Raw genomic sequence first — 115343 nt, forward strand, 5'->3', positions numbered from 1 at the left:
CATGCGCCGGATCGCCTCCAGCCGCCGCGGCAGCGTAAGCGTCCGGCCTGACTGACCTTGTGCCCTCGGTGCCGATCCCGCCTGCTGGGACTGATGGCGGGCGATAGTGTCCACCATCGATAGTGGACACTATCGGGGTGAAGGATGGCGCGGCGCCGACGTCGGTTGTGGGCGGATGACGAGAAGCAGCGGATCGTGGCACAGGCGCGTGTGCCGGGGGTCTCGGTGTCGCAGGTGGCGCGGCGCTACGACGTGAACGCCAACCTTGTGTTCAAGTGGCTGCGCGATCCCCGCTTCAAGGTCGAGGACGAGGCGGCCTGCCGGTTCCTGCCGGTGGAGGTCGTCGCCGAGGCGACGCCATCCTGCACCGAGCAGCGGCCCCCGGAGAGTAGGATCGAGATCGCGCTGGCCAACGGCCATCGTCTCACGGTGTCGGGTCCGTTCGATGCCGACGCGGTGTGCCGCCTGGTGCGGGGCCTGAGCGCGTGATCCCGGTTCCGGCGACGACGCGGATCTGGCTCGCCGGCGGGGTGACGGACATGCGCAAGGGATTCGTGGGCCTGGCGGCGCAGGCGGAGAAGGTGCTGCGCGCGGACCCGTATTCGGGCCACCTTTTCGTGTTCCGCGGCCGGCGCGGCGACCTGGTCAAGGTGATCTGGTGGGACGGCCAGGGGGCGTGCCTGTTCGCCAAGCGTCTGGAGCGCGGGCGGTTCGTGTGGCCGTCGGTGGCGGCTGGCCGGGTGGTGATCAGCGCGGCGCAGCTGTCGATGCTGTTGGAGGGGATCGACTGGCGGGCCCCTCTCCGCACTTGGCGGCCGCTGACGACCGGGTGAGACGAAGTGACTCGGCCGCGCTGATTCCGCGAATCGGCCAGGCGCTTTTACCCTTGGGGCATGACCGAGGGCAGCGCCGCCATCTCCGAGCTGGACAGCCTGCGGGCGCTGCTGGCGGCGCGGGAGGCGGAGATCGCGGCGAAGGACGCCGAGCTGCGCTCTCGCGACCTGCTGATCGAGAAGCTCAGGCACCAGCTGGCCGGGCTCCGGCGCTACCGGTTCGGGGCGCGGTCGGAGAGCCTCGACCAGCTGGAGCTAACCCTGGAAGAGGCGGAGATCGCGCAGGCCGTGGACGCCCCGGCCGAGCGGCAGCCCGTCGCCGCCGGCGAGAAGCGCAAGCCGAAGCGGCTGCCGCTGCCCGATCACTTGCCGCGCCATGAGACGGTGCTGCCCCCTGTCTCTGGCGGGGGCGAAGCCTGCCCGGCGTGCGGCGGGCGGCTGAAGCGGGTCGGCCAGGACGTCACCGAGGAGCTGGAGTACGTCCCCGCCCGCTTCGTGGTGAACCGGATCGTGCGCCCGCGCATGGCCTGCGCCGGTTGCGAGGCGTTCCACCAGGCCGAGCTGCCGTCGCGACCGATCGAGCGCGGCCGCCCGGGCCCGGGGCTGCTGGCCCAAGTGCTGGTCTCCAAGTACGCCGATCACCTGCCGCTCTACCGCCAGAGCCGGATCTTCGCCCGCGACGGCATCGATCTCGACCGCTCGACGCTGGCCGACTGGGTCGGGCGCTCCACCGCGCTGTTGGCGGCGCTGGCCGACGCGGTCGGCCGCCACGTGCTGGCGGGCCAAGCGATCTTCGCCGACGACACGCCGGTGAGACTGCAGGTGCCCGGCACCGGCAGGACGCACACCGCGCGGCTGTGGACCTACGTCCGCGACGAGCGCCCTTGGGCCGGCGCGGCACCGCCGGCGGCTTGGTACCGGTTCACCCTCGACCGCAAGGGCGAGCATCCGGCGGCGCATCTGGCCGACTATGACGGCTGGATGCACGCCGACGGCTATGCCGGCTTCGAGGAGATCTACCGCTCGGGCAGGGTCACCGAGGTCGCCTGCATGGCCCATGTCCGGCGCAAGTTCGTCGACGTCCACCAGTCCCAGGCCTCGGCCATCGCCGCCGAGGCGCTCGAGCGGATCGCTGCGCTCTACGCCGTCGAGGCGGAGGCTCGCGGCCGGCCGCCGGACGAACGGGCAAGGATCAGGCAGGCGAAAGCCCGCCCCGTCTTCGACGACCTCGAGGCCTGGCTCACGGCGCAGCGCGGCGCCATCTCCGCCAAGACCCCGCTCGCCGGCGCCATCCGCTATGCGCTTTCCAGGCTGCAGCGGCTCCGCCCCTATCTCGACGACGGCATCCTCGAGATCGACAACAACGCGGCCGAGCGCGCCATGCGCGGTGTCGCTCTCGGTCGTAAGAACTGGCTGTTCGCCGGCTCGCCCGCCGGTGGCCGCTCCGCCGCCGTCGCCTACACCCTGATCGAGACCACCAAGCTCAACGGCGCCGACCCCCAGGCTTGGCTCGCCGATGTCCTCGCCCGCATCGCCGACCACAAGGTCACCGAACTCGATGACCTGATGCCCTGGCGTAACGGTCGGCCCAGCTGAGCGTTGGCGCCCGGCGGCTCAAGCCGCGGGCCGGTCAGACCGGACGCTTACGCGGCGACCTCGTCGACCGCCTCCGCGCTCGCCGACACGATCCGGTCCGCATCGTCCCGGCCGAGGCATAGCGGCGGCGCAAAGCCAAGGATGTCGCCATGCGGCATCGCCCGGCCGAGCACGCCGCGGGCGGCGAGGGCCGCGGCCACCCGCGGGCCGACCTTCTTCGCCGGATCGAACAGCGCCCCCGTCCGTTTGTCGGCGCAGAACTCGACCGCCGCCAGCAGGCCGTCGCCGCGCACCTCGCCGACCATGGCGTGGTCCGCCAGTGCGCTGCGCAAGCCGTCGAGCAGATACGGACCGATCGCCCTTACGTTGGCGAGCAGATCCAGTTCGTCGATCAGCCGAAGATTGGCGACGCCGGCGGCCGCGCACAGCGGATGGGCCGAGTAGGTCCAGCCGTGACCGATCGGGCCGAGCTTGTCCGAGCCCTGCTCGAGCACGTCCCAGATCCGGTCGTGGACGATCACCCCGCTGAGCGGCGCATAGGCACTGGTCAGGCCCTTGGCGACGGTGACGAGGTCGGGGTCGAGCCCGTAGCGCTCGCTGCCGAACATCGTGCCCAGCCGGCCGAAGCCGGTGACTACCTCGTCGGCGATCAACAGGATGTCGTGGCGCTTCAGCGTCGCCTGGATCTTCGGCCAATAGCCGGCGGGCGGCGGCACGATGCCGCCGGTTCCGAGCATCGGTTCGGCGATGAAGGCGGCGACGGTGTCGGGCCCCTCGCGCTGAATCAGCGCCTCGAGGCTGTCGGCGCAGGCCTGGGCGAATTCCTCCTCGGACTGGCTGCGGTCGGCCCGGCGGAAATAGTGCGGGGCATCGGTGTGCAGCACCCGGTCCAGCGGCAGGTCGAAGGCGTCGTGGAACAGCGGCAGGCCGGTCAGGCTGCCGGTGATCAGGCCGGAGCCGTGGTAGCCGCGCAGGCGGCTGATGATCTTCTTCTTCTGCGGCCGGCCGAGCACGTTGTTCAGGTACCAGACCAGCTTGATGTTGGTCTCGTTGGCATCGGAGCCGGACAGGCCGAAATAGACGTGGTTGAGGCCGGCGGGGGCGCGCTCGCAGATCATGCGCGCCAGCGTGATCGCGGGCTCGGTGCCGTGGCCGACATAGGCGTGGTAGTAGGCGAGCTTGCGCGCCTGCTCGGCGATGGCGTCGGCGATCTCGGTGCGGCCGTAACCGACGTTGACGCAGTAGAGGCCGGCGAAGGCGTCGAGGCTGCGCCTGCCGTCGCGGTCGGTGATCCACACCCCGTCGCCGCCGGTGACGACGCGGGCCGGCGTGTCGCCGCGGCTGTGCGCGGACATTGAGGTCGACGGATGAAAGAAGTGGTCGCGGTCCCACACCTCCAGCATATCGCGGTTGGCGCGCTGGGCGTGCCCGGTCTCAGTCATCTCGTCTCCTCCTCATTCTGGCGCGGCGCCGCTGCGGGCCGGATGCGGGCCGAAGGTCATGCAAGTCGGGCGCGGACCGGGCGCGCGCTGCGGCGCAGCGTGGCGCGCGATCATGCGCCCTGCCGGCAGATGTACTTGAGCACGGTGAACGCCTCCAGGCCGTGCCGGCCGCCTTCGCGACCGAGACCGGATTGCTTGACGCCGCCGAAGGGCACCGGGGCGCCGGTCAGCTTGGTGCGGTTGACGGCGACCATGCCGTAGTCGAGCTCGCGCTGGAAGCGCTCGATCCGCTCCGGCGCGCGGGCGTGGACATAGGCGACGAGGCCGTGAACGGTGTCGTTGGCGATGCGGATCGCCGTGTCATCGTCATCGAACGCCGCGACGGCCGCGACCGGAGCGAACGTCTCCTCGCGCCAGATCAGCGCCTCCGGCGGCACGTTCGCGAGCAAGGTCGGCTGGAAGAACTGCGCGCCGGCCCGGTGGCGCGCGCCGCCGGTCACCAGCCGGGCCCCGCGCTCGACCGCATCGGCGACGTGGGCCTCGGCCTTGGCGACGGCACGGGCGTTGATCAGCGGCCCGATGTCGACACCCGGCGCGAAGCCGTGGCCGACGGTCAGCCCCTGCATGCGCTCGGCAAAGCGGGCGACGAACGGGTCGTAGAGCGTGCGGTGGACCAGGAAGCGGTTGGCGGCAAGGCAGTCCTGGCCCGAGGTGGCGAACTTCGCCGGCATCGCGGCGTCGACCGCAGCGTCGAGGTCGGCGTCGGCGCAGACGACGAACGGTGCATGGCCGCCGAGCTCCAGGATCGTCGTCTTCACGGTCGCCGCGCACTGCGCTGCGACCAGGCGGCCGACCTCGGTCGATCCGGTGAAGCTGACCGCCCGAATGTCGGGATGGCCGCACAGCGCAGGGCCGATCTCGCCCGGAGCGCCGGGGACGACGTTGAAGGTGCCGGCCGGCAGCCCGGCCCGGTCGGCAAGCTCGGCCAGCGCCAGGGCGCTGAACGGCGCCTCGCACGAGGGATGGACGACGGCGGTGCAGCCGGCGGCCAGGGCCGCGGCGGCCTTGCGCGTGATCATCGCCAGCGGGAAGTTCCACGGGGTGAGCAGGGCCGCCACGCCGACCGGCTCGCGCCGCAGCTCGGTGACCGCATCGGCGAACGGGCTGGCGATCGATTCCACGCCGATGCGCTCGGCCTCCGCCGCATACCACGCCACGAAGTCGGCGGCATAGTCGACCTCGCCCTGCGCCTCGGCCAGCGGCTTGCCCTGTTCAAGCACGATCAGGCGGGCGAGATCGTCGCGCGCCGCCAGCATGTGGCTGTGCCAGGCCGCGAGCGTGCGGCCGCGTGCGGCCGGCAGGCTCCGTCGCCAGTCCGCGAAAGCCCGCCGGGCGGCTGCGATGGCCACCGCCGTGTCGCCGGCGCTCAGCGCGGCGACCGTGCCGACGACGGCCCCGTCCGACGGATCGGTGACGGCGAAGGGCGCGGCGCCGCTGCCGTCGGTCCAGGCTCCGTCGACATAGCCCTGGTGACGCAGGAGCGTGGGGTCGCAGAGGATCGCGCGTTTCGCGCAGGCGGTCTGCGCAGCCGGTTGGGCCATCGAGGCGTCGTCTCCGGATGGTGCGGGCACGTGGTGCGAGCATGCGGGCTTCACGATGCGGTGCCGGCCCGATTTGCCCCGCTCGACGGACCGATCGGACCGCGTTTGCCGCGGACGCGGACCGATCGTCCCGCGTGCGACGCGGCGTGCGACGCGGCGGGCGCGCCGCATGATTCAGCTGCGGGCGACCAGGCCGACGGGGGGCTGGTGGCCACGCTTGACCGTGCGGGTCACCACATAGGTGAAATAGCGGTCGATCCCGATCCGCCGCTGCAGCAGACCGTCGATCAGCGCCTGATAGGCGTCGATGTCCGGCACGATCACCTTCAGCAGGTAGTCGATTCCGCCGCCGATGGCGTAGCACTCGACCACCGCCTCCTCGCCGGCGATCGCCGTCTCGAAGCGCTGGAAATCCTCATAGCGGTGCTGCTTGAGCGTGACCTCGACCAGGATCGAGGCGAAGCGCGCGATGCGCTCCAGCGCGATCTCGGCGCGGTAGGCGCGGATCAGGCCGCTCTGCTCCAGCCGGCGCAGGCGGGTCCAGCAGGGGGACGGCGACAGGTTCACGCGGGCGGCGAGCGCCGTCTTCGACAGCCGGCCTTCCTTCTGCACGGCGGCCAGAATTCGAACGTCCGTCGGGTCGAGCCGGTCGTGGCGCATGGCCGGAACGGTGCGTGGCCTCATGGTCGTTGTCAATTGTCATGAATTTCACCAAGGTTGGATCATGACAATGTGGTGCCCGGAATCGGATCGCCTGACGCGGCCGTTCTTCCTGTCGCTGGCAGGCGAAATCCGCCGTGCGATCGAGGAGGGGCGGCTGGTTCCCGGCGCGCGGCTGCCGCCCCACCGTGCGCTGGCGCACGCGCTGGGCCTGAGCGTGCAGACCGTCAGCCGCGCCTACAACCTGCTGGAGCGCGACGGCATCCTGACCGGGCGGGTCGGCAGCGGTACCTATGTCGGAGCCGGCCGGCCCGATCCGGGCTATCCGTTCATCGAAAGCAGTTTCGGTTCCGGCCTGATCGACCTGTCGATCCTGAAGCAGGTCCTGACCCCCTGGCACGACGCGCGGATGCGCGAGACGCTGGCGGACGTGGCTGGGTCCGCACCGGAATCCGCGTTCTTCTCGTTCCGGCCGGGGACGGCGCTGGCGCCCTATCTGGCGTGTGCGCAGCGCTGGCTCGCAGTCTGCGGCGTGACGGCGCACGCCGACCAAATCCAATTGACCGCAGGTGCCACGCCGGCGATGAGCGTCGCGATCCAGACCGCGGTGCCGCCGGGCGGGACGATGGCGACCGAGGCCATCGGCCATCACATGCTGGTGCACCTGTGCAAATACCTCGGTCGGCGGCTGGTCGGCATCGCCGGCGACGACGACGGCATGCTTCCGGACGCATTCGAGGCGGCGTGCCGAGCCGAACCGGTTGCGGCGCTGTTCGTCACGCCCTCCTGCGCCAACCCGCAGGGGATCGCCGTGACGACCCAGCGCCGGCGAGCGCTGCTCGACGTGGCCGCGCGCTACCGGGTGCGCGTCATCGAGAACGATGCATGGGGGCCGCTGGTCGCCGACCGGCCGCCGCCCTTTGCCGCGATGGCGCCGGATCGGGTGTTCTACATCACCAGCTTCACCAAGATCATGCTGCCCGGGCTGCGGGCCGGGCTGCTGGTGGCGCCGCCCGGGCTGCACACCGACGCGGCCAAGCGCAACCTTGCCAGCAACTGGTCGGCCGTCCCGCTGGTCTTTGAGGTGGTCAAGCGCTGGATCGAGGACGGCACCGCGGACGAGATGGTGGTGCGCCAGCGCAAGGCCCTGGAAGCGCGCCACGCGATCGCGATGACCGAACTGGCGGGCCTGCCGTTCCGCGCGAACCGGCACGGGCTGCACCTGTGGCTTGACCTCGTGCCGCCGTGGACCAGCGAGCCGTTCATCCTGCAGCTCAGGCAGCAGGGCGTCGCCGTCGCGCCGGCCTCGGCCTTCGTCACCGAACCGGGGCAGGCGCCGAACAGCGTCCGGGTCAGCCTGGGGCCGGCGCCCGAGCCGGACCTTCGCCGTGCGCTGGCGATCCTGCGCGCGCTGTACGACGAGGAGCCGGCGCCGGCAATGTTCGGGCTATGATCGAAATGTACTGATCCAATAATGCGATTGACATGATTGTTTTGGCCTCGCAGGCTGGATTGTATCGATAGCGAAATCCGACGCCTGCTCGGGGGAAAGCAGCGGATGGCCGATGCCGTTCTGGCTATGCGAGGGGAGACCGACGGGCGCGAGGCCGGCCCTGCGCCGGACGGCGACGCGATGATCCGCCTCGATCGCGTCACCAAGCGGTTCGGCAACCTCACCGTGCTCGACGAGCTCTGCTTCGCGGCGAAGCCGGCGGAGAAGCTGGCGCTGATCGGGCCCAGCGGTTCCGGCAAGACCACGGTGCTGCGCATCCTGATGACGCTGGAGACGCTGAACGGCGGCGCCGTCTATGTCGACGGGGAACCGCTGTGGCACATGCCCGGCGCCGGCGGGCTGGTGCCGGCGAACGAGGCGTACCTGCACAGGATGCGCAAGAAGATCGGCATGGTCTTCCAGCTGTTCAACCTGTTCCCGCACAAGTCGGTGCTGCGCAACGTGACGCTGGCGCCGATGCTGACCCAGGGCACGCCAAGGGCCGAGGCCGAAGCCAGGGCGATGGCGCTGCTGAAGATGGTGGGCATGGAGGAGAAGGCGGACGCCATGCCCGCCCAGCTCTCCGGCGGCCAGAAGCAGCGGGTCGCGATCGCGCGCGCGCTCGCGCTGCAGCCGAAGGTGATGCTGTTCGACGAGGTCACCTCGGCGCTCGACCCGGAACTGGTCGAGGAGGTGCTCAACGTCATGCGCAGGCTCGGCGAGGAGACCGACATGACGATGCTGCTGGTCACCCACGAGATGAGCTTCGCCCACGACTTCGCCGACCGGGTGCTGTTCTTCGATCAGGGCCGCATCGTCGAAAGCGGTCCGCCGGCGCAGATCTTTTCCGATCCGCAGGAGGAGCGCACCCGCACCTTCCTGCGCAAGGTCATCGCCTCCGGCCAGCGGATCTGACCGGGGCGTATGGGCTCAGAACGACAGGCCGGGAGCAACCCGGCCACGAACACGACACATCACAGACGGAGGGTTCCGGAAATGGCACAGGCATCGACACTCTGCGGGGCGCTGTCCCGCGCGGCATGGGCGACGGCGCTCGCCGCGGGCATCGGCCTCGGCACCGGCGCGGCGCAGGCGCAGGACACGCTGGCGCGGCTGCAGGAGCAGGGCTTCGCCCGCATCGCCATCGCCAACGAGCCGCCATGGACGCAGGTGAATGCCGACGGCACGGTCACTGGCGCGGCGCCCGAGGTGGCCAAGGCGGTGCTGGCGCGCCTGGGGATCGAAGAGGTGGTCGCGTCGATCTCCGAATATGGCGCGATGATCCCGGGGCTGCAGGCGCGGCGCTTCGACCTGGTCACCGCCGGGCTGTTCATCAAGCCCGAGCGCTGCGAGGCGGTGATCTTCTCGGAGCCGGACCTGTGCGACGCGGAATCGTTCGCGGTCAAGGCCGGCAATCCGCTCGGCCTGATGACCTATGAGGACATCGCGGCAAGCGACAGCGCGCGGGTCGGCGCGCCGGGCGGCGGCACCGAGGAGCGCCTGGCGCTCGAGGCCGGCGTGCCGCGCGACCGGGTCATCGTGGTGCCGGATGCCCAGAGCGGCATCGCCATGCTGCAGGACGGCCGCATCGACGTCTACGCGCTGCCGATCCTGTCGATATCCGCGCTGCTGGCGACGGCCGACGACCCGGATCTCGAGATGGTGGCGCCGATCGCCGGCACGCCGGTCTATTGTGCCGGCGCCGCCTTCAATGCCGACGACGCGGCGTTCCGCGACGCCTATGACGCCGAGCTGGCGGCGCTGAAGGAAAGCGGTGAGTTCGCCGCCATCGTCGAGCCCTACGGCTTCTCGGGCGAGGCGCCGGGCATGACCAGCCGCGAAACCCTGTGCGGCGAGCCGAACTGACCCTCCACCGCTGAGGGGCGGCCGCGTGCGGCACCGCACGCGGCCGCGCCGCCGCAGGGAACAGGCGCATGGAGCAATGGTCCGGCTATCTCGGCCTGATCGTGGACGGCTTCTGGGTCACGCTGCAGCTGACGGTGTTCGGCTGCGCGCTCGCCCTGGCCATGGCGTTCATCGCCGGGCTCGGGCGCCTGTCGCGGTTCTTCGTGCTGCGGGCGGCTGCGACGGCATATATCGAGTTCTTCCGCGGCACGTCGGTGTTCGTCCAGCTGTTCTGGGCCTATTTCGTGCTGCCGTTGTTCGGCATCCCGCTGGAGCCGATCGAGGCCGGCGTGCTCGCCCTCGGCCTCAATGTCGGTGCCTACGGTGCCGAGGTGGTGCGCGGGGCGATCCTGTCGGTGCCGCGCGAGCAGTACGAGGCGTGCACGGCGCTGAACCTCGGGCGCTGGCAGCGCCTGCGCCACGTGGTGCTGCCCCAGGCCTTCCTGCTGATGCTGCCGACCTTCGGCAACAACGCGATCGAGCTGCTGAAGGGCACGGCGGTCGTGTCGCTCATATCGCTCGCCGACATGACGTTCCAGGCCCAGGTGGTACGCCAGCAGACCGGCAATACCGCCGTCCCGTTCCTGTCCATCCTGGTGCTGTACTTCGCCATTGCGATGGTCATCACCTACAGCGTCCGCGGCCTCGAGCGACACCTGTCGCGCGGCCTCGACGTGACGCGGAGATAGGCCGTGGACTGGAAGTGGTCGTTCGTCTGGGAGATCATGCCGACGCTGATCGACGGCGTGATCGTCACCATCGAGGCGACGCTGCTGGGATCGGCGCTGGCCATGGCGCTCGGGCTCGGCTTCGCCATCGTCCGGCGGTCGCCGAACCGTCTCGTGGCGCTGCCGGCCGGGTTCGTGCTCGACTTCATCCGCGGCACGCCGCTGCTGGTGCAGCTCTACTTCCTGTTCTTCATCCTGCCGGACGTCGGGCTGACCCTCAGCCCGCTGCTGGCCGGCGTGATCGGGCTCGGCGTCCACTACGGAACCTACACGGCCGAGGTCTACCGCACCGGCATCGACAATCTGCCGCGCGGCCAATGGGAAGCGGCCAAGGCGGTGAACCTGTCGGTCGGCCAGACCTGGCGACATATCGTGATTCCGCAGGCGATTCCGCCGATGATCCCGGCACTCGCAAACTATTTCATCGCGATGTTCAAGGAAACGCCGCTGCTGTCGGCAATCACGGTGCTGGAACTGATGAACCAGGCCAAGAGCGTCGCCAACTTCAACTACCGCTACCTGGAACCCATGACCCTGGTCGGCGCCTTCTTCCTCGCGATCAGCGTGCCCTCGGTGATCGCCCTCAGGCGTCTGGAGCGACGATATGCGCGACGTGAGCGATGAGGCCGCCGTGGTGACGCGCCCGATCGCTTCGCTGGCCGACATCGCGGCTTTCGACGAGCGTCCGAGCCGCACGCGGATCGGCCTGCTGCTGCTCGCCACCGACCACACCACCGAGCGCGACTTCGAGCGCGTCTGCGTGCCGTTGGGCGTCGCGGTCCATTGCGCCCGCATCGCCTACGCCAACCCGACGACGCCGGAGAACCTGCGCGAGATGGCGCCGCGCCTGGCCACCGGTACCGATCTGATCCTGCCCGGCGAGACGCTGGATGCGGTCTATTTCGCGTGCACGGCCGCATCGGTCGAGATCGGCGACGACGCGGTGGTGAACGCCATCCGCAGCGCGAAGAGCGGCGTGCCCGCCGTCACCCCGACCGGCGCGGCGCTGCTGGCTTTCGCGGCCCTCCGTCTGCACCGCGTGGCACTGCTCACACCCTACTCGCACACGGTGACGGCCGACGTGGCGGCCTATTTCGAGGCGCGCGGGATCGAAGTCGGCGGAGCGGCCTGCTTCGGACTGGAGGACGATCGCGCCATGGCGCGGCTGACCGGCGACGCCATCGTGGCGGCGGCGGAACGCACGATCCGCGACGACGACGATGGGCTGTTCCTGTCCTGCACGGCCCTGCGTGCCTTTGACGTCGCCGACCGGATCGAGCAGCGCATCGGCCGGCCGGTGGTCACCAGCAACCAGGCTGGCATCTGGCAGACGCTCAATCTCGCCGGTGTTTCCCCGCCAGCGGATGCCGGCGGCCGCCTGATGCGCCTGCCGCTCCCGGGGCGCGCCGCGGCATGAGTGTCGCGCGGATCGCCGACGCGTTGTCGCCCGCCGACGTGCTGCGGGCCCGCGGACGGATCGCCGGCGTGGTCGCCCGCACGCCGCTGCGGGCGTCGCCCAGCCTCTCCGAACGGGCCGGCGTTCCCGTCGCGGTCAAATGGGAGCAGCAGCAGATCACCGGCAGCTTCAAGCTCCGCGGCGCGACCAATGCGGTCGCCAGCCTGTCCGAGGCGGAGCGAGCGCGCGGCATCGTCGGCGTATCCACCGGCAACCACGGCCGGGCGCTGGCCCATGCCGCCAAGGCTGTCGGCGCGCGCTGCACCATCTTCATGTCCGAGCTGGTGCCGGCCAACAAGGTCGATGCGATCCGCGCCCTCGGCGCAGAAGTCGCAATCGGCGGGCGGTCCCAGGACGAGGCGCAGGAGCGGGCCGAGACCCTGGTCCGCGCCGAACAAAGGGTGATGCTGCCGCCCTTCGACCATCGCGACATCATCGCCGGCCAGGGCACGCTGGCCCTGGAGGTGCTGGAGGACGCGCCGGACACCGCGACCCTGGTGGTGCCGGTGTCCGGCGGCGGCCTCGTTTCCGGCGTGGCGTTGATGGCCAAGGCGCTGAACCCGGCGATCCGCATCCTCGGGGTCAGCATGCGCCGCGGCGCGGCGATGCACGCCAGCATCGCGGCCGGCCGACCGGTCCAGGTCGAGGAGCTGCCGACACTGGCCGATTCCCTGGGCGGCGGCATCGGTCTCGACAACCGCTACACCTTCGGCCTGGTCCAGGCGCTGGTCGACGACATCGTGCTGGTGGACGAGACGGAGATCGCCGCGGGCATCCGTCATGCCTATGCGTGCGAGCAGGAAGTGATCGAAGGCTCGGGCGCCGTCGGCATCGCGGCGTTGCTCGCCGGCAGGCTGCGCCTCGCCGGGCCGGCCGTGGTGCTGTGTTGCGGCCGCAACATCGACATGGCGCTCCACCGCAGGATCATCGACGGCGAAACGCCGGACGTGGGCGGCGCGGGCTGAGATGGCGGCGATCACCATCCTGACCGAGAGCCAGTTGCGCGGGCTGGTCCCGCTCGACCTGGCCGCGGTCGACTGCGTCGCCGCCGCGTTCGCGGCGCTGGCCGGCGGCAGGGTGGTGATGCCGCCGATCCTCCGGCTCGACGTCGTCGACCGCAGGGGCGAGGTCGACGTGACGACGGCCTACGTGCCGGGGCTCGAAAGCTTCGCGATCAAGATCAGCCCAGGATTCTTCGACAACCCGAAGCTGGGTCTGCCGAGCGTCAACGGCCTGATGGCGGTGTTCAGCGCGCGGACCGGCCTGGTCGAGGCGCTGCTGCTGGACAACGGCTACCTGACCGACGTGCGCACTGCCGCAGCCGGTGCGGTCGCGGCGGACGCGCTCGCGCGCCGTGACGCGTCCACCGTGGCGATCCTCGGCGCCGGGGTGCAGGCGGGACTGCAGCTGGAGGCGCTGACCCTGGTCCGGCCGATCCGCGCGGCGACGCTCTGGGCCCGCGACGCAGGCAAGGCCGCGGCAAAGGCGGCCGCGCTGGCACAGCGGCTGGGACTGCCTGTCGATGCGGCCACCGATCCGGCAACAGCGGTGGCACGGGCGGATATCGTGGTGACCACGACGCCGGCCACGGCGCCGATCCTCAAGGCGGAGTGGCTGCAACCGGGCCAGCACGTGACCGCGATGGGCTCCGACGCGGAGCACAAGAACGAGCTGGAGCCGGCGGTCGTCGTCGGCGCCGATCTCTACGTCGCCGACAGCGTGGACCAGGTGCGGCGGCTGGGCGAGCTGCACCATGCCATCGCGGCAGGCGCGGTCGCGGCCGACGCGGGATATCCGACCTTGGGTGAGGTCGTCTCGGGCGCCGCGCCGGGTCGCGTGTCCGACGCCGCCCTGACGGTGTGCGATCTCACCGGCACTGGGGTTCAGGACACGGCGATCGCGACGCTGGCGCGCGAACGCGCGCAGGCAGCCCGCGCCGGAACGATTTTCGAGACCGACTGAGGATGTCATGAGCCGATTGCCGGAGAGCGCACTCAATTTCACCCGGGCCGAATATGCGGCCCGACTGGCCAAGGCGCGCGCCGCGATGGAACGCGCGGGCGTCGAGCTGCTCTATGTGGCCGACCCATCCAACATGCACTGGCTGACCGGCTATGACGGCTGGTCCTTCTACGTGCACCAGGGCGTGCTGCTGCCGCTGGCGGAAGACCCGATCTGGTTCGGCCGCGGCCAGGACGCCGCCGGCGCCGTCCGCACGGTGTTCATGGACCACGACCGGGTCGTCGGCTATCCGGACCACTATGTGCAGTCGACCGAACGCCATCCGATGGACGTGCTGGCCGGCCTGATCGCCGATCGCGGCTGGGGCGCCAAGGCGATCGGCGTCGAGATGGACAACTACTACTACAGCGCCGCCGCCCACGCCGCGCTCGTGCGCCACCTGCCGAACGCGCGGCTGGTCGACGCGACCGGGCTGGTCAACTGGTGCCGGGCGGTGAAGTCGGCGCAGGAGTTGGCCTACATGCGCACGGCGGCGCGCATCGTCGAACGGATGCACGGCTATATCGAGGAGACCGCCGAGCCCGGCATGCGCAAGTGCGACCTGGTCGCCGGCATCCTCGCTGCCGCCGTGCGCGGCACCCCGGACGCCGGGGGCGACTATGCGGCGATCGTGCCGTTGTTGCCCTCGGGCGCCGATGCGGCGGCGCCGCACCTGACCTGGGACGACAAGCCGCTGCGCGGCGGGGAGGGAACCTTCTTCGAGGTCGCCGGCTGCTACCGCCGCTATCACTGCCCGCTGTCGCGCACGATGTTCTTCGGCAAGCCGCCGCAGAAGATCCTGGACGCAGAGAAGGCCGTGCTCGAGGGGCTCGATGCCGGACTGCAGGCGGCCCGTCCGGGCAACAGCTGCGGCGACATCGCCGCCGCCTTCTTCGACGTGCTGGCACGCAACGGGATCGAGAAGGACAACCGCGCTGGCTATGCCATCGGCTTGAGCTACCCGCCCGACTGGGGCGAGCGCACCATGAGCCTCAGGCGTGCCGACAGGTCGACGCTCGAGCCTGGCATGACGTTCCATTTCATGACCGGCTTGTGGCAGCAGGACTGGGGCATGGAAATCACCGAGAGCATCCATATCACCGAAACCGGGGTTGAGACCCTGGCCGACGTGCCGCGGCGGCTGACGGTGAAGGATTGAAGCCGGTGCGCCCGGTCGAGGCGATACGCGAGACGATCCGGACGCCGATCACGGCGACCGTCGACTTCGACGCCGACGGCAAGCAGCACGGATTCCTCAAGCTGCCCTACAGCCACGACCTGTCGGCTTGGGGGATGATCATGATCCCGGTCGCCGTGGTGCGCAATGGACCGGGCCCGACCGCGCTGCTGAGCGGCGGCAACCACGGCGACGAGTATGAGGGACCGGCGGCGCTGTTCGACCTCGCACACACGCTCGACCCGGGTGCCGTGTCCGGCCGCGTCATCATCGTGCCCGCGATGAACTACCCCGCGTTCAAGGCCGCGCGCCGCACTTCGCCGATCGACGGCGGCAACATGAACCGCAGTTTCCCCGGTCGGCCCGACGGCACGGTGACCCAGAAGATCGCCGACTATTTTCAGCGCGCATTGCTGCCGATGGCGGATCTCGTGCTCGACATTCATTCGGGCGGGCGCACCCTGGAGTTCGTCTCCTTCGCGGCCACGCACGCGCTGGACGACAAGACGCAGGAGGGGCGGGCCCTGGCGGCGGTGGATGCGTTCAATGCGCCGTTTTCGGCCCGCATGCTGGAGCTCGACAGCGTCGGCATGTACGACACGGCGGCGGAGGCGATGGGCAAGGTCTTCGTGACCACCGAGCTCGGCGGCGGCGGCACGCTGCGGGCGGAGACGGTGGGCATCGCCAAACGCGGCATCCGCAACGTGCTGATTCACATCGGGTTGCTGGAGGGCCAGCCGACGCGCGCGCCGAGCCGGTGGCTCGACATGCCGTCCGACGACTGTTTCGTTGCCAGCGTCAACGACGGCCTGGTCGAGCCCCTGGTCGATCTCGGCACGGCGGTGCATGCCGGCACCCCGATCGCCCAGGTCCATCGCATCGACCGCACCGGTTCGCCGCCGGAGGTCTATCGCGCCAGGATCGACGGCATCGTCGTCGCCCGTCACTTCCCCGGCATGATCGCCATGGGCGACTGTCTGGCGGTGGTGGCCGTGGAGACCGAGGCGGCGCGGGCGGCCGAGGAGGGATAGCGCCGCCGCCTGCCCGGCGCGGCGCTATTCTCCGGCCGGCCTCGCCAGACCATAGCGCAGCCTGGCCTTGCGGGCGCCGGCGGACACGAGGCGGTCGGCGATCATGGCGATGAAGGCGACACACAGCCCGGCGACGATGCCGCGGCCGGTGTCGGCCTTGGTCAGGGCGATGTAGACCTCCTGGCCGAGGTCGCGGGTGCCGACCAGGGCCGTGATCACCACCATCGAGATCGCCAGCATGATGGTCTGGTTGATGCCGAGCAGGATTTCCGGCAACGCCAGCGGCAGCCTGATCCGGGTCAGGATCTGGCGCGGCGTGCAGCCGGCGGCGATCCCGGCCTCGACGATCTCCGGGCTGACGTTGCGCATGCCGTGTGCGGCATAGCGGATCGCCGGCGCCAGGGCATAGAGCACGATCGCGATCATCGCGGTGAAGTCGCCGACACGGAACAGCATCACCACCGGGATCAGATAGACGAAGCTGGGCAGCGTCTGCAGCGTGTCGAGCACGACGCCCATGACCTGACCCACCGGCCGGCTGACCGCCGCCCACATGCCGAGCGGCACGCCGATCGCGACCGCCACCAGCACCGACGCCCCGCACAGATAGACGGTGATCATCGCCTTCTCCCAAAGGCCGACGACCAACACGAAGGTGGCCATCGCCGCGCAGGTCGCGGCAAGCCGCCAGCCGCCGCAGCGCCAGCCGATCGCCGCGATCAGCGCCAGCGCCAGCGGCCAGGGAATGCCGAGGAAGAACTGCTTGATCGGCAGCAGCAGGTAGGTCAGGAACGCGACCTTCACCGCCTCGAGGTCGTCGAAGTAGTTCACGTTCACATGGCTGACGGCGTCGTTCCAGAACGCCCCGGTGGTCAGGTAGGCGGCTTCAGGATAGGTCTGCAGGAACGGCAGCACCCGTCCTGCGGCCAGCGTGAGGAGCAGCATCAGCGCGACGATCGCGGTGCGCGGGTAGCGCAGCAGGACATTGGCATTCCGGCCGGCGCCGGCCGCGCCGCCGGCCCGCCGGGCGAAGGCCTGGCTGAGGCGGTCGATCGCCGTGGCGAGCACGACGATCGCGATGCCGGCCTCGAAGCCGGCGCCGATGTCGAGCCGGCGCATCGCCGCCAGCACGTCGAAGCCGAGCCCGCCGGCGCCGATCATCGAGGCGATGATGACCATGTTCAGCGCCAGCATGATGACCTGGTTGACGCCGAGCATCAGCCGCTCCTTGGCCGACGGCACCAGGATGCGCCAGGTCATTTGCCGCCGGGTGCAGCCGGCCATCGCGCCGAAGTCCTTCAGCTCCGGGTCGACCCCGCGCAGCGCCAGCGTGGTGACGCGCACCATCGGCGGCATGGCGTAGATGATCGTCGCCACCAGCGCCGACACCGGCCCGAAGCCGAACATGAACAGGATCGGCACCAGATAGGCGAAGATCGGGATGGTCTGCATCAGGTCGAGCAGCGGCACCAGCATGCGGTCGAACAGCGGGTGCCGGTAGGCCAGGATGCCGAGCGCGAGCCCGCCGGCGACTCCGATCGGCACCGCGATGATCACCGAGGCCAGCGTCACCATCGCGCTGTGCCATTGTCCGAACAGCGCCAGGTACAGGAAGCACAGGCCGACCAGCAGGGCGAGGCGCCAGTCGCGGGCATAGTGGCCGAGGCAGGCGACGCCCGCGGTGACCACGATCCAGCTCAGCGGCGGCGCGATCTCGACGGCGTCGGCGCCGGTGCCGTCGACGAAACCGGACGAGAGCAGCGCCAGCGCCAGCTCATAGGGCCGCTCGATCAGCCAAGCGATGCCACGGGTGACGTCGGTGAACCCGACCGACCCGACCGAGGCACCGAGCAGCCAGTCCATCGCCGACGAGAAATAGCCGGCCAGCGGCAGCGACCAGGCGGCCGGATACTCGACCAGCCATTCGATCCCCAGCGCCTTCGCCCAGGGCCCGGCTTGGATCGAGAGCAGGATCGTCAGCGCCAGCGCCGCCAGCCAGACGAGCGGGCGCCGGGCCGCCACGTCAGGCCGTGCCGCCGCGCTGGACCAGCACCCGGATCACCGCGTCGCGGTCGATCGATCCGACGATGGCCCCGGTCTCGTCGGCGACCGCCGTTGCGGTTCCCGCCGCGACGACGGCCTCGGCGACTTCCGCGATCGTCGCATCGGTCCGCACAGTGGGGCCGGACCCGGTTTTCGCCGGCGCCATGACGCTGCCGACGGTCAACACCTTGTCGCGCGGGATATGGCGGGTGAACTTCTCGACATAGTCGGTCGCCGGCGCGAGCACCAGTTGCTCCGGCGTCGCGACCTGGATCACCGCGCCGTCCTGCATGATGGCGATCCGGTCGGCCAGCCGGATCGCCTCGTCGAAATCGTGGGTGATGAATACGATGGTCTTCTTCAGCAGGCCTTGCAGCCGCAGGAACTCGTCCTGCATCTCGCGCCGGATCAGCGGGTCTAGCGCGGAGAACGGCTCGTCCAGGAACCACAGCTCCGGCTCGACAGCCAGCGAGCGGGCGATGCCGACCCGCTGTTGCTGGCCGCCGGACAGTTCGCGCGGATAGTTGCCCTCGCGCCCGGTCAGGCCGACCAGGTCGAGCACCGCGTGCGCGCGGGCCTCGGCCTTCGCCCGGCTGACGCCCTGGATGGTCAGCGGGAATGCCACATTCTGCAGCGCGGTGAGATGCGGCAACAGGGCGAAGTGCTGAAACACCATGCCCATCTTGTGCCGGCGGATCGCGATCAGCTCCTTGTCGCCGACCTTCAGCAGGTCGGTGTCGTCCAGGAACAGTTGCCCGGCGGTGGGCTCCACCAGCCGCGACAGGCAGCGCACAAGGGTCGACTTGCCCGACCCCGACAGGCCCATGATCACGAAGATCTCGCCGTCGTCGATGTCGATCGAGACGTCACGGACCGCGGCGACCAGCCCGGCAGCCGCGATCCGGTCCGCGCTCGGGTCCGCGCGCGTCCTCAAAAAGGAGTCAGCGCTCGGGCCGTACAGCTTCCACAGGCTGCGGCAGCTGAGCTTGTGTCGGGCGGGCATCGGCCCGGGCTCCGGATCCGCGGTCCGCGGGCTGGTGCGGCAGCCGGCGCGGACGGCGCCGCGGCCGGCGGCGCCGCGCCGTCGCGGCCGGGTCCGGGCCTATTGCCCGATCCAGGCCTTCCAGCGGTCCTCGTTCGCGGCCAGCCAGGCCTCGACCACCTCGTCGACCGGCTTGCCGTCGAGATCGACCTCCGCGACCATCGCGCTCATCTCCTCGTTGGTCAGCGTGTAGGCCTGGATGATGGCATAGGCGCCCGGCCACTTGTCCTGCAGCCCGGCCCAGGCCGCCTTCCAGATCGGGCCGCGCGGCTTGCCGCAGTCGTAGGCCATGTCGGGGTTCAGCCCGACCGACGGATCGGTGTAGCACTCCGGGGTGTACGGCGGGAACTCGACGAACTCGCCCTGGAATTTCGCCGGCGCCCAGTGCGGGACGTAGACCCACAGGATGATCGGCGCCTGCCGCTGATAGGCGGACTCCAGCTCGGCGAACAGCGCGGCATCGGTGCCGGCGTGGACCACCTCGAAATCGAGCCCCAGCGCCTCGACCCGCTCCTCGTCGAAGCCGCCCCAGGTCACCGGGCCGGACAGATAGCGCCCGCTCGGCGCGGTCTCCAGCGTCGAGAACGCCTCGGCGCAGTCGAGCAGCGCGGTCCAGTCCGGCAGTCCGGGACATTGATCCTTCATGTAGAGCGGGTACCACCACTCCTCGATCGCCTGCAGGCCGGTCTCGCCGACATTGACCACCTGGCCGGTCGCCGTCGCCTCGTCCAGCGCTTCCTGGCCGGTCGTCGCCCAGATTTCCATGGCGAGGTGCAGGTCGCCCGTCTTCAGGCCGGCGAACTGCGCCAGGTAATCCGCCTGGACATATTCGATATTGTAGCCGGCATTCTCAAGAATTCGGCCCATGATCTGCGTATTGATCAGCTGGCCGGACCAATCGTGCAGGGTCAGCTTTATGGGGTCGGTGGACTCCACTTCGGCAATGGCGGAAGTGGACAGCATAATTCCAGCGGTCGCGCCGACCGCCAGCCGCAGATACCAGCAACCCATCTCGAACACCTCGCCTGATCCGTCAGAATGCTTTGCGTGCACGGTCGCGCATCTGGAAGATTAACGTGCCGCGCCCGGAACTTGTCAACACGTTCCATCCGCGCCCGCGCCGGCCGGATCGCCCCCGGTCGCCGTGCGGCCGCTCTATGCGGTAAGCGCAAGCGGCGCGGTGCCCGCGGCGTCGAGAACCGCGGCGGCCAGGCCGGCGGTCCGCGCCGGGCCGAGCACCGGTTCGGCCAGGCGCGCGAACTTCGCCCGCAGTTCGTCGTCGGTCAGGAAGTTGGCCGGCTCGCCCTTGGGCACGGTCACCAGCTCGGTCGCCGCCGTCGTGCCGCGCCGCACCGTCACCCGGGCGGCGAAGTTCTGCGGCAGGCTGTCGACCTCGGGATCGACCGCGCAGGTGAAGCGCCGAGCCAGCCGGTCGATGTCCGGGTTGCCGAGCCAGCGCGCGTAGTCGTCCCAGCCCATCGCGCTGCGGCTCAGCATCACCGCGCCGCAGAACGGCATCGAGAACTGGCCGTCGACCACCGAGCGCGGGCTGCGCTTGGCCTCGGCCGGCTCGGCGATAAGACGCATCGCCGGCTCCGGCAGCCCGACCTCGACGGCATCGACGTCGCCGCCGTCGGCGATGCCGAGACGCCCGCGCAGCACGGCGAGCGCGTCGAGCGCGGGATGGATGTAGCGGCAGCAGGGATAGGGCTTGACCGCGATCTCCAGTGTCTCCCAGTCCCGGCCCAGGCCGGCGAGCAGGGCCGCCGGCTGCGCCGACGGCGAATAGGCGGCGAGGAAGCCGAAGCGGCCCTCGAAGGCCGCGCTCGGACCCATGAAGCCCTCGCGCGCCAGCAGGGCGGCGACCAGGCCGGCGCCGGCGGCCCAGCCGACCTGGAAGCGCTTGGTCCAGGCGCCGTTCTCCAAAAACTGCAGCGAGCCGGCGGCCTGGCTGAGGGCGGCGCCGAACGCCGAGTCCTGTGCCGCGGGGTCGAGGCCGAGGACGATGCCGGCGGCCGCTGCCGCACCGAACACCCCGCAGGTTGCGGTCGGGTGGAAGCCCCGGGCGTAGTGGGCGCGCGGGTCGACGGCGAGGCCCAGCCGGATCTGCACCTCGAAGCCGACCGCGATCGCGGTCAACAGCCGGTCCATCGGCACCGGGGTCAGCTCCGCCGCGGCCAACGCAGCCGGGATCACCGCGGCACCGCAGTGCAGCGAGGAGCGCGCGTGGGTGTCGTCGAAGTCCAGGCTGTGGATCAGCGCACCGTTGACCATCGCGGCGGCGGCCGGCGCATAGCCGCCGGGATCGGCGACCACGCGGGCGGTGCCGCTGCCGAAGGCGGCACGCGCCGCGGCGACGATCGACGGCGTGCTCTCCGCCTCGGCGCGCGCGCGGACGGCGCTGCCGAGCGCGTCGAGCAGCAGCAGCCGCACCCGTCGGCGCACCGGCTCGGGTGCGTCGTTGCCGCGCCAGTGCGCGGCGAACCGGGCAACCTCGGCGGTTTCGTCAGCCATCGCCATCCTCCGCGAACTCGACCCGGATCCGGTCGGTGTCGGCGCCCAGCGCCGGCACCGGCCCCGGCTGCGCGGCGTTGTCGTCGACAATCGCCGGCGGTGCCGGCATCGCCACCGGTCCCGACGGGGTGTCGACGGCGGCGCGGCGCAGATGCGGGTGCCGCGACAGGCCCGCCATGTCGTTGACGGTGGCGAAGGCGATCCCGGCGGCATCGAGGCGCGCCGTCAGTGCAGGCGCATCGAGGGCGCCGAATGCCTGCTGGACGTCGGCGTCGAGGGCGGCACGGTTGGCGACCCGCGCGGTGCCGTCGGCATAGCGCGGTTCGTCGGCCATCGCCGGCCGGCCGAGCACGTCTGCGCACAGCGTGCGCCACTCGCGCTGGTTCTGGATCGAGATCAGCACCGGCGTGCCGTCGCGGGCGTGGAACACGCCGTACGGCGCGATGCTGGGATGGCTCAGGCCGATCCGCCTGGGCGGCGCGCCGTGCTCGGCGTGCAGCAGCGGCACGGTCAGCCAGTCGGCCATGGCGTCGAACATCGACACGGCGATGGCCGCGCCGGTGCCGGTGACGCCGCGCCGGATCAAGGCCTCCAGGATCGCCTCGTAGGCGAACATGCCGGTGGCGATGTCGCTGACCGACACGCCGACCCGCGCCGGCGCCTCCGGCCCGCCGGTCAGCGAGGCCAGCCCGCTCTCGGCCTGGATCAGCAAGTCGTAGGCCTTGCGCTCGGCCATCGGCCCGCTCTCGCCATAGCCGGTGATCGTGCAGGTGATCAGGCGGGGGTGGGCACGGCGCAGGGCATCGAGGCCGAGGCCGAGCCGGTCCAGCGCCCCGGGCTTCAGGTTCTGCAGCAGCACGTCGGCGCGGGCGATCATGCGGCGCAGCAAGGCAAGGTCCGCGGGCTCGCGCAGGTCGAGTACGGCAGACTGCTTGCCGCGGTTCAGCCAGACGAAATAGGCGCTCTCGCCATGCACGATCCGGTCGTAGCCGCGGGCGAAGTCGCCCTCCGGCCGCTCGACCTTGATCACCCGCGCGCCGGCGGCGGCCAGCCGGTTGCTGCACAGGGGCGCGGCCACGGCCTGCTCGACCGCGACGACCAGCAGGCCATCCAGCGGGCCGGGTTGCGCGGGCGCGGCCATCAGAACGAGCGCGGCAGGCCGAGCACATGCTCGGCCAGGTAGGACAGGATCAGGTTGGTCGAGATCGGCGCCACCTGGTAGAGGCGGGTCTCGCGGAACTTGCGCTCGATGTCGTATTCCTCGGCGAAGCCGAAGCCGCCATGGGTCTGCAGGCACATGTCCGCCGCCGCCCAGGACGCGTCGGCGGCGAGCAGCTTGGCCATGTTGGCGTCGGCGCCGCCGTCCTTGCCGGCGTCGAACAGCGCGGCGGCCTGGTAGACGATCGCCGCGGCGGCACAGGTCTGGGCATAGGCGCGCGCGATCGGGAACTGCACGCCCTGGTTCTGGCCGATCGGCCGCCCGAACACCGTCCGTTCGTTGGCATAGGCCACCGCCTTCTCGATGAAGAAGCGCGCGTCGCCGATGCATTCCGCCGCGATCAGGATGCGCTCGGCATTCATGCCGGACAGGATGTAGCGGAAGCCGCGCCCCTCCTCGCCGACCAGGCTGTCGGCGGGAATGCGCAGGCCGTCCATGAAGATCTCGGTGGTGGCGTGGTTGATCATCGCGCGCAGCGGCCGGATCTCCAGGCCGTTGCCGCGCGCCTCGCGCAGGTCGACCAGGAACACCGACAGACCGTCGGTCCGCTTGGCGACCCGGTCGCGCGGGGTGGTCCGCGCCAGCAGCAGCATCAGGTCGGAATGCTCCGCGCGCGACGTCCACACCTTCTGGCCGTCGACGACATAGTGGTCGCCGTCGCGCCGGGCGGTGGTGCGGATCGCGGTGGTGTCGGTGCCGCTGGTCGGCTCGGTCACGCCGAACGCCTGCAGCCGGATCGAGCCGTCGGCGATCGCCGGCAGCCAGTGCCGCTTGTGCGCCTCCGAGCCGTGCCGCAGCAGCAGGCCCATGATGTACATCTGCGCGTGGCAGGCGCCGGCATTGCCGCCGGACCGCTGCACCTCCTCCAGGATCGCCGCCGCGGTGACCAGGCCCAGCCCGGCGCCGCCATAGGATTCCGGAATCAGCGCGGCCAGATATCCGGCGCCGGTCAGCGCCTCGACGAAGGCGGTCGGATAGGCGCGCTCGCGGTCCAGCGCCCGCCAGTACTCGCCCGGGAAGTCTGCACACAGGCGTGTGACCGCCGCGCGGATGTCCTGGTCCTGTTCGGCATGGCGGAACTGCATCGTCGATCCTGGTCGTTGCGGGCTGCGCCGTCACGCTAGCCGGTCGTCGGCGTCGCCGCCAGCCCTGCGGTGGCGCCGGTTCGTCGCAAGCGACGATCCGCGCCTCAAGGACGTTGCGGCCGGATTTGCTGCGCTGCTAGGTTCCTGCCAAGGTCAGGGTCGGGGGATCGTTTGGCCGACAATGCGGGGTGGACCCGGGACAGAGCTTGGCGCGCGCTGCGCGCGCCGGCGATGTCGGCAATGACGCACCCGGCCCGCAATCGCAGAGGCAACGGAGACGACAGGTATGGCGCGTATCGGCGTTGATGTCGGTGGAACGAACACCGATCTTGTCCTGGAGGCGAATGGCGCCGTCTTTTTCCACAAGGTGCCCAGCACGCCGCAGGACCAGTCCGACGGCACCCTGCGCGGCATCCGGGAAATCTGCGAGCGCAACGGCGTTCCGCTGTCCGATCTCGACCTCGTCGTCCACGGCACCACGGTCGCGACCAACATCACGATCGAGCACAACGGCGCCGAGGTCGGGATGGTCACCACCCGCGGCTTCCGCGACATCCTGCACATCGGCCGGCACAAGCGGCCGCACAACTTCTCCCTGCACTTCGAGGTGCCGTGGCAGGACCGGCCGCTGGTCAAGCGGCGCAACCGGATCCCGGTCACCGAGCGGATCCTGCCGCCCGACGGCCGGGTCGAGACGCCGCTGGACGAGAACGACGTGCTGGCGGCGATCGAGGTGTTCAAGCGCCGCGGCCTGCAGTCGATCATCGTCTGCTTCATGTTCTCGTTCATGAACAACGCCCACGAACTGCGTGCCAAGGAGATCATCCAGGCGCACATGCCCGATGCCTTCGTCTGGTGTTCCAGCGAGGTGGCCAACGTCCTGCGCGAGTACGAGCGGTTCAGCACCACGGCGATGAACGCCTTCGTGGGCCCGAAGACCACGCGCTATCTGCGCCAGCTGGAAAGTCGGCTGAAGCAGAACGCGGTCGACGCGCGGCTGCGGGTGATCCAGTCCAACGGCGGCCTGGCCACGGTGGAGGCGTGCTCGCAGCGCGCGGTCAGCATCCTGATGTCGGGGCCGGCGGGCGGCGTGATCGGCGCCCGGGCCGAGGGCGCGCTGACCGGCCGCCGCAACCTGATCACTGTCGACATCGGCGGCACGTCGGCCGACATCAGCACGATCCCCAACGGCGAGATCAAGATCAAGAATCCGCGCGACACCTATGTCAACGGCCACCCGGTGCTGGTGCCGATGATCGACCTGGTCACCATCGGCGCGGGCGGCGGCTCGATCGCCTATCTCGACGAGGCCGGCGGCTTCCATGTCGGCCCGCGGTCCGCCGGCGCGGAGCCCGGCCCGGCATGCTACGGCCGTGGCGGCGACGAGCCTACGGTGACCGACGCCCAGGTCGTGCTCGGGCGGCTGGACCCCGATGCCGTGCTCGGCGGCGACCTGCCGATCGACCCGGACCTGGCGGCGCGGGCCATCGAACCCCGTGTGGCGCGCAAGCTAAGCATGTCGCTGACCGAGGCGGCGCTCGGCATCATCAAGGTGATCAACTCCAACATGGCGCTGGCGATCCGCTCGAACTCGGTGGCCAAGGGCGTCGATCCGCGCGACTACACGCTGATGCCGTTCGGCGGCGCCGGCCCACTGCACGGCGTGGCGCTGGCCGAGGCGATCGCCGCCAAGGACATCGTCGTCCCAGTCGCGCCGGGCATCACCGCGGCGATGGGCCTGCTGGTCACCGACATCCAGTACGAGCACACCGGCTCGGTCATCGCCACGCTGAACGACATCGGCGCCGACGCGCTACAGGCGATCAACGCGACCGTCGAGCAGCTGGAGCAGACCTGCCGGGCCGAGCTGACCGCCGACGGCATCGCGCCGGCCAAGCAGCTGATCCGCCGGATCGCCGAATGCCGCTATCACGGCCAGGGCTTCGAGCTGCGCGCCGCGATGCCGGACGGGCAGATCGACGCCGCCGCCGTCGCCGCCATCGTCGCCGATTTCCACCGCCAGCATCGCCAGGACTACGGCTATGCCTTCGACGACAGCCCGGTCGAGCTGATCACCATCCGGATCATCGGCGGGTCGCCGGTCGACCCGATGCGGCTGCCGACACTGCCGCAGGGCGACGGCAGCGAGGTGGAGGCGGCGCGGCTGGACGCGCGCAACACCGTGTTCGACGACGGCAGCGCGGTGATGACGCCGCGCTACAACCGCGGCCTGCTGCGGGCCGGCAATGTGGTTGCAGGGCCCGCGATCATCGTCCAGCATGATTCGACCACCGTCCTGCCTGCGGGTTATCGGGCCGCGGTGTCGGATCACGGACACCTTCTGATCACCCGTGCGCGTTGAGGAGTCAGCCGCGATGAGCGAAGCCGCCAGCGTCAACAAGCTCGATCCGATCACCCTGCAGGTCATATCCGGCGCGCTCGACACCATCGCGCAGGAGATGGGCCACGTGCTCTACCGGATGTCGTTCTCCTCGATCATCCGCGAATCGCAGGACCTGGGCGCCGGCCTGTTCGACACCGAGTACAACACGCTGTGCGAATCGGAATCGACGCCGCTGCATATCGGCTCGCTCCCCGGCTACATGGCCGGCATCGAGCAGTGCTTGCAGGACGGCGAGTGGTACGAGGGCGACGTCGTCATCCACAACCACCCGTACTACGGCGCCAGCCATTCGCCCGACATCGCCATCGTCATCCCGATCTTCCACAACGGCGAGCTGGTCGGTTTTTCCGCCAACACCGCCCACCACCTGGACATCGGCGCGGCGACGCCCGGCCTGATCATCGACATCCCGGACGTCTATGCCGAGGGCATGCTGTTCGCCGGCACCAAGCTGTACCGCAAGGGCGAGCGCAACGAGGCGATGTGGAACTACCTGCGCCACAACAGCCGGGCGGCCCGCCAGCTGCAGGACGATCTCGACGCCCAGATCGCGTCTGCCAGGCTGGGCGTGAAGCGCTTCCAGGAGCTGATCGAGAAATACGGGCGCGAGACGGTGCTGACCGCGACCCGGCAGCTGATGGACTACACCGAGAGCGTGATGCGCCAGCAGATCGCCCAGATTCCCGACGGCGAGTATTTCGCCGAGGGCTTCCTCGACGACGACGGCAAGAACCGCGGCGTCAACCTGCCGATCAAGGTGCGGGTCGAGATCAAGGGCGACAGCGCACTGGTCGACCTGACCGGGTCGGCCGACCAGGTCGAGACCGGGTTCAACGTGCCGTTCGAGGGCTCGACCAAGGTCGCCTGCTTCTGCGCCTTCCGCTCGCTGCTGCTGGATGCCGAGACCATGGGCCGCGGCGTGCCGACCAACGAGGGCTCGTTCCGGCCGATCAAGGTGCACGCGCCCAAGGGCTCGATCTTCAACCCAGCGTTTCCGGCCGCGGCCGAGGCGCGCTTCACCCAGTGCAACCGGATGATCGACCTGATCTACAAGGCGCTGGCGCCGGCGCTGCCGGACAAGATCATCGCCGGTAGCTCGGCCAGCCTGTCCTTCGCCGCCTATTCCGGCGTCCGCCCCGACGGCGCCTATTGGGTGTTCCTGGAGGTCAACGAGGGTTCCTACGGCGGCCGGCCGCATTCCGACGGGCCGGACGCGGTCGACTCGCTGATGGCCAACACCCGCAACAACCCGCTGGAGGACCTGGCGGTCCACATCCCGATGATCTGCGACCGCTACGAGCTGCGCGACGATGTGGTGCCGGGCGCCGGCAAGTTCCACGGCGGCATGGGCGTGGTCAAGGCGCAGCGCGTGCTGACCGACGGCTTCATCACCCACGAGTGCGAGCGGCACGAGGACGCGCCCTGGGGCGTGTTCGGCGGGCGCGACGGCGTGGTCGGCAAGGTCGAGATCTACAACGCCGGCCAGAACGCGCAGCGCGAGCAGGTGCCGGCCAAGTTCTCCGGCCTGCGGGTGCACGCCAACGACGTGATGGCGTTCTACGCGCCCTGCGGCGGCGGCTACGGCAATCCGCTGGAGCGCGAGCCGGCGCTGGTGCTGGACGACGTGCTCGACGACTACTACTCGGCCGACGTGGCCCGCGACGTCTACGGCGTGGTCGTCGACCTGGCTGCCGAGACCGTCGACCTGCCGGCCACCCAGGCCCTGCGTGCCCGAATGGGGGCCGTCGCCGCCGAATAGGCGGCGGGCGGCCTCAGGCCGGTTCGTCCTCGCTGCGCCCGCGGCCGCCGAAGGTTGCGGCGCCGGTGGCGACCCCGGCCATGTTCATGCTGCCGTCGAACAGCGGCACGTCGTAGGGCGCATAGGGAAAGCGGGCGCAGGCGTCCTCGTTCAGCTCGACGCCCAGTCCCGGCGTGGTCGGCGCCAGCAGGGCGCCGTCCTCGAAGGCCAGGTTCTCCCTGACCAGTTCCTTGCGCCACGGCACGTCGATCGACACCGTCTCGAACACCTTGAAGTTCGGGATCGCCACGGCGGTGTGCAGCGTCATCGCGTTCATCACCGGGCCGACCGGATTGTGCGGCGCGACCGGTATCAGATGCGCGTGGGCCAGGTGTGCGATCCGCTTGGTCTCGCCGAGCCCGCCGGCGTGGCTCACGTCCGGCTGCAGCACGTCGACCGCGTTGCGGGCCAGCGCCTCCAGGAACCGACCGGGCTCGTACCAGCGCTCGCCGGCGGCGATCGGCACCGGGCTCGCCCGACGCACCTCGGCCAGCGCGTCGATCGCCTCCGGCGGCGTCGGCTCCTCGATCCAGCTCAGATCGAAGCGGGCGAGCTCGCGGCACATGGCGATGGCGGTCGGCACGTTCAGCCGGCCGTGCACGTCGAGCATCAGGTCGATATCGGGGCCGACCGCGTCGCGCACCGCGGCGACGATCTCGATCGTCTGCCGGCGCTGCGCACGATCCATCTCGAGATCGGCGACGTCGAACGGGTCCCACTTCAAGGCCTTGTAGCCCATCGCCACCGCGTTGCGGGCGTTGGCGGCATACTGGTCGGGCGTGCGCGCGCCGTGGAACCAGTGGTTGGCATAGCAGGCGACGCGGTCGCGGTGGCGCCCGCCCAGCAGCTCGTAGACCGGCACGCCCAGCGCCTTGCCCTTGATGTCGAGCATGGCCGCCTCGACCGCGCCCAGCGCGGTACGGAACACCGCGCCGGTGCGCCAGTAGCTGTCGCGGTGCAGCGCTTCCACGGTCGCATCGACCGCAAACGGGTCGCGGCCGACGACGGCGCGCTCCAGCTCCTCCAGCCCGGCGACGACCGCTTTGGTCTTCCACTCCAGCGTCGCCTCGCCGACGCCGTCGATGCCCTCGTCGGTGTACAGCTTGACGAAGACGAAGTTGGTGCGGCTGGCGTTGGCGACGAAGACCTTCTGGCCGACGATGCGCATGGCCGGCGTGCCCGTCCCGCCCGTGGGCCGGTCAGGCGGCGCGCAGGCGGGCGATGGCGTTCGCCTGCATGCTGTCGGCCGCCATCTGCATCAGCTCGATGCGGTGGCCGTCGGGGTCCTGGATCCAGGCCTGCCAGTTGCCGTCGGCGCCCAGCTTGTGCGGCTGCAGCAGCGCCACGCCGGCGGCGTCCAGCTCGCGCACCGCCTGCTCGATGTCCGGCACCGCCAGGCACATGTGGTTGTAGCCGACCGCCACCCGCTCCGGCGCGCGCTCGCCCTCGCCCTCCGGAAACAGCTCCAGGAACTGCGTGTCGGTGACGCGCAGGTAGACCAGCCACAGGCTGCCGTCGTCACGGGTCAGGCGCATCAACTCCTGCAGGCCGAGCCGGCCGACATAGAAGGCGATGGCGCGGTCCATGTCCTTCACGCGCAGCGCGACATGGGCGATCGAGGAGACGGTCAGCATGGGGCGTTTTCCTCTATGCTGGGCATGCAGGCCCGCGGATTCGCCGTCTGCGCGGCGTCGGTCGCGCCGGCTGGCGCCGATGCATGTTCAGATATGAACTTGGACAGTTCAAATCCGTATGCTAATCCGAAGCCGCCTGCTGTCAACAACCGTGCGAGCGCCGTGCCCGACGATAGCCGTGATCCCGCCGCGAAGCATACCATCCCGGTGATCGACCGGATGATGGACGTGCTGAACGAGATCGGCCGCCGCGAGGCCGGCGCCGGCATCCGCGAATTGACCGACGTGCTCGGGGTGCCGCGCACCACCACATACCGCATCCTCAACACGCTGCAGCGCCACGACATGGTGCGGCGCGACGAGACCGGCGCCTATCACCTGGGCCGCCACCTGCTGTCGCTGGCGTCGCACGTCTCGGCCAAAGTGGCGGAGATCGACCTGGCGGCGATCGGCCAGCCCTTTCTCGACCGGCTCGCCGCCGAGCTGGGCGAGGGCGTCAAGCTCAGCGTGATCGACCGCGACGGCGTGCTGGTGCTCGCCGTCGCCCAGGGCCGGCGCGAATATGCGCTGACCGTTTCGGCCGGCCAGCGCCTGCCCGCCCATGCGGGCGCGGCCGGCAAGCTGCTGCTCGCCCACCAGCCGCCCGACGAGATCGAGCGCTGGCTGGCCCGGCCGCTGCCGGAATACACCGCGAAGACCCTGACCGACCCGGCCCGTCTGCGCCGGGAGCTGGCACGGATCGTGCGTGTCGGCTGGGCGCAGGACAAGGGCGAGACGGCGCCCAGCATCCAGGCCTTCGCCGCGCCGGTGTTCGGCGCGTCGGGGCGGCTGCTGGCGGCGCTCAGCGTACCGTTCCTGGCCGGCACGCCGGCGGAGCGGATGGAGGCGATCCGCCGGGCCGCGATCGACGCAGGCCGCGGGCTGAGCGCGGCGATGCCGGGCTGAGCGCCGGTCCGTCGGCGCTTCGATTCAGGGCGACAAGCCGGCCGCCAGCGGCGAAACTCGCCCGTCCCAGACCGCAGTCGCCGGAAGGCCCATGTCGATTCGTGCCGCGCTCTATCACCTGACCCACTATCGCTACGACCGGCCGGTGCGGCTGGGACCGCAGATCGTCCGCCTGCATCCGGCGCCGCATGCGCGCACCAAGGTGCTGGCCCATGCGCTCAAGGTCGCGCCGGTGCAGCACTTCGTGAACGTCCAGCAGGACCCCTACGGCAATTTCCTGGCCCGGTTCGTTTTCCCGGAGCCGGTGCGCGAGCTGAAGATCGAGGTCGACCTGGTCGCCGACATGTCGGTTTACAACCCGTTCGACTTCTTCGTGGAGCCGGAGGCGGAGCGCTGGCCGTTCCCCTATCCGGCGACGTTCGAGGACGACCTCGCCATCTACCTGAAGCCGGACCCGGCCGGCCCGCTGCTGCAGGAATTCCTCGCTTCCATCGACCGCACGCCGACCAATACGGTGCAGTTCGTCGTCGACCTCAACGCGCGGATCGAGCAGGACATCGACTATGTGATCCGGATGGAGCCGGGGGTGCAGACGCCGGAGGAAACCCTGGCGGCGCGCCGCGGCTCCTGCCGCGATTCCGGCTGGCTGATGGTCCAGGCGTGCCGCCATCTCGGTCTCGCCGCGCGCTTCGTCTCCGGCTACCTGATCCAGCTCAAGCCCGACGTCGAGGCGCTGGACGGGCCCAAGGGCACCGACCGCGACTTCACCGACCTGCACGCCTGGGCCGAGGTCTACATCCCCGGCGCGGGCTGGATCGGGCTCGACCCGACCTCCGGCCTGCTGACCGGCGAGAGCCATATCCCGCTGGCGGCGACGCCGCACTATCGCAATGCCGCGCCGGTATCGGGCGCGCTGCTCGACCCCGCCGAGACCGACTTCGACTTCGACATGCAGGTCATGCGGGTCGCCGAGCATCCGCGAATCACGTTGCCGTTCTCCGATGCGGCCTGGGATGCGCTGAACGCGCTGGGCGAGCAGGTGGATGCGACGCTCGCAGCGGACGACGTGCGGCTGACGATGGGCGGCGAGCCCACCTTCGTGTCGATCGACGATTTCGAGTCGGCGGAGTGGAACACCGCCGCCGTCGGCCCGACCAAGCGCGACCTGGCCGACCGGCTGATCCGGCGGCTGCGCCACGAGTTCGCGCCGGGCGGCTTCCTGCACTACGGCCAGGGCAAGTGGTATCCGGGCGAAAGCCTGCCGCGCTGGACCTTCTCGCTGTACTGGCGCGGCGACGGCAAGCCGATCTGGACCGACCCGGACCTGATCGCGCCGGAGGCCGGCGCAGGCGGCGCCGAGACCGAGGACGCGGAACGCCTGCTCGGGCACATGGCGGAGGCGCTGGGCCTGACCGGCGAGACGATCCAGCCGGCCTTCGAGGACCCGGCCGAGTGGCTGCTGAAGGAAGCCAACCTGCCCGACAACGTCGACCCGTCCGACAGCAGGCTGAAGGACCCGGAGGAGCGGGCGCGGATGGCGGCCGTGTTCGGGCGCGGGCTGACCGTGCCCAGCGGCTATGTGCTGCCGGTGCAGGCGTGGCAGGCCCGGTCGGGCGAGCGGCGCTGGAAGACCGAGAAATGGCGCACCCGGCGCGGCAGGCTGTTCCTGGTGCCGGGCGACTCGCCGGTCGGCTATCGCCTGCCGCTGGGTTCGCTGCCCCATGTCGGCGCGCGCGACTTCCCCTACATCGTGCCTGCGGACCCGTCGGAAGTGCGGCCGACGCTGCCGGACCCCGGCGACATGCTCGCCCGCCGGCGCGCCCACGACGCCGACGGTCCGGCGCCGGAGGCGCCGCAGCAGCGCGAGGCGTCGTTCACCGAGGCGTCGCCGGGCCAGGACCGGGTCGAGCAGGTGCTCAGCGCGATCGAGGGCCTGGTCCGCACCGCGGTCGCGGTCGAGACGCGGCACGGCCGGCTGTGCGTGTTCCTGCCGCCGGTGGAGCGGCTGGAGGACTATCTCGAGCTGGTCGCCGCGGCGGAGGCGGCGGCGCAGGCGCTCGGGCTGCCGGTCCATATCGAGGGCTATGCGCCGCCGCAGGACCCGCGCCTCAACGTCATCCGCGTGGCGCCGGACCCGGGCGTGATCGAGGTCAACATCCACCCGTCGGCGCGCTGGCGCGACTGCGTCGACACCACCGTCAGGCTCTACGAGGCGGCGCGGCAGACACGGCTCGGCGCCGACAAGTTCATGATCGATGGCCGGCACACCGGCACCGGCGGCGGCAACCATGTCGTGGTCGGCGGCGCGACGCCGAACGACAGCCCGTTCCTGCGCCGGCCCGACCTGATGAAGAGCCTGGTGCTGCACTGGCAGCGGCACCCGTCGCTGTCCTACCTGTTCTCCGGCCTGTTCATCGGGCCGACCAGCCAGGCGCCGCGCCTCGACGAGGCGCGGCACGACTCGCTCTACGAGCTGGAGATCGCGCTGGCACAGGTGCCGCTGCCGGGCCAGGGCACGCCGCCGCCGCCCTGGCTGGTCGACCGCCTGTTCCGCAACCTGCTGGTCGACGTCACCGGCAACACCCACCGCTCCGAGATCTGCATCGACAAGCTGTTCTCGCCCGACGGCCCGACCGGGCGGCTGGGGCTGGTCGAGTTCCGCGGCTTCGAGATGCCGCCGCATCCGCGCATGAGCCTGGCGCAGCAGCTGCTGGTGCGCGCCCTGATCGCGCGGCTGTGGCGGGCGCCGCTGGAGGGGCGGTTCGTGCGCTGGGGCACCGCGCTGGCCGATCGCTTCATGCTGCCGCACTATGTCTGGGCCGACTTCCTCGACGTGCTCGACGACCTGCGCGCCTACGGCTTCGCCTTCGACCCGGCCTGGTTCGCGGCGCAGCTCGAGTTCCGCTTCCCCTTCTGCGGCGAGGTGGACTACGACGGCGTCAGGATGGAACTTCGCCAGGCCCTGGAGCCTTGGCACGTAATGGGCGAGCAGGGCGCGATCGGAGGCACGGTGCGGTACGTCGACTCCTCGGTGGAGCGGCTGCAGGTAAAGGCGGTAGGCTTCAATGCCGAGCGCCATGCAATCGCCTGCAATGGCCGGCTGGTGCCGATGCGGCCGACCGAAACCGGCGGCACCGCGGTAGCCGGCATTCGCTTCAAGGCCTGGCAGCCGGCGTCGGGCCTGCATCCGGCCCTGCCGGTCAACGCGCCGCTGACCCTCGACATCTACGACCGCGGGACCGGCCGCGCGGTCGGCGGTTGCGTCGATCACGTCGCCCATCCCGGCGGCCGCAACTACGACACCTTTCCGGTGAACGCCAACGAGGCCGAGGCGCGGCGGCTGGCGCGGTTCGAGCCGCGGGGCCACCGGCCCGGCGCCTATGCGCCGCTGGCGCAGCCGGCATCGCCCGAATTCCCGCTGACGCTCGACCTGCGCTGGCCGGCCGGCTCGTGATGGCCGAGGACGTCGGCATGCTGGCTTCGGCGGACGAGCCCGACAAGGGGCTGATCGCGGCCTATCGCACCATCCCCGGCACCGCCGACGAGATGCTCGACGCCGAGGGCAACACACGGCCGGGCTGGACCACGCTGATCTCCGCGCTGGAGCGGGCGGGGCCGGAGGCGCTGGCCGAGCAGTTCGCCCGCGCCGACCAGTATCTGCGCGACGCCGGCGTGTTCTATCGGGTCTACGGCGCGCCGGAGGCGGCGGAGCGGGCCTGGCCGCTGGCCCACCTGCCGCTGCTGATCGACGAGGACGAATGGCGCGGCATCGCCGAGGGCGTGGCCCAGCGCGCCGAGCTGCTGGAGCGCGTCGCCGCCGACATTTACGGCGAGAACCGGCTGGTCGCCCAAGGGCTGCTGCCGGCGGAGCTGGTGGCGGCGAGCCCCGAGTTTCTGCGCCCGATGGTCGGCATCGCGCCGGCCGGCGGCCGCTTCCTGCATTTCTGCGCCTTCGACCTGGGCCGCGGGCCGGATGGCCGCTGGTGGGTGCTGGGCGATCGCACCCAGGCCCCGTCCGGCGCCGGCTTCGCGCTGGAGAACCGGGTCGCGACCACCCGCGCCCTCGGCAAGACCTACGGCGTGCTCAACGTCACCCGGCTGGCCGGCTTCTTCCGCGATTTCCGCGACGCGCTGCTGAATTTCGCGCGCCAGGACGGCGGCCGGGTCGCGGTGCTGTCGCCGGGCCCGCACAACGAGACCTATTACGAGCACGCCTACATCGCCCGCTACCTCGGCTTCATGCTGCTGGAGGGCGAGGATCTGAGCGTGCGCGACGGCCGGGTGATGGTGCGCACCATCGACGGCGGCCGCCCGGTTAGCGTGCTGTGGCGGCGCCTCGACGCCGCGTTCACGGACCCGCTGGAGCTGAACCCGCTGTCGCAGATCGGCACTCCGGGGCTGGTCGAGGCGGTGCGCCAGGGCTCGGTCTCGCTGGTCAATGCGCTGGGCGCCGGCGTGCTGGAAAGCCGCGCGCTGCTGGCCTTCCTGCCGCGCATCGCCGAGGCGCTCGGCCAGGGCCTGACGCTGCCCAACATCGCGACCTGGTGGTGCGGCGACGCGGCGGCGCGCGACCATGTGGCGGCGCATTTCGACGAGATGGTGATCGGGCCGGCGCTGTCGACCCGGCTGACCTTCGAGGACGACGGCGAGACGGCGCTCGGCGCCAGCCTGGACGAGGCCGCGCGCGCCGCGGTGCGGGCCCGGCTTGAGCGCGACGGAGGCAGCCTGGTCGGGCAGGAGGCGGTGACGCTGTCGACCACACCGGTCTATGTTGACGGCAGGCTGGAGCCGCGGCCGGTCAGCCTGCGCGTGTTCGCCGCCCGCACTGCCGACGGCTGGACCGTGATGCCCGGCGGGCTCGCCCGCGTCGGCTTCACCCTCGACACCAAGGCGATCGCGATGCAGCAGGGCGGCCAGGCGGCCGACGTGTGGGTGATGGCCAAGGGCCCGATCGCCCAGATCTCGCTGATCCCGCAGGACGAAAGCGCCTACAGCCGCGTCATGGGCGGCGTGCTGCCGGCGCGCGCCGCCGACAGCCTGTTCTGGCTTGGCCGATACATCGAGCGGGCGGAATCGCTGCTGCGCATCCTGCGCGCCTATCATGCGCGGCTGGCGGAGAGCGGCACGCCGGAGCTGCCGCTGCTCGCCGACGTGCGGGCCTATCTCGGCGGGCTGCAGATCGAGGTCGAGCCGGCGATCCCGGCCGGGCTGGCCCGCGACATCGACAGTGCGGTCTACAGCGCCTCGCAGATCCGCGACCGCTTTTCCGCCGACGGATGGCTGGCGCTCAACGACCTGAAGAAGACGGTCGCGCGCTTCTCGGACAGGGTCGAGCCGGGCGACGACGCCACCGGTGCAATGACCGTGCTGCTGCGCAAGCTGGCCGGCTTCGCCGGGCTGGTCTACGAGAACATGTACCGGTTCACCGGATGGCGGTTCCTGGAGATCGGCCGCCGGCTGGAGCGTGCGATGCAACTGGCCTGGACGCTGGCGTGGCTGACCCGGGCCGATGCGCCCGAGGGCGCGGCCGACCTGGCCATCGAGATCGGCGACAGCCAGATCACGCACCGCCGCCGCTACAGCGTGCGTACCGGGTCGCGCTCGGTGCTCGACCTGCTGGTGCTCGACGCGTTGAACCCGCGCTCGATCGCATTCCAGGTCGCGCGCATGCGCGAGCAGATCGAGCAGCTGCCGCACGCCGAGACCGGGGCGCGGCTGCCGGCGACCGTGCGCGACGTGCTGCGGCTCGACACCGACCTGCGCACCGCCGACGCCGACGCGCTGACCACCGAGCGGCTGCACGGACTGGCCGGCGACCTGGCCGCGTTGGCGTCCTCGCTCGGCCGGACCTACCTGACGTGAACTACGACGTCCGGCTGCGCATCGCCTATCGCTACGAGGCCGCCGTCTCTGGCGGCCGCCATCTGGTGCGGGTGATGCCGCCGACCCGGTCCGGCGTGCAGACCGTGGTCGCCGCCTCGCTGTCGTTCGACCCGGCGCCGACCGAACGGGTCGACCACGCCGATTTCTTCGGCAACATGGCGGCCGCCATCGCCTATGCCCGTCCGCACGACCTGCTGCGGATCGACCTGATCGCGCGCATCCGGGTGGAGCGGGACGCGGTGATGCTCGACGTCTCGCCCGGCCTCGACGGTCTGCAGCGCGAACTCGCCGGCATCGCGTCGCTGGCGCCCGAATCGCCGCAGCACTTCCGCCACGCCACGCCGCGCGTGCCGATCGACGCCGACATCACCGCCTACGCCCGGCAGGCGATCGACGGCGCGTCGTCCGCGATGGGCATTGCCGACGCGCTGTGCCGGCGCATTCACCAGGACTTCGCCTACGATGCCGAGGCGACCCTGGTCGACACGCCGGTGCGCGAGGCGTTCGACCTGCGCCGCGGCGTCTGCCAGGACTTCTCCCACGTCATGATCGCCGCCCTGCGCGGGCTCGGCATTCCGGCCGCCTATGTCAGCGGTTTCCTGCGCACCGACCCGCCGGCGGGGCAGGAGCGGCTGATCGGCGCGGACGCCATGCACGCCTGGGTCCGGGTCTGGTGCGGCAACGAGGCCGGCTGGCTGGAGTTCGACCCGACCAACGCGGTGCCGGCGGGCGACGGCCACATCGTCATCGGCCATGGCCGCGACTACAGCGACGTCAGCCCGATCGTCGGCGTGGTCAAGACATCCGGGGCGCACGAGACCGAACAGGCGGTCGACGTGGTGCCGCTCGACTGACCCGGCGGGCCGCATCCGCGCGGCTTTTGCCGTTCCCGCTCGCGCCGTTCGACCGCCGCCGCCGCATCGCCGCGGCGGCCGCGTCGGCGCGCGCGGTCGTTGACAGCCCTTCCGCAACGCAGGCATAGTTAACACCAGAACAACAACTGTTCATATATGAACTGATCGGGAGGAGCCCGGCGCGTCCGGGTGCATGGCGGGTGAGAGTCGGGCTCACGCTTTCCGGCAGGAACTTGAACGAGGCCGGCGCAAGGTTCGCGCGCCAGCTCGGCGTCGAGGACGTCGTCATCCATCTCACCGACTACGGCCGCGATGCCGACAATGCCGACTATCTGGCCGGACGGGCGGTGGGCCCGGTCAACGGCAGCTGCATCGGCGCCGAGGCCTGGACCGGCGACCGGCTGGCCGGCGTGGTATCGATGCTGGCGGCGCACGGGCTGAAGGTGGCGGCGATGGAAAACATCGCACCGCACCTGTGGTCCGACATCCTGCTCGACGGCCCGCGCAAGCACGAACAGATGGAGGGGCTCAAGCAGCTGGTCCGCGATGCCGGGCAGGTCGGCATTCCGGTCATCGGCTACTACTTCTCGCTGGCCGGCGTCTGGGGCTGGCAGCGGCGGCCGGTCGCGCGCGGCGGCGCGACAACTGTGGCCTTCGTCCAGGACGAGGTCGACGTCGACAGCCCGATCCCCGACGGCATGGTGTTCAACATGCGCTATCGCCCGGCGCAACCCGGTGCCGCGCCGATCGCGGTCGACGCCGAGACCCTGTGGGCGCGGCTCGGCTGGTTCCTGCGGGAACTGGTGCCCGTGGCCGAGGCGGCCGGGGTGCGGCTGGCAGCCCATCCAGACGATCCGCCGGTGGCGATGCTGCGCGGCACCGCCCGGCTGGTCGACGCACACGAGAAATACGACCGGCTGCTGGCGCTGGCGCCGAGCCGCGCCAACGCGCTGGAGTTCTGCGTCGGCACGCTGTCGGAGATGCGCGCGGGCGACATCTACGCCACCACCCGCCGCTTCGCCCGTGCCGGCGCCATCGCCTACATCCACTTCCGCAACGTGCGCGGACGGGTGCCGCACGATGTCGAGGCGTTCGTCGACGACGGCGACACCGACATGGCCGAGATCGTGCGCATCCTGGCGGAGGAGAACTACGACGGGGTGCTGGTGCCCGATCATGTGCCGGAGATGGACTGCCCGGCCCCCTGGCACGCCGGCCACGCCTACACCGTCGGCTACATGAAGGCGCTGGTCGCTGCCGCGCAGCGCGGGCGGCGCACCGCGCCGACGCAACCGGATATCGCCGCGGCGGCGCGGTGATGGCACGCCCGGCCGGCCGGCCGGGCCACGAAGCGGCGGCGACGTCGCAAAACGGAGGAAACGATGATGGGCTCGAAGAGACTCGGTTGGCTGGCCGTCACCGCCTCGGCGTTGGCGCTGTCGGCCGGCATGGCGCAGGCCGGCGAGGTGACGTGGTGGGTGCCGAACTGGAACGAGGCGCGGGCGACCGACCTCGTCGCCCAGTTCCAGGCGGCGCACCCGGACATCACGGTCAACATGGAGATCACCACCAGCGACGGGCTGCCGCAGCGGGTGCTCACGGCGCTGCAGTCCGGCTCGCCGCCGGACATCATCGACGTGCAGCACGGCTGGGTGAACGGCTATGCCCAGAACGGGCTGGTCATCGGCATGGATGACGTGGTGCAGGACCGCGACGACTATGTCCCGGCCGCGCTCAACTACGTCACCTGGGACGGCAAGCTGTGGGCGATCCCCTACCGGATCGAGACCCATGCGGTGATCTACAACCGCGGCGACTTCGCGGCGGCCGGGCTCGACCCCGACAATCCGCCGCAGACCTGGGACGAGCTGGTGGCGGCGGCGAGCGCGCTGACCCACGACGGCAAGTCGGGTTTCGCCATCACCGGCGGCGGCGAGGTCGGCAACACCCTGTTCCGCTCGATGCCGTTCATCTGGATGAACGGCGGCTCGATCATCTCCGACGACGGCACCCGGGCGACCGTGAACGAGCCGGCGGCGGTGGAGGCGGTGACCTTCTACACCGACTTCTTCGCCAAGGGCCTGTCGCCGGCCTCGACGCTGGAGAACGACGGCACCGCCAACCGGCGCCTGTTCATCGCCGACGCGGTGTCGATGTACCAGTCGGGCCAGTTCGACATCAATTCGATCCGCAACGAGAACCCGAACATCGACATCGGCGTGATGATGATCCCGCACCCGGAGGGCAAGGACACCGCGGCCATCCTGGGCGGCTGGAGCTTCATCATCCCGACCGACGCGCCGAACCCGGACGACGCCAAGGTGCTGGTGCAGTGGCTGGCCGAGTCCGAGAACATGGGCACGCTGACCGACACCTTCCCGGCACGCGTCTCGGCGATGAGCATGCCGCGCTTCGACGACCCGATCCTGGGCGTGTTCAAGCAGATGCTGCCCTACGGGCGGCCGGTGCCGGCGCACAAGAACTGGGTGCAGATCGTGCAGGCCTATTTCGACGGCATCCAGCGCATCCTGCTCGGCGACGAGGACCCGCAGACCGCGATGGACGGCGCGGCGGAAGAGATCCAGGCGCTGCTGGACCAGTAGGGCCACCGGCCCCGGCGGCGCGCGCCGCCGGGGCCGCGCGCCGGACCCTCCGCAATGCGGCAATCGACCGGGCTGCTGTTCGTGCTGCCGGCGCTGCTGGTGCTGGCAATGCTGATCGCCTATCCGATCGCCTACACCGGCCTGCTCAGCGTCACCGACAACCAGGGCGAATTCGTCGGCGTGAAGAACTTCGCCACCGTGCTGGACGCGCGCGCCACGCCGCAGGCGTTCTGGAACACGCTGTACTGGGTCGGCGGCTCGATCGTGCTGCAGGTGGTGCTGGGCACGGCGACCGCGATCCTGCTGAACGAGAAGTTCGCCGGCCGCGCGGTGGTGCGGACGATCGCGGTGATCCCGTGGGTGATCCCCGGCATCGTCGCCGCCACCACCTTCGCCTGGATGTTCCACACCGAGTTCGGAATCATCAACTACATGCTGACCGGACCCGGCGTGATCGACCAGCCGGTCGGCTGGCTGACCACCGGCGACACGGTGATGCCGGTGCTGATCGCGATCAACGTCTGGAAGCTGTTCCCGTTCGTCGCGATCATGGTGCTGGCCGGGCTGCAGTCGATCCCCAGCGTGCTCTACGAGGCGGCCCGGATCGACGGCGCCAACTTCTGGGACGAAGTGCGCCACGTCATGCTGCCGTCGGTGCGGCCGGTGATCGTCGCGGTGTCGCTGCTGCTGGTGATCTGGGCGCTGAACTCGATCACCATCATATACGCGATCACCAAGGGCGGGCCGGCGAACAAGACGCTGATCACCCCGATCCAGATCTTCCGGCTGGCGTTCGAGAGCGTGCAGTTCAACCAGGCCGCGGCGCTGTCGCTGATCTTCTTCGCCGTGGTGATCGTGATCGTGTTCTTCTACATCAAGACGCTGGCGTCCGGCACCGGGGAGCTGCGGTGAACACCCGTGCGCAGCGGCTGAAGCGGCCCGGCCTGCCGACGCCGGTGATCGTGGTCGGCGCGATCCTGCTGCTGCTGGTCTGCCTGTTCCCGTTCTGGTGGATGAGCCTGTCGTCGATCAAGACGCTGCGCGAGCTCTACACCGTGCCGCCGATCTGGTGGCCGGACATGCCGACCTGGGAGAACTACGAGAAGGTCCTCTTCGAATCCAACGTGCCGCGCTATTTCCTCAACAGCGTGGTGATCTCGGTCGGCTCCACCGGGCTCGCGCTGATCCTCGCCGTGTTCGCGTCCTATGGCTTCGCCCGCTTCAATTTCAAGGGCAAGCCGCTGCTGCAGGCCTGCGTGCTGATCGGCCAGCTGCTGCCCACCGCGGCGATCATCGTGCCGCTGTTCATCACGCTGCGCGTGCTGGGCCTGGTCAACACCTACTGGGGACTGATCCTGGTCTACATGATCATCACCCTGCCGCTGTCGGTGTGGATGCTGACCAGCTATTTCAAGGCGATCCCGGCCGAGCTGGAGGAAGCCGCGATCATCGACGGCGCCAGCCGCATGGGCGTGCTGTTCCGCATCACCCTGCCGCTGTCGATCCCGGGCGTGGTCGCGGTCGTGGTCTATGCCTTCGTCACCACCTGGAACGAGTTCATCTTCGCGCTGTGCTTCGCCACCGACAGCTCGGTGAAGACACTGCCGATCGGGCTGGCCGAATTCTCCACCGAGTTCAACACCGACTGGGGCGCGGTGATGGCGGCCTCGCTGGTGATGACCCTGCCGATCGCACTCCTGTTCCTGGCGATGCAGCGCCTGTTCATCGGCGGGCTGACCGCTGGCGCGACCAAGGGCTGAGGAACACGCCATGGCCTATGCATCCCCCATTCCCCAGCTCGGCCTCGGCACCTTCGGCCGCACCGGCGACACTGGGGTCGCGGCGCTGGAGACGGCGATCGCGATCGGCTACCGCCATATCGACACCGCCCAGAGCTATGGCAGCGAGGGGCCGGTGGGCGAGGCGATCCGCCGGTCGGGCCTGCCGCGCGACGCCTTCTTCGTCACCACCAAGGTGGCCGACACCAACCTGGCCCGCGCCGATTTCATGCCCAGCGTCGAGCGCAGCCTGGAGACGCTGGGCATCGGCCCGGTCGACCTGCTGCTGATCCACTGGCCATCGAAGAACGACGCGGTGCCGTTCGCCCACTACATCGAGGCGCTGGCCGACGCCCGCCAGCGCGGCCACGCCCGGCTGATCGGCGTCTCCAACTTCCCGATCGCCGACCTGGAGCGGACCCGCGCGCTGCTCGGCCCCGACGCGATCGCCACCGACCAGGTCGAGATCCACATCTACCACCAGGCCCCGCGCCTGCGCGATCACGCGCGGGCGCACGGGCTCACGCTCACCGCCTACCAGCCGCTGGTGAAGGGCCAGGCGGAGCGCGAGCCGGCGCTGGCGCCGATCGCCGCCCGCCACGGGGTCGCGCCGGCGGCGGTGGCGCTGGCCTTCCTGATGGCGGAGGGCCACGCCGTGATCCCGGCCTCGGCCAATGCCGCACATCTGCGCGCCAATTTCGCCGCGACCGCGGTCCGGCTTTCGCCTGACGAGATCGACACCATCCGCGGGCTCGACCGCGGCGACCGCCGCATCAATCCGGAGAAATCGCCGGCCTGGGACGATTGAGCCCGCCGGCCGCACAGAACGAGGGTCATCGTGCAGACTGAGATTGCAGACATCGCCCGCCCCGACCGGGCCCTGTGCGAGGCCCTGGCCCGGATCGGCAGCGCCACCGCCAGCAGCGAGCTGAACCGGCTCGGCATCCGCAACCCGCACATGCAGGGCCCGGCCTCGCTCCGCCCCGGCAAGGCGGTGGCCGGCCCGGCGCTGACGCTGCAGTTCATGCCCAAGCGCGAAGACCTTTTCGCCGGCGCCGAATACGACAACCCGGAGCTGCAGCTGCACCGCCACGTGATGTTCCCGGCCCAGGCCGGCGACATGATCGTGGTCGACGCGCGCGGCGACATGACCAGCGGCATCTTCGGCGAGATGATGCTGACTTTCTTCGCCGGGCGCGGCGGCGCCGGCGTGGTGGTCGACGGCTGCATCCGCGATTCGGCGGAGGCGAAGAAGCTGGACCTCGGCATCTGGGTGCGCGGCGCCACGCCGAACTACCACGCCCAGACCGGCATCATCCCATTCGCGGTCAACGTGCCGGTCGCGTGCGGCAACGTGCTGGTGATGCCCGGCGACATCGTGGTCGCCGACGACGACGGTGCGGTGGTGGTGCCGGTGGCGTTGGCGCCGCAGCTGATCGAGCGCGGCAGCGCGCATGCCGAGTGGGAGGAATTCTCCCGGCTCAGGCTGTCGCAGGGCGGCGACCTGCGCCGCTATTACCCGCTGGCCGACGAGGCGCAGGACGAATACCGCGCCTGGCGCGACGCACAGCCGAAGGGCTAGACCGCCCGCGGGCCCAAGGCATGCCGCGGGCCTATCGGCGCGATAGCCAGCCGGCATTGGGCAGCGGCGCCGGCCGGCATCAGATTGCCTCCATGCCATGCCGCCGCGCAGACCCGTGCAGCGGCCGATGCCGGAGGATCCGCCGATGCCGCAAGCCGCCATGTCCCGGTCCGCGCGGCCGCGCATCGTCGTGGTCGGCGCCGGCTTCGGCGGGCTGGCCGCGGTGCAGGGGCTGCGTCGCGCCGCAGCCGAGATCACGTTGATCGACCGCCGAAACTACCACCTGTTCCAGCCGCTGCTCTACCAGGTCGCGACCGCCGCGCTGTCGCCGGCCGATATTGCCTGGCCGATCCGCGCCATCCTGCGCGACCAGCGCAACGTCTCGGTCGAGCTCGGCCGCGTCACCGCGGTCGACCGCACGGCACGGGCGGTGGTGGTCGATGGCCGCCGCCGCGTGCCTTACGACATCCTCGTGCTCGCCACCGGCGCCCGCCACGCCTATTTCGGCCACCCGGAATGGGAGGCGGCGGCGCCTGGCCTGAAGAAGATCGACGACGCCACCCTGATCCGCCAGCGCGTGTTGACCGCCTTCGAGCGGGCCGAAACCGCGACCGATCCGGCCGAGCGCGCCAGGTTGCTGACCTTCGTCGTGGTCGGCGGCGGGCCGACCGGGGTGGAGATGGCCGGCGCGATCGCCGAACTGGCGCGCAAGGCGCTGGCGGCGGATTTCCGCAGCATCGACCCCGGCGCAAGCCGCGTGCTGCTGGTCGAGGCCGGCCAGCGGCTGCTGGCGACCTTTCCCGAGGCGCTGTCGCAGCGGGCAGAGGACGCGCTGCGCGCGCTGGGCGTCGATCTGTGTTTCGGCGCCCCGGTCGAGGCCTGCGACGCCGACGGCGTGGTGGTGGCCGGCACCCGCATCGTCGCCCGTACCGTCGTCTGGGCGGCCGGTGTCATGGCCTCGCCGGCGGCTCGCTGGCTGGGTGCCGACTGCGACCGCGCCGGCCGCGTCCGCGTGGCGCCGGACCTGACGGTGCCGGGCGCGCCGGAGATCTTCGTCATCGGCGATACCGCGGCGGTGGCCGGCGCCGACGGGCGGCCTGTTCCCGGCATCGCGCCGGCGGCCAAGCAGATGGGCCGATACGTCGCCCGTACCGTCGCCGCCCGGCTCGGCGGCGCGGCGGCGGCGGGCCCGTTCCGCTACCGCCACGCCGGCAGCATGGCCACCATCGGCCGCAAGGCGGCGGTGGCGGATTTCGGACGGGTCCGCCTGTCCGGCTTCCCGGCCTGGATGCTGTGGGCGCTGGCCCACGTCTATTTCCTGATCGGCTGGCGCAACCGCTTCGTGGTCAGCTTGAACTGGGCCTGGAACTACGTCACCTTCCAGCGCGGCGCACGGCTGATCACCGGCGAGACGGAAACGGAGGCGGCAGAGGCGGCGCTCGAAGGAACGCGGCCGGCGGCTTGAATCCACCACCTTGCCGCGCCGTCGCCGAACCGGCGCCACGATCGCTGCCCACCTGCCGCTGCAGTATGCGGACACGGTCGCGAACGGCGCGGCGGTTGGAGGGGACGGAGATGCGGAATGCGGGCATTGCGGCGGGCCTGATCGTCGGCCTCGGGGCCGGCGCCGCCCAGGCGATGATGCCGCCCGAGGTCTATGAGCAGGCGCGAGCCAGCGCGCCCCTGCACCTGGTCGTCGAGATCGTGGCGGTCGAGCCGGCCGACGCGGCGATCGGCACCTGCAGCATCGATGCCGTCGTGGTGGAGACGCTGCGCGACGCCACCGGATCGGTCGATGCGGGCGACCCGGTCTCGTTCGCGGTCGACTGCCTGCGTGCGGATGCGGACCCGAACATGATTCCGGACTGCGTCATCTTCCAGAACGTCGAGGCGCTGCTGGCGGGCGTGCAGATGGACGTCTATCTCGACACCGACCTCTTCGGCTACAGCCTGGTGCTGGGCCAGGCCCGCATCGTCGCGCCGGGCGGGACCGGCGCCTGACCCTCAACCGGCCGCGGCCAGCGGGATCGCGCCGGTCGGGCAGCCGTTGGCGCGCCAGGCCATGGCGCTGCGCACCAGTGCGCCCACTGCGGGCGAATGCGGCCGGCCGCGGACCGTGACCACCTGGATCGTGCGCACGAACTCGGGCTCGATCAGCGGCCGGGCCAGGATGCCGTTGGTCGGGATCGCGCCCTCCGGCGTCGAGCCGATGCCGAGCCCGGCCAGGATCATCGCCGCAACCCAGTCGTCGCGCTCGCTGCGATAGCGGATGTCGACCGCGACGCCCTGCTGCTCGAGACAGCGGCTGATGTGCTCGCCGAACTCGCAGTTGGAACGGCTGATATAGGGCTCGCCGTTGAGGTCGGCCGCCTTGACCGCATTCTGCTTCTCGAAGCGGTGGCCCGGCGCGAAGGTGATCATGAACTGCTCCTCGAACAGCGGCAGGCCGTGCAGCCGTTCGTCGAGCGCGTCGGGCAGAGCGAGGATCGCCACCTCCAGCTCGCCGTCGAGCAGCGCCTGGGCCAGCGCCTGGCCCTTGCCGTCGCGCAGCGTCAGGTCGACGTCGGGGTTGCGGGCGCGGAAGCCGCCGATCAGCGGCAGCAGCCGCATCGGCCCGATGGTGCACATCAGCCCCAGCTTCAGCGAGCGGCGCTGCACCTGGCGCAGCGACCGCGCCTCGTTCTTCGCGGTCTCGATGCCGGCCATCACCTGCTGCAGATAGGGCTGCATCATCCGGCCCAGTTCGGTCAGCCGCGTGTTGCGCCGCTCGCGCAGGAACAGCGCCCCGCCCAGTTCGTCCTCCAGCAGCTTGATCGCCCGGGTCAGCGAAGGCTGCGACACGTTGCAGTTCTCAGCGGCGCGCGTGAAGTTCAACGTGTCGCACAGGGCGACGAAATAGCGGACCTGCTGGATCTCCATCCCTGCCCTCGCAATAGCCCCAGGCTATCGACGTCCGACCCTCTCGGCATTTCCGCCGCGGGCGGCCCCGCACCATCCTTTGTCCATCCCCCGATGGCACGACCTCGCCGCGTAGGGGCAGCCGAACGCTAGCACGCGCCGCAGTGCGTCGCCATCGACGCCGCGGTACAGCACAAAGGAAACCGCGCCATGCCCGACAGCCTCGCCGTCTCTCCCGCCGCCGGCCACACCGCTGCGCGGCCGCTGGCCGGCCGGGTCGCCGTCGTCACCGGCTCGACCAGCGGCATCGGGCTGGGCATCGCCCGGGCGTTGGCCGCGGCCGGTGCCGACGTGGTGCTCAACGGCCTCGGCGAGCGCGGCGAGATCGACGCGATCGCAGCCGGCCTCGCCGCCGACCATGGCGTCGCCGTCGCCTATGACGACGCCAACATGGCCGACCCGGCGGCGGTGGCCGCCATGGTCGGCCGCACGGTCGCGCGGCTCGGGCGCATCGACATCCTGGTCAACAACGCCGGCATCCAGTTCGTCGCCCCGATCGCCGACTTCCCGCCGGAGAAGTGGGACGCGATCGTCGCCATCAACATGTCGGCTGCGTTCCACGCCATCCGCGCCGCGCTGCCGCACATGGCCGCGCAGGGCTGGGGCCGCATCGTCAACGTCGCCTCCGCCCACGGCCTGGTCGGCTCGCCGTTCAAGTCGGCCTATGTCACCGCCAAGCACGGCATCGTCGGCCTGACCAAGGTGACCGCGCTGGAGGCGGCGGAGAGCGGGATCACCTGCAACGCGATCTGCCCGGGCTATGTCTGGACGCCGCTGGTCGAGAAGCAGATCGCCGACCAGGCCAAGGCCCATGCCATCTCGCGCGACGAGGTCATCCGCACCGTCCTGCTGGCCCAGCAGGCCCGCAAGGCCTTCGTCACGGTCGAGGAGCTGGGCGGTTTGACCGTGTTCCTGTGCAGCGAGGATGCCCGGTCGATCACCGGCGTCGCCCTGCCGGTCGACGGCGGCTGGACCGCCCACTGAACCCCAAAGCCAGGGAGGAGCCAGGCCATGCACGACCACAGCAGCCCCATGCCGACGATGGCGCGGGCCGGCATTGCCGGCCGGGTCGCCGCCGATGCCGCCGCCGCCGGCTTCGCTCCGCGCCGCGCGAGCGGCCGCGACGCCAAGGCCGGCCCGGCGCCGGCCGATGCCGCCGACGCCGGCACGCGCACCGTCAACCTCGCCCTGCAGGGCGGCGGCGCCCACGGCGCCTTCGCCTGGGGCGTGCTCGATCGCCTGCTGGACGAGGAGCGGGTGGCGTTCGAGGGCGTCAGCGCGACCAGCGCCGGCGCGATGAACGCCGCCGTCCTCGCCTACGGCCTGGCCGAGGGCGGACGCGAGGGCGCCCAGCGCGCGTTGGCCGCGTTCTGGCGGCGGGTCGCCCACGCCGGGATCATGAGCCCGCTGCAGCCGACCTGGATCGACCGGCTGACCCACAACCACGCCATGGACACCTCGCCGGCCTTCATTCTGTTCGACATGATGACCCGGCTGCTCTCGCCCTATCAGTTCAACCCGATGAACCTGAACCCGCTGCGCGACGTGCTCGACCAGTCGGTCGACTTCGCCGTGGTCCGCGCCAAGTCGCCGATCAAGCTGTTCCTCAGCGCCACCAACGTGCGCAGCGGCAAGATCCGGGTGTTCAAGGACCAGGAGGTCACCGCCGACGCGGTGATGGCCTCGGCCTGCCTGCCGTTCCTGTTCCGCGCGGTCGAGATCGACGGCGAGGCCTATTGGGACGGCGGCTACATGGGCAACCCGGCGATCTATCCGCTGATCTACAACTGCCAGTCGCCCGACGTGGTGCTGGTCCACATCAACCCGATCGAGCGCGACGACGTGCCGACCACCGCGGCAGCGATCCTCAACCGCATCAACGAGATCTCGTTCAACTCCTCGCTGATCCGCGAGATGCGGGCGATCGCCTTCGTCACCCGGCTGATCGACGAGGGCAAGGTGTCCGACGGCGACATGCGCCGGGTGCTGGTGCACAGCATCGAGGCTCGCGATTTCATGAGCGGACTCAGTGTCGCCTCGAAGCTCAACGCCGATTGGGAGTTCCTGACCCACCTGCGCGACATCGGGCGCGAGCAGGCGGAGGCCTGGCTGGCCTCGCACTGGGGCGACCTCGGCCGCAAGTCGACCATCTCGATCCAGGACCGCTATCTCTGACTCCGACCCGCCATCCCCTGTCGTCTCCTGTCACCTGCCTCCGGGCCGTCCCTGCGACGGCCCGTTTTTTTTGGCCGCGGGGCGGGCGGCATAACCGGCGGCTATGGAAATCCAGCCGAGCCGGCATTTCAGTCCGGGCCGCGGATTGCCGATCTTTGCTGCAGGCGAGGGCCGCGGTGGCCGTCGCACCCAGCAAGGGAAGACCGATCCATGACCCCGAACTCCGACGCACGCACCGGATATCGCCGCGGCCTGGCCGTCGCTGTTGCGGCCGTCGCGCTTGCCGTCTCCGCCGGCACCGCCATTGCCGGCAGCTGCCCGGCCGGCCAGGCGGGCGAGAACCTGATCAGCAGCGGGCCGAACGCGCCGGTCGGCGTGACCGACGAGGTGATCGGCCAGATCGACGTGTCCGCGCAGATCCCGGAAATCCCCGGCCACCTGCTGCGCACCCGTATGCTGGTGGTGCAGCCCGGCGGCGTGGTGCCGTTCCACAGCCACGCGATGCGGCCGGCCCTGATCTACATGCTGGAGGGCGAGATGAGCGAGTTCTCCAGCACCTGCATCGTGCCGATCGTGCACCGGGCCGGCGAGATCGCCGAGGAGACGGTCGGCGTCGCCCACTGGTGGCAGAACACCGGCTCGGTGCCGGCGAGGCTGCTGTCGTCCGACATCGTGCCGAGCCCCGACGACGCCTCGATGATGTGAGCCCGACCGGGCGCCGCGGCCCGCAGTGCCGCCCTGGCCCCGGCAACGGCGGCGGGGCGGAGCGGGCCCGACGCCCGGCCCCTTTGCCCGAAGGAGCGGACGCGACCATGTCCCACACCGGCGACGCCATGGCGATGCATGCCGAGGCCGGTCGCGGCGGCGCCACTGCGCGCCTGCTGCGTACCGTCGTTATCGGCCTGACCGCCTTCCTGACTTTCGTCGACCTGTTCGCCACCCAGGCGATCCTGCCGTCGCTGGTCGACCACTACCGCGTCAGCCCGGCGGCGATGGGCTTCGCGGTCAACGCCTGCACCATCGGCATGGCGCTGGCCGGATTGCTGATCGCGTTCGTCGGGCGGCGGATCAACCGGCGGCGCGGCATCTGGATCAGCCTCGCCCTGCTGTCGATCCCGACCACGCTGCTGTCGGTGGCGCCGGACCTGACCGTATTCGCCGGCCTGCGCATCGTGCAGGGCGTGTTCATGGCCTCGGCCTTCGCGCTGACCATGGCCTATCTGGCCGAGCGCTCGACCCCGCGCGAGGCAGCCGGCGCGCTGGCCGCGGCGATCACCGGCAACGTCGCCAGCAACCTATTCGGGCGGCTGCTCTCCGCCGCCGCGGCCGACCATTTCGGTCTGGCCGCCAACTTCTTCGTCTTCGCCGGGCTCAACCTGGCCGGGGCCGCGCTGGTGTTCTTCGGGCTCAGCCGCTGCACCCCGATGGCGGCCGGCCGGATGTCCGGCGCCTCGCCGATCCGGGTCTGGCTCGACCATCTGCGCAACCCGGTGCTGGCCCGGGTGCTGGCGCTGGGCTTCATCGTGCTGTTCGCGTTCATCGGCACCTTCACCTATGTCAACTTCGTGCTGGCGCGCGCGCCGATCGGGCTGAGCCCGATGCTGCTCGGGCTGGTCTACCTGGTGTTCATCCCGTCGATCCTCACAACGCCGGTGGCCGCCCGCGTCGCCGGCCGCCTCGGCGCCCGGCCGACGCTGTGGGCGTCGTTCGCCGTGGCTGCGGTCGGCCTGCCGCTGCTGCTGCTGCCCAGCCTGGTGCCGGTGCTGGCCGGGCTGGTGCTGGTCGGCGTCGGCACCTTCTTCGCCCAGGCGACCGCGACCGGGCTGGTCGGCCGCGCCGCGATGCGCGACGCCGGCGCCGCCAGCGGCATGTACATCGCCAGCTACTACCTCGGCGGCATGGTCGGCAGCCTGGTGCTGGGCCAGGTGTTCGACGGTCTCGGCTGGGCCGCCTGCATCGCCGGCATCGCGCTCAGCTTCGCCGTCGCCGCAGTGCTGATCCGCGGCATCCGGCTGGCCTGAGCCGGCGGCTCAGACGCCGCCCGCTCAGGCGCCGAACGCGACGACGCGGCCGCCGTCCGCGCCGACCGGTCGGCCGTCCTCGAGGCGGAGGTCGGTTCCGGCCGCGCAGGGCTGGAACCGCGGTTGGCCGTAGAGGCGCACCTCGTCGACACGTGGCCGGCCGGCGAGGGCGCCGGTGTGCTGCACCTCCGGCCCCAGCGCCAGCACCGCGCCGTCGCGGACGAACACGGGCAGGGTATCGAGCGGCACGGTCGCCTCATGCAGCCGGCCGCCGTCGACCGCCGCGCCGGTCCGGAAATCGCGCCAGCGGCCCTGCGGCAGGTAGCCCCGCATCCGGCCGTCCGGCGACGTGACCGGCATCACCAGCAGGTCGGGGCCGCACAGGAACTGCAGGTCGAACGGCCAGGCCAGCGGCTGGTCGGGGAAGGCCAGCGCCATCGCCCGCATCACCGGCAGCCCGGTGCGGCGGGCGTCCTCGACCGCGCCGCGCAGATAGGGGATCAGCCGGTAGCGCAGGCGGCAGAAGGCGCGCACGATGTCGCCGGCCTCGCCGGGAATCAGGTGCGGCTCGCGCGGGCCGATGCCGTGGAAGCGCATGTGGCTGGCGAACACCGCCGCCTGGGTCCAGCGCACCTGCAGGGCCGGCTCCGGGTCGCCGCCGTAGAAGCCGCCGATGTCGGTGGCATAGCAGGCGCCGCCGCTCATGCCCCAGCTCAGCCCGCCGCGGATCGACGCGGCCAGCCCCTCCCAGTCGGCCTGCGGGTCGCCGCCCCACTGGATCGGATAGCGCTGGCTGCCGGCCCAGCCGGCCCGGCCGAACACCATCGCGTCGTCGGTCCCGCGCGCCGCCACCGTCGCCTCGTGGACGCAGCGGTTGTAGAGCAGGGCATAGACGTTGTGCAGGCGGCGGCCGTCGTCGCCGTTCGCCGCCCGCATCCGGTCCTCGACCTGCTCGCCGAAGTCGGACTTGATCACGTCGGCGCCGGCGGCGAACAGGGCCGCGTGGCGGTCGCGCCAGTCGGCAAAGGCGTCCGGGTGGGTGAAGTCGACCAGGCCGGAGACCGGCAGCTGGGTCAGCACCTTGCCGAACGGCTCGGACGAGAAGGCGTATTCGGCGGTGCGGCCGTCGGCGTCGACCAGCAGCCAGCCGTTGCCGGCCAGCTCGTCGAACAGCGCATTGGCGGTCGAGACCAGCGGGTATTCCCACAGGCACAGCCGGAAGCCGAGGTCGTGCACCGCGGCGCACACCGCCGCCGGGTCGTCGAAGCGCGCCGGGTCCCATTCGAAGGCGAAGCGGGTCGGCGTGTCCTGCCAGGCGCGGCCGTCGAGGTTGATCACGTCGGCCGGCACCTGAGCCGCGCGAAGGCCGCGGGCGACCTCCAGCATCTCCGCCGGCGTGCGGTAATAGGCCCGGCTGACCCAGATGCCGAAGCTCCACTCCGGCAGCGGCTGCATGCGGCCGGTCAGCGCGGTATAGCGTGCCAGGATTGCGGCGCCGTCGCGGCCGGCGATCAGGAACAGGTCGAGCCGCGGCTCGCGCACCTGCAGCACGTAGGACCGGTGCGACCAGGGCGCATAGCCGACGCCGTGCACCACGTCGGCCGGGGTATGGACGAACAGGCCCCAGCCGTCCGGGCTCCAGGCGAAGGGCGTGTTCTTGTAGGATTTCTCGGCATTGACGCCGAGCGCGTCCTCGTTGCGGCTGACCACGAGCTGGCCGCGCCGGTTCAGCGGCCCCCATTTCTCGCCAAGGCCGTAGACCGCGGTGTCGCTGGCCAGCGCGAAGGCCAGCACCCAGCCGTCGTCGGTGCGGCTCAGCGCCGGCAGGCGATAGCGCCGCGCGAAGTGGCCGTCGTCGGCGCTGGCCAGCACCGGCGCGCCGTCGCGGGCCAGAGCCAGCCGGCCGCTGTCGCGCGCGACCGTCAGCGCGGCGTCGCCCGCCGCCACCGTCCAGCCGTCGGCGCCGGCGGCAATGCGGCTTGCTCCCGGCTCGGCCTCGGCGACCAGGATGGCGTAGTCGGGCAGCGGTGCTGCCGCCTCGATGGTCAGGCGGACGATCCCCGGCGCGAAGCCGCGAACGGTCATCGGGCCGAACGCGGTCGCGACCGTCAGAGCGCCGTCGTCGTCGATCCGGCCGTCGCCGAGCGCCGGCGCCGGCATCGCGCCCCAGTCCGGAATCGCCGGCAGGAACGGGTCGCTACTCATCGCCGTTGCCTGGCCCGGATGGAGCGCTGCGCAATCCGGGTCGAGATGGCCAAGGCCGCACCGATCGTTCCCGGAGTCCGCAGCGCTCCATCCGGGTTACGGCGCCTCTCAGCGAAATTGCGCATAGTCGACCGGCCGGTGGCGGTCGAGCGGCTTGCCGGCGGCCGGCATCGGGTACTTCAGCCCGCTGGCGCAGTTGAACAGCACCACCCGCTCGTCCGCCCTGGCCCGGCCGTCGGCCAGCGCGGCCTTGTAGGCGGCGTAGGTCGCAGCGCCTTCCGGGCACAGCAGGAAGCCCTCGCGCTCGGCCATCTCGGCCCGCGCCGCCAGGATCGCGTCGTCATCGACGGCGATGGCGAAACCGCCGGACTGGCGGACCGCGCGCAGGATCAGGAAGTCGCCCACCGCCTGCGGCACCCGGATGCCCATGGCGACCGTGTGCGCGTCTTCCCAGCGCGGCGCGTGCTCGTCCCCGGCCTGCCACGCCCTGACCATCGGCGCGCAGCCGGTGGCCTGCACCGCCACCATCTTCGGCCGCTGCGGCCCGATGAAGCCGATCCGCTCCAGCTCGTCGAACGCCTTCCACATGCCGATCAGCCCGGTGCCGCCGCCGGTCGGATAGTAGATCGCGTCCGGCACCTGCCAGCCGAGCTGCTCGGCCAGCTCCAGCCCCATCGTCTTCTTGCCCTCGATCCGGTAGGGCTCCTTGAGCGTCGAGGCGTCGAACCAGCCCACCGCCTCCTTGCCGGCGCCGACGATCTTGCCGCAGTCGTCGATCAGGCCGTTGACCCGATAGACGTCGGCGCCCTGCAGGGCCATCTCGGAGATGTTGGTCTCCGGCGTATCGGCCGGGCAGAAGATCGTCGCCCTGATGCCGGCCCGGCTGCAATAGGCCGACAGCGCCGCGCCGGCGTTGCCGTTGGTCGGCATCGCCATGTGGCCGACGCCCAGCTCGCGCGCCATCGACACCGCCATCACCAGGCCGCGTGCCTTGAACGACCCGGTCGGCAGCCGGCCCTCGTCCTTGACCAGGATCTCGCCGCGCACGCCGAGGTCGCGGGCCAGCGCCGGCATCGGCACCAGCGGCGTCACCGCCTCGCCGAGCGAGACGATGCTGGCGGTGCGGCGCACCGGCAGCAGTTCGCGCCAGCGCCACAGGTCGGCCGGCCGCGCCGCCAGCGCCTGCTTGCTCAGCGCCGCCCTGACGCCGTCGAGGTCGTAGCGGACCAGCAGCGGCTTGCCGGCGCGGGACAGGCCGTGCAGCCGGTCGGCCTCGTAGCGTTCGCCGGTCATCGCGCATTCCAGGTGGGTGGCGAAGGTCGGCCGGTCTTCGGTGAGATTGAGATCGTCGCGCATGGCCGGTTTTTAGCGTGCCGGGCCGGGCACCGCCAGCGGCGCTTCAGCGGCGCCTTGCGGCGGCGCCGCGGCCGGGTGCAAACAGACGCGTTGCATCCGCATCGATCGAGCCGGAGCCATGCCGCCCGCATCCGCCGCCGCCGAACTGGTCAGTCCGCTCGCCGCCGGCGGCATCGTCGACCTGTGGCGCTCTCGCCGGTCGCCGCGGCCCGGTTCGACGTGGCCGACGAGGCCATGGCCGGCATCATGGACGCGGGCTTCTTCCTGACCGGCCACCGCAACTATGTGCCGCACGAATATCCATGCCGCCGCGCCTATGCCGCGCGCTTCCGCGACCGCCGGCCCGACCGGGTGCCCGGCTTCGTGCAGGCGGCGGGCGCGGCCGGCTGGTGGCTGCACCCCGGCGCCGACCGGGTCGACCTGTCCGGCTTCTGGCACCGGCCCACAGCGGTGGAGGCGCGGGCGTGCAGCGGGCTGCGCCTTGCCGAACCGGCAAGCCTGCGGCTAAGGCTGGCCACCTGCGGCGCGGCGATGCTGTGGGTCGACGGCGCGGAGGCCGCCTGGCTGGCACCCTGCACCCGCAACCTCGACGCGGGGGTCGACGCCACGGTGGACCTCGCGGCCGGCGACCACGCGATCGAGGTCTGGTTCGCCGACCTGTGCGAGCGCGACACCCGCTGGTGGTTCCAGCTCGCGGTTTGCGACGGCGGCGACTTCCGGGTGGTGGTGCCGCTGCCGGTGGACCAGGCGCGCGCGGCCGGCCTGCTCGAGGCCATGGCCGGGCTGCGGTTCGAGCGCGCCGCGTTCGACGCGGAACCGGTGGCGCTCAGCATCGCGCGGCCGCTGCGGCATGCGGTCGACATGACGGTGACGGTCGAGCCCCGCTTCCTGCATAGCGAAGGTGCGGCGGGGGCCGCCACCGTCCCGGCCGGGACCGCGCGGCTGCCTGTCGGCGCGGCCGCGTCGTTGCCGGCGGATTTCCGCGACTACACGGTGACGCTGGCCGACGGCCCGTTCGCGCTGTCGCGGCGGCTCGGCGTCGAGGTCGCCCACGCCGGCCGGCCGGCGGCGGCCGGCCTCGCCGCACGGATCGACGAGGTGCTGGCGCATGCCGGCGCCGCGGCGGAACCGGGGCCGGAGACCGCGCTGGCGCAGCTCGCCTGCGGCCGCGCCGGGCCGCATGCCGACGCCATCCTCGCCGCGACCCTGCCGCCGATCGACGACTGCTGGGACTGCGCCGATTTCCTGCTGGTGCCGCTGCTGTGGGCGCGCATCCGCCACGGCGACGCCATCGGTGCGCGGGTCAGGGAACAAATCGACCGCGCGGTCCTCGGCTTCCGCTACTGGCTCGACGAGCCCGGCAACGACGTGATGTGGTTTTTCAGCGAGAACCACGCGCTGCTGTTCCACGCTTGCGCCTATCTCGCCGGCGGCCTGCTCGCCGATGCGACCTTCGCCCGCTCCGGCCGCTGTGGACGGGACCAACAAGCGGTCGGCCGCGCGCGCCTCGTCGGCTGGTTCGACAATTTCGAGGCGTGCGGCATGGCTGAGTGGAACGCAGCGCCATACATCCCGATCGACCTGTTGGGCCTGGCGGCGCTGTTCGCGCTGGCGCCTGACCCCGAGATCCGTGCTCGCGCCGGCCGCGCGATCCTGCGGCTGGTCGAGTGGACGGCGCTGGCGAGCTACCAAGGCCTGACCGTCGCCTCGCAGGGCCGCAGCTACGAGCACAGCCTGCGCGGACCGCGCAGCGACGAGCTTTCCGGCCTCGCCCGGCTGCTGTGGGGCCGCGGCCGTCTCGGCGCCCAGCACCGCGCGCTGCCGCTGCTGGCGCTGGCGCTGCGCGACCACGGCCTCGTCCTGCCCGCGGCGCTGGCGCGGATCGCGCTTTGGGACGACCCGCGCGAACTCGAATGGACCCACGCCCAGGGCGAGCACCGGCTGGCCGCGCTGTACCACTGCAAGGCACGCCACTGGGCGATGGGCAGCGTCGCCGCCTACCGGCCCGGCGGCTGGGGCTATCAGGAAACGGTGCTGCAGGCTCGCATCGGCGACCATCCGGACGCCCAGATCTGGATCAACCATCCCGGCGAGCGCCTGGTCGGCGGGTTCGGGCGGCCGTCCTACTGGGCGGGCAACGCCACGCTGCCGCGCGTCCACCAGTATCGCGCGCTCGGCGTGCTGCGCTTCGACGGCCATCCCGAGACGCCGGACTTCACCCACGCCCATGTCGCAGAAGCCGCCTATGACGCGGTGGTCGACCGCGGCCGCCGCCTGCTGCTGCGCGCCGGCGACGGGCTGGCCCTGCTGCAGGCGGGCCGGCCGCTGCGCCGGATCGACCGCGGGCCGACCGCCGGCATCGAGGCGCGGCAGGAGGGACGGCGCGGCGACTGGCTGGTGCGCCTGTCCGACCTGGCGACGGAGGGGTCGCTGGAGGCGTTCGACCGCCGCATGGCCGGGCTGGACCTTCGCGACGGCGGCGACGGCGCCATCCGGGTCGACGATCCCGTCTACGGCCCGGTGGTCATGGCCGCGGACGGCACGGTCGGCGCGGAGGGCCGCACGCTCGACCCGGCGACCTGGACGCTTGCCGGCCGTGCGCGGCTGTCCGACGGCACTGACCTTGTCCTGCCGTCGCAGCAGGGGGATCGGCCATGACGATTTCGGATCTGCCGCCGGCCAACGACGACGAGGCAAAGGTGCCGGCCTACACGCCGCACGACCTCGGGCTCGACGGCACCGCGGCGACGCTGGCCCTGCGGCAGCGGGACTGGCGTGCGATCTTTGCCGAACATGTCTACGGCGCGATCCCCCCGCCGCCCGATGCCGTGGAGATTGCCCGCACCCGGGTCGCGGACGAGGGCTACGACCGCTTGCGGCTCACGCTGCGCTGCGGTCCGCGCGTGCACGTGGTGGACGCGGCACTGTGGCTGCCGCCGGACGCGCTCGGGCCGGTGCCGCTGGTCGTCGGCCTCGGCTTCATCGGCCCGGCCGGCGTGCTGTTCGGCGACAGCTTCCCGCTCGATCCCGACGCCGCGGTCGAATCGCCGCCGGAGCGCGGGCTGGTCGACCGCCGCCTGGCGCCGCAGGTGCGCGGCATTCACGCGGCGCGCTGGCCGCTGCCGCCGATCCTGGGTGCCGGCTGCGGCCTGCTGCTCAGCTGCTACGGTTCCTGGACGCCGGACTGCCCCCGCCGCTGGCAGCAGCGCGGCGCCTGGCCGCTGATGGCGCCGGCGGCTGGCGAGGGGCAGCCGGGCGCGCTGTCGCTGTGGGCGTGGGCGTTCCGCCGCCTGGTCGACGTCGCCGGGCGGCTCGCGGAGGTCGATCCCGGCCGAATCGCGGTGGCGGGCCATTCCCGCCTCGGCAAGGCGGCGCTGTGGGCCGCCGCCACCGACGAACGCATCGCCGCTGCGTTCGCCAACAATGCCGGCTGCCTTGGCCCGGCGCTGTCCTGCCGCGGTTTCGGCGAGACGCCGCGGCACCTCGCCGCCCAGTTCCCGCACTGGGTGGCGCCGCGGCTGGCCGCGACCGTCCGCGACGGCGGCGTCCCGCCCGTCGACCAGCACGCGCTGCTGGCCGCGATCGCCCCGCGCCGCGTCAATCTCGCCTCCGCTTCGCTCGACTGGTGGGCCGACCCGCGCGGCGAGTACGAAGGGCTGCGGGCGGCGCTGCCGGCCTGGGGCGACGCGGCCGCGCTGCCGACCTGGGATGCGGTCGCCGCACCCGGCAGCGCGGTCGCGGCCGGCGCGGTCGCCTGGCACCTGCGTCCGGGCGGCCACGACCTGACCCCGTGGGACTGGCGCCATTTCCTCGGCTGCCTCGCCGCGGCGGAAGCCCCGGTCGCAGGCTGACCGCGCCGGACCCGTCCGCACGTTGCCCCGGTCGCGGGCCGGTGCGGTGCGGCGCTCGAAAGAAATTGGCCGGTGCGATTGACGGCGCGAAGCGGCGACTGTCACACTGCCGCGGCATGCCGACACACCGTGTGCGAAGGCCAGCGCCTGCGGATCGGCCTGTCATTGCGCAAGAAAACCTAGGGAGGAGGCCATGGCTAGGAGACAGTTGGCGCTGTTGGGCGCCGCCGCGCTGGTCGTCGGGTTCGCAGCACCGGCGCTGGCACAGACCGAGCTCAGGATCACCTGGTACAACGACGGCAACGAGGGCGAGGTCATGCGCGACCTGCTCGACCGCTTCGAAGCCGCCAATCCGGACATCAAGGTGACGCTGGACACCGTCGCCTACCAGGCGATCCTGGAAAGCCTGCCGGTCCAGCTCGCCGCCGGCGAAGGGCCCGACATGGCCCGGGTGACCGACCTTGGCGGGCTCTCCGCCCACTACATGGACCTGACGCCGCATATCGCCGACGCGGCCTATTGGGAGGCCAATTTCGGGCCGTTCCTGAAGTGGCTGCGCCAGCCCGGCGACACCAGCTCGATCAACGGCTTCATGACCCAGCTCACGGTCACCGGCCCTTATGTCAACAAGACCCTGTTCGAGCAGGCCGGCGTCGCCTTGCCGGGCGACGGCGCCACCTGGGACGACTGGGCCGCGGCGGTCAACCAGGTCGCCAGCGCGCTGGAGATCCCGATCCCGCTGGCAATGGACCGTTCCGGCCACCGCTTCGCCGGCCCGGCGATCTCGATGGGCTGGGGCGTCGGCATCATGGGCAGCGACTTCTCGGCCGGGCCGGAGGCCTGGGCGCCGGTGGTCGACGACGGCTTCAAGGCGATGGCGCAGCGCGTCTACGACTGGCACCAGGACGGCACCATGTCGAACGAGCTGTGGGGCTCGGTCTCCGGCTCGACCTATCGCGGCGCCAACGAGGAGTTCGCCAACGCCCAGGTGGTGATGTACATGTCCGGCTCGTGGCAGATCGGGCAGTTCACCGACACCATCGGCGACGCGTTCGACTGGTGGGCGGTGCCGAACCCGTGCGGCCCGGCCGCCTGCACCGGCATGCCCGGCGGCGCCGCGCTGGTCGCGCTGAAGACCAGCCAGTACCCGGCAGAGGTCGGCCGGCTGATGGACTTCCTCACCCAGCAGGATGTGCTGAACGAGTTCTACGGCCGCACCCTGTTCGTCCCCGGCCACATCGGCCTGTCGCAGGCCGGCGTCGACTTCCAGACCGACAACGCGCTGGCCAAGCACGCGCTTGAGGTGTTCGCCTCCCAGGTCGGCGTGATTGCGCCGACCGCCTTCGACCTGCAGGGCTTCGTCTACAACCGCATCGTCTTCAACGCGGTGATCAGCCGGCTCGGCCAGGCCATCGTCGGCGAGATGTCGATGGACGAGGCCTATCAGCGGATCGAAGAGGATGTGAAGCAGCAGATCGGCGAGCGCCTGCGCGAGCAGTAGGCGCCCGGTCCCTGACGCGCAGCCCGGCACCGTCCGGGCTGCGCGGCGGGCCGCCAGTCGATGGCCGAGACCGGCACCAAGCAGCAGTCCCGCACGCTGGGCGCAATGGCCGGCGCCGCGTTTGCCGTGCCCTATGTGCTGCTGATGCGGCTGCTGGAGCCGCCGATGGCGGCGGTGCAGCGGCTGCTCGGCCTCAAGGGCATGCCCTATCTGTTCCTGCTGCCCAACCTGCTGTTCTTCGGCACCTTCGTGGTGGTGCCGCTGGTCATCAACTTCGGCTACTCGGTCACCGGCGGGCCGGAACTGTTCCTGTCGCAGCGGCCCTATGTCGGCAGCGAGCAGTACGACTATCTCTTCGCCTGCGGCGACTTCCTCGACGTCTCCACCTGCCGGGCCGACACCTTCTGGCGCGGCGTGTTCAACACCGCGCTGTTCGTGGTGCTGCAGGTCGGCTTCCTGGTCGGCTTCTCGCTGCTTACCGCCCTGGTGCTGAACAAGGCGATCCCGGCGCGCGGCTTCTTCCGCTCGGTGTTCTTCTATCCGGTGCTGCTGTCGCCGGTGGTGGTGGCGCTGATCTGGAAATGGATCCTGCAGCGCGAAGGCCTGCTCAACGCGGTGATCACCTGGCTGGGCGGCGAGAAGGTGCTGTTCTTCGTCGACCCCGACTGGGCGATGTTCTGGGCGATCTTCGTGTCGATCTGGGCCCACATGGGCTTTTACACCCTGATCCTGCTGGCCGGGCTGCAGGCGATCCCGAAGGACCTGTACGAGGCGGCGGAGATGGACGGCACGCCGCGGCCGCGCGCCTTCTGGCGGATCACCATGCCGCTGCTGTGGCCGAACATGATCGTCGTGATCGTGCTGGCGCTGATCCGCGCAGTGCAGATCTTCGACGAGGTCTATGTGCTGACCGGCGGCGGGCCCGGCACCTCGACCCAGTTCCTGGTCCAGTACATCTACAACCAGGGCTTCGCCAGCAGCGTGCAGAATTTCGGCCTGGCCTCGGCCGCCTCGGTGGTGCTGGGCGGCGTGCTGCTGGTGTTGACGCTGCTGCAGCTCTATTTCGCGCAGCGGCGCGAGGCGCGGCGCTAGGCCATGGGCACGGTGGCGCGGTTCCTGACCCGGCGGCGCGACCCCGGCCGTGTGCACTGGACCGACGTGCTGGCCTGGATCTATCTCGGCTTCGGCGTCGTGCTGATGTTCGGGCCGGTGCTGTGGCTGGTGCTGAGCTCGTTCAAGACCCAGGCCGGGCTGCAGGAGTTCCCGCCGACGCTGCTGCCGCTGTCGCAGATCGAGACGCCGGTGCCGGGCTACGACGACCCGCTGCCGCTGTTCGACGTGGCGATGGAGGACGGCTCGGTGCGCCAGCTGGCGCAGGTTCGCCGCGTCGGCATCATGGCGCAGATGGTCGATCCGGCCTTTCCCGACGAGCGGATCCAGGTCAACATCAACACGCTCACCCCGGTGCGCGAGATGGGGCTGGCGGTGGAGAACTACACCAAGCCCTTGGACCAGTTCAATTTCTGGCGCTACCTGAAGAATTCGGTGATCGTCACGGTCGCCGCCACCATCCTGACGCTGATCATCAACTCGATGGCCGCCTTCGGGCTGTCGATCTACGAGTTCAGGGGCCGCGGCTTCGCGCTCGCCTTCGTCATCGGCACGCTGATGATCCCGATCACGGTGATCCTGGTGCCGGTCTACCTGACCGTGACCGAGCTCGGCCTGGTCAACAGCCTGTGGGGGGTGATCATCCCCGGCGCGGCCACGCCGACCGGGGTTTTCCTGCTGCGCCAGTACATGCTGACCATCCCGCGCGAGCTGATCGAATCCGCGCGCATGGACAAGGCCTCGGAGTGGCGGATCTACTGGCGCATCGTCATGCCGCTGTCGCTGCCGGCGCTGGCCGTGCTCGCCATCTTCTCGGTGATGTGGCGCTGGAACGACTTCCTGTGGCCGCTGATCGTGCTGACCAAGTCGGAGAACTACACCCTGCAGGTCGGGCTCAACGCGTTCCAGGGCGAGCTGCAGGTGCAGTGGCACTACATCCTGGCGATGACCGTGGTGACGCTGCTGCCGGTGACGCTGGTGTTCGCCTTCCTGCAGCGTTTCATCACCACCGGCATCGCCAACACGGGGATGAAATGACGATGGCCGCGGTGGCGCGCCTGGCAACGCCGAGGTAGATCCGGATGGACCGCCCGCTGATCTTCATGGACCCGTGGCCGCGCACCGAGGCGATGGTGCTGACGCCGGACACCCGCGCGGCGCTGGAGGCGCTGGGCGAGCTGGTGGTGCATTTCGGCGACCGCGCGCCCGACGCGCTGATCGAGCGGCACATCGGGCGCATGGCGATCCTGATCGGCCAGACCGCGATGCCGCGCGAACGGCTCGACCGTGCGCCGCATCTGCGCGCCATCGTCAACGTCAAGGGCAACTGGGAGCCGAACGTGGACTATGCCGCCGCCCAGGCGCGCGGCATCCACGTGCTGTCGGCGGCGCCGGCGATGGCGCCGGCGGTGGCGGAGATGTGCGTCGGCCTCGCCATCGCGCTCGGCCGCGGCATCGTCGGCGCCGACAAGGCGTTCCGGGCGGGAACGGAGGCCTATGGCATCGCCGGCAACGGCCGCGCGCTCAGCCTGTACGGCGCGCCGGTCGGCCTGATCGGCTACGGCAACCTGGGCCGCGCGCTGGTGCCGCTGCTGCGCCCGTTCGGCCCGGCGATCCGCGTGCACGACCCGTGGCTGTCCGACGGCTACCTGGCCGCCCAGGGGGTGGCGCCGGCATCGCTGGACGACGTGCTGCGGCTTTCGCGCGTGCTGTTCGTCCTGGCCGGCGTCACGGTCGACAACGAGGGCTTCCTCGACCGCGCCAAGCTGGCGACGATCCCGGCGGACACCTGCGTGGTGCTGGCCAGCCGGGCGGAAGTGGTCGATTTCGACGCGCTGGTCGCGATGGCCGGCGACGGCCGTTTCCGCGCGGCGATCGACGTGTTCCCGCAGGAGCCGGCGCCGGCCGACGCGCCGGTGCGGGCGGTCGGCGGCGACACCATCCTGTCCGCCCACCGCGCCGGCGGCATCGCCGACAGCTATGCCCGCATCCGCGCGATGATGGTCGACGACGTCGCGCAGATCCTGGCCGGCCATCCGCCGCAGCGGCTGCAGCGGGCGGAGCCGGCCCAGGCCGCCGCCATGCGCAGCCGCTGACGGGTACCGGGAGGGCGCGATGGCCGAGCTCAGCCTGAGCGACATCGAGAAGGCGTTCGGCGCGGTCCGCGTCATCCACGGTGTGTCGCTGGACGTGCACGACGGCGAGTTCGTGGTGCTGGTCGGCCCGTCGGGCTGCGGCAAGTCGACCCTGCTGCGCATCATCGCCGGCCTGGAAGGCGCCAGCGCCGGCGACATCGTCATCGACGGCCAGCGGGTCAACGCGGTGCCGGCGTCCGACCGCGGGCTGGCGATGGTGTTCCAGTCCTACGCGCTCTATCCGCACATGACGGTCTACAAGAACATCTCGTTCGGTCTGGAAAACACCCGCATGCCGCGCGCCGAGATCGATCAGCGGGTGCGCGCGGCGGCCGAGATGCTGCGCATCACCGACTATCTCGACCGGCGTCCGAAGGCGCTGTCCGGCGGCCAGCGCCAGCGCGTCGCCATCGGCCGCGCGATCGTGCGCGACCCGAAGATCTTCCTGTTCGACGAGCCGCTGTCGAACCTGGATGCCGAGCTGCGGGTGATCATGCGCAAGGAACTGGCGGCGCTGCATGCCAAGCTGGGCGGCACCATGATCTACGTCACCCACGACCAGGTCGAGGCGATGACGCTGGCCGACCGGATCGTCGTGCTGAAGGACGGCCGGATCGAGCAGGTCGGCACCCCGCTGGAGCTGTACAACCGGCCGCGCAACCAGTTCGTCGCCGGCTTCATCGGCTCGCCGAAGATGAACTTCCTGGCGGCGCGGGTCGCCGAGGACGGCGCCGCCTCCGCCGGGCTGGCGCTGGACGGCGGGGCGGTGCTGAAGCTGCCCTACGCCGTGCCGGCGCGGGTCGGCGACCCGGTGGCGGTCGGCGTGCGCCCGGAACATTTCGAGGTGCTGCCCGCCTTCGCCGGCGAGGGCCGGGCCGACATCAGCGTGCATGTCGACCTGGACGAGCAGCTGGGCGGCGAGACCTATTTCTACTGCACCGCGGCCACCGGTGCGCAGCTGACCGTGCACCAGCCCGGCCAGCGCCCGCTGACCGGCGGCGAGCGGCTGCATCTGGCCATCCCGCCCGCCGCGGTGCATGTGTTCGACGCCACCGGCGCGATGATCGCCAACGGCCGCGACGCGATTGGCAAGCGGGCATGATGTCCACCGCCGCCGGCGGCCGCCGTTTCGTCTCTCGCAGCAGGAATCCCTCATGACGCTCACCGTCGCCGCCGTCGGCCTCGACCACCGCCACATCTATGGCCAGCTGCAGGGCATGCTCGACGTGGGCGCCGTGGCGAAGGGCTGGTGGACCGAAGGCGAGCCCGGGCCGCTGCCCGGCTTCGTCGAGCGCTTTCCCGACCTGCCCCGCGTCGCCGAGCGCCGCGCGCTGATCGAGGACCCGGATGTCGACCTGGTGCTGATCGCCGCCGTTCCGTCCGACCGGGCCGCGCTGGCGATCGAGGCGATGCGCGCCGGCAAGGACGTGATGGTCGACAAGCCGGGCTGCACCACGCTGGAGCAGCTCGACGCGCTGCGCACAACGGCCGCCGAGACCGGCCGCATCTGGTCGGTCGACTTCTCCGAGCGGTTCGAGGTGCCTGCTGTCACCCGCGCCATCGAGCTGGTCCGCGCCGGCGCCATCGGCCGGGTGGTACAGACGGTCGGCCTGGGCCCGCATCGCCTGAACCGCGCGCTGAGGGCGCCGTGGTTCTTCGAGCGCGCGCGCTACGGCGGCATCCTGTGCGACATCGCCTCCCACCAGATCGACCAGTTTCTGGTGTTCGCCGGCGCCGACGACGCAGAGATCGTCACCAGCACGGTCGGCAACTTCGCCAATCCCGGCGATCCGGGGCTGGAGGACTTCGGCGAGATCCTGCTCCGCAGCGGCAGCGGCGCCGCCACCGCCCAGGGCTATATCCGCGTCGACTGGTACACGCCCGACGCCCTGCCGACCTGGGGCGACGGCCGGCTGACCGTGCTCGGCACCGAGGGCTATATCGAACTGCGCAAATATGTCGACGTCGCCGGCCGGCCGGGCACCGACCACCTGTTCCTGGTCAACGGCACACGCTGCGAGCACATCGACTGCCGCGACGCGCCGCTGCCCTATTTCGCTGCGCTGGCCGCCGACGTGCGCGACCGCACCGCCACGGCGATGACCCAGGACCATGCGTTCAAGGTGACCGAGCTGGCGCTGCGGGCACAGGCCGGGGCGACGCGGGTGGGCCATCTTGGCTGAGCCGCGCTGGCGCGTCGCCGTCGTCGGCGCCGGCATCGGCCGCGAGCACATCGCCGGCTTCCGGGAACTGCCGGGGCTGTTCCGTGTCGCCACGGTCTGCGACCTGAACACGGCACGGGCGGCCGAGGTGGCGGCGGCGGTTCCGGGCTGCGCGGTGACCGCGGACCTCGAGGCCGTGCTGGCCGACCCGGCCATCGACATCGTCGACATCTGCCTGCCGCCGCACCTGCATTTCGCCGCGGTCGGCCGCGTGCTGGACGCGGGCAAGCATGCGATCTGCGAGAAGCCGCTGGTCACCTCGCTGGCCGAGGCCGACGCGCTGATCGCCCGGGCCGGGGCCGCCGGCCGCCTGCTCGCCCCGGTGTTCCAGTACCGCTTCGGACCCGGCTTCCAGCGGCTGCGCCGCCTGATCGACGCCGGGCTGGCCGGACGGCCGCTGGTCGCGGCGCTGGAGACGCACTGGAACCGCGGGCCGGACTACTACGCGGTGCCGTGGCGCGGCACCTGGGCGGGCGAGCAGGGCGGCGCGGTGCTGGGCCACGCCATCCACATCCACGATCTGGTCTGCGCGGCCCTGGGCCCGGTGCGGCGGGTCGGCGCCTTCGTCGCCACCCGGGTCAATCCGATCGAGGTCGAGGACTGCGCCGCCCTGACCTTCGAGATGGAAAGCGGCGCGCTGGTGACATCGTCGGTCACGCTGGGGGCGGCCACCGACATGTCGCGGCTGCGCTTCTGCTTCGAACGGCTGACGGCGGAAAGCGACACCTCGCCCTATCACCCCGGCGGCGGCCGCTGGCGCTTCACCGCCCGCGCGCCGGCTGCGCAGGCCGCGGTCGACGCGGCGCTGGCGGCGGTCGCGGACGGGCCCGAGCGCTACGCCGGCCTGTTCGCCGAACTGGCGCGCGCCCTCGACGGTGCGCCGTCCGCGGCGGTGACCGCCGCCGACGCGCGCCGCTCGATCGAGCTGGTCACCGCGATCTATCACGCCGCGCGCACCGGCGCCGCCGCGACCCTGCCGATCGGGTCCGAGCATCCGCTGTATCGCGGCTGGAGTCCCTGACCGGCCCGTCGTCGCCATTGCGCGGCCCGCAGGGAAGCGGCAACGTGGCGGCTGCATCCGCTGCGACCCTGCTGCGCGACCGGGCGGCATCCCTTTGCCGTCGCGGAGACCGCGCCGCGCGGCCGCGCGCGGATCCGCTGCCGGCCCGACGGGCGCATGCGCGCCGGTGCGCCGGCGTGTTGGGAGGGTCTGCCGATGCCGCCGAGCCTGCCACGCCTTGCCCCATTGTTCGCATTGCCGATCCTGGCCGCCTTCATCGGGCCCGCGCTGGCCGAGCCGACGACGCCGCGGCCGCCGGGCGGCAATCTCGGCACCTGCTATGTCGCGCCGAACTCGGATTTCGGCTGCGAAGGCGCGATCTGCTGGTGCTGCCACACCGATGGCTGCTTCATCTGCAACCAGGACTTCGGCGAATGCGAGTGGGACCCCGGCCATGCGGTGCAGGCCGAAAATCCGGTCCGGGTCGCACCGACCCTGCAGCAGCTGCAGCAGTACCAGCTGACCACCACGCCGCAGCGTCGTACCGGGCAGCCGACCGCGAACGGTCCGGCGACGCGCTGACCCCGCGGCGCCGCACTTTCGCGACGCCCCGGCGGGTGCCCGCTGCTGGCGGCCGATTTCGGCTGCGCGTAAAGCTTTCCTTCGACAGCGACGCCCCAGAGTCGCGGCAACGGGCAGCACGGACCGAAGGAGCTCCGCGGCGATGGCCAACATCCTGGTGACCGGCGGCGCCGGCTATATCGGCAGCGCGACCGCCAAGCGGCTGGCCGCGGCCGGCCACGCGGTCACGGTCTACGACAACCTGTCGACCGGCCACGCCGACCTGGTGCGCTTCGGCCCGCTGGTCGAGGCCGACATCCGCGACACCGCCCGGATGACCGCGGCCCTGGCCGGCGTCGACGGCGTCGTGCACTTCGCGGCCTCCGCCTATGTCGGCGAGTCGGTGACCGACCCCGGGCGCTATTACGACAACAACGTCGGCGGCACGCTGTCGCTGCTGAACGCCATGCGCGCGGCCGGCGTCGGCGCCCTGGTGGTGTCGTCGACCTGCGCCGTCTACGGCCAGCCGGAGCGGATGCCGATCCGCGAGGACGCGGCGAAAGCGCCGATCAACCCCTATGGCATGACCAAGCTGGTGATGGAGCGGATGTGCGCCGATTTCGAGGCCGCGCACGGCATCCGCACGGTGGCGCTGCGCTATTTCAATGCGTGCGGCTGCGAGCCGGAGCTGGAAGTGGGCGAGCGCCACGACCCCGAGACCCACCTGATCCCGCGCATCCTGATGGCGGCCTGCGGCGAGATCCCCGCATTCCAGCTGTTCGGCGACGACTACCCCACCGCGGACGGCACTTGCGTGCGCGACTATGTCCACGTCTGGGACCTGGCGGAGGCCCACGCCCGCGCGCTCGAGCGGCTGCTCGCCGGCGGCCCGTCCGATGCGGTCAACCTCGGCACCGGCCGCGGCACCTCGGTGCGCGCGGTGCTCGACGCGGCCGCGCGCGCCACCGGGCGGGCCATACCGGTCGCGGTGCAGCCGCGCCGCCCCGGCGACCCGGCCGAACTGGTCGCCGACCCGGCGCACGCCCGCGCCGCGCTGGGCTTCGCGCCGGCGCTGTCGGACATGGACACCATCGTCGACACCGCCTGGCGCTGGCACCGCAAGCAGCGGGGGGGCTAAGCCGCCAGCGCCGCCCGCAGCGCCGCCGGGTCGACCGGCCGGCCGGAGACCAGTGCCCCGGCGTCGACGCCCTGGCGGAAGAACAGCGCATAGCCCTCGATGACGCGCAGGCCCGCCGCCGCCGCATCCTGCAGGAACAGCGTGTCGCGCGGCGTGTAGACCGCGTCGAACGCCCAGGCCGCGCCGGCCATGGCAGCCGGCGGCACCGGCGTGCCCGGATGGCCGTCCATGCCTACCGGGGTGCAGTTGACCAGGCCGGCCGCGCCGCGGGCAGCTTCGCCGACGGCCGCGCAGACGCGGACGGAGCCGCCGAAGCCGGCCCGGCCGAGCGCGTCGGCCAGGCCGCCGGCGCGGGCGGGGTCGCTGTCGACCAGGCGCACGTCGGCGACGCCGCAGCGCACCAGCGCGAAGGCGATCGCCCGCCCGACGCCGCCGCAGCCGACCATGCAGACCGGGCCCGGCACCGCCGGACCGAAGGCATCGCGCAGCACGCCGACGAAGCCGGAATGGTCGGTGTTGTGGCCGACCGGGCCGTCCGGCTCGAACAGCACGGTGTTGACCGCGCCGATCGCCGCCACCAGCGGGTCCGGAATCGCCACCCGCGCGGCCGCCGCCTCCTTGTAGGGATAGGTGACGTTGACGCCGCGATAGCGCTCGGCCCGGCAGCGGTCGAGCATGGCGTCGAGGTCGAGCCCGAGGGCCGACGGGACCAGCAGGTCGTAGCTGACCGAGAGCCCGCTGAGCGCGCCCGCCAGCCGATGCAGCCGCGGCGCGTTCGACAGCGCGATGTTGCCGCCGATCAGGCCCAGCTTCAGTGCCGCCGCCGCCATCGCCTCAGAACAGCAGCCGCGGCAGCGCCAGCGAGATCGAGGGAATCAGCACCAGCAGCGTGATGCGCACGATCTCGGACATGAAGAACGGCGTGACGCCCAGGAATGTCTTGCGCATCGGCACGTCGGGCGCCAGCGAGTTGATGATGAACACGTTGAGCCCGACCGGCGGCGTGATCAGGCCCAGCTCGACCACCACCAGGATGATCACCGCGAACCACAGCTTCTGCTCGTCGGGCGTAAGCCCGAAGTCGAGCCCCGCCATCACCGGCCAGAAGAACGGGATCGCCAGGATGATCATCGACAGGCTGTCGAGCAGGCAGCCGAGCACCAGGAAGATGGCGATGATGATGACCAGCGTGCCGTAGGCGCCGAGCCCGCTGTTCTGCAGCGCCTCGGCGGCGGCCTGCGGCACGCCGGCGCGGGCCATGAAGATCTTCAGCAGCTCGGCGCCGAGCAGGATCAGCATGATCATGCCGGTTGTCTTCGCCGTCTCCAGCAGCGCGGCCAGCGTCTCCTTCCAGGCCAGCCGGCGCCGGGCGAAGCCGTAGGCGCCGACCAGGAACACGCCGATGGCCGCCGCCGGGGTCGGGTTGTAGATGCCGGCATAGATGCCGCCGATCACCACGGCGAAGATCACCAGCACCGGGATCACGGCCAGGGTGGCGGCGATGCGCTCCTGGGCGGAGACCGGCTGGCCCTTCGGCCCGGCCGCCGGGAACAGCCGCACCACGATGGCGATGGTGATCACGAACAGGCCGACGGCCAGCAGGCCGGGGATCAGCGCGGCGGCGAACAGCGAGACGATGTTGGCCTCGACGATGATCGCATAGACGATCAGCACCACCGACGGCGGGATCAGGATGCCGAGCGTGCCGCCGGCGGCGATGGTGCCGGTCGCCAGCGAGGGGGCGTAATTGTATCGCTTCAGCTCGGGCAGGGCGACCTGGCCCATGGTCGAGGCGGTGGCGGTCGACGAGCCGCAGACGGCACCGAAGCAGCCGCAGGCCATGATCGCGGCCATGGCGATGCCGCCGCGCATCCAGCCCATCCAGGCATTGGCGCCGCGGAACAGGTCGCGGCTCAGCCCGCAGCGTGCCGCCAGGCTGCCCATCAGGATGAACATCGGCAGCACCGACAGGTCGTAGATCGAGAACTGTGCGTAGGCCAGGTCCTTGAGCTGGTTCAGGATGATCGCCGGGCCCGACATGATCGCCGCGCCGACCGCGCCGACCAGGATCATGGCGTGGGCGATCGGCACGCGGATGCCGATCAGCAGCAGCAGGACGATCAGCCCGCCGACGCCGAGCGTCAGGTCACCCTGCATCGGCTATTCCATACCGATCGAGTGGGCCGGAACGCCGTGGTCCGGCGAGCGGATCGCGTCGACCGCCTCGCAGATGGAGATGACCGCGGCGCAGACCAGCAGCGCCAGCGACAGCAGCGCCGGCGGATAGGCGGTCCACAGCGGCAGCTTAAGCACCGCCGTCACCTCCTGGTACTTCACGTAGCCGAGCATGCCGTCGACCATCTGCACGGCCAGCACGGCGGCGAAGGCGAGCGCGAAGATAGCGCCGAGCAGGGCGAGCACGGCCTTGCCGCGGGTGCCCATCCGCTCGGTGAAGATGTCGACCGAGATGTTGGCGCCGGTCAGCTGGCAGTAGGGCAGGAAGGCGAACACCGCGACCGCGGTGAAGTGCTTGACCAGCTCATAGTCCGGCGCGAACGGCAGGTCGAAAGCCAGGTTCGACAGCGCGCTGGCCGCGGTCATCACCACCAGCGCGACCAGTACGAAGCCGCCGGCCAGCGCCCACCAGGCGATCAGGCGGCGCAGCACGCGGCCGAGCCGCGCGCGGCCGGATGCGGAACCGGCGCCGGCGGTCATCGTCCGGGCCGCGCCGCAAGCGGGCCGGGGCGGCGCGCGACGGCACCGCCCCGGTCATCTGCCGGACCTGCGGTCAACCGGCGCGTGCGGCAATGGCCGCCCTTGCCGCGTCGACCAGCGCGGCGCCGTCCATATCGCCATGCTCCTCGACCCAGCGGTCGACCACCGGCGCCAGGGCGGCGTTGAAGCCGTCCATCGCCTCCTGGGTCAGCACGATGTACTCGTTGCCGGCGTCGATCGCGACCTGCAGGCCGTGGTCGTCGGTGCCGCGCCAGATCGCCGCCACCTCGCGCAGCCAGTCCTCGCCCGAGTTGGCGTCGAACGCCGCCTGGATGTCGGCCGGCAGCGAGTCCCAGGTGTCCTTGTTCATCGAGACCTGGAAGGTGGTGGTGCCGAGCCGGGTCTTGTCCGGCCCCTCGATCTGGTACTGGGTCGCGTTCTGCAGCTGCAGCGCCGGGATGATCTCCCACGGGATCAGCGCGCCATCGACCGCGTTGGTGGTCAGCGCCTGCGGCAGGTCCGGCACCGGCATGGTCACCGGGGTCGCGCCCATCGCCTCCACCACCGCATTGCCGGTCGGGCCGGGCACGCGGATCTTCAGGCCGGCGAGGTCGCCGACCTCGTGCACCGGCTTGCTGGCCATGTGGATGGCCTGGCCGGCGTGGACGTGCAGGAAGCAGACATGGACGTCGGCGAAGTCCGGCGCCAGCCATGCATCGAACATGTCGGCCATCGCCAGGTTGGTCGCCGCGATGTCGTTGGTGTAGATGGTCGGCAGCTCGAACACCTCGGAGCGCGGGAACAGGCCCGGCGTGTAGCCGTTCACCGTCCAGACGATGTCGACGACGCCGTCGACCGCCTGGCGGAACAGCTGCGGCGGGGCGCCCCCCAGCGACATCGCCGGGTAGATGTCGATCTTGACCCGGCCGCCGGTGGCGTCCTGGATGCGCTCGGCCCAGGGCGTCAGCATCTGGGTATGGGCCGGCGAGTTCGGCCCGAGCAGGTGGTGCAGTTTCAGCGTGAATTCCGGTTCCTGCGCCCATGCGCCGCGGATCACGGCCGGTGCCGCGACGGCCGCCGCCGTGGTGCCCAGGAACGTCCGTCGATTGATCATCGTCGTCCTCCCACATGAAGGATGCGTCCGCGGCGTGGCCGTGCCGCGCCGTCCCGCACCCGGTTTCGGTCGCGGCCGCCCGGGCGGGCCGCCGCGCCTTTTTGGGCGGCATCATAGGACGCCCCCAATTCGCGAACAAACGCCATCAGCCGGCGATCGCCACGTCGAGCAGCGCCGGCCGGCGCTGCGCCGTCACCGCCTCGATCGCCGCGTCCAGCGCCGGCGCCAGCGCCTCCGGCTGCTCCACCCGCCGCGCCCACGCCCGGCTCGCCTCCGCGGTCTTGGTGAAGTCCGGGCTCGGCGTCAGCGCGGTCAGCGGCATGCGGTTGGCGCGCACCGCATGGCCGTCGGGATAGAGTCCGGCGACCGAATGGCGGACGGCGCCCCACTCGCCGTTGTTCAGCACCACCGCCAGCACCGGCAGGCCGTAGGCCTCCATTGCCTGGTGGCAGGCGGTCGGATTGGCGAACATGTACGAGCCGTCGCCCATGGTCGCGACCACCAGCCGGTCGGGGTCGCCGAGCTTGAGGCCCATGGCGCAGGGCAGGCTCCAGCCCAGCCCGCCGGAATGCGGCTCCTGCCGCCAGGAATCGTGGTCTCGCAGGGTCAGGCTGTCCAGCGGGCAGCCCAGCTCCGACAGCACGGTCGCTCGGCGGCCGGCGATCGCCTGCGACAGGGTCGCGCCGCCGAAGGCCTTGGTCATCCGGCCGGACGGCGCCGGCCGGGCGGCGGCCGCTGTGCGCGCCCGGATCTCCTGGGTGCGCATGGCGATTGCGGCGTGGCGCATGTCGCGGGCGCCGTCGCCGTCCGCGGCGACGGCCGCCATCGCCTCGGCCAGCGCCGCCAGGCCTTCGGCCGTCTCGCAGGCGATGGCCAGGTCGGCGCGGAAGTTGCGCACGGGGAAGCGGGCGTAGAGCGGATCGGGGCCGAGCTGGATCACCGGCACGCCCGGCCGCGGCCCGTGCAGCTGCGGCGACCACGGCGCCAGGCTGTCGATCACCAGCACCGCGTCGGCCTCGGACAGCCACGGTTCGGGGTCGGCGCCGACGCACATCGGATGGTCGGTGGGCAGGCCAAGCGACACCGCCCAGTAGTGGCAGACGGGGATGACGAAGGCGTCGGCGATCCGCTGCAGCGCGGCAAAGCCGGCGGCGGACCCGGCGCCGCGCTGCGCGAAGATCAGCGGCCGGCTGGCGCGGGTCAGGATGTCCGCCGCCGCGGCGATGTCGGCGGTGCGCGGCCCGGTTTGCGCCGGGCGCATCGACGGCAGCGCGTCCAGCCCCTCTGTCGGGCACGCCTCGCACAGCGTCTCGCGCGGCAGGCTGAGATAGACCGGCCCGCGCGGGGTCGAGTTGGCGATGGCGTGGGCGCGATCCAGCAGTTCGCCGACCTGTTCCGGGAAGCGCAGCTCGTAGTCCCACTTGCACGCCTCGCGCACCAGCGCGGTCTGGTCGCGCATCTCCTGGCCCCAGCCGATCGGCACCGTCCGGCTGCCGAACCGGCCGCGCTCGGTGGTCGGCGTGCGGCCGGACATCAGGATCATCGGCACCTGGTCGGTGGCGGCGTTGATCGTGCCGATGGCGCCGTTGGCCAGCCCCACATTGGTATGCAGCATCACCGCCGGGGTCTCGCCGGTGGCCAGGTACCAGCCCTGGGCCATGCCCAGCGCCACATGCTCGTGCGGCATCACCAGCGCGTCCGGCAGCGCCACGTCGCCGGCCGCCGCCTCGGCCAGCCCTTCGATGATCGGCGGAAAATCGGTGCCGGAATTGGCGAACACGACCCGAACGCCCAGCGCTTTCAGCCGGGCGAACACGGCGCCGCCGGCTGTCATGCGCCCATCTGCCATCCTGCCTGCCACCCCGCGTTCCGGTTGCCGTCAGTGGCCGCGCGGTCGGGCGCGCTGGACGTTCGGGTCGTTGCGCAAGGCCGCCGCCGATTCCGCACCGGTCACCTGCCCGTTCTCGAGCAGGTAGCCGCGGTCGGCGATGGCCAGCGACAGGCGCGCATCCTGCTCGACCGGGAGGACTCCCACTCCGGTCGCGCGAACATGCGCCAGCGCCTTGAACGGCTCGGCCGCCGGCAACGGCGACAGGCCGAGCGAGGGTTCGTCGAGCATCGGGATCTGCGGCGCCGCCGTCATGCCCCGGCCGATCGCCATCATCCGCCGCGCGCCGCCGGGCATGGTGCGCGCCTCAAGCATGGCCGCCGTGCCAGGGCCGCCGGGTGTCGCCCGTCGGCCGGCGCGACGCCGGTCCATGGTCCTGCCGGCTGTGGCTGTGGTTATTCAATTCTTCGCACGCCGTCGGTATTCTCCCGAGCCGAAGTGTCCGGGAATGCCGCCGCAGCGGCCAGCGCGAATCGCGCGTTCCGCTATAACCGCATGCTATTGCGTGCCCGCGGCCCCGGCTGCCGACGGCGCGCGTTCCGCCGCGCCCACGGCGGCCGGTCGCCGCGCTGTTACCGGCTGGCGGCGGCCCGCTTGCGGTCGTCGGCCCGCCCGGTGGCGCTGTCGACATTCGCCGACTGGCCCTGAGCGGCGGCGATGGCGGCGCGATAGCGCGTCGGCGCCATGCCGAGGCGGGCGGCGAGGAAGCGGCTGAAATAGGCCGGGTCGGCGAAGCCGAGATCGAAGCCGATCTGGTGCACCGGCTGCGCGGTGTAGGCCAGCATGCGCTTGGCCTCGTCGACCAGCCGCTGGTGAATCAGCGCCTGCGCGGTGGCGCCGAGCTCCTGCCGGCAGATTCGGGTGAGGTGGGTCGGCGTCACCGCCAGCGCGCGGGCATAGGCCGCCACCGGCTCGTGCTGCGTGAAGCGGGTCTCGACCAGGGCCAGGAAGATTCGCGCCAGCCGCAGGGCCGGCCGCTCCGCCGCCGGCGGCCGCCGCGCGTCGTGCACGGCGCCGCGCGCGAACCACAGGCCGATCAGGCCGGCGAGGCCGCGCAGGGTCTCGGTGCGGAACGGCGCACCGCCGTCATATTCGCCGGCCACCTGCGCGAACAGGCCGCGCAGCGCCGCGTCGCCGCGGGTGTGGACCGGGCCGCGCAACGCCGTCCGCGCCGCCGAATCCACGCCGAGCGCCGCGTGCAGCACCTCAAGCGGCACGGTCACCACCCAGCCGCGGGTGCCGGGTTCGAAGGCGAAGCCGTGGATCGCCATGTTGGGAATGTACAGGGCGTGGCGCGGGCCGAGCGGTGTGCGCGCGCCCTCGACGTCGGCCCAGCCGCCGCCGTCCTGGAACCAGAAGAACTGCGCCAGCCGCGGATGCCGGTGCGGGCGGAAGCGCCAGTTATTGGCGACGCTGCGGGCGGCGATCGATTCGCAGTGCAGGACGTCGGGCGGCGTCGCCGGCGCCGGGTCCGGGTCGCCGTAGAGCGCGAAAGCGGGTATCCGGATCATGCGGGCATTGAGCCCGCAATGTCGGATCCGTGCAAGCATTGGGCACGCCGCTCCATTTGCAGCGCCGACTGCCGGGCTCATCTTCGCGCGGTTGACGCAAGACGGGGGCGGGCCGATGCGGACCCAGGTTGCAATCATCGGCGGCGGGCCGTCCGGCCTGCTGCTGGGCCAGATCCTGCACAATGCCGGCATCGAGAACGTGGTGCTGGAACGGCGCACGCGCGACTATGTGCTCGGCCGCATCCGCGCCGGCGTGCTGGAGCAGGGCACGGTCGACCTGCTGCGGTCGGCCGGCGTCGGCGGCCGGCTCGACCGCGAGGGGCTGGTCCATCGCGGCACCAACATCGCCTTCGGCGGCGCGCGCCATCGGGTCGATCTCGCCGGGCTGACCGGCGGCAGGACGGTGACCGTCTACGGCCAGACAGAGATCACCCACGACCTCTACGACGCCCGCGACGCCGCCGGGCTCACCACCGTCGACGAGGCTGAGGACGTCGCCATCCACGGCATCGAAGGCGACGCGCCGCGGGTCAGCTGGCACAAGGACGGCGCGCCGCATCATCTCGATTGCGACTTCGTCGCCGGCTGCGACGGCTTCCACGGCGTCAGCCGCACGACGATTCCGTCCGACGTGCTGAAGACCTACGAGATGGTCTATCCGTTCGCCTGGCTCGGTGTGCTGTCGCGCACGCCGCCTGCGTTCCACGAGGTGGTCTATTGCAGCCACGAGCGCGGCTTCGCACTGTGCTCGATGCGCAACCCGCAGCTCAGCCGCTATTACGTGCAGTGCGCCCTGGACGACGACGCGGCAATCTGGCCGGACGACCGCTTCTGGGCCGAGCTGAAGGCGCGGCTGCCGGAGGAGATGGTCGACGGCCTGGTCACCGGCCCGTCGATCGAGAAGTCGGTGGCGCCGCTGCGCTCGTTCGTCGCCGAGCCGCTGCGCTGGGGAAGGCTGTTCCTGGCCGGCGACGCCGGCCATATCGTACCGCCGACCGGGGCGAAGGGCCTCAACCTGGCGGCTTCCGACGTGCATTACCTGTCGGAGGGCCTGATCGCGCATTATCGCACCGGCGACGACGGCCTGCTCGATCGCTATTCCGACCGCGCGCTCGACCGCATCTGGAAGGCGGAGCGGTTCTCCTGGTCGATGACCACGATGATGCACAACATGCCCGGCGAGGGCGCGTTCGCCGGCCGCATCCGGCTGGCGGACCTCGGCTATCTGATGTCGTCGCAGGCGGCGATGACCGCGCTGGCGGAGAACTACGTCGGCCTGCCGTTCTGACCGGGCCGGCGGCCCGGCCCGCTCAGGCCAGGTCGGCGAACAGGCTGGCCCGCACCGATTCCAGGTGGGCGCGCATCGCCCGCTCCGCGTCCTCGGCGTTGCGGCGCAGCAGCGCGTCGACGATGGCGCCGTGCTCGGTGCAGTAGTACGTGCGGCGCGGTTCGGAGAAGGCCCGCCGCTTCAGGTCGAGCCAGCGGTTGCGCGTCCGCGCTTCGCCCATCAGCGCGCACAGGTGGACCAGCAGCTCGTTGTGCGAGGCGGCGAAGATGCGGCGGTGGAATTCGGCGTCCCAGGCCTCGAACGCCTCCATCGCCCGCGAGGCGCGGGCCGACGCCTCGGCCTCGGCGATCTGCTGCAGCTCGTCGCTGTTGGCATGGATCGTCGCCAGCGAGGCGGCGTGCGGCTCCAGCAGCAGGCGCACCTCCATCAGGTCGCGCGGGCTGACGCCGACGATGCGCGCCATCAGGTCGCCGGCGGTCGCCGGTGGCGGCGCCTGCACATAGGTGCCGCTGCCGACCTGGCGGGTCAGCACGCCGTCCTCGGCCAGTGCGTTGATCGCCCGGCGCACGGTGTTGCGCGCGACGCCGAAGCGGCTGGCGAGGTCACGCTCCGGCGGTAGCCTGCGCCCGGCGCCTGCGCCGTCGATCTCGTCGCGCAGCGTCGCTGCGATCTGTTTCCATTGCGTCATCGGCGGGCCCGGCTCCGTTGCGACCGCGGTGATCGCGTCAGACTTGATCCATTTCTGAACCAATTGTCAACCCGGCGGTGCCGTGGCGTTGGCCTGGACCACGGCGGATAGGCGCGGCGGCACCTGCATTCCGGCGGGAAACAGCTTATTGCGACGCGATCGGCAGCCGGGCCGGTGCGAAAGGCCGACACGACGCGCAACGACCGGGTTGCGCCAGCGCTGCGTTTGGCTCAAGATGGACCGCAAATGGGCACAAGAAACTATACCAATGGAGGAAACCGGTGCGGCTCGCCACCGTCTCGATAGCCGGCGAGCGCCGGGTCGGCCTGGTCGACACCGCGGCCGGCAGCTTCGCGGCTTTCGACCTGCCGATGGCCGAGGCCGCGGCGGGCGTGCTGGCACTGGTCGAGCGCGGTGGCGACCTGCCGCGCCTGGGCACGCCGATGCCGCTCGCCCGTCTGACCCTGGAGGCACCGATCCCGCGGCCGCGCCGCAATATCTTCTGCGTCGGCAAGAACTACCACGAGCATGCGCTGGAATTTGCCCGCAGCGGATTCGATTCCAGCGCCGCCGCCGGCGAGGTGCCGGCCCATCCGATCATCTTCAGCAAGGTGCCGGAGACGGTGATCGCGCCCGGCGCGCCGATCCGCTTCGACCCGGCGGTGTCGACCGCGATCGACTACGAGGCCGAGCTGGCGGTGATCGTCGGCAAGGGCGGCCGCGGCATCAAGGCGGCCGACGCGCTCGACCACGTCTGGGGCTATACCGTCGTCAACGACGTCACCGCCCGCGACACCCAGCACCGGCACAGCCAGTGGCTGCTCGGCAAGTCGATGGACAGCTTCTGCCCGATGGGCCCGTTCGCCGTCACCCGCGACGAGATCGACCTGAGCGCGGCGGCGGTGCGCTGTTGGGTCAACGACGAGCTGCGCCAGGATTCGCACACCGGCCTGCTGATCTTCGACGTGCCGACGCTGATCGAGACGATTTCCGCCGGCACCAGCCTGGTCCCGGGCGACATCATCGCCACCGGCACACCGCCCGGCGTCGGCATCGGCTTCAAGCCCCCGAAATACCTGGTCGACGGCGACACCGTGCGCATCGAGATCGCCGGCATCGGCGGCGAACTGGTCAACCCGGTCCGGCGGGAAGCGGCATGACCGACGTCGCGGTGGGGCGCATCCGGGTCGAGGTCGCCGGCGACGGGCCGGCGGTGATGATGGTGCACGGGCTGGGCGGCTCGTCGAACAGCTTCCAGACGCTGATGGAGGCCCTCGGCGGCCGGCGCGTGGTGCGGCCCGACGTGCCGGGCTCCGCCCGCTCGCCGCGGCCGGCCGGCCAGCCGGATCTGGCCGGGCTGGCATCGGCGCTGGTCGACCTGGCCGGCACGCTCGGCATCGAGGCGATGCACCTGGTCGGCCACAGCATGGGCACCCTGGTCTGCCAGCACATGGCCGCGCTGCGCCCGGCGCTGGTCCGTTCGCTGGTGCTGTTCGGGCCGATCCTGGCACCGCCGGATGCCGCCCGCGAGCGGCTGGCCGACCGCGCCGCCGCCGCCCGCCGCGACGGCATGGCGGCGATCGCCGAGGCGGTCTCCGCCGCCGGCGTGGCCGGGGCGACCCGCAGCGACAACCCGCTGGCGGTGGCCTACATCCGCGAATCCCATATGCGCCAGTGCCCCGAGGACTTCGCCTGGTCGTGCGAGGCGCTGGCCCGGGCCGAGGCGGCCGACCACCGCCGCATCGCCTGTCCGACGCTGCTGGTCACCGGCGACGAGGACGCGATCGCGCCGCCGACGATGGCGCAGGCGCTGGCCGAGCGCGTCGCGGGCGCGCGCACGCGGGTGCTGGACCGCTGCGGCCACTGGCCGACGATCGAGAAACCATCGGCTTGCCGCGAGGCCTTGCGGGAGGCACTCTCGCAGGCGTCCTAGGCCCCGCGGAAGAGGGCCGGGCTGCAAGCCGGGGCATGTGAGGAGGAGTACGCGCGATGGCCGAATCCGCGGTGTTGTTCACCAATGTGCGCATCCTCGACGGGTCGGGCGATTTCCCGTTCACCGGCGAGGTGCTGGTCCAGGGCAACCGCATCAAGCAGGTCACCCGCGGCGGCGGCGGCCGCTTCTCGTCGCCGTCGGGCCAATACGCCACCATCGACGGCATGGGCGCGACGCTGATGCCGGGCATGGTCGAGGCGCACCTGCACCTGTCGTGGAACAACGCCTCCACCCTGGAGGCGATCCAGCGCATGCCGCCCGAGGAGCACGTGCTGCACGCCGCCGACATGGCCAAGGTGGTGCTGGATGCCGGCTTCACCTCCGGCGTCGGCGCAGCCGCCGCCAAGCCGCGGCTCGACGTCGTCATCCGCAACGCCATCGACAAGGGCCAGATCCCGGGCCCGCGCTATCGCGCCGCCGGGCCGGAGATCGCCACGCTGGGCGGGCTGGGCGATACCTCGCCGCCGCACATGGAGTTCCCCGAGCTCAGCTTCGGCATGGTCGTCTCCGGGCCGGAGGAGATGCGCCGGACCGTTCGCCAGCTGATCAAGTACGATGTCGACGTGCTCAAGCTGAACATCTCCGGCGAGGACATCACCGGCGTTCTGGCCGAGGAAACGCCGATGGCCGACGAGGAGGTCGCGATGGCCTGCGTCGAGGCCCGGCGCCGCGGCAAGATGGTGGCCGCGCACGCCCGCTCAGCGGAATCGGTGAAGCTGTGCGTCCGCCACGGCATCCGCAACATCTACCACGCCTCGTTCGCCGACGAGGAGGCGCTGGACATGCTGGAGGCGGCGAAGGAGCACCATTTCGTCGCCCCCGGCCTCGCCTGGCTGATCGGCACCGCGCGCCACGCCGGCAAGTTCGGCATCGAGCCCGGCACGCCGCTGACCATCGCCTATGAGCGCGAGCTCGAGGCCGCCATCGACACCATGAAGAAGATGCACCGGCGCGGCATCCGGGTGTGCATCGGCGGCGACTACGGCTTCGCCTGGACGCCGCAGGGCACCAACGCCAAGGACCTGGAGTATTTCGTCGACCTGCTCGGCTTCTCGCCGATGGAAGCGCTCATCGCCGCCACCCGCCACGGCGGCGAGATGATGGGCCTGGGCAACCTCGGCATGATCCGCGAGGGCTATCTGGCCGACATGATCCTGGTCGACGGCGATCCGGTCGCCAACATCCGGCTGCTGCAGGACAGGAACCGGATCCTGGCGATCATGAAGGACGGCCGCTTCCACAAGGAGCCGCGGATGTCCGAGCAGCGCCGCCGCCTGATCGCCTGAGCGGGCGATGGCGCGCCACCTGTTCACCATCGGGCTGCTGATCCTGGCGCTGGCCGCGATCTGGCTGTTCATGGCGGTCTGGCCGGAATGGCTGTCCGACCTGATCGGCGGCAAGCGGCTGTTCGTCAACACGATCCTGAACGGGGTGACGCTGGCCGGCCTCTATTTCCTGGTCGCCAGCGGCTTCACGCTGGTGTTCGGCCTGATGCGCAACGTCAACCTGGCGCACGGCTCGCTCTACCTGCTCGGCGGCTATATTGGCTTCGAGGTCGCCGATGACACCGGCTCCTGGTACCTGGGCGTCGCTGCCGGCTTCCTGGCTATGGCGGCGGCCGGCGTGGTGATGCAGGCCGGCGTGTTCCGGCGGATGGAGAACGATCCGCTGCGCCAGACCCTGGTCACCATCGGCATCTCGATCGTGCTGGCCGACCTGATGCTGTGGGTCTGGGGCGGACGCACCTACCAGTTCGACCCGCCCGAGTGGCTGATGACCTCGACGTCGACCCCCATCGTCACTTCGGTCAAGGACGACGGCACCGAGATCCTGCTGGCTTATCCGACCGTGCGGCTGATGCTGCTGGTGCTCGCGGTCGCCATCGGCGTCGGGCTGTGGCTGTTCCTCAACCGCACCCGCATCGGCATGATGATCCGCGCCGGTGTCGACGACCGGCGCATGCTGGCCGCGACCGGGATCAACGAGCAGCTGGTGTTCGTCGTGGTGTTCGCGCTCGGCGCCGGCCTGGCCGGCTTCGCCGGCGTGATCGGCGGTTCGGCGTTCTCGATCTCGCCCGGCGAGGACACCCGCACCCTGCTCGCCTCGCTGGTAGTGGTGATCGTCGGCGGCATGGGCTCGATCGCCGGCGCCGCCATCGGCGCGCTGCTGATCGGGCTGGCCGAGCAGATCGGGCTGGCCTACCTGCCGACCTACGGCGTCGTCTTCACCTTCCTGATCATGATCGTGGTGCTGGCGGTGCGGCCGCAGGGCATCATGGGGCGGGCGGCATGAGCCTGATCGCCGAGGGCCTGCGCAGCCGCCGCACCCGGGTGCAGATCGAGGCGTCGGCCGTCGTCGGCCTGCTGCTGCTGATCTACCCGGTGGTGGTGTCGGACTTTTTCGCCTACCAGATCGGCGGCTACTCGCTGATCCTCGGCACCGTCGCGCTGTCGCTGATGGTGCTGGCCGGCTATGGCGGCATGGTCAGCCTGGCCCAGCTGACCGTCGCCGGCGTCGCCGGCTATTGCGTCGCGCTGTTCGGCAGCAACAGCGCCGGGCTCGGCCTCGACTGGCCGTGGTGGATCGTGGTGCCGCTGGCCATCGCGATCGGCGCCTTCGCCGGCGCACTGATCGGCGCGATCTCGGTACGCACCACCGGCATCTACACCATCATGATCACGCTGGCGATCGCCACCAGCTTCTTCTACCTGACCCGGCAGAACTACTCGATCTTCAACGGTTTCGACGGCTTCGCCGGCATCGAGGCGCCGGTCGCGTTCGGCGTCGACTGGGGCGAGGCGGTGCCGTTCTACTATCTGTGCCTCGGCGTCGCCGGGCTGTTCTACTTCACCGTGGTCTACGCCGCGCGCTCCACCTTCGGCCTCGCCCTGCAAGCAATCCGCGACAACCCGCGCCGCATGCGCGCGATCGGCTTCAACGTCACCTGGCACCGCATCGTCGCGCACCTGTTCGCCGGCGTGATCGCGGCCAGCGGCGGCGTGCTGCTGGTCTGGTTCAACGGCCGTATCTCGCCCGGCTCGATCGGCATCGACGTCGCCATCGACATCCTGGTCATCGCCGTGGTCGGCGGCGTGGTCCATCCGGTCGGCCCGTTCCTCGGCGCGCTGCTGTTCGTGCTGCTGGAGAACTTCGCCATCGACCTGATCGACCGCGAGCGGTTCAACCTGGTCATCGGCTTGGCCTTCCTGTTGGTGGTGTTCGTCTCGCCGAACGGGATCGTCGGGCTGTGGCAGAAGGCCCGGCCGCATTTCGCGGCCCCATCCTTCAACCTGGCCGGCCGCTGGCGGCCACGCTGAAACCCCGACAACGAAACCAAGGGAGGAAGACGACGTCATGACCAGAACCATTCTGAAGGCGGCCGCCGCGCTGATCGCGCTGCCGCTCGCCGCCCAGGCGCAGGAGCCGCTGAAGATGGGCGCGCTGGCCACGCTGGAGGGCGCGTTCACCGTGCTGGGCGAGGACGGCATGCGCGGTGTCGAGCTGGCGCTGCAGGAGTTCAACTACACCGCCGGCGGCCGGCAGATCGAGCTGATCACCGGCTCGTCCGACGCCTCGCCGGACAGCGCCGTACGCGCCGCGCGCAACCTGGTCGAGCAGGACGGCGTGCAGATCCTGATCGGGCCGCTGTCGGGCTCCGAGGGCCTGGCGATCCGCGACTATGCCAAGGAGCACCCGGACGTCACCTTCCTGAACGGCACCTCGGCCGCGCAGGACACCACCCTGCGCACGCCGGCGGACAACTTCTTCCGCTTCGGCACCGACGGCGCGCAGTGGATGGCCGGCCTCGGCGAATATGTCTACAACGAGCTCGGCTACCGCTCGGTGGCGGTGCTGGCCGAGGACTATTCCTTCCCCTACACCCAGGTGCAGGGCTTCATGCTGCCGTTCTGCCAGCTCGGCGGCCACGTGCCGGCCAAGTTCTGGGTGCCGATCGGCAACCGCGACTTCTCGTCGGTGATCGCCGCCCTGCCGGAGGATGTCGACGCGATCTACGTCGCGCTCGGCGGTGGCGACGCGGTTAAGTTCCTGACGCTGTATGAGCAGGCCGGCGGCTTCCTGCCGCTGATCGGCGGCTCGATCACCGTTGACCAGACCGTGCTCGGCACCGAGGGCCGGACCCGCGACTTCGTGGTCGGCACGCCGGCGGCCGGCCCGGTCGCCGACACCTGGGACGACCCGCGCTGGACCGCCTTCGTCGAAGCCTACCGCGCCGCCTTCCCGGACGGCTTCCCGAGCCCGTCGCTGTTCGCCCACGGCTACTACGTCAACACCAAGGCGGCACTGCTGGCGCTGGACGCGGTCGGCGGCGACCTGTCCGACGGCGGCGCGAAGTACCGCGAGGCGCTGGCGGCGCTGGAATTCGAGACGCCGACCGGCATGGTCCATCTCGACCACAACCGCCAGGCGGTGGCCGACATCTTCCTGACCCGCGTGATCGAGGGCCCCGACGGCAATCTGCTGAACGAGGTGATCAAGGTGATCCCGCAGGTCAACCAGACGCTCGGCATCCCGGAGGACGAGTTCCTCACCTACGGCCCGGTCGGCCGCGAGAACCCCGAGTGCCCGTAGGCGGGACCGCGGGCTGAGGGCATAGCGGAATGGCGGCGGCAACCCGCGTCGAGCGGCTGCAGGAGGCGCGAGCCTTCGCGCTCGAGGCCAGCGGGTTGTCGCGCCGTTTCGGCGCGCTGAGCGCGGTCGAGGACATCGACCTGTCGATCCGGGCCGGCGAACGCCACGCCGTGCTCGGGTCGAACGGCGCCGGCAAGACCACCCTGTTCAACCTGATCTCCGGCGACTTCCCGCCGTCGAGCGGCCGCATCCGCTTCTTCGGCGAGGACGTCACCGCCATGCCGGTGCACGAGCGCATCCGCCGCGGGCTGCGCCGCACCTACCAGATCTCGCAGCTGTTCCAAGGGCTGACCATCTTCGAGAACCTGTATCTCGCCACCCGCGGCGTCACCCGCGGCCGCTACAGCCTGCGTCGCGGCGGCGCCAACGACGCCGCCCATGCCGACACCGAGCGGCTGCTGCACGCGGTCAACCTGGAGGACCAGCGCGACGTGCGGGTCGCCGAGCTGTCGCACGGCCAGCAGCGCCAGCTGGAGATCGGCATGGCGCTGGCCGGCGCGCCGCGGCTGGTGCTGCTGGACGAGCCGGCCGCCGGCCTGTCGCCGGCCGAGCGCCGCGACCTGATCGCGATCCTGACCAGCCTGCCCGCGCACATCGGCTACATCATCATCGAGCACGACCTCGACGTCGCCCTGCGCGTGGCCGAGCGCGTGACGATGATGCACAACGGCCGCATCTTCCTGACCGGCACCCCGGCCGAGATCGAGGCGAACGCGCGGGTGCAGGAGATCTATCTGCGGGGCGCCCATGGCTGAGCGCCGGCCCGACCCGCCGATGCTGGAGGTGCGCGACCTCCACGTCTTCTACGGCCAGAGCCACGCGCTGCAGGGCGTCGACCTGACCGTCGACCACGAGGTGCTGTCGGTGGTCGGCCGCAACGGCATGGGCAAGACCACGCTGTGCAACACCATCATGGGCCTGCTGCCGGCCAGCAGCGGCAGCGTGCGCCTGGCCGGGCGCAGCATCCTCGGGCTCCGGCCCGACCAGATCTCGCGGCTGGGCGTCGCCTATGTGCCGCAGGGCCGCCGGGTGTGGCCGTCGCTGAGCGTCGACGAGCACCTGCGGCTGGCGTTCCGCCGCACGGCCGACAGCGCCTGGACCGTGGAGCGCATCTACCAGACCTTCCCGCGGCTGGCCGAGCGCAAGGGCAACGGCGGCGCCCAGCTGTCCGGCGGCGAGCAGCAGATGCTGGCGATCGCCCGCGCGCTGCTCGGCAACCCGCGCCTCCTGGTGCTCGACGAGCCGACCGAGGGCCTGGCCCCGGCGATCGTCGAGCAGGTCGAGGGCGTGCTGCGCCGGCTGGTCGAGCAGGAGGACATCGCCATCCTGCTGATCGAGCAGAACATCGGCGTCGCCTGCGAGGTAGCCGAGGAAGTGGCGATCATGGTCAACGGCCGCATCGGCCAGGTGATGCCGGCGGCCGCACTGGCCGGCGACCATGCGCTGCAGCAGAGCCTGCTCGGCGTCGGCCGCCGCGAGGAGGCGGCGGAGGAGACGCCCGCCGCCGAGGCCGCCGCGACGGCGGAGCCGGAGGCGCCGGTGTTCCGGGTGGTGCGCGGCGGCGACGCCGAGGCCGACGCGCCGGCACGCAGCGGCAACATCCGCACCCTGCCGGCGGCGCCGAACCGCTGGGGCGTGGTCGCGCCGATCCGCGAGCAGCGCCGACAGGCCGCGGCGGAGGCGGGCGCCGAGGCCGGCCCGGCGCTGCAGCCGCCGTCGGCGGTGGAGATGACCGGCCGCACCGCCTATGTGGTCGGCACCTTCGATACCAAGGCGGCCGAACTGAACTACATGCGCGGCGTGCTGCGCGAGGCCGGGCTGACCACCCGTACCGTCGACCTGTCGACCTCGGGCCGGCTGGCTGCAGCCGACGTCAGCGCGCGCGAGGTGGCCAGCGCCTATCCCGGCGGCGCCTCGGCGGTGTTCACCGGCGACCGCGGCCGCGCGGTGGCGGCGATGGCCGAGGCGTTCCGCCGCTGGATCGTCCGCCAGCGCGACATCGGCGGCATCATCTCGGCCGGCGGTTCCGGCGGCACCGCGCTGGTCACGCCGGGCATGCAGGCGCTGCCGGTCGGGCTGCCCAAGCTGATGATCTCCACCGTCGCGTCGGGCGACGTCGCCCGCTATGTCGGCGCGGTCGACATCGCCATGCTCTATTCGGTGGTCGACATCCAGGGCATCAATGCGATCTCGGCCGACGTGCTGCGCAACGGCGCCAACGCGCTGGCCGGCATGATCGCCCGCGCGCCCACCGCCGAGCAGCGCCGCGCCCGCCGGCTGGCGGCCAAGCCGGCGCTCGGCATCACCATGTTCGGCGTCACCACGCCGTGCGTGCGCGCGGTCTGCGAGGCGCTGAAGGCCGACTACGACTGCCTGGTGTTCCACGCCACCGGCACCGGCGGCCGCTCGATGGAGCACCTGGCCGACACCGGCGCGCTGGCCGGCATCGTCGACGTCACCACCACCGAGATCGCCGACATGACGGTGGGCGGCATCTTCGCCGCCGACGCGGACCGGATGGGCGCCGCCATCCGCACCGGCCTGCCCTATGTCGGTTCGGTCGGCGCGCTCGACATGGTCAATTTCGGCGCCCGCGACACGGTGCCGGAGCGTTTCGCCCGCCGCCTGTTCCACGTCCACAACCCGCAGGTCACGCTGATGCGGACCACGCGCGAGGAGAACGCGGCGATGGGCGGCTGGATCGCCGAGCGGCTGAACCGGATGCGCGGGCCGGTGCGCTTCCTGCTGCCGACCGGCGGCGTCTCCGCCCTCGACGTGCCCGGCCAGCCGTTCCACGACCCGGCGGCCGACGCCGCCCTGTTCGCGGCGATCGAGGACGGCGTGGAGGCCGGCGGCAACCGCCAGGTGCTGCGCGTCGACGCCGCCATCAACGACCCCGCCTTCGCCGCCGCCCTGGTCGCCGCCTTCCGCGCCATCGCCGGCCAGACCCGCCGCCGCGCATGAGCCGGCATCCGCCCATTCGCGCCGGCCGCCCTGCCTCCGCCGGTCCGGTGCCGCGGGGAACCGGGGTGGTGCCGCCGCACGCTTCCTCCCCCGGTACGGGGGGAGGACCGAAGGGGGCATCCGGCGCGTTGGTGGCTGTCGCGCCGGCTCAATGGGCGAGAGACCTCCTGCCGCAAGCCTGAGCGCCGACCCATCCCGGCGCCGCCCCCTCCCGACCCTCCCCGTCCCCGAGGAGGGCGAAGGTGGTGCGCCGGGGTTGCCGGCACCCGCGCGGCGTGAGTGACGCGCATGAACCTGCTAGCGTTCGACAGGCACGACCGGCCCGGCCGGCGCAGACCTTCGGGGAAGGACACCGCGATGAATTCCGAGATCCTGGGCGCGCTGCTGTTGTGGCTGATCATCCTGATCGTCGTGGTGACGATCGTGGTCTATGCGCTGCGCTGGCTCACCGCCGCTCGACCAAGGAGATGTCGTTCGTGCGCACCGGCTTCCTCGGCGAGAAGGTGGTGATCAACGGCGGCGCTGGTCATCCGGTGATCCACGAGGTCACCCCGGTCAACATGGGGGTGATGCACATCGAGGTGCGCCGCGGCAGCAACGACGCATGATGCCCGCGACCGCGTGCGGAGTCGACGTCAGCGCCGAGTTCTACGTGCAGGTGGCGCCGACCCGCGACGCGGTTGCCGCCGCCCAGACGCGCTGGGCGCGCGCACCATGGACCGCGACGCCATGCGCGAGCTGCTGGGGCAAGTTCGTCGGCGGCCTGCGCGGCATCGCCGCGGAAATGACTCTGGAGGAGCTGCACGAGCACCGCGCCGACTATGCCGAGCGGAGTGCGCGCGGCCACCGGCGCGCAGCTGGCCCGCAACGGGCTGGAGCTGGAGGCGTCGCCCTGGTCGACATCGACCAGACCAGCATGGAGTTCTTCGACCCGTCCAACGCCTTCGACGCCGAGGGCCTGACCGCGCCCTGACCAGGCGCATCCAGATCCCGCCGCAAACTGCGCAACGGCATCGAGCAGGGAGACGATGCTGCAGATCCGCGCGCAACCCCGGCTGCGCGCCCACGATCGACCGCGAGCAGGCCATGCCCGGCTGGAGCAGGAGCGCGAGGTGGAGGTGCGCCACGCCATCCAGCGCGCCGAGCTGACCCGCGAGCGCGCCATCCGCGACCAGGAGGGCGAGCAGGCGCAGCTGACGGCGCGCGAGGCGGTGGAGAAGACCCGCATCGCGCACGACCGCCACGCTGGCCGACACCCGCATCGTCAACGAGGAGGAGACCCAGCGCCAGGAGATCGCCCGGCGCCGCGCGGTCGAGGCCGCCGAGATCGAGGCGGCGCGCGAGACCGAGCGCGCCCGCATCGCCGCCGACCTGGCGCTGGAGAAGGAGCGGATCGCCCGCGCCCAGGCGCAGGAGCAGCTGGAGATCGACCGCCGCCGGGCGGTGGGCTGGCCGAGCGCGAGCGCGAGATCTGTCGGCCAAGGCGCAGGAATTCGCGCCGCCCGGGTCCCAGCGCAAGCAGGCCGAGGTCTCGGCGCAGATGGACGTCGACCTCGCCGGCATCAAGCGCGACCACGCGCTCGACCGCGCCCGCATCGACCGCGAGAAGACGCTGGAGGCGATGGAGATTTCCCGCCGCCAGGCCTTCCAGGAGGCCGAGATCGGCGCCGAGGAGGAGATCGAGCGGGCCAGGCTCTGCACCAGCCTGCGCGAGGCCCGCGTACTCGACGCGACCTGCGCACGCTGGAGATCGAGCGCCAGCAGGCCAACGAGCTGGCCGAGCTCGACCGCGCCATCGCGCTGGCCGACAAGTCGAAGGAACGCTCCGCCGCCACCGCTGCGGCCGAGGCGGCGCGGAGCCAAGGCGATCGCCGCCGAGGAGCAGGCCTTCACCGCCCGCGAGCGCGAGATCGCCGAGCGGCGCAAGGCAGTAGACTGATCGCGGCCGCGCGAGGCCGAGATCGAGCACATGCGGCGGCCGCCCGCGCCCGGGCCGAGGAGGCCGCCGCCGGCCAGGCCGAGGGCCGCCCGCATCGCCGCGGCCGACGCCGACGCCGAAGATCCGCGCCGAGGCGGCGCGGCAGCGCTACGCCGTCGACGCCGAGGGCGCCCGCGCGCTGAACGAGGCCGAGATCTGCTCAGCGAGGACGCCCGCGCCGGCCGCCTGCGCGGCCAGTTGCTCGACCGGCTGGAGGGCATCGTCGCGAGCGTCAAGCCCATGGAAAAGATCGACGCGATCAGATCCTCCACGTCGACGGTCTCGCCGGCGGCGGCGCCGGCGGCCAGAAGAACGTCACCGACGAGGTGATCGACCAGCCCTGCGCTACCGCGTCCAGGCCCCGATGATCGACAACCTGATGCGCGAGGTCGGCATCGAAGGCGGCGGCGTGGGGCGGCTGACGGACGTGGTGCAGGACGCGCGGGACCTGGCGCAGCTCCGGAAGAGGCGAGAAGGCGCGGAGGCGGACAGCGACCGGGAGCGGGATCGGCGGGAGGAGGGGGTGAGGGGCGGTTGGCATGTTAAATGGAGCATCAACGCAATCTCAAGCAGGGGACGAAAATGAGTGCAGTGATCGGGTTCATTCTTTTCGGATTCTTCCAACTTAGCCACGCACTAACTGGTGGAAGTCTCGAAGATATTGGGGATTTCCAAAATTGTCCCGACTGCCAGGCCGATGGGGGTACCCTTTCTGCTCACCGTGACCTGATTCAGGCGGCATACAATCTTGGTCTCCGCTGTACCGGCGGTTGACCGTAAACCCTGAGTGATACAAGTTTTGCTCGAATTGTTGCGATGAAATCAATTTAGAAAATGGTACCGCAAGGAGGTGCCAGGCCCTATTCTTACTGCCCAAGCGGTGCCGAGGCCCAAGTTACATCGGTACAGCTGGTCACTGTCGACTCAAGTCCAGGATGACATTGCGCCGATATCATCGGCGGAGTTCAGGCCATTTGTATTTCCTAGTGGAGTAGTTGTTGGAATCAGACGTCTTTAGGGCACGGTGACCCAGTGGCGGTAGATGGCTTGGAGTTGGATCGCGGCAAGTAGCTCTCCAGCGTTTCGACGTGGAATGGATCCTCTAAGGATTACGTTTTTTTCGTGTGAACGATGAAGTGAACTTGTGCGCATCGGTTGGTGGATTTAGTGGTGTCGTGGTGAATGGGGACTCCTCTCGGGGTCTAATTTGAAGGAGGTTCGTTCGGTGACGTTGCCACGATTCATTGGGATAGGGGCACTTGACTGCCAGCTTAACTCGGAAAGCTGAGTTCCGGTCAAGATGTGTGCTCATTTTTCGCCACGGCTACGAACTTAGAAATCCGAGTCAGTTCACTCTTGCAGAGGGTTGTTTGGTCCTTTCTGGGTCCCAAGCGTGATATCCTAGTAACTGCTCTGGCTATCAAAATAATGAGACTTATGACAGATCTTTCTCTGGAGGGGCTCAGGAGGACCGAGTTTGTAGTCTACAATGGTCGACCGTATCTGATGGGACATAGAGTTGCTGTCCATGACTTGAATGCCGGATCGATCGCCTCTTCTGCTTCGCGTCAGAGAGATAGCGACTCTTGGACTCCAAATGATGGCGGGTATACTGCCTTTCTATGGGCAATTGATCCAAAACATGTAGATTCGGCCATCTTTGGTGGGTTTTGAATTGCTGGACTGCTTTCGTCCCAATCGCTGCTAGACTTCATTGCCGGCGCTCAAATCGTTCGCTCTCGGCTGTTCCCAAAGTCTGATCTCCGTCGCCCGCCCCGTGCTTGGTGGCCATCTATTGTCGCCCCATGTGAGGTCCGAGTAGTGAAGACTAGGAGTGCCAGAACTAGCAGCAATGAACGCACCGAAAATGCGGCGCTTCCAGCACCAATGGCAATCCCGCGCATCTTGCCCTCCGCTGCCACTCCTGCTGACATCATGACCTGATTGTAAGGGACGGGCAAGCGCCTCAGGTTGGAGGGTTGGAGGCAAAGACAAAGGCAAAGGCAGGCGCGAGGCGCCCCATGAGGCGCCCCTGGTCTGGCTTCGCGCTGTCAGCGGAAGGTGTAGTGGATTACGGGATTACGGTGACAGTGCATTAAAGTGACCCTTCACGCCGTTCCTGTCAAAATTCCCGCGTGCCACGTCCTTGCATTCTGTCCCCTGTGGGTTACATATGCCGATGATGGAAGTGCGGACGACCGACGTCTTCGATCGCTGGCTCGCGCGGCTGAAGGACCGGCGGGCGCAGGTTCAGGTCGCGGCGCGGATCGATCGGCTGGCGTTCGGGCATTTCGGCGATGTCGAGGCGGTCGGCGACGGGGTTGAGGAGCTGCGCATCCACGCCGGCCCGGGCTATCGGGTCTATCTCACCCGCCGTGGCCGTACCCTGGTCGTGCTGCTGTGCGGCGGCGACAAGGGCAGCCAGGCGCGGGACATCGCACGGGCGAAGAAGCTGGCGCGGCAGCTGGAGGAAGACGGCGCATGACACGGACCATGACCAAGACCCGGCCGTTCGACATCGCCGAGTGGCTGACCGACGACGAGGCGGTCGCGGTCTATCTCAGCGAGGCGCTGGAGACCGGAGACCATGCCTATGTCGCCCATGCGCTGGGCCAGGTCGCGCGGGCGCGCGGCATGGCGGAGATCGCGCGGCGGTCGGGCGTGAAGCGGGAGGCGCTCTACCGCGCGCTCAGCACCGCCGGCAACCCCGGCTTCGCCACCATCCTCAAGGTGATCAAGGCGCTGGACCTGAAGCTTTCCGCTGCGCCCGCGGGCGAGGCGGGGCGGTGAGCCCGGTCGACGTGGCGCGGATCGAGGCGGCGCTGTCGGCGCTGCTCGACGGCGCCAAGGTGGATCTTCGTATGGCGCAGGATCTCAGCCGGTATTTCCGCGATGCCGTCGTGGCCGAGGCGGTGCCACAGTATGTCGCCGGCTGACGCCGTCCGGCTGCGGCACGGGCGTGGATGCGCGGGACCAGCCCGCGCATGACGGAATAGCGGCCATGGCCCGTCTCGCCCGCACCGTCGTGCCCGGCCTGCCGCACCATGTCACCCAGCGCGGCAACGGGCGGCAGCAGACGTTCTTCACCGACGACGACTACCGGCTCTATCGCCGGCTGCTCGGCGAGGCGTGCCGGGACCACGGGGTCGGCGTGTGGGCCTGGGTGCTGATGCCGAACCATGTGCACCTGGTGCTGGCGCCGGAGACGGCCGAGGGGCTGAGCCGGGCGCTGGCGCGGGTGCACCGCGCCCATGCCGGGGCGGTGCACGCCCGGCTGCAGCGCACAGGGCACTTCTGGCAGGGGCGGTTCGGCGCGGTGGCGCTGGACGAGCCGCACGTCGCGGCCACGCTGCGCTACGTCTACCTGAACCCGGTCCGCGCGCGGCTGGTCGAGCGGGCGGCGGAGTGGCCGTGGTCGAGCCTGCACGCCCATCGCGGCGCCGCCGACGGCGTCACCGACACCGGCCCGGTCGAGGCGCGCTTCCCCGGACTGGCCGGGCTGCTGGAGGCGGACGAGACCGACGCGGCGGCGCACAAGGCGCTGCGCCGGGCCGAGAGCATCGGCCGGCCGCTGGGCGACGCCGCCTTCCTCGCCGCGATCGAGAGCCGGCTCGGCCGCGTGGTCAGCCCGCGCAAGCGCGGCCCGAAACCGAAAGAGGCCAGCGCCCCGGGGCGGTAGCGGCGCGTGCCCCGGAAGCGGCAGTGGCCGCCATCGTGCTTGCGGCTTGCGCTCGCGTCGGCCGCGATGCCGGGCCCACGCTGTCTGCGCACCGGCCGCCGTGCGCAGTCCGGCCAGGGCTGGCCGCCGCGGCGCTGGGTGCGCCGGGCGGCCGGGACCCCGGTTTCGGCGGTCGCGCTACGGCAGGATCACCGCGTCGATGACGTGGATCACGCCGTTGCTGGCCTCGATGTCGGCGGCGGTGACGTTGGCCTGGTCGACCTTGACGCCCGCCGTGGCGTCGATGTCGACCGTGCTGCCTCCACCGTGGCCACCTGCAGCACCTGCCCGGCGATGTCGGACGACATCACCCGACCGGGAATGACGTGGTAGGTCAGGATCTGCTGCAGCCGCGCCGGTTCTCCGGCTTCAGCAGGTCGTCGACCGTGCCGGGGGGCAGCGCGGCGAAGGCGGCGTCGGTCGGCGCGAACACGGTGTAGGGCCCGGGGCCCTTCAGGGTGTCGACCAGCCCGGCGGCCTGCACCGCGGCGACCAGCGTGTTGAAGCTGCCGGCGGCGACGGCGGTGTCGACGATATCGGCGGTGGCCTGGGTCGATGCGGTGGCCTGGGCCGAGGCGGTCGCCTCCGGCGCCGTCCTGCTGCTGCAGGCGGCGAGGCCGAGCGCGGCACAGGCGGCGATGCCGATGGCGGCCGTGCGAAGTCCTGCGATTTCGATCACATGTCTCTCCCTCGTTGTGTTGGCGTGGACCGGTGGATGCGCGGCACAGCGGCCGTCACCGAAGGTGGTACGCAGCCCCGTGCGCCGCGGATCATCGCCAGTGCATGCCCGTCGCCGGGATGCGCGGCCGGATGGCAGGCGGATGGCGGGCGGTTGGGCCCTACAGCACGCAGCCGCAGCGGGCGCTGCGGGCATAGGCGTCCAGCCGCGGGTCCGCAGCCGCGCCCGTGGCGAGCCAGGCGTCGACGATCCGCTCCACCGCCTGCGGCCGGGCGGCGTGCCAGTGGCCGAGGCCGTGCAGCGCGCTTTCCTGGCAGGCGGGCGACGGCAGCGCCAGGGTGGCCTGCATCACCGCCAGCGCGGCGTCCTCCAGCGCCGGGCGCTGCGGGTCGTCGGCCAGCGCGATGCAGGAAGCAGTCCCACCACATGTAGCAGACGTCGTTCAGCGGCCCGCCGGCCTCGCTGAGATGGCCGAGGGCGGGCGCGCAGCGCGGCGCGAACAGGGCGGCGAACAGGGTGCCGATCGCCGCGATGCAGCGCAGCCGGTCGGCCACCGGCACCGCCGGCGCGCTGAACCAGCCGTCGTCGCCGGTTGCCATGCTGTCGACCAGATAGGTCAGGCCCTGGGCGATCTGGCTGTCGGCGAACCAGGCCAGCGCCGGCACCGGGTCCGCGAACAGCCGGGTCAGATGGGCGATCGCCTGCGCCGGCGGCGGGTCCCACCAGGCGCAGTCGGCGTCGAAGAACCAGGCAGCACCGTGCGGCCGCACCGCCGGCCCGAAGGCATGCTCGATCCAGTCCTCGAACGAAAGGTCGGTCAGCCGCATCGCGCCCGCTCCCGCCGCGTCGTCTCCGGGCGATGGTAGGCAGACAGAGCCTTACGCTTCGTTGCCGCCGCGGCGCCTGCCGGCTGTTGACAGCCGCGCGCCGGCCCGCATTGTTGCGCCATGCCACGCGCCTATGCATCCGCCGTCATCGAGGCCCCGGTCGGCACCGTCTGGGCCACGGTGCGCAACTTCAACGCGCTGCCGGACTGGCACCCGCTGGTCGACGACAGCCGCATCGAGCAGCGGCGCGCGGCCGACCAGGTCGGCTGCATCCGCAATCTCACGCTCGGCGACGGCGGGCGCATCCGCGAGCAGCTGCTCGGGCTCAGCGACTACGATTTCGCCTGCACCTACGCCATCCTGGAAAGCCCGATGGAGGTGCGCAACTACGTCGCCACCCTGCGCCTGTTCCCGATCACCGACCGCAACCACGCCTTCGCCGAATGGACCGCGGAGTTCGATTGTGCGCCGGCGGACGAGGCGCCGCTGCTGCGCCAGATCGGCGAGGGCGTGTTCGCCGCCGGCCTGGCCGCGCTGAAGCGCATCTTCGACGGCCGATGAGGCCGGCCGCCGCACCCCGGCGATGGTGACGGTCGCGCGCAGCACGGTGATCGACGCGCCGGTCGACGCGGTGTGGGCGGTGCTGCGCGACTTCAACGGCCACGACCGCTGGCACCCGGCGGTGGCCGAGAGCCGGATCGAGGAGGCCGAGCCGGCCGACCGCATCGGCGCGGTGCGCCGGTTCCGGCTGGCCGACGGCGGCGTGTTGCGCGAGCAGCTGCTGGCGCTGGACGACCGCACCCGCAGCTTCACCTATTGCCTGCTGGAGGCGCCGCTGCCGCTGCACGGCTATGTCGCCACCGTCGCGCTCAGGCCGGTGACGCTGGGCGACGCCACCTTCTGGCACTGGCAGTCGCGCTTCGACCCGCCGCCGGGCGAGGCCGAGCGGCTGGTGCGGCTGGTCGGCGACGCCATCTACGCCGCCGGCTTCGAGGCGATCCGTGCCATCCTGGCCCGGCCGGCGCGCACGCTCGCCGCCCGGCCGGCGCCGCCGGACACCGCGCCGGATCCGGTGGCGGACCCGGTGGCGGACCCGTTGGCGGACGGGGCGCCGGAGGCCGAGACGGCGGGCACCATCCACGCCCGCGCCATCGTCGTGCGCAGCCACGGCGGGCCGGAGGTGCTGGCAACGGAGACGGTGGCGGTGCCGCCGCCGGGGCCGGGCGAGATCCGCCTCGCCCAGGCCGCGGCCGGGGTCAATTTCATCGACGTGCATGGCCGCCAGGGTTCGTCGCGCACGCTGGCGCTGCCCGGCATCCCCGGCCTGGAAGGGGCGGGGCGGGTCACCGACGTCGGCGCCGGCGTGACCCGTTTCCGCGCCGGCGACCGCGTCGCCTATGCCGGCGGCCCCGCCGGCGCCTATGCCAGCCATCGGTTGCTACCGGCCGACGTCGCCGTGCCGCTGCCCGACGACATCGACGCCGTGCTGGCCGGGGCCTCGCTGCTGCGCGGCATGACTGCGGCGGCGCTGCTCACCCGCGTCCACCGCGTCGGCCCGGACGACCGGGTGCTGGTGCATGCCGCGGCCGGCGGCACCGGCCGCATCCTCGCCCAGTGGGCGCGCGCGCTCGGCGCCCGGGTGATCGGCACCGTCTCCGACCCCGCCCGCATCCCGGTCGCGGCCGCAGTGTGCGACGCGGTGATCGACCGCGGCAGCGAGGATGTCGCCGCGCGGGTGCGGACGCTGACCGACGGCGCCGGCGCCAGCGTCGTCTATGACGGCATCGGCCGCGCCAGCTTCGCCGGCTCGGTCGCCGCACTCGGCCCGCGCGGCCACCTGGTGCTGTACGGCCGCGTCTCCGGCCCGGTCGGCGCCCAGGACCTGGAGGACCTCGGCCGGCGCTCGCTGACGGTGTCGCGGCCGAACTTCGCCGACTATGCCGACAGCGCCGCGAGCCGGCAGGCGCTGGCCGACGCCTATTTCGCCATGCTGCGCCGCGGCGCCGTGCAGGTCGACATCGCCCGCCGCCTGCCCCTCGATCACGCTGCCGAGGCCCACCGCCTGCTCGAGGCCGGCACCGCCACCGGCCTGACCGCCCTGGTGTTCTGACCCCGGCTGTCCTTCGCGACGCCGCCGTTCCCGGCGGCTTCTCAGGGCGAGGCGAGGGAGGAGAAGGCGGCCGTGCGTCCTTCGAGACGCCGCGCTGGCGCGCGGCTCCTCAGGATGAGGCGGGGGTGGTGTGGGTCTCGGCCGCCTCCGCCGTGTCGGGTGGGCAATCCGGCACCGCCATGCCGGCCTTTCCGCAACCCGCCCCGCTCCTCATCCTGAGGAGCCGGCCGCAGGGCGGCGTCTCGAAGGACGCACCCCGCCGCCGCAACCCGCCCCGCTCCTCATCCTGAGGAGCCGGCCACGGGCCGGCGTCTCGAAGGACGCACACCGCCGCCGCCCTATTTCGGCAGCAGCCAGCGGTGGCAGGCGCGGGTGTTGACCCGCCACATCCGCTTCGGGCCGGCCATCACGTTGAGGTAGTAGAGGTCGTAGCCGTGGGCGGTGCCGCAGGGGTGGTAGCCGTAGGGCACCATCACCAGGTCGCCGTCGTGGATGCACATGGTGACGTCCAGCGCCTTGTCGTCGGTGTAGACGCGCTGGAAGGCGAAGCCCTGCGGCGGGTTCAGCTTGTGGAAGTAGATCTCCTCCAGCCGGGTCTCGTCCGGGAAGTTGTCGGTGTCGTGCTTGTGGCTGGGATAGGACGACCAGCAGCCCGACGGCGTGATCACCTCCACCACCAGCAGCGAATGGGCCGGCTTGGTCTCCGGCAGGATGTCGCAGACATGGCGGGTGTTGGTGCCGCTGCCGCGGGTCATGGTGCCGCAGTCCTCCGGCCGGATCAGCCGGGGCGCGTGGTCGCCGCCGCCGGGCGCGGTGCAGACGGCGACCTCGCACGCCGTCACCGCCTCGATGCCGTAGCCGGTCTTCCACGGCACGTAGACCGACCACGGCCGGCCGGAGAACACGTCGGCACGCTCGCCGATCGCCGCATAGGTCTCGCCGCCCGCGGCAATCGTCGCCTTGCCGCCGAGGATGACCAGGCAGGCCTCGATGTCGCCGGTCTCGGCCGCGACCCGCTGGCCCGGCTGCAGTCTGTAGGTGTCGAAGCCGACATAGGTCCAGCCGGCGCTCTGCGGCGTCACCCGGTGAACCAGCCCGGCGGCGTCGGGCGCGTGGTCGGTCAGCAGCAGGTCGGGCATTGCGGGTCCTCTCGGATGTGCGGGCGCCAGGCGCCGGTCTTAGCGAACGAACGGCGGCCGCGGCAACGCCGGCGTCAGCCGGCCGCGGCCTTCAGCCGGTCCCAGACGGCGATCAGGCCGGCATAGGCGTCGGCCATCCGCTGGCGGGCGCCGGCGTCGTCGATCTCGCCGCCGAGCCAGGCGCGGGCCGCGGCGCCGAAGATGGTGCGGCCGACGGCGAAGCCCTTGCACACCGGCTGGCACGCGGCGCGGGCGAAGCTCGCCTCCAGTGCGGCCGCCGGCGCGTCGAGGCCGAGCAGCAGCACGCCGCGGCACCAGGGGTCGTTGGCGGCGATGGTGTCGGCGATGGCGGCCCAGGCGGCGTCGCTGCCGGGGTCGGGCAGCTTCCACCAGTCCGGCCAGATGCCGATGGCATAGAAGCGGGCGAGCGCCCGGGCCAGCGTGGTGTCGTCGACCGCTGCCGCGCTTTTCGACGGAATGATCTCCAGCAGCAGCTCGTGGCCGGTGCGCCGCGCGGCGTCGAACAGGCGCAGCGCCTGCTCTTCCTGTGCCCGGCACAGGTCGGCGGGATCGTCGGGGTGATAGAAGATCAGGCACTTCACCACCTGCTCGGCCGGCCATTCGCGCAGGGTGCAGCCGACGTCGGCGCCGCCCTCGAACCGCACCGGGACCGAGCCGGGCGCCTCGATCGGCCGGCCGATCCAGCAGCCGGTGCCGGTGGCGCGGTCCAGCACGTCCTGACCGTAGCGGCCGTCGAGCAGGATGCCGAAGTCGCTGCGCCCGTCCGCCGCCTGCTGCGCCGCGTCCAGGCACAGCGCCTTGAATTCGGCGATGCGGCCGCGATCGGCGCCGGCCGCGTCGGCCATCGCCTCCATCTGGGCGCGATGGTCGAACGCCATCGCCAGCACCTGCGGCCGCTCGACCGTGCGGTTGGTGGCCCAGTGCACATGCTCCAGCTTGCGGTCGAGGCGGAGCGCGTGTTCCGCGCTGCCATGGGCGAAGAAATAGTCGAGCTCTGCCCGGCTCGGCACCGCCGGCGCGCAGCCGTGGCGCGAGACCGCGAAGGCGCCGCAGGCGTTGGCGTACTTGCAGGCGGTTTCGATCGGCTCGCCGCGCAGGTAGCCGAGCAGGAAGCCGCTCATGAACGCATCGCCGGCGCCGAGCACGTTGAACACCTCGACCGGGAAGCCGGGTCCCTTGATGCCTGACTCGATGTCGTCGGGGATCGGCCCGTCGAACACCACGCAGCCCATCGGCCCGCGCTTGACCACGATCAGCGCTGCCGGCGCCAGCCCGCGGATCACCCGGCAGCAGGCCAGGGTGTCGGTGGAGCCGCCGGCGATGTGGATCTCCTCCTCGGTGCCGACGATCACGTCGCACAGCGGCAGGATCGACTGCAGGTGCGCCGACACGCTGTCGCTGGCGACGAAGCGCTCCTCGCCCAGGCCCAGCCCGGTCAGGCCCCACAGCACCGGCCGATAGTCGATGTCGATGATGACCTTGCGGCCGAGCCCGCGGGCGATGCGCATCGCCTTGCGGCTCATCGCGTCCAGGTTCGGCTTGGAGAAGTGGGTGCCGGTGACCAGCACCGCGCCGGCGCGCGCGATGAACGCCGCGTCGACGTCGTCCTCGCCCAGCGCGGCGTCGGCGCAGTTCTCGCGCACGAAGATCAGCGGGAAGGTCTTCTTGTCGCGGATGCCGAGGATCACCAGCGCGGTCAGCCGGTCCGGGTCGGTCTTGATGCCGGTGACGTCGACGCCCTCGGCGGCGCAGGTCTCGCGGATGTAGCGGCCCATGTGCTCGTCGCCGACCGCGGTGATCAGGCCCGGCTTCAGCCCGAGCCGGGCGGAGCCGATGGCGATGTTGGTCGGCGAGCCGCCGACATATTTGGCGAAGCTGGTCATGTCCTCCAGCCGGCCGCCGACCTGCTCGCCGTAGAGGTCGACCGACGAGCGGCCGATGGTGATGACGTCGAGGGTCGGCGCGGCGGGCATGAGAGGCGTCTCCGGAGCTGCGGGCACGGCGGGCGCATATTGGTGCGCCGGGGTGCGGCTGTCATCCCGCGCGTTGAGCGGCACCGGTCTGCGGCGGCGCTTCCGCCGGTCGCCGCCAGCGGCTAGGGTCGCGGGCGCACGGATGGGGGCGACGGACATGAAGGTGCTGATCACCGGCGGCGGCGGGTTCATCGGGGCGTGGCTGGCGCGCCGGCTGGCCGGCATGGGCGCGGCGATCCGCGTGTTCGACCTGAAGGACGATCGTCGGCTGGTGCGCGCCGTCGCCGGCGACGCCGTCGCGGATGCGCTGGACTGGCACGTCGGCGACGTGGCCGATGCCGCCGCGGTGCGGGCGGCGGCGCAGGGTTGCGACCGCCTGATCCACCTGGCGGCGCTGCTGACGCCGGCCTGCCAGGCCGATCCGGTGCGCGGCGCCACGGTCAACCTGATCGGCACGCTGAACCTGTTCGAGGCGGCGCGGGCCCACGGCATCGGCACGGTGCTCTACATGAGCAGCGCAGCGGTGTTCGGGCCCGACGACGGCACCACGCCGCGGCCGACCACCCACTATGGTGCGTTCAAGCTGGCCTGCGAGGGCTCGGCCCGCGCCTATCGGGCCGACCATGGCATCGCCAGCGCCGGCTTCCGCGCCTTCGTGGTCTACGGTCCCGGCCGCGACCTCGGGCTGACCGCGGGCCCGTCGCTGGCCTGCCGGGCGGCGGCCGAGGGCCGGGACTACACCATCCCCTACAGCGGTCCGGCCGACTATGTCTTCGTCGGCGACCTGGTCGAGGCCTTCGCTGCCACCGCCGCGCGCCCGCCGCAGGGGGCCGCGGTCTACAACGTCGTCGGCGAGCAGGCCGACGCCGCCGACGTCGCCGCCGCGATCATGCGCGCCGCACCCGGCGCCGCGATCCGCGCCGAAGGCCCGCCGCTGCCGGTCGCCGCCGACATCGCGCCCGGCACGCTGCGCGACGACTATCCCGAGGTGCCGCGCACCGGGCTGGCCGACGGCATCGCGCGGACCATCGGCTTCTACCGCGCCGCCTAACCCTTCACCGCCCCCGAGGTCAGCGAGCGGCCGATCTGGCGGTACATCAGCAGGCCCAGCAGGGTCGGCGGCAGGGCGCCGATGATCATCACCGCGGCGGCGATGCCCCAGTCGACGCCGCCGCCGCTGGCGGCGAAGAAGAACGAGGCGCCGACGGTCATCGGCACCGCCGAGCGCGTGGTCAGCATCAGGCCGAACAGGAACTCGTTCCAGGCGGTGATGAAGCCGAAGATCAGGGTGGCGGCCAGCGCAGCCCGGCACATCGGCGCGGTCACCCGGGTCAGCACGGTCCACAGGCCGGCGCCGTCGATGCGGGCGGCCTCGTCCAGCTCGGCCGGCACCGCGTCGATGGCGTTGACCAGCATGATCAGCGCCAGCGGCAGGTTGACGATGGTCAGGATCAGGCCGAGGCCGATGCGGGTGTCGAGCAGGCCGAGCCACTGGTACATCATGTAGATCGGGATCGCGAAGATGATCAGCGGCACCGCGCGCAGGTTCAGGATCGCCGGCAGCAGCAGCCGGCGCCCGTCGCCGTGCCGCGCCATCGCATAGGCCGCGGGCAGGGCCAGCACGATCGCCGCCACCGCGCCGAAGGTGGAGGCGACCAGGCTGTTCAGCAGGAAGCCGGCAGCGTCGAAACGGTCGGCGATCTCGAATACGCGGGCGTAGTTCGACAGGGTCGGCGCGTCGATCCACAGGCTCGGGTTCATCGAGATCTCGCCGGGCGTCTTCAGCGAGGTGACCAGGGTGACGATCACCGGCACGTTCATCGCCAGCGCGACGACGACGAACACAAGCCAGCGCAGCGCGGTCACGGCATGGGTCATGCCGCCGCTCCGCGGCGCATCACCAGCCGGTTGACCGCGTAGAGCACGACGAAGGCGGCGACCAGCAGAACCATCGAGGCGGCGACCGCCTTGCCGATGGCGCCCTCGCGGAAGAAGGCGAGGTAGATGTAGATCGACAGGCTGGTGGTCGAGCCGCCGGCGCCGGAGCCGGTCAGGGTGTAGACGTTGTCGAACACGCGGAAGCCGTCGATGAAGCGGATCAACCCGACCGCGACCAGGCTCGGCAGCATCAGCGGCAGCTCGATGTGCAGGAAGTTGCGCAGCGGGCCGGCGCCGTCGATCCGCGCCGCCTCCACCACCGCCGGCGGGATCGACTGGTAGGCGCTGTACAGGATGACCAGCGCGAACGGGGTCCACTGCAGCGTCTCGATCGTCGCCAGCGTCCAGAACGCCGACTGGGCGTCGAGGAAGGACGGGCTGTCGCCGAACCAGCTCCACAGATAGTGCGGCACCGGGCCGACGAACTCGTGCAGCACCAGCCGGTACATCAGCCCGACCATGGCCGGCGCCACCATCATCGGCATCATCAGGATCGCCATCAGCCAGGGCCGCTTCTGCAACAGCGGCGCCAGGAAGATGGCGAGGCCGAGCCCGAGCAGGGTCTCCGCCGCGGCGGTCAGCAGCCCGAAGCGGAACGAGAAGCCGGTGGCGGACCAGAAGGCGCCGTCACCCAGCACGTCGGCGAAGTTGCCGAGGCCGGTGACCTCCGGCGTGCGCAGCGTCTCGAAGGTCACGTTCGACACGCTGTAGACCAGGTCGACGATCAGCGGGAAGGCCAGGAACAGCAGGAGGAAGCCGGTGACCGGCGCGATCAGCGGCAGCGATTCCGGGTGGCGGCGACGGGTCATGCTGCCGGCTCTGCGCGGATTGGCTGGCGCGTCACGTCAGGTCTCGTTTCCGGGGATGCACGTTCGGCGCCGCGGCGGCCGGGCCGGCGCAAGTCAAGTGGCGGGGGCACCGTGCGGCGCCCCCGCCCGCGCGATCACTTCAGCAGCTCGGCCATGCCGGCGGCGGTGTGGGCAAGCGCGTCGTCGAGCGACTGCTCGCCGGCCCAGTAACCGGTGAACTCCTTGGCTTGCAGCTCGTAGACGCTGAGCGCGTTGGCCGAGGTACCGCCGTTCATGACGAAGCCGTAGGCGCCGGCATAGGTGCCGAGCGCGACCAGGTCGGGCCGCTCCTCGGCGATCTTGGCGGAGACCGCCGGGGCCAGCGCCGGCGAGCCGCCGGCCCGCGCGTAGATCAGCGCGGCCTCCTCGGAGGCGAGCCAGTCGAGGAAGGCCTTGGCGCCGTCCATGTTCTCGGCATTGGCGTTCAGCCCCAGGCCGAGGCCGTGGATGTGGGTGAAGCGGCCCTGCGAGCCGGTGGGCGGCGCCACCGTGCCGACCACCTCGGCCACCGCCGGCGTCTTCTCCGGGTCGGTCAGGTCGCCGGCGGCCGCGTTCCACTGCAGCATGGTCGCGGCCTGGCCGGAGCCGAAGGCGGCGTTGGCCTCGGCATATTCGTAGCTCAGCGAATCCCGCGGGCTGGCGCCGGCGTCGTAGAGCATCTTGTACAGCTCCAGGCCCTTGCGGAACGCCTCGGAATCCACGGTGATGTTGCCGTCCGCATCCATCCAGTTGCCGCCCTGCGACCGCGCGGTCGAATGCCAGATCATCATGTTGAACAGCAGGTTCTTCATCTGCAGCACGGTGCCGTAACGCACCGGGCTGTCGGCGTTGATCGCCTGGGTGAAGAACAGCGCGGTGGCGGCATAGTCGTCCCAGGTCCACTCGTCCGGGTCCTTCGGCGTCATCGCGGTGCCGAGGTGCTCGGCGCTGATCTCGCCATAGCGCGCCTGCCAGTCCGCATTGGTCAGCAGTTCGGCGATCAGGTCGGCGCGGTAGTACATGAAGTGCAGCGACAGGTCGGTCGGCACGCCGTACTGGGCGCCGTCATACTGCATGGTCGCCAGTACGCTGTCGCCGAACACGTCGACGGCGCTGGCCGGCAGGTCCAGCGGCGCCATGTAGGGCGCATAGCGGCCGACCGCGTAGGTCGCGGTCAGGTTGATGTCGAATTCGGTGGTGCCGGCGGCGAGGTCGGCCTGCAGCTTGTCCCAGAAGCCGTCGCGGTTGAAGAAGATCAGCTCGACCTTGTCTTCGTCGGCGACGCCGTCCATGGCGTTGTAGGCGTCGGCGGCCGCGCGCAGCGCCACCTCCTCGGGTCCGCCCGGCCAGCCGAGCACGGTGACCTCGGCCAGCGCCGAGCCCGCGGGCACCATCGCCGCCGCCATGGTGGTGGCCAGCAGCCTTGTCCTCATCCTGCGCATCGTCCCATCTCCTCCTTGCTGAGCTCCGGTTCTTCGGTTGCGTGGAAATCGTGGCCTGCGGCGAGGTCGGCGGCGCCGACGATGCCGGCATCGGCGCCGAGCGCGGCCGGCACCAGCGCCGCCGGCGTATGGCTGCGCACACCCGCCAGCTTGGTGCGCAGGCGCTTCAGGTAGCCCGATGCCAGGCCGACCCCGCCGCCGATCACGATGCGGTCGGGGTCGAACAGATATTGCAGGTCGGCGATCACCGCGGCGAGCCGGCCGGCGGAGGCGTCGACGATGCCGGCCGCCCAGGCCACGCCGCGGTCGGCTTCGCCGATCACCGCGGCCGCGTCGGCACTGTGGCCGAGCCAAGCGGCCTGCGCGGCGATCCACTGGCCGGACAGCGTGTCCTCCAACCGGTCGACGCCGGGAATCCGCGCCGCGAGCTGGCCCAGGCTGCCGGCGATGCCGGTGCGGCCGACCAGCAGCCGCCCATCGATCACCACGCCGCCGCCGAACCCGGTCGACACGGTCATGAACAAGATGGTACGGACGCCGCGGCCGGCGCCGTGGCGGAACTCGCCCCAGGCGGCCGCCTGGGCGTCGTTGACCGCGCGGACCGGCACCGCCAGCGCCCGTTGCAGCCGGTCGACCAGCGGAAAGCCGTCGGGCACGGCCAGCACGCCGGGATTGAGCGCGGACCAGCAACCGCCGGCGACCACGCCGGTGACGGCGATGCCGGCGCGCTCGAAGCGGCCGTGCCAGCCGTCGGCGAGCCGGCCGATGCCGGCGATCCAGTCTTCGGCGGTGGCGTCCCGCGCCGTCCGCTCGGCCCGGCTGTCGACGATCCGACCGTCGGCGACCAGCGCCGCCAGCGTCTTGGTGCCGCCGAGGTCGACGGCCAGCGTCAGCGGCGCGCTCATGCCCGCGCGGCCGACGATTCGCGCCGGTCGGCGACGGCGGCGGCGACCGCCGCGTCGAACCAGCGGGTGACGAACTCGGGCCGGGTGATGGCGGAGCCGACCACGACGGCGAGCGCGCCGGCGCGGATGGCGGCGGCGGCATCCTCGGGCGCGCGCAGGTTGCCCTCCGCGATCACGTTCGGCGTCAGCACGCGCAGGGCGGCGATCAGTGCGAGGTCGGGCGCATCGGGCTCCGGCCCGCCGGTGTAGCCCGACAGCGTGGTGCCGACCAGGTCGCAGCCGGCCTCGAGTGCGGCGCGGCCGTCGGCGGCGTCGGCACAGTCGGCGAAGGCGATGGCGCCGGCGGCGTGGGCGGCCGCGCACAGGGCGGCGACCGGCTCCGGCCGCGGCCGACGGGTGGCGTCGAAGGCGACGGCGTCGGCGCCGGCGGCGGCCAGGGCGGTCACGTCGTCCGACGTGGCCGTGATCCGCACCGGGCTGTCGGACCGGTCGCGCTTGATCAGCCCGACGATCGGCGCGTCGGTGGCGGCGCGGACGGCGGCGACGTTGGCGGCGCCTTCGATCCGCAGACCGGCGGCGCCGCCGTCCAGCGCGGCGCGGGCGAAGCCGACCACGAACGGCGTGCCGTCCAGCGGCCCGCCGGCGACCGGCTGGCACGACACGATCAGCCGGCCGCGGATCCTGTCGATGAACGCCTCGCGCTGCATCGGGCGTCTGTTCCCCCTCGAAGCCCCGGATCGGAGTGGGCCACAAAGCGACCAGTTCGGCAAGTGGTATTTAACTGGACTTGATGCGCGGTCAGACGGCGAAGGGCTCGTCGGCCTCCCGGGTCAACTCCACCGCGAAGTCGTAGGCGTCGCCGCGATACCGGGTCTGGCAGTATTCGACCACGCGGCCGTCGCCCAGGAAGCAGCGCCGTTCGATCACCAGCAGCGCTTCGCCCGGCGTGCAGCCCAGATGGCGGGCGTCCTCGGCGCTCATCACGTCGGCATAGAGCCGCTGGACCGCGCGCACCGGCGCCACGCCGTCGGCGTAGAGCACGGCATAGAGCGAGGTCTTCACCCGGTGCGGCGAATCGAGCAGGGCGCGCGGCACGGTCGAGCGTTCGATCGCCACAGGCTCGCCGTCCGCGGTGCGCAGGCGCACCATCCGGCACACCTCCTGGTCGACGCCGAGGCCCAGCGCCATCACCTCCGCCGGCGTCGCCGGGCCGACCGAGCGCGCGATCCAGACCGCACCGGGGGCATAGCCGCGGGCGCGGATATCCTCCGAGAAGCTGGTCAGCCGCGACAGCGATTTCTCGACCCGCGCCGCCGCCACGGTGCGGGCGCCGTGCCGGCGGACCAGGCTGCGCTCCGCCACCAGGCAGTCGATCGCCTTGCGCACGGTGACCCGCGACACGTCCAGCGCCTCGGCCAGCCGGCGCTCGCCAGGCAGGGTCACGCCGGGCGCTTCCGCACCGGCGGCCAGGCTGGTACGGATCGCCTCGGCCAGCCGCTGGTAAAGCGGCGCGGCGTCGTCGGCGCCCTGCGCCAGTTGCTTCCGGATGTCCTCGACCAGATCCATGCGTCCGTTCCCGGCGTCGCCCGCATCGCCGCTGCGACGGATGGCGCAAAGGCCGGCAGCCTGTCAACGCGCCACGACTGCCGTCACCCGGTCGGGCTGGCGTCCCCGGCGGGCGCGGCGGACGCTGCCGGCCCCGCGGCCGCGGCGTGTGCGAGGCGCCGCCGTGCCGAGGCGAGAGCGTCGGCCTGCTGCGCCTTGAAGCGGACCTGCGGCGGGCGGACTCCGTGGGTGAGCAGCGCGCGGCGGATGGTCGGCCCGGCGCCGGCGATGTAGACCAGCGCGCCGCGCCGGCCGGCCTTGCGCACGAAGCCGTGGATTGTGGCGGCGGCGGTCGAATCGAGGATCGGCACCGCCGCCATGTCGATGACATAGGCCCGCGGGTGCTCGCCGATGCGGTCCAGCGCCGCGCCGACGCTCGCAGCGGCACCGAAGAAAAAGGCGCCGGTGATGCGATAGACGACGATGTCGCGGTCGGTCGCCGGTCCCGGGTCGTAGGGCACGCGCGCCGCCCCGTCGGCGCTGTCGGCGACGTCCTCCGGCACCAGCGGCACCGGCGCCTGGTTTTCCACGGCGACCGCCTGGGCCATGCGGTGCAGGAACAGCAGCGCGCCCAGGCCGAAGCCGACCAGGATGCCCTCGGTCAGGTCGCGGAACACCACCAGCCCGAAGGTCGCCAGCAGCACGACGGCGTCGCCGATCGAGGCGCGCAGCAGCGTGGCGAACTGGTGCCGCTCGGCCATGTTCCAGGCGACCACCGCCAGCAGGCCGGCCAGCGCGGCCAGCGGGATGTAGCTGGCGAGCGGCGCCGCCACCAGCACGAAGGCCAGCAGGAACAACGCGTGCAGCATGCCCGCCACCGGCCCGCGGGCGCCGGAGCGCACGTTGGTGGCGGTGCGCGCGATCGTGCCGGTGACGCATATGCCGCCGACAAGGGCCGAGCCGATGTTGGCGACACCCTGCGCGACCAGTTCGCAGTTCGAGCGGTGGCGCCGCCCGGTCATGCTGTCGGCGATCACCGCCGACAGCAGGCTTTCGATGCCGCCGAGCAGCGCAAAGGCCAGCGCCGACGGCAGCACCGCCGCCACCTTGTCCCAGCCGAGGTCGGGCAGGCTCGGCGCCGGGATGCTGCGCGGGATGCCGCCGAAGCGGCTGCCGATGGTCTCCACCGGCAGGCCTGCCGCCCAGGCCGCCACGGCCGTCACCGCGACCGCGATCAGGAATGACGGCCATTGCGGGCGGAACCGGCGGATCGCGACGATGAGGCCGATCGCCAGCGCCGCGACGGCGACGGCGGGCAGGTCGGCGGTGGGCAGCGCATCGATCAGCGCCTCCACCTTGGGCACGATCGGCCCCGGCTCCGGCCCGTCGAGGGTCAGCCCGAGCAGCGCGCTGACCTGGCTGGCGAAGATGATGACGGCGATACCGGCGGTGAAGCCCACCGTGACCGGGTAGGGGATGTACTTGATGAAGGTGCCGAGGCCGAGGAAGCCGACCGCGAGCAGGATCAGCCCCGACAGGAAGGTGGCCAGGATCAGCCCGTCGACGCCGTGCTGCATCACCGTGGCGGCCACGAGCACGATGAAGGCGCCGGCGGGTCCGCCGATCTGGAAGCGGCTGCCGCCCAGCGCCGAGACGATGAAGCCGCCGACGATGGCGGCATAGAGTCCGCGGTCCGGGGTGACGCCGGACGCGATGGCGATCGCCATCGACAGCGGCAGCGCGACGATCGCCACGGTCAGCCCGCTCAGCGCGTCGGCGCGCAGGTCGGCCAGACCGTAGCCCTCGCGCAGGACGGTGACGAGCTTCGGCGTGAACAGCTCTATGAGCGTCGGCCCGCGGGTGTGGGCGTTCATCGGGTCCAGCGTCCTGCCGCGCCCCGGCAACGGCGCGCGCTGCCCGGGCGGTGTTGCCGTCGGCGGCGGCACGAGCCGTGCCGGCGGCCCAGAGCCGTCCGCCAAACCCTGTCCTTGCCAACGGAGCTTTCGAAATCTAGCGCCGAAGCGCCGCTGTCGCCACGGCCAACTTGACGCTGGCCGGTCTCGACCCGGCCGGTCAGCCCGGCGGCAGGCCGAGGATGCGGACCATGAGCTCGCTTTGCCGGCGCGTGCCGGTCTTGGCGAATACCGACTGCAGATGGTTCCGGGCGGTGTTGCGGCTGATGCCCAGGACGGCGGCGGACTCCTCCAGGTCCTTGCCCTCGGCCAGCAGCGCGACCACGCGTTCCTCGGCCGCCGACAGACCGTAGAGCCGGCGCATCAGCGCCATTCTGCCGGGGCCGGGCTGCTGCGGGTCGTGAACGTGGGCCACCACCGCCGGATGGCGCGGGTCGACCCGGCTGGTCGCCGGCAGCGGGATCAGGCGCAGGGCGAGCGGCGCGGCGCCGGCACGCGGGACCAGCATGACGGCATCCTCGCCGCGCAGCGCGCTGCCGATGGCGCCGCGCAGCAGCGCATCGGCCTGCCGCGCGCGCGCCGCCAGCGCGCCCCGGTCCACGCGCAGGCCGCCGCCGTCCCGTACGATCGCCTCGGCCAGGCGATTCATTCGCAGCACCTTGCCGGCATGGTCCAGCGCGAAGACCGCCCACGGCACGTGGTCGGGCACCCATGCATCTGCGGTGTGGCCGCCGCCGCTCTGCCGGGCCAGCCGCCAGGCGCGGCCGACATTGGGCGCAAGCCGCCGGAACGCCTCGATTTGCGCGCGGTCGGGGCGGCCGTGCCGCGTGGCGAACTCCAGCGTGTGGTAGAGCGAGATGTCGCCGTCGTCGAAGAGCCGCGAACCGATGAAGCAGCGCAGGCCGGAATGGCGCCCGATCGCGTCGTAGAACTCGCTGCGGTCCATGCCGCGGTCGTCGATGAACTGGTGGTCGCACACCACCAGCCCGGCCGCGTGGCGCTGGGCATAGCGCATGCGCGGGTTGATCTGGTGCAGGCGCTCGCGCTCCGCCGCCGGCGGTGGGTCCAGGCCGGCTGCGATCATCGAGACGACCCGGCCGTCGCGGTTGTCGACCTCGAACAGCAGGCTGCCCTCGGCGCCGAACGCCGTCGCCGCCTCGCCGATCACCGCCGGGAACGTCGCCTCGGCGCATGCCGCCGCGAACAGCCGGTCCTGGATGCAGAGAAGGTCCGCGGGCTCGATCACCGGCCGATGGTTCCGCTCCCGCCGGGCCGCATCCGCATGTTCCAATCTCCAGCCACAATTAGTACATTGGTACCAATCGAAGCAGTTTCACCGCCGCGCGGCAAGACTAGACTCCGGCGCGGGAAATCAGCGGAGCGGTGCCGTCGCGGCCGGACTCCGCCAGCGGCTTCCAGCGCAGCGATGTGCTGGTGGGGGTCGGCCTGGCCGTCGAACGGGGACTCGGCGGCCGGGCCGACATTCCGCCCGGCGGCCGCTATCGCTTCGAATCGGCGACGCAGTCCGCGATGATGGCGATCAGCTCGTCCGGTTCGAACGGCTTGGCCAGCACCGCGCGGGCGCCGAGCTGGCTGGCGAGATCGAGGAAGTCGGAGCCGTAGCCGACGCGCGACCCGCCCGACATGACGACGATAGCGGTCTTCGGAAAGGCCTTGCGCAGCGCCATCACCGTCTCCAGGCCATCCTGCTCCGGCATGAACACGTCGGTGACGACGATGTCGGCGGGGGCCTGCCGCATCAACTGCAGCGCCTGCCTGCCGTCGGCGGCCAGGCGCACGTTGTGGCCTTCCTGGCCCAGCAGCGCGGCCAGCATGTTGCGTATGCCCTCGTTGTCGTCGGCGACGACGATCTCTGCCATCTGCGCCTCGGCCCTGTCACCGGCGCGAACTCGCGGTGCCGGCCTAGCGTGACTAATTCCTGAACTGGCTGAGATCAAGGCCGCTGCTCACCGTCTCCGGTCCCAGCGCCCACTGGTACAGCCCGGTGGACAGGATCGGCACATAGGTGATCAGCACCAGGAAGACCAGCAGCACCATCAGCCAGGGCAGCGCGGCGGCCACGGTGCGGGTCAGGCTCATGCCGGTGATGCCGGCGGTGACGAACAGGTTCAGCCCGACCGGCGGAGTGATCAGCCCGATCTCCATGTTCACCACCATGATAATGCCCAGGTGGATCGGGTCGATGCCCATCTCGATGGCGATCGGGAAGAAGATCGGCGCCAGGATCAGCACGATCGCCGACGGCTCCATGAAGTTGCCGGCGATCAGCAGGATGACGTTGACCACGATCAGGAACATCCACGGCTCCAGACCGGCGGCAAGGATGCTCTCGGCCAGCGCCTGCGGGATCTGCTCGCTGGTCAGCACGTGGGCGAACATGATCGCGTTGGCGATCAGGAACATCAGCATGATGGTGGTGCGGCCGCCGTCGATCATCACCTTGAAGGTGTCGCGGTGGACGAAGGCGTGCGGCACGGCCGTCAGCCAGCGGATGTGGCCGTTGCGGATGTCGCCCGCGGCCGGCGACTTCAGCGGCCCGATGTCGCGATAGATGAAGCAGGCGGCGATGAAGGCATAGACCGCGGCCACCGCGGCGGCCTCGGTGGGCGTGAAGATGCCGCCGTAGATGCCGACGAAGATGATGGCGATCAGGCCCAACCCCGGCAGGGCGTGAAAGGCGGTGCGGTTCCATTCGGCGCCGGTGATGCGCGGCAGCTTCGGCATGCCCTTCTGGCGGGCGCGGAACCAGATCACCGCCATCAGCATCAGGCCGGCGATCAGGCCCGGCACGATGCCGGCCAGGAACATGCGCCCGACCGAGACCTCGACCGCGGCGGCATAGACCACCATCACGATCGACGGCGGAATCAGGATGCCGAGCGTGCCGGCGTTGCAGATCACCCCGGCGGCGAACTCCTTGGAGTAGCCTGCCTGGACCATGCCGGCGATCACCACCGAGCCGACGGCAACGACCGTGGCCGGCGACGAGCCCGACACGGCGGCGAAGAACATGCAGGCCAGCACCGAGGCCATCGCCAGCCCGCCGCGCAGGTGGCCGACGCAGGCGATGGCGAAGTCGACCAGCCGGCGGGCGACGCCGCCGGTCGACATGAACGCCGACGCCAGGATGAAGAACGGGATCGCCTGCAGCGTGTAGTGGTCGTCGAAGGCCGAGAACAGGGTCTGCGCCATCGAGGCCAGGCTGGTGTCGGCCATGATCGCGACCGTCAGGATCGACGACAGGCCGAGGGCGAAGGCGATCGGCATGCCCAGCGCCATGAACGCGAAGAACAGGATGAACAGGAAGGCGGTGGTCATGGCCGGGTCTCGTCCCGGCCGGTTGCGGCATGGCTCTCCAGCGCCTCGCGGGCCTCGTCGCCGATGGCGAAGCCGTCGGCGCGGTCGCGCAGGATGTTCCAGGCGATGCCGACCAGCCGCAGCAGCACCAGCGCCATGCCGATCGGCACGATCAGATAGGGCAGGCCGCGCGGCACCTTCAGGTCGTCGGTGGCGAAGCGCCAGACCTTGTCGATGTATTCCCACGCGCCGAGGATCAGCAGCACGGCATAGGCGATGCACAGGCCGACCGCGATCAGGCCGACGGCGCGCCGCGCCGGGCGCGGCAACAACCGGACCAGGGCGTCGACGCCGATATGGGCGCCGACCCTGAGCGCATAGCTGACGCCGAACAGCACCAGCCAGGCGAACAGGTAGCGCGACAGCTCGAACGCCCAGCCGATGCTGTCGCCGAGGCCGCGCAGCACGACCTGCACGAAGGTGATCAGGGTCAGCGCCGCGAACAGGAGGGCGATGACGCCCTCCTCGCTGCGGTGGATCAGCCGCAGCCAGGCGGGTGGGGACGCTCCCGCCTGGCCGTCGGCCGGTGCGCCAGACATGATGTCACCTCTGGCGTGGGCCGAGACCTAGCTCGAACCGTTGGAAGCGGCGGCCGCGTCGATCAGCTCCTGGCCGATGTCGTCGGCGAACTGCGCCCACACCGGCTGCATCGCATCGCGCCAGCCGGCGACCTCCTCGGGCGTCAGCTCGATCACCTCGGCCATGCCGGCGTCGATCACGGCCTGGCGGTCCTGCAGGTCCTTCTCCAGCGCCAGCCGGTTCACCTCGGCCGTCACCTCGGCGACGATGGCGTCCAGCTCGGTGCGCACGTCGTCGGGCAGGCCGCTCCAGAACGCGTTGTTGGTGACCAGCATGTAGGCCAGCAGGCCGTGGTTGGACTCGGTGATGTAGTTCTGCACCTCGAAATAGCGCTGCGAGTAGATGTTCGACCAGGTGTTCTCCTGGCCGTCGACCACGCCGGTCTGCAGCGCCTGGTAGACCTCGGAGAAGGCCATCTTCTCGGGGTTGGCGCCGACGGCCTCGAACTGGGCCTCCAGCACGTCCGACGGCTGGATGCGGAACTTCAGGCCATCGGCGTCGGCCGGGCTGCGCAGCGGCACGTTGGCCGACAGCTGCTTCATGCCGTTGTTCCAGAAGCCGAGACCGAGAATGTCGTCGCCGGTCATCGAGGTCAGCATGGCCTGGCCGGCCTCGCTGCCGGTGAAGCGGTCGACGGCATCGAGGTCGTCGAACAGGAACGGCAGGTCGAACACCGCGAGCTGGCTGGTGAAGGCGCCGAATTTGGACAGCGACGGCGCGGCAAGCTCGACGTCGCCGAGCAGCAGCGCCTCCATCACCTTGTCGTCGTTGTAGAGCTGCGAGTTCGGATAGACCTCGACCACGACGCGGCCGCCGAGGCGCTCCTCGACCAGCTGCTGGAACATCAGCGCGCCGATGCCCTTGGGGGTGTTCTCGGCCACCACGTGGCTGAAGCGGATGACGATCGGATCGTCGGCCTGGGCAGGGGCGGCAGCGGCGATCAGCGCCAGCGCGATGGCGGATGTGGTCAGGCTTAGTCTCATGGGAACGCTCCTCCGGGATGTTGAACGGCTTCAGGTCGTGTCGCCTGGTTCTGTCCATAGGAGCGCAAGCGCCGTGCCAGCCGCCCCGGGTGGGCCGGAAATGGCAGATTCGTGCGCCTGAATCGGGGCGGGAAGGCAGGGAGCGGCGGGGGCGATGGGTAGACGGGCACCCGCCGGCGGCGACGGATGGGTGGCGGGCTACCCATCGCCGCCGCCACGGACGAAGTCCTCGCGGTTGAGGCCGTAGCGGACCATCTTGTCGTACAGGGTCTTGCGGGACAGGCCGAGCGCGGCATGGGTCTCGTTGATGCGCCCGTTGTGGCGGGCCAGTTCGGCCGCGATCACCCGCCGCTCGCAGGCCTCGACATGGTCGGCCAGCGCCATCGGCGCCGCGTCGAGGGCGACGCCGGCATCGCCGATGCCCAGCGTCATCCGGTCGATCACGTTGCGCAGCTCGCGCACGTTGCCCGGCCAGTCGCGCGCGGCCAGCTCCTGCAGCACCGCGGCTGACAGGGCCGGCGCCGGCCGCCGGTAGCGCACCGCGGCCTCGCGGGCCAGATGGTCGGCCAGGTCGGGGATGTCCTCGCGATGCGCGCACAGCGCCGGCACCTGCAGCGTGACCACGTTGAGCCGATAGTACAGGTCGGCGCGGAACGCACCGGCGTCGCCGGCCTGCTTCAGGTCGCGCTTGGTCGCGGCGAGGAAGCGGATGTCCAGCGGCAGAGTCTGGTTGGAGCCGAGCCGCTCCAGGCTGCGCGTCTCGATCACCCGCAGCAGCTTGACCTGCAGCTCCAGCGGCATGCTTTCGATCTCGTCGAGGAACACGATGCCGCCGCGGGCGTGCTCCAGCTTGCCGACCCGCCGGGCGAGCGCGCCGGTGAACGCGCCGCGCTCGTGGCCGAACAGCTCGCTCTCGATGATCTCGGCCGGCAGGGCGCCGCAGTTGATGGCGACGAACGGGCCGCCGGCGCGGTCGCCGAACCGGTGCAGGGCGCGGGCGACCACCTCCTTGCCGGTCCCGGTCTCGCCGACGATCAGCACGTCGGCGTCGGTGGCGGCGACGGCGGCGACGTCGGCGCGCAGCCGGCGCATCCGCTCGGACCGGCCGACCAGCACCGCCTCCAGCCCGCTGCGGTCGGCCAGCGCGCTGCGCAGGTCGCGGTTCTCCAGCACCAGCCGCCGCTTGTCGAGCGCGCGCCAGGCCACGCCGGCCAGATGCGCCATGGCAAAGGGCTTCTCGATGAAGTCGTAGGCGCCGGCGCGCATCGCCTCCACCGCCAGCGGCACGTCGCCGTGGCCGGTGACCAGCACCACCGGCAGCTCCGGGTCGATCTCCAGCGCCGCCCGCATCATCGCCATGCCGTCCATGCCCGGCATGCGGATGTCTGAGACGACGATGCCGTCGAAGCCGCGGCTGACGCGGTCCAGCGCCGGCTCGGCGGCGTCCAGGCACTCCACCGCCAGGCCGTGCAGGTCGAGGCCCTGGGCGACCGCGTTGCGGATGTCGGGTTCGTCGTCGACGAACAGCACCGTGCCGGCGGTCATCGGCTATTCCGCCGCCCGGGCCGCGGCCGTCGCCAGCGGCAGCCGCACCGTGAACAGGGCGCCGCCCTGCGGCCGGTTGGCGGCCTCCAGCCGGCCGTCGAAGTCCTTGACGATGTTGAAGGCGATCGACAGGCCGAGGCCGAGCCCTTCGCCGGTGCGCTTGGTGGTGAAGAAGGGGTCGAAGATGCGCGGCAGGGCATCGTCGGCGATGCCGGTGCCGCTGTCGGCGACCGTCAGCACCGCCTCGCCGCCCTCGTCGCGATCGACCGCGATCTCGACCCGGCGTTCGTCCCGGCCGGCCACCGCATCGAGCGCGTTGGTCAGCAGGTTGCGGATCACCTGCTCCAGCCGCACCTCGCCGGCGAGCACCCAGACCGCCGGCGCGGACTTCCGCACCGCCACCGCGGCGTCGACGCGCTGGCGGCGCCCGTCGAGGAACGCGACCACCCGGTCGACCAGCGCGCACAGGTCGACCGCCGCGCGGCGGTCGTCCGGACGCCGGGCGAAGGTGCTCAGGGTGCGGCTGATCTCCGCCATCCGGCCGGTCAGCTCGGCGATATGGCCGACATTGGCGCGGGCATCCTCGGCCCGGCCGCGTTCGAGCAGCAGCGCCGCGTTGTCGGCATAGGAGCGGATCGCGGCCAGCGGCTGGTTGAATTCGTGGCTCAGGGCGGCCGACATCTGCCCCAGCGCAGCCAGCTTGCCGGCCTGCACCAGCTCCGCCTGCATCCGCCGCAGCTCGGCCTCCGCCTGCATCCGCTCCTCGATCTGCTGGCCCAGGCGGCGGTTGGCGCCGGTCAGGTCGGCGGTGCGCGCCGCGACCTGGCGTTCGAGCCGGTCGGCCGCTGCCTGGTTCAGCGCCACCCGCTCCAGCAGCTGGCGCCGGCGCTGCAGCGCCAGCAGCGCGCCGGCGGCGACCAGCCCGCACAGCGCCAGCGCCAGCACCGCGGCCAGGGTCGCGTCGCGGCGCGCCGGGGCGAGGTCGACCAGCACATGCACCGCCCAGCCGGCCTCCGGCATCGGCCGCGAGACGTGCAGATATTCGGTCCTGCCGTCGCCGGTGTCGACGGCAGCGGGCACCACCCAGCGGTCGACCGTGCCGTGGCTGCCGGCGGCTTCGGACTCGCGCGCCACCGCCAGCGGCGCCAGCGTGGCGCCGTCATAACGGCGGTCGGCGGCGATCTGGGCATAGGCCGCGTCGGTCATCGGCGCGATCGTGCGCAGCCGCCAGTCGGGCCGATTGCTGAGGAAGACCACCCCGAACGGGTCGGTCACCATCACGTCGAGGTCGAGCGCGCGCCAGCGCTCCTCCACCGCCTCCAGGTCGACCTTGACCACGACGACGCCGAGCACGCGGGTGCCGCGCGCGACCCGGTGCGCGAAGTAGTAGCCGCGCCGGCCCGAGGTGGTGCCGAGGGCGAAATAGCGCCCGGCGCCGGTGTCCAGCGCGCTGCGGAAATAGGGACGGTAGCTGAAGTTCTGGCCGACGAAGC

100 protein-coding genes and 2 pseudogenes (1 of these 102 running past the window's edge) are annotated in these 115343 nt (G+C 71.3%); 63 read left to right on the plus strand and 39 right to left on the minus strand.

Translation table 11 applies throughout. From position 1 onward, the window contains the following. The first annotated feature begins 195 nt into the window (after positions 1-195). From R3F55_16000 to R3F55_16010, 3 genes are read left to right on the plus strand one after another with little or no spacing between them, the layout of a single operon-like run. Entirely contained in the window at positions 196-489 is a 294-nt protein-coding gene (locus R3F55_16000; protein MEZ5668908.1) for a transposase, read from the plus strand. Further along, positions 486-833: an IS66 family insertion sequence element accessory protein TnpB gene (gene tnpB, locus R3F55_16005; GenBank protein MEZ5668909.1), complete on the plus strand. Its 348-nt coding sequence runs from the start codon at positions 486-488 to the stop codon at positions 831-833. Before R3F55_16000 ends, tnpB begins: the two co-directional genes overlap by 4 nt. Before the next feature lie 60 nt (positions 834-893). Continuing rightward, a complete protein-coding gene (locus R3F55_16010) occupies positions 894-2429 on the plus strand; it encodes an IS66 family transposase (protein MEZ5668910.1) in 1536 nt (511 codons plus the stop codon). A 47-nt stretch (positions 2430-2476) separates the two neighbouring features. Here R3F55_16010 and R3F55_16015 read toward each other — a convergent pair whose 3' ends face one another. From R3F55_16015 to R3F55_16025, 3 genes are all read right to left on the minus strand, one after another. Further along, positions 2477-3871: an aminotransferase gene (locus tag R3F55_16015; protein MEZ5668911.1), complete on the minus strand. Its 1395-nt coding sequence runs from the start codon at positions 3869-3871 to the stop codon at positions 2477-2479. 110 nt (positions 3872-3981) lie between these two features. After that, positions 3982-5472: an NAD-dependent succinate-semialdehyde dehydrogenase gene (locus tag R3F55_16020; protein MEZ5668912.1), complete on the minus strand. Its 1491-nt coding sequence runs from the start codon at positions 5470-5472 to the stop codon at positions 3982-3984. Between the two features lie 174 nt (positions 5473-5646). Further along, the gene (locus R3F55_16025) at positions 5647-6156 is read right to left on the minus strand and encodes an Lrp/AsnC family transcriptional regulator (protein MEZ5668913.1); all 510 of its coding nucleotides are present in this window, start codon (positions 6154-6156) and stop codon (positions 5647-5649) included. Positions 6157-6196: 40 nt separating this feature from the next. Between R3F55_16025 and R3F55_16030 the strand changes: the two genes are divergently transcribed. From R3F55_16030 to doeB, 10 genes are all read left to right on the plus strand, one after another. Then, complete coding sequence (locus tag R3F55_16030; GenBank protein MEZ5668914.1) at positions 6197-7585, plus strand: PLP-dependent aminotransferase family protein; 1389 nt, start codon at positions 6197-6199, stop codon at positions 7583-7585. Positions 7586-7765: 180 nt separating this feature from the next. Beyond that, on the plus strand, positions 7766-8539 hold the full coding sequence (gene ehuA / locus R3F55_16035) for an ectoine/hydroxyectoine ABC transporter ATP-binding protein EhuA (GenBank protein ID MEZ5668915.1): 774 nt from the start codon (positions 7766-7768) through the stop codon (positions 8537-8539). An 81-nt stretch (positions 8540-8620) separates the two neighbouring features. After that, entirely contained in the window at positions 8621-9490 is an 870-nt protein-coding gene (gene ehuB / locus R3F55_16040; protein MEZ5668916.1) for an ectoine/hydroxyectoine ABC transporter substrate-binding protein EhuB, read from the plus strand. A 68-nt stretch (positions 9491-9558) separates the two neighbouring features. After that, entirely contained in the window at positions 9559-10218 is a 660-nt protein-coding gene (gene ehuC, locus R3F55_16045) for an ectoine/hydroxyectoine ABC transporter permease subunit EhuC (GenBank protein MEZ5668917.1), read from the plus strand. Between the two features lie 3 nt (positions 10219-10221). Then, positions 10222-10881: an ectoine/hydroxyectoine ABC transporter permease subunit EhuD gene (ehuD, locus tag R3F55_16050; GenBank protein ID MEZ5668918.1), complete on the plus strand. Its 660-nt coding sequence runs from the start codon at positions 10222-10224 to the stop codon at positions 10879-10881. Beyond that, complete coding sequence (locus R3F55_16055) at positions 10871-11674, plus strand: aspartate/glutamate racemase family protein (GenBank protein ID MEZ5668919.1); 804 nt, start codon at positions 10871-10873, stop codon at positions 11672-11674. The genes ehuD and R3F55_16055 overlap by 11 nt, the downstream gene beginning before the upstream one ends. Further along, positions 11671-12678, plus strand: a complete 1008-nt coding sequence (gene eutB, locus R3F55_16060) for a hydroxyectoine utilization dehydratase EutB (protein ID MEZ5668920.1) — start codon at positions 11671-11673, stop codon at positions 12676-12678. The genes R3F55_16055 and eutB overlap by 4 nt, the downstream gene beginning before the upstream one ends. Before the next feature lies 1 nt (position 12679). Continuing rightward, positions 12680-13675: an ectoine utilization protein EutC gene (gene eutC, locus R3F55_16065; GenBank protein ID MEZ5668921.1), complete on the plus strand. Its 996-nt coding sequence runs from the start codon at positions 12680-12682 to the stop codon at positions 13673-13675. 7 nt (positions 13676-13682) lie between these two features. Beyond that, positions 13683-14873, plus strand: coding sequence for an ectoine hydrolase DoeA (doeA, locus tag R3F55_16070; GenBank protein MEZ5668922.1), 1191 nt, complete (start codon positions 13683-13685; stop codon positions 14871-14873). A 23-nt stretch (positions 14874-14896) separates the two neighbouring features. Continuing rightward, a complete protein-coding gene (doeB, locus tag R3F55_16075) occupies positions 14897-15922 on the plus strand; it encodes a N(2)-acetyl-L-2,4-diaminobutanoate deacetylase DoeB (protein MEZ5668923.1) in 1026 nt (341 codons plus the stop codon). 24 nt (positions 15923-15946) lie between these two features. On the opposite strand, the gene R3F55_16080 is transcribed toward doeB, so the two are convergent. The 6 genes from R3F55_16080 to R3F55_16105 all read right to left on the minus strand — a co-directional run bounded on the left by R3F55_16080 (position 15947) and on the right by R3F55_16105 (position 23825). Continuing rightward, positions 15947-17896 (minus strand): ABC transporter permease subunit, encoded by a 1950-nt coding sequence (locus tag R3F55_16080; protein MEZ5668924.1) that lies wholly within the window; start codon positions 17894-17896, stop codon positions 15947-15949. Positions 17897-17945: 49 nt separating this feature from the next. Continuing rightward, entirely contained in the window at positions 17946-18968 is a 1023-nt protein-coding gene (locus R3F55_16085) for a betaine/proline/choline family ABC transporter ATP-binding protein (GenBank protein MEZ5668925.1), read from the minus strand. Between the two features lie 99 nt (positions 18969-19067). Next, positions 19068-19970, minus strand: a complete 903-nt coding sequence (locus R3F55_16090; protein ID MEZ5668926.1) for an ABC transporter substrate-binding protein — start codon at positions 19968-19970, stop codon at positions 19068-19070. Positions 19971-20162: 192 nt separating this feature from the next. Further along, positions 20163-21521 (minus strand): MmgE/PrpD family protein, encoded by a 1359-nt coding sequence (locus R3F55_16095; protein ID MEZ5668927.1) that lies wholly within the window; start codon positions 21519-21521, stop codon positions 20163-20165. Continuing rightward, positions 21514-22662, minus strand: coding sequence for a CaiB/BaiF CoA-transferase family protein (locus R3F55_16100; protein MEZ5668928.1), 1149 nt, complete (start codon positions 22660-22662; stop codon positions 21514-21516). Before R3F55_16100 ends, R3F55_16095 begins: the two co-directional genes overlap by 8 nt. Next, complete coding sequence (locus R3F55_16105) at positions 22662-23825, minus strand: acyl-CoA dehydrogenase family protein (protein ID MEZ5668929.1); 1164 nt, start codon at positions 23823-23825, stop codon at positions 22662-22664. The genes R3F55_16100 and R3F55_16105 overlap by 1 nt, the downstream gene beginning before the upstream one ends. Positions 23826-24111: 286 nt before the next feature. Between R3F55_16105 and R3F55_16110 the strand changes: the two genes are divergently transcribed. Next, positions 24112-26187, plus strand: a complete 2076-nt coding sequence (locus R3F55_16110) for a hydantoinase/oxoprolinase family protein (GenBank protein ID MEZ5668930.1) — start codon at positions 24112-24114, stop codon at positions 26185-26187. Between the two features lie 13 nt (positions 26188-26200). After that, positions 26201-27988 (plus strand): hydantoinase B/oxoprolinase family protein, encoded by a 1788-nt coding sequence (locus R3F55_16115; protein MEZ5668931.1) that lies wholly within the window; start codon positions 26201-26203, stop codon positions 27986-27988. A 13-nt stretch (positions 27989-28001) separates the two neighbouring features. Here R3F55_16115 and R3F55_16120 read toward each other — a convergent pair whose 3' ends face one another. Beyond that, complete coding sequence (locus R3F55_16120) at positions 28002-29195, minus strand: mandelate racemase/muconate lactonizing enzyme family protein (GenBank protein MEZ5668932.1); 1194 nt, start codon at positions 29193-29195, stop codon at positions 28002-28004. 31 nt (positions 29196-29226) lie between these two features. Continuing rightward, positions 29227-29661, minus strand: a complete 435-nt coding sequence (locus R3F55_16125; GenBank protein MEZ5668933.1) for a VOC family protein — start codon at positions 29659-29661, stop codon at positions 29227-29229. A gap of 162 nt (positions 29662-29823) precedes the next feature. Between R3F55_16125 and R3F55_16130 the strand changes: the two genes are divergently transcribed. The 12 genes from R3F55_16130 (at position 29824) to R3F55_16185 (ending at position 45307) form a co-directional block, all read left to right on the plus strand. Further along, the gene (locus R3F55_16130) at positions 29824-30606 is read left to right on the plus strand and encodes an IclR family transcriptional regulator (GenBank protein MEZ5668934.1); all 783 of its coding nucleotides are present in this window, start codon (positions 29824-29826) and stop codon (positions 30604-30606) included. 91 nt (positions 30607-30697) lie between these two features. Next, positions 30698-34060 carry a transglutaminase family protein gene (locus tag R3F55_16135; GenBank protein ID MEZ5668935.1) on the plus strand — a complete coding sequence of 1121 codons (3363 nt, stop codon included), beginning with the start codon at positions 30698-30700 and terminating at the stop codon, positions 34058-34060. 17 nt (positions 34061-34077) lie between these two features. Further along, entirely contained in the window at positions 34078-36468 is a 2391-nt protein-coding gene (locus tag R3F55_16140) for a circularly permuted type 2 ATP-grasp protein (GenBank protein MEZ5668936.1), read from the plus strand. Continuing rightward, positions 36465-37343: a transglutaminase family protein gene (locus R3F55_16145; protein MEZ5668937.1), complete on the plus strand. Its 879-nt coding sequence runs from the start codon at positions 36465-36467 to the stop codon at positions 37341-37343. The genes R3F55_16140 and R3F55_16145 overlap by 4 nt, the downstream gene beginning before the upstream one ends. Before the next feature lie 233 nt (positions 37344-37576). Continuing rightward, positions 37577-38662: a mannonate dehydratase gene (locus tag R3F55_16150; GenBank protein ID MEZ5668938.1), complete on the plus strand. Its 1086-nt coding sequence runs from the start codon at positions 37577-37579 to the stop codon at positions 38660-38662. 66 nt (positions 38663-38728) lie between these two features. Beyond that, on the plus strand, positions 38729-39946 hold the full coding sequence (locus tag R3F55_16155) for an ABC transporter substrate-binding protein (GenBank protein MEZ5668939.1): 1218 nt from the start codon (positions 38729-38731) through the stop codon (positions 39944-39946). Positions 39947-40000: 54 nt separating this feature from the next. Then, a complete protein-coding gene (locus R3F55_16160; protein ID MEZ5668940.1) occupies positions 40001-40858 on the plus strand; it encodes a sugar ABC transporter permease in 858 nt (285 codons plus the stop codon). Next, positions 40855-41706: a carbohydrate ABC transporter permease gene (locus R3F55_16165; protein ID MEZ5668941.1), complete on the plus strand. Its 852-nt coding sequence runs from the start codon at positions 40855-40857 to the stop codon at positions 41704-41706. Before R3F55_16160 ends, R3F55_16165 begins: the two co-directional genes overlap by 4 nt. Before the next feature lie 10 nt (positions 41707-41716). Continuing rightward, positions 41717-42532, plus strand: coding sequence for an aldo/keto reductase (locus R3F55_16170; GenBank protein MEZ5668942.1), 816 nt, complete (start codon positions 41717-41719; stop codon positions 42530-42532). A gap of 30 nt (positions 42533-42562) precedes the next feature. Then, a complete protein-coding gene (locus R3F55_16175; protein ID MEZ5668943.1) occupies positions 42563-43306 on the plus strand; it encodes a ribonuclease activity regulator RraA in 744 nt (247 codons plus the stop codon). 145 nt (positions 43307-43451) lie between these two features. Next, complete coding sequence (locus R3F55_16180) at positions 43452-44771, plus strand: NAD(P)/FAD-dependent oxidoreductase (protein ID MEZ5668944.1); 1320 nt, start codon at positions 43452-43454, stop codon at positions 44769-44771. A 110-nt stretch (positions 44772-44881) separates the two neighbouring features. After that, entirely contained in the window at positions 44882-45307 is a 426-nt protein-coding gene (locus R3F55_16185; GenBank protein MEZ5668945.1) for a hypothetical protein, read from the plus strand. A gap of 3 nt (positions 45308-45310) precedes the next feature. Here R3F55_16185 and R3F55_16190 read toward each other — a convergent pair whose 3' ends face one another. Continuing rightward, a complete protein-coding gene (locus R3F55_16190) occupies positions 45311-46225 on the minus strand; it encodes a LysR family transcriptional regulator (GenBank protein MEZ5668946.1) in 915 nt (304 codons plus the stop codon). A gap of 189 nt (positions 46226-46414) precedes the next feature. Here R3F55_16190 and R3F55_16195 point away from each other — a divergent pair, with 189 nt between their 5' ends. The 4 genes from R3F55_16195 (at position 46415) to R3F55_16210 (ending at position 50460) form a co-directional block, all read left to right on the plus strand. Further along, the gene (locus R3F55_16195) at positions 46415-47248 is read left to right on the plus strand and encodes a 3-hydroxybutyrate dehydrogenase (protein ID MEZ5668947.1); all 834 of its coding nucleotides are present in this window, start codon (positions 46415-46417) and stop codon (positions 47246-47248) included. Between the two features lie 27 nt (positions 47249-47275). Then, on the plus strand, positions 47276-48439 hold the full coding sequence (locus R3F55_16200; protein ID MEZ5668948.1) for a patatin-like phospholipase family protein: 1164 nt from the start codon (positions 47276-47278) through the stop codon (positions 48437-48439). Between the two features lie 210 nt (positions 48440-48649). Further along, positions 48650-49144, plus strand: coding sequence for a cupin domain-containing protein (locus R3F55_16205; GenBank protein MEZ5668949.1), 495 nt, complete (start codon positions 48650-48652; stop codon positions 49142-49144). A 107-nt stretch (positions 49145-49251) separates the two neighbouring features. Beyond that, positions 49252-50460 carry an MFS transporter gene (locus R3F55_16210; protein MEZ5668950.1) on the plus strand — a complete coding sequence of 403 codons (1209 nt, stop codon included), beginning with the start codon at positions 49252-49254 and terminating at the stop codon, positions 50458-50460. A gap of 24 nt (positions 50461-50484) precedes the next feature. Here R3F55_16210 and R3F55_16215 read toward each other — a convergent pair whose 3' ends face one another. Both R3F55_16215 and R3F55_16220 read right to left on the minus strand, forming a co-directional pair. Continuing rightward, positions 50485-52665: a glycoside hydrolase family 31 protein gene (locus tag R3F55_16215; protein MEZ5668951.1), complete on the minus strand. Its 2181-nt coding sequence runs from the start codon at positions 52663-52665 to the stop codon at positions 50485-50487. 108 nt (positions 52666-52773) lie between these two features. Beyond that, positions 52774-54021 carry a threonine synthase gene (locus R3F55_16220; GenBank protein MEZ5668952.1) on the minus strand — a complete coding sequence of 416 codons (1248 nt, stop codon included), beginning with the start codon at positions 54019-54021 and terminating at the stop codon, positions 52774-52776. A gap of 183 nt (positions 54022-54204) precedes the next feature. On the opposite strand from R3F55_16220, the gene R3F55_16225 reads away from it, so the two are divergent. The 11 genes from R3F55_16225 to galE all read left to right on the plus strand — a co-directional run bounded on the left by R3F55_16225 (position 54205) and on the right by galE (position 67539). After that, positions 54205-56679: a hypothetical protein gene (locus tag R3F55_16225; GenBank protein ID MEZ5668953.1), complete on the plus strand. Its 2475-nt coding sequence runs from the start codon at positions 54205-54207 to the stop codon at positions 56677-56679. Further along, positions 56676-57872, plus strand: coding sequence for a hypothetical protein (locus tag R3F55_16230; protein ID MEZ5668954.1), 1197 nt, complete (start codon positions 56676-56678; stop codon positions 57870-57872). Before R3F55_16225 ends, R3F55_16230 begins: the two co-directional genes overlap by 4 nt. Positions 57873-58065: 193 nt before the next feature. Then, positions 58066-59373, plus strand: coding sequence for an ABC transporter substrate-binding protein (locus R3F55_16235; protein ID MEZ5668955.1), 1308 nt, complete (start codon positions 58066-58068; stop codon positions 59371-59373). A gap of 105 nt (positions 59374-59478) precedes the next feature. Then, on the plus strand, positions 59479-60465 hold the full coding sequence (locus tag R3F55_16240; protein MEZ5668956.1) for a sugar ABC transporter permease: 987 nt from the start codon (positions 59479-59481) through the stop codon (positions 60463-60465). A gap of 3 nt (positions 60466-60468) precedes the next feature. Beyond that, a complete protein-coding gene (locus tag R3F55_16245) occupies positions 60469-61521 on the plus strand; it encodes a carbohydrate ABC transporter permease (GenBank protein MEZ5668957.1) in 1053 nt (350 codons plus the stop codon). Positions 61522-61565: 44 nt separating this feature from the next. Then, entirely contained in the window at positions 61566-62579 is a 1014-nt protein-coding gene (locus tag R3F55_16250; GenBank protein ID MEZ5668958.1) for an NAD(P)-dependent oxidoreductase, read from the plus strand. Positions 62580-62598: 19 nt separating this feature from the next. Further along, a complete protein-coding gene (gene ugpC, locus R3F55_16255) occupies positions 62599-63720 on the plus strand; it encodes a sn-glycerol-3-phosphate ABC transporter ATP-binding protein UgpC (protein ID MEZ5668959.1) in 1122 nt (373 codons plus the stop codon). 52 nt (positions 63721-63772) lie between these two features. Beyond that, positions 63773-64801, plus strand: coding sequence for a Gfo/Idh/MocA family oxidoreductase (locus tag R3F55_16260; protein MEZ5668960.1), 1029 nt, complete (start codon positions 63773-63775; stop codon positions 64799-64801). Then, a complete protein-coding gene (locus R3F55_16265) occupies positions 64794-65861 on the plus strand; it encodes a Gfo/Idh/MocA family oxidoreductase (protein MEZ5668961.1) in 1068 nt (355 codons plus the stop codon). Before R3F55_16260 ends, R3F55_16265 begins: the two co-directional genes overlap by 8 nt. A gap of 195 nt (positions 65862-66056) precedes the next feature. Next, positions 66057-66422, plus strand: coding sequence for a hypothetical protein (locus R3F55_16270; protein MEZ5668962.1), 366 nt, complete (start codon positions 66057-66059; stop codon positions 66420-66422). A 142-nt stretch (positions 66423-66564) separates the two neighbouring features. Further along, positions 66565-67539 carry a UDP-glucose 4-epimerase GalE gene (gene galE, locus R3F55_16275; GenBank protein ID MEZ5668963.1) on the plus strand — a complete coding sequence of 325 codons (975 nt, stop codon included), beginning with the start codon at positions 66565-66567 and terminating at the stop codon, positions 67537-67539. Here the strand turns inward: galE and R3F55_16280 are convergent. From R3F55_16280 to R3F55_16310, 7 genes are all read right to left on the minus strand, one after another. Beyond that, entirely contained in the window at positions 67536-68369 is an 834-nt protein-coding gene (locus R3F55_16280) for a shikimate dehydrogenase (protein MEZ5668964.1), read from the minus strand. The genes galE and R3F55_16280 overlap by 4 nt on opposite strands. 4 nt (positions 68370-68373) lie before the next feature. Then, positions 68374-69696, minus strand: a complete 1323-nt coding sequence (locus tag R3F55_16285; GenBank protein ID MEZ5668965.1) for a TRAP transporter large permease — start codon at positions 69694-69696, stop codon at positions 68374-68376. A gap of 3 nt (positions 69697-69699) precedes the next feature. Next, positions 69700-70254: a TRAP transporter small permease gene (locus tag R3F55_16290; GenBank protein ID MEZ5668966.1), complete on the minus strand. Its 555-nt coding sequence runs from the start codon at positions 70252-70254 to the stop codon at positions 69700-69702. A gap of 73 nt (positions 70255-70327) precedes the next feature. Then, positions 70328-71368, minus strand: a complete 1041-nt coding sequence (locus R3F55_16295) for a TRAP transporter substrate-binding protein (protein ID MEZ5668967.1) — start codon at positions 71366-71368, stop codon at positions 70328-70330. Between the two features lie 145 nt (positions 71369-71513). After that, positions 71514-73202 (minus strand): thiamine pyrophosphate-requiring protein, encoded by a 1689-nt coding sequence (locus R3F55_16300; protein ID MEZ5668968.1) that lies wholly within the window; start codon positions 73200-73202, stop codon positions 71514-71516. 45 nt (positions 73203-73247) lie between these two features. Continuing rightward, on the minus strand, positions 73248-73571 hold the full coding sequence (locus tag R3F55_16305) for a hypothetical protein (protein MEZ5668969.1): 324 nt from the start codon (positions 73569-73571) through the stop codon (positions 73248-73250). Positions 73572-73828: 257 nt separating this feature from the next. Next, complete coding sequence (locus tag R3F55_16310) at positions 73829-74806, minus strand: helix-turn-helix domain-containing protein (protein MEZ5668970.1); 978 nt, start codon at positions 74804-74806, stop codon at positions 73829-73831. Positions 74807-74882: 76 nt separating this feature from the next. Here R3F55_16310 and pobA point away from each other — a divergent pair, with 76 nt between their 5' ends. Beyond that, a complete protein-coding gene (pobA, locus tag R3F55_16315; protein ID MEZ5668971.1) occupies positions 74883-76055 on the plus strand; it encodes a 4-hydroxybenzoate 3-monooxygenase in 1173 nt (390 codons plus the stop codon). 22 nt (positions 76056-76077) lie between these two features. Here the strand turns inward: pobA and R3F55_16320 are convergent, their stop codons facing one another. Continuing rightward, entirely contained in the window at positions 76078-76743 is a 666-nt protein-coding gene (locus R3F55_16320; GenBank protein ID MEZ5668972.1) for an FCD domain-containing protein, read from the minus strand. Positions 76744-77024: 281 nt separating this feature from the next. Here R3F55_16320 and R3F55_16325 point away from each other — a divergent pair, with 281 nt between their 5' ends. The 17 genes from R3F55_16325 to R3F55_16405 all read left to right on the plus strand — a co-directional run bounded on the left by R3F55_16325 (position 77025) and on the right by R3F55_16405 (position 92007). Beyond that, positions 77025-77903, plus strand: coding sequence for a fumarylacetoacetate hydrolase family protein (locus tag R3F55_16325; protein MEZ5668973.1), 879 nt, complete (start codon positions 77025-77027; stop codon positions 77901-77903). Continuing rightward, positions 77900-78676, plus strand: a complete 777-nt coding sequence (locus R3F55_16330; protein MEZ5668974.1) for an alpha/beta hydrolase — start codon at positions 77900-77902, stop codon at positions 78674-78676. The genes R3F55_16325 and R3F55_16330 overlap by 4 nt, the downstream gene beginning before the upstream one ends. 56 nt (positions 78677-78732) lie before the next feature. After that, positions 78733-80022 (plus strand): amidohydrolase family protein, encoded by a 1290-nt coding sequence (locus tag R3F55_16335; protein ID MEZ5668975.1) that lies wholly within the window; start codon positions 78733-78735, stop codon positions 80020-80022. Between the two features lie 7 nt (positions 80023-80029). Beyond that, positions 80030-81028 (plus strand): branched-chain amino acid ABC transporter permease, encoded by a 999-nt coding sequence (locus R3F55_16340; GenBank protein MEZ5668976.1) that lies wholly within the window; start codon positions 80030-80032, stop codon positions 81026-81028. Continuing rightward, on the plus strand, positions 81025-82053 hold the full coding sequence (locus tag R3F55_16345) for a branched-chain amino acid ABC transporter permease (protein ID MEZ5668977.1): 1029 nt from the start codon (positions 81025-81027) through the stop codon (positions 82051-82053). The genes R3F55_16340 and R3F55_16345 overlap by 4 nt, the downstream gene beginning before the upstream one ends. A gap of 37 nt (positions 82054-82090) precedes the next feature. Then, positions 82091-83326, plus strand: a complete 1236-nt coding sequence (locus R3F55_16350; GenBank protein ID MEZ5668978.1) for an ABC transporter substrate-binding protein — start codon at positions 82091-82093, stop codon at positions 83324-83326. A gap of 29 nt (positions 83327-83355) precedes the next feature. Then, positions 83356-84141, plus strand: a complete 786-nt coding sequence (locus R3F55_16355) for an ABC transporter ATP-binding protein (protein MEZ5668979.1) — start codon at positions 83356-83358, stop codon at positions 84139-84141. Next, positions 84134-86350 (plus strand): ABC transporter permease, encoded by a 2217-nt coding sequence (locus R3F55_16360; GenBank protein MEZ5668980.1) that lies wholly within the window; start codon positions 84134-84136, stop codon positions 86348-86350. Before R3F55_16355 ends, R3F55_16360 begins: the two co-directional genes overlap by 8 nt. A gap of 357 nt (positions 86351-86707) precedes the next feature. After that, complete coding sequence (locus R3F55_16365) at positions 86708-86860, plus strand: hypothetical protein (GenBank protein ID MEZ5668981.1); 153 nt, start codon at positions 86708-86710, stop codon at positions 86858-86860. Continuing rightward, the gene (locus tag R3F55_16370; protein MEZ5668982.1) at positions 86827-86958 is read left to right on the plus strand and encodes a hypothetical protein; all 132 of its coding nucleotides are present in this window, start codon (positions 86827-86829) and stop codon (positions 86956-86958) included. Before R3F55_16365 ends, R3F55_16370 begins: the two co-directional genes overlap by 34 nt. Next, positions 86958-87323, plus strand: a complete 366-nt coding sequence (locus R3F55_16375; GenBank protein ID MEZ5668983.1) for a hypothetical protein — start codon at positions 86958-86960, stop codon at positions 87321-87323. Before R3F55_16370 ends, R3F55_16375 begins: the two co-directional genes overlap by 1 nt. A 567-nt stretch (positions 87324-87890) precedes the next feature. Further along, positions 87891-88289 (plus strand): hypothetical protein, encoded by a 399-nt coding sequence (locus tag R3F55_16380; GenBank protein ID MEZ5668984.1) that lies wholly within the window; start codon positions 87891-87893, stop codon positions 88287-88289. A gap of 403 nt (positions 88290-88692) precedes the next feature. Further along, positions 88693-88914, plus strand: coding sequence for a hypothetical protein (locus R3F55_16385; GenBank protein ID MEZ5668985.1), 222 nt, complete (start codon positions 88693-88695; stop codon positions 88912-88914). Between the two features lie 1593 nt (positions 88915-90507). Continuing rightward, the gene (locus R3F55_16390; protein ID MEZ5668986.1) at positions 90508-90813 is read left to right on the plus strand and encodes a type II toxin-antitoxin system RelE/ParE family toxin; all 306 of its coding nucleotides are present in this window, start codon (positions 90508-90510) and stop codon (positions 90811-90813) included. Then, positions 90810-91118, plus strand: a complete 309-nt coding sequence (locus R3F55_16395; protein ID MEZ5668987.1) for a putative addiction module antidote protein — start codon at positions 90810-90812, stop codon at positions 91116-91118. The genes R3F55_16390 and R3F55_16395 overlap by 4 nt, the downstream gene beginning before the upstream one ends. Further along, positions 91115-91264: a hypothetical protein gene (locus R3F55_16400; GenBank protein ID MEZ5668988.1), complete on the plus strand. Its 150-nt coding sequence runs from the start codon at positions 91115-91117 to the stop codon at positions 91262-91264. The genes R3F55_16395 and R3F55_16400 overlap by 4 nt, the downstream gene beginning before the upstream one ends. Positions 91265-91329: 65 nt before the next feature. Beyond that, on the plus strand, positions 91330-92007 hold the full coding sequence (locus R3F55_16405) for a transposase (GenBank protein MEZ5668989.1): 678 nt from the start codon (positions 91330-91332) through the stop codon (positions 92005-92007). 177 nt (positions 92008-92184) lie between these two features. On the opposite strand, the pseudogene R3F55_16410 reads toward R3F55_16405, so the two are convergent. Beyond that, positions 92185-92581: pseudogene (locus R3F55_16410) on the minus strand (fasciclin domain-containing protein). A gap of 140 nt (positions 92582-92721) precedes the next feature. Next, positions 92722-93552, minus strand: a complete 831-nt coding sequence (locus R3F55_16415) for a hypothetical protein (protein ID MEZ5668990.1) — start codon at positions 93550-93552, stop codon at positions 92722-92724. Positions 93553-93672: 120 nt separating this feature from the next. Between R3F55_16415 and R3F55_16420 the strand changes: the two genes are divergently transcribed. Further along, positions 93673-94113: an SRPBCC family protein gene (locus R3F55_16420; GenBank protein MEZ5668991.1), complete on the plus strand. Its 441-nt coding sequence runs from the start codon at positions 93673-93675 to the stop codon at positions 94111-94113. 22 nt (positions 94114-94135) lie between these two features. Next, positions 94136-95662 (plus strand): SRPBCC family protein, encoded by a 1527-nt coding sequence (locus R3F55_16425; protein ID MEZ5668992.1) that lies wholly within the window; start codon positions 94136-94138, stop codon positions 95660-95662. Between the two features lie 338 nt (positions 95663-96000). On the opposite strand, the gene iolB is transcribed toward R3F55_16425, so the two are convergent. Further along, entirely contained in the window at positions 96001-96801 is an 801-nt protein-coding gene (gene iolB / locus R3F55_16430; GenBank protein MEZ5668993.1) for a 5-deoxy-glucuronate isomerase, read from the minus strand. A gap of 74 nt (positions 96802-96875) precedes the next feature. After that, entirely contained in the window at positions 96876-98795 is a 1920-nt protein-coding gene (gene iolC / locus R3F55_16435; protein MEZ5668994.1) for a 5-dehydro-2-deoxygluconokinase, read from the minus strand. Positions 98796-98952: 157 nt separating this feature from the next. On the opposite strand from iolC, the gene R3F55_16440 reads away from it, so the two are divergent. Beyond that, the gene (locus tag R3F55_16440) at positions 98953-99846 is read left to right on the plus strand and encodes an SDR family oxidoreductase (protein MEZ5668995.1); all 894 of its coding nucleotides are present in this window, start codon (positions 98953-98955) and stop codon (positions 99844-99846) included. On the opposite strand, the gene R3F55_16445 is transcribed toward R3F55_16440, so the two are convergent. The 13 genes and pseudogenes from R3F55_16445 to R3F55_16505 all read right to left on the minus strand — a co-directional run. Continuing rightward, entirely contained in the window at positions 99843-100673 is an 831-nt protein-coding gene (locus R3F55_16445; protein MEZ5668996.1) for a carbohydrate ABC transporter permease, read from the minus strand. The genes R3F55_16440 and R3F55_16445 overlap by 4 nt on opposite strands. Continuing rightward, on the minus strand, positions 100670-101542 hold the full coding sequence (locus R3F55_16450) for a sugar ABC transporter permease (GenBank protein ID MEZ5668997.1): 873 nt from the start codon (positions 101540-101542) through the stop codon (positions 100670-100672). The genes R3F55_16445 and R3F55_16450 overlap by 4 nt, the downstream gene beginning before the upstream one ends. A gap of 134 nt (positions 101543-101676) precedes the next feature. Next, complete coding sequence (locus tag R3F55_16455; protein MEZ5668998.1) at positions 101677-103002, minus strand: extracellular solute-binding protein; 1326 nt, start codon at positions 103000-103002, stop codon at positions 101677-101679. Further along, positions 102990-104614, minus strand: a pseudogene (locus tag R3F55_16460) (putative N-acetylmannosamine-6-phosphate 2-epimerase). The gene R3F55_16455 and the pseudogene R3F55_16460 overlap by 13 nt, the downstream one beginning before the upstream one ends. A 91-nt stretch (positions 104615-104705) precedes the next feature. Then, on the minus strand, positions 104706-105473 hold the full coding sequence (locus R3F55_16465; GenBank protein ID MEZ5668999.1) for a GntR family transcriptional regulator: 768 nt from the start codon (positions 105471-105473) through the stop codon (positions 104706-104708). Positions 105474-105556: 83 nt separating this feature from the next. Continuing rightward, entirely contained in the window at positions 105557-107326 is a 1770-nt protein-coding gene (locus R3F55_16470) for a SulP family inorganic anion transporter (protein ID MEZ5669000.1), read from the minus strand. Positions 107327-107525: 199 nt separating this feature from the next. Then, positions 107526-108611 (minus strand): helix-turn-helix transcriptional regulator, encoded by a 1086-nt coding sequence (locus tag R3F55_16475; protein MEZ5669001.1) that lies wholly within the window; start codon positions 108609-108611, stop codon positions 107526-107528. Positions 108612-108864: 253 nt separating this feature from the next. Next, the gene (locus R3F55_16480) at positions 108865-109245 is read right to left on the minus strand and encodes a response regulator (GenBank protein ID MEZ5669002.1); all 381 of its coding nucleotides are present in this window, start codon (positions 109243-109245) and stop codon (positions 108865-108867) included. Between the two features lie 52 nt (positions 109246-109297). After that, positions 109298-110704, minus strand: a complete 1407-nt coding sequence (locus R3F55_16485; GenBank protein MEZ5669003.1) for a TRAP transporter large permease — start codon at positions 110702-110704, stop codon at positions 109298-109300. Then, positions 110701-111282 carry a TRAP transporter small permease gene (locus tag R3F55_16490; protein MEZ5669004.1) on the minus strand — a complete coding sequence of 194 codons (582 nt, stop codon included), beginning with the start codon at positions 111280-111282 and terminating at the stop codon, positions 110701-110703. The genes R3F55_16485 and R3F55_16490 overlap by 4 nt, the downstream gene beginning before the upstream one ends. Before the next feature lie 27 nt (positions 111283-111309). Next, entirely contained in the window at positions 111310-112305 is a 996-nt protein-coding gene (locus R3F55_16495) for a TRAP transporter substrate-binding protein (GenBank protein ID MEZ5669005.1), read from the minus strand. Between the two features lie 198 nt (positions 112306-112503). Next, positions 112504-113850 carry a sigma-54 dependent transcriptional regulator gene (locus R3F55_16500; protein ID MEZ5669006.1) on the minus strand — a complete coding sequence of 449 codons (1347 nt, stop codon included), beginning with the start codon at positions 113848-113850 and terminating at the stop codon, positions 112504-112506. A gap of 3 nt (positions 113851-113853) precedes the next feature. Continuing rightward, a protein-coding gene (locus tag R3F55_16505; GenBank protein MEZ5669007.1) for an ATP-binding protein crosses the window boundary here: on the minus strand, positions 113854-115343 show its 3' portion. It continues 445 nt past the right edge of the window; 1490 of the gene's 1935 nt are visible here — the last part of the coding sequence; its start codon lies off the right edge, out of view — the gene reads right to left on this strand; it ends in the stop codon at positions 113854-113856.

This window comes from Alphaproteobacteria bacterium (genome assembly GCA_041396705.1).
Lineage (GTDB): Bacteria > Pseudomonadota > Alphaproteobacteria > CALKHQ01 > CALKHQ01 > CALKHQ01.

What these genes read in the sequence shown, in the direction of transcription:
- R3F55_16455 (MEZ5668998.1), bottom strand. Translation starts at nt 103,002, where the DNA reads ATGCGCAGGATGAGGACAAGGCTGCTGGCCACCACCATGGCGGCGGCG.
- R3F55_16415 (MEZ5668990.1), bottom strand. Translation starts at nt 93,552, where the DNA reads ATGCGGCTGACCGACCTTTCGTTCGAGGACTGGATCGAGCATGCCTTC.
- R3F55_16360 (MEZ5668980.1), top strand. Translation starts at nt 84,134, where the DNA reads ATGGCTGAGCGCCGGCCCGACCCGCCGATGCTGGAGGTGCGCGACCTC.
- R3F55_16185 (MEZ5668945.1), top strand. Translation starts at nt 44,882, where the DNA reads ATGCGGAATGCGGGCATTGCGGCGGGCCTGATCGTCGGCCTCGGGGCC.
- R3F55_16470 (MEZ5669000.1), bottom strand. Translation starts at nt 107,326, where the DNA reads ATGAACGCCCACACCCGCGGGCCGACGCTCATAGAGCTGTTCACGCCG.
- R3F55_16345 (MEZ5668977.1), top strand. Translation starts at nt 81,025, where the DNA reads ATGAGCCTGATCGCCGAGGGCCTGCGCAGCCGCCGCACCCGGGTGCAG.
- ugpC (MEZ5668959.1), top strand. Translation starts at nt 62,599, where the DNA reads ATGGCCGAGCTCAGCCTGAGCGACATCGAGAAGGCGTTCGGCGCGGTC.
- R3F55_16025 (MEZ5668913.1), bottom strand. Translation starts at nt 6,156, where the DNA reads ATGAGGCCACGCACCGTTCCGGCCATGCGCCACGACCGGCTCGACCCG.
- ehuB (MEZ5668916.1), top strand. Translation starts at nt 8,621, where the DNA reads ATGGCACAGGCATCGACACTCTGCGGGGCGCTGTCCCGCGCGGCATGG.
- R3F55_16405 (MEZ5668989.1), top strand. Translation starts at nt 91,330, where the DNA reads ATGGCCCGTCTCGCCCGCACCGTCGTGCCCGGCCTGCCGCACCATGTC.
- R3F55_16095 (MEZ5668927.1), bottom strand. Translation starts at nt 21,521, where the DNA reads ATGGCTGACGAAACCGCCGAGGTTGCCCGGTTCGCCGCGCACTGGCGC.
- R3F55_16120 (MEZ5668932.1), bottom strand. Translation starts at nt 29,195, where the DNA reads ATGCGCATCGTCGGCCAGAAGGTCTTCGTCGCCAACGCCAGCCGCACC.
- R3F55_16240 (MEZ5668956.1), top strand. Translation starts at nt 59,479, where the DNA reads ATGGCCGGCGCCGCGTTTGCCGTGCCCTATGTGCTGCTGATGCGGCTG.
- R3F55_16200 (MEZ5668948.1), top strand. Translation starts at nt 47,276, where the DNA reads ATGCACGACCACAGCAGCCCCATGCCGACGATGGCGCGGGCCGGCATT.
- R3F55_16230 (MEZ5668954.1), top strand. Translation starts at nt 56,676, where the DNA reads ATGACGATTTCGGATCTGCCGCCGGCCAACGACGACGAGGCAAAGGTG.
- R3F55_16295 (MEZ5668967.1), bottom strand. Translation starts at nt 71,368, where the DNA reads ATGATCAATCGACGGACGTTCCTGGGCACCACGGCGGCGGCCGTCGCG.
- R3F55_16205 (MEZ5668949.1), top strand. Translation starts at nt 48,650, where the DNA reads ATGACCCCGAACTCCGACGCACGCACCGGATATCGCCGCGGCCTGGCC.
- R3F55_16195 (MEZ5668947.1), top strand. Translation starts at nt 46,415, where the DNA reads ATGCCCGACAGCCTCGCCGTCTCTCCCGCCGCCGGCCACACCGCTGCG.
- R3F55_16375 (MEZ5668983.1), top strand. Translation starts at nt 86,958, where the DNA reads ATGCCCGCGACCGCGTGCGGAGTCGACGTCAGCGCCGAGTTCTACGTG.
- R3F55_16280 (MEZ5668964.1), bottom strand. Translation starts at nt 68,369, where the DNA reads ATGGCGGCGGCGGCACTGAAGCTGGGCCTGATCGGCGGCAACATCGCG.
- R3F55_16385 (MEZ5668985.1), top strand. Translation starts at nt 88,693, where the DNA reads ATGATCGACAACCTGATGCGCGAGGTCGGCATCGAAGGCGGCGGCGTG.
- R3F55_16245 (MEZ5668957.1), top strand. Translation starts at nt 60,469, where the DNA reads ATGGGCACGGTGGCGCGGTTCCTGACCCGGCGGCGCGACCCCGGCCGT.
- R3F55_16445 (MEZ5668996.1), bottom strand. Translation starts at nt 100,673, where the DNA reads ATGACCCATGCCGTGACCGCGCTGCGCTGGCTTGTGTTCGTCGTCGTC.
- R3F55_16300 (MEZ5668968.1), bottom strand. Translation starts at nt 73,202, where the DNA reads ATGACAGCCGGCGGCGCCGTGTTCGCCCGGCTGAAAGCGCTGGGCGTT.
- ehuA (MEZ5668915.1), top strand. Translation starts at nt 7,766, where the DNA reads ATGATCCGCCTCGATCGCGTCACCAAGCGGTTCGGCAACCTCACCGTG.
- R3F55_16425 (MEZ5668992.1), top strand. Translation starts at nt 94,136, where the DNA reads ATGGTGACGGTCGCGCGCAGCACGGTGATCGACGCGCCGGTCGACGCG.
- R3F55_16125 (MEZ5668933.1), bottom strand. Translation starts at nt 29,661, where the DNA reads ATGCTGACCGTCTCCTCGATCGCCCATGTCGCGCTGCGCGTGAAGGAC.
- R3F55_16320 (MEZ5668972.1), bottom strand. Translation starts at nt 76,743, where the DNA reads ATGACGCAATGGAAACAGATCGCAGCGACGCTGCGCGACGAGATCGAC.
- R3F55_16160 (MEZ5668940.1), top strand. Translation starts at nt 40,001, where the DNA reads ATGCGGCAATCGACCGGGCTGCTGTTCGTGCTGCCGGCGCTGCTGGTG.
- R3F55_16235 (MEZ5668955.1), top strand. Translation starts at nt 58,066, where the DNA reads ATGGCTAGGAGACAGTTGGCGCTGTTGGGCGCCGCCGCGCTGGTCGTC.
- R3F55_16290 (MEZ5668966.1), bottom strand. Translation starts at nt 70,254, where the DNA reads ATGACCGCCGGCGCCGGTTCCGCATCCGGCCGCGCGCGGCTCGGCCGC.
- R3F55_16010 (MEZ5668910.1), top strand. Translation starts at nt 894, where the DNA reads ATGACCGAGGGCAGCGCCGCCATCTCCGAGCTGGACAGCCTGCGGGCG.
- R3F55_16395 (MEZ5668987.1), top strand. Translation starts at nt 90,810, where the DNA reads ATGACACGGACCATGACCAAGACCCGGCCGTTCGACATCGCCGAGTGG.
- R3F55_16390 (MEZ5668986.1), top strand. Translation starts at nt 90,508, where the DNA reads ATGATGGAAGTGCGGACGACCGACGTCTTCGATCGCTGGCTCGCGCGG.
- R3F55_16220 (MEZ5668952.1), bottom strand. Translation starts at nt 54,021, where the DNA reads ATGCGCGACGATCTCAATCTCACCGAAGACCGGCCGACCTTCGCCACC.
- R3F55_16260 (MEZ5668960.1), top strand. Translation starts at nt 63,773, where the DNA reads ATGACGCTCACCGTCGCCGCCGTCGGCCTCGACCACCGCCACATCTAT.
- R3F55_16250 (MEZ5668958.1), top strand. Translation starts at nt 61,566, where the DNA reads ATGGACCGCCCGCTGATCTTCATGGACCCGTGGCCGCGCACCGAGGCG.
- R3F55_16440 (MEZ5668995.1), top strand. Translation starts at nt 98,953, where the DNA reads ATGAAGGTGCTGATCACCGGCGGCGGCGGGTTCATCGGGGCGTGGCTG.
- ehuC (MEZ5668917.1), top strand. Translation starts at nt 9,559, where the DNA reads ATGGAGCAATGGTCCGGCTATCTCGGCCTGATCGTGGACGGCTTCTGG.
- R3F55_16190 (MEZ5668946.1), bottom strand. Translation starts at nt 46,225, where the DNA reads ATGGAGATCCAGCAGGTCCGCTATTTCGTCGCCCTGTGCGACACGTTG.
- iolC (MEZ5668994.1), bottom strand. Translation starts at nt 98,795, where the DNA reads ATGCCCGCCGCGCCGACCCTCGACGTCATCACCATCGGCCGCTCGTCG.
- R3F55_16170 (MEZ5668942.1), top strand. Translation starts at nt 41,717, where the DNA reads ATGGCCTATGCATCCCCCATTCCCCAGCTCGGCCTCGGCACCTTCGGC.
- R3F55_16450 (MEZ5668997.1), bottom strand. Translation starts at nt 101,542, where the DNA reads ATGACCCGTCGCCGCCACCCGGAATCGCTGCCGCTGATCGCGCCGGTC.
- R3F55_16030 (MEZ5668914.1), top strand. Translation starts at nt 6,197, where the DNA reads ATGACAATGTGGTGCCCGGAATCGGATCGCCTGACGCGGCCGTTCTTC.
- R3F55_16335 (MEZ5668975.1), top strand. Translation starts at nt 78,733, where the DNA reads ATGGCCGAATCCGCGGTGTTGTTCACCAATGTGCGCATCCTCGACGGG.
- R3F55_16420 (MEZ5668991.1), top strand. Translation starts at nt 93,673, where the DNA reads ATGCCACGCGCCTATGCATCCGCCGTCATCGAGGCCCCGGTCGGCACC.
- R3F55_16215 (MEZ5668951.1), bottom strand. Translation starts at nt 52,665, where the DNA reads ATGAGTAGCGACCCGTTCCTGCCGGCGATTCCGGACTGGGGCGCGATG.
- R3F55_16285 (MEZ5668965.1), bottom strand. Translation starts at nt 69,696, where the DNA reads ATGCAGGGTGACCTGACGCTCGGCGTCGGCGGGCTGATCGTCCTGCTG.
- R3F55_16090 (MEZ5668926.1), bottom strand. Translation starts at nt 19,970, where the DNA reads ATGCTGTCCACTTCCGCCATTGCCGAAGTGGAGTCCACCGACCCCATA.
- R3F55_16380 (MEZ5668984.1), top strand. Translation starts at nt 87,891, where the DNA reads ATGGACGTCGACCTCGCCGGCATCAAGCGCGACCACGCGCTCGACCGC.
- R3F55_16100 (MEZ5668928.1), bottom strand. Translation starts at nt 22,662, where the DNA reads ATGGCCGCGCCCGCGCAACCCGGCCCGCTGGATGGCCTGCTGGTCGTC.
- R3F55_16110 (MEZ5668930.1), top strand. Translation starts at nt 24,112, where the DNA reads ATGGCGCGTATCGGCGTTGATGTCGGTGGAACGAACACCGATCTTGTC.
- iolB (MEZ5668993.1), bottom strand. Translation starts at nt 96,801, where the DNA reads ATGCCCGACCTGCTGCTGACCGACCACGCGCCCGACGCCGCCGGGCTG.
- R3F55_16305 (MEZ5668969.1), bottom strand. Translation starts at nt 73,571, where the DNA reads ATGCTTGAGGCGCGCACCATGCCCGGCGGCGCGCGGCGGATGATGGCG.
- R3F55_16330 (MEZ5668974.1), top strand. Translation starts at nt 77,900, where the DNA reads ATGACCGACGTCGCGGTGGGGCGCATCCGGGTCGAGGTCGCCGGCGAC.
- R3F55_16020 (MEZ5668912.1), bottom strand. Translation starts at nt 5,472, where the DNA reads ATGGCCCAACCGGCTGCGCAGACCGCCTGCGCGAAACGCGCGATCCTC.
- R3F55_16210 (MEZ5668950.1), top strand. Translation starts at nt 49,252, where the DNA reads ATGTCCCACACCGGCGACGCCATGGCGATGCATGCCGAGGCCGGTCGC.
- R3F55_16140 (MEZ5668936.1), top strand. Translation starts at nt 34,078, where the DNA reads ATGCTGGCTTCGGCGGACGAGCCCGACAAGGGGCTGATCGCGGCCTAT.
- R3F55_16355 (MEZ5668979.1), top strand. Translation starts at nt 83,356, where the DNA reads ATGGCGGCGGCAACCCGCGTCGAGCGGCTGCAGGAGGCGCGAGCCTTC.
- R3F55_16500 (MEZ5669006.1), bottom strand. Translation starts at nt 113,850, where the DNA reads ATGACCGCCGGCACGGTGCTGTTCGTCGACGACGAACCCGACATCCGC.
- R3F55_16485 (MEZ5669003.1), bottom strand. Translation starts at nt 110,704, where the DNA reads ATGACCACCGCCTTCCTGTTCATCCTGTTCTTCGCGTTCATGGCGCTG.
- R3F55_16495 (MEZ5669005.1), bottom strand. Translation starts at nt 112,305, where the DNA reads ATGAGACTAAGCCTGACCACATCCGCCATCGCGCTGGCGCTGATCGCC.
- R3F55_16180 (MEZ5668944.1), top strand. Translation starts at nt 43,452, where the DNA reads ATGCCGCAAGCCGCCATGTCCCGGTCCGCGCGGCCGCGCATCGTCGTG.
- eutC (MEZ5668921.1), top strand. Translation starts at nt 12,680, where the DNA reads ATGGCGGCGATCACCATCCTGACCGAGAGCCAGTTGCGCGGGCTGGTC.
- R3F55_16350 (MEZ5668978.1), top strand. Translation starts at nt 82,091, where the DNA reads ATGACCAGAACCATTCTGAAGGCGGCCGCCGCGCTGATCGCGCTGCCG.
- pobA (MEZ5668971.1), top strand. Translation starts at nt 74,883, where the DNA reads ATGCGGACCCAGGTTGCAATCATCGGCGGCGGGCCGTCCGGCCTGCTG.
- R3F55_16310 (MEZ5668970.1), bottom strand. Translation starts at nt 74,806, where the DNA reads ATGCTTGCACGGATCCGACATTGCGGGCTCAATGCCCGCATGATCCGG.
- R3F55_16135 (MEZ5668935.1), top strand. Translation starts at nt 30,698, where the DNA reads ATGTCGATTCGTGCCGCGCTCTATCACCTGACCCACTATCGCTACGAC.
- R3F55_16365 (MEZ5668981.1), top strand. Translation starts at nt 86,708, where the DNA reads ATGAATTCCGAGATCCTGGGCGCGCTGCTGTTGTGGCTGATCATCCTG.
- R3F55_16465 (MEZ5668999.1), bottom strand. Translation starts at nt 105,473, where the DNA reads ATGGATCTGGTCGAGGACATCCGGAAGCAACTGGCGCAGGGCGCCGAC.
- R3F55_16015 (MEZ5668911.1), bottom strand. Translation starts at nt 3,871, where the DNA reads ATGACTGAGACCGGGCACGCCCAGCGCGCCAACCGCGATATGCTGGAG.
- R3F55_16085 (MEZ5668925.1), bottom strand. Translation starts at nt 18,968, where the DNA reads ATGCCCGCCCGACACAAGCTCAGCTGCCGCAGCCTGTGGAAGCTGTAC.
- R3F55_16270 (MEZ5668962.1), top strand. Translation starts at nt 66,057, where the DNA reads ATGCCGCCGAGCCTGCCACGCCTTGCCCCATTGTTCGCATTGCCGATC.
- R3F55_16155 (MEZ5668939.1), top strand. Translation starts at nt 38,729, where the DNA reads ATGGGCTCGAAGAGACTCGGTTGGCTGGCCGTCACCGCCTCGGCGTTG.
- R3F55_16105 (MEZ5668929.1), bottom strand. Translation starts at nt 23,825, where the DNA reads ATGCAGTTCCGCCATGCCGAACAGGACCAGGACATCCGCGCGGCGGTC.
- R3F55_16480 (MEZ5669002.1), bottom strand. Translation starts at nt 109,245, where the DNA reads ATGGCAGAGATCGTCGTCGCCGACGACAACGAGGGCATACGCAACATG.
- R3F55_16490 (MEZ5669004.1), bottom strand. Translation starts at nt 111,282, where the DNA reads ATGTCTGGCGCACCGGCCGACGGCCAGGCGGGAGCGTCCCCACCCGCC.
- R3F55_16340 (MEZ5668976.1), top strand. Translation starts at nt 80,030, where the DNA reads ATGGCGCGCCACCTGTTCACCATCGGGCTGCTGATCCTGGCGCTGGCC.
- eutB (MEZ5668920.1), top strand. Translation starts at nt 11,671, where the DNA reads ATGAGTGTCGCGCGGATCGCCGACGCGTTGTCGCCCGCCGACGTGCTG.
- doeA (MEZ5668922.1), top strand. Translation starts at nt 13,683, where the DNA reads ATGAGCCGATTGCCGGAGAGCGCACTCAATTTCACCCGGGCCGAATAT.
- R3F55_16115 (MEZ5668931.1), top strand. Translation starts at nt 26,201, where the DNA reads ATGAGCGAAGCCGCCAGCGTCAACAAGCTCGATCCGATCACCCTGCAG.
- galE (MEZ5668963.1), top strand. Translation starts at nt 66,565, where the DNA reads ATGGCCAACATCCTGGTGACCGGCGGCGCCGGCTATATCGGCAGCGCG.